The organism is Bradyrhizobium sp. UFLA05-108, from assembly GCF_059803455.1.
The window spans coordinates 1-115343 of record NZ_JBANAZ010000019.1; the positions used below are offsets into that span (position 1 = coordinate 1).

105 protein-coding genes and 4 pseudogenes (1 of these 109 running past the window's edge) are annotated in these 115343 nt (G+C 61.3%); 37 read left to right on the forward strand and 72 right to left on the reverse strand.

What is annotated here, in order from left to right; translation table 11 throughout:
• The 11 genes from tnpC to SO140_RS15980 form a co-directional block, all read right to left on the reverse strand.
• On the reverse strand, positions 1-1046 hold a 1046-nt coding region (tnpC, locus tag SO140_RS15930; RefSeq protein WP_498542773.1), incomplete at its 3' end, for an IS66 family transposase.
• Positions 1047-1118: 72 nt separating this feature from the next.
• Positions 1119-1472, reverse strand: a complete 354-nt coding sequence (gene tnpB, locus SO140_RS15935) for an IS66 family insertion sequence element accessory protein TnpB (RefSeq protein WP_498542774.1) — start codon at positions 1470-1472, stop codon at positions 1119-1121.
• Positions 1469-1777 (reverse strand): transposase, encoded by a 309-nt coding sequence (locus SO140_RS15940; protein ID WP_498542775.1) that lies wholly within the window; start codon positions 1775-1777, stop codon positions 1469-1471. Before SO140_RS15940 ends, tnpB begins: the two co-directional genes overlap by 4 nt.
• A 297-nt stretch (positions 1778-2074) precedes the next feature.
• Positions 2075-3331, reverse strand: coding sequence for a hypothetical protein (locus SO140_RS15945; protein WP_498542776.1), 1257 nt, complete (start codon positions 3329-3331; stop codon positions 2075-2077).
• Positions 3328-3594, reverse strand: a complete 267-nt coding sequence (locus SO140_RS15950; protein ID WP_498542777.1) for a hypothetical protein — start codon at positions 3592-3594, stop codon at positions 3328-3330. Before SO140_RS15950 ends, SO140_RS15945 begins: the two co-directional genes overlap by 4 nt.
• Before the next feature lie 24 nt (positions 3595-3618).
• Positions 3619-4527 (reverse strand): serine protease, encoded by a 909-nt coding sequence (locus SO140_RS15955; RefSeq protein WP_498542778.1) that lies wholly within the window; start codon positions 4525-4527, stop codon positions 3619-3621.
• A gap of 656 nt (positions 4528-5183) precedes the next feature.
• Entirely contained in the window at positions 5184-5306 is a 123-nt protein-coding gene (locus SO140_RS15960; RefSeq protein WP_498542779.1) for a DUF3892 domain-containing protein, read from the reverse strand.
• Between the two features lie 1579 nt (positions 5307-6885).
• Complete coding sequence (locus tag SO140_RS15965; protein ID WP_498542780.1) at positions 6886-7284, reverse strand: hypothetical protein; 399 nt, start codon at positions 7282-7284, stop codon at positions 6886-6888.
• Positions 7285-7309: 25 nt separating this feature from the next.
• Entirely contained in the window at positions 7310-8146 is an 837-nt protein-coding gene (locus SO140_RS15970) for a hypothetical protein (RefSeq protein WP_498542781.1), read from the reverse strand.
• 1163 nt (positions 8147-9309) lie between these two features.
• Positions 9310-9762: a tyrosine-type recombinase/integrase gene (locus SO140_RS15975; protein ID WP_498542817.1), complete on the reverse strand. Its 453-nt coding sequence runs from the start codon at positions 9760-9762 to the stop codon at positions 9310-9312.
• An 81-nt stretch (positions 9763-9843) separates the two neighbouring features.
• A complete protein-coding gene (locus SO140_RS15980) occupies positions 9844-10449 on the reverse strand; it encodes an Arm DNA-binding domain-containing protein (RefSeq protein ID WP_498542782.1) in 606 nt (201 codons plus the stop codon).
• Between the two features lie 132 nt (positions 10450-10581).
• Here SO140_RS15980 and SO140_RS15985 point away from each other — a divergent pair.
• Positions 10582-10913, forward strand: a pseudogene (locus SO140_RS15985) (IS481 family transposase); the annotation flags it as partial.
• A gap of 271 nt (positions 10914-11184) precedes the next feature.
• Here SO140_RS15985 and SO140_RS15990 read toward each other — a convergent pair.
• On the reverse strand, positions 11185-11352 hold the full coding sequence (locus SO140_RS15990; RefSeq protein WP_498542783.1) for an ArdC-like ssDNA-binding domain-containing protein: 168 nt from the start codon (positions 11350-11352) through the stop codon (positions 11185-11187).
• A gap of 507 nt (positions 11353-11859) precedes the next feature.
• Here SO140_RS15990 and SO140_RS15995 point away from each other — a divergent pair.
• From SO140_RS15995 to SO140_RS16005, 3 genes are all read left to right on the forward strand, one after another.
• Entirely contained in the window at positions 11860-12705 is an 846-nt protein-coding gene (locus tag SO140_RS15995) for a hypothetical protein (RefSeq protein WP_498542784.1), read from the forward strand.
• Entirely contained in the window at positions 12663-12968 is a 306-nt protein-coding gene (locus SO140_RS16000) for a hypothetical protein (RefSeq protein ID WP_498542785.1), read from the forward strand. Before SO140_RS15995 ends, SO140_RS16000 begins: the two co-directional genes overlap by 43 nt.
• A gap of 761 nt (positions 12969-13729) precedes the next feature.
• The gene (locus SO140_RS16005; protein WP_498542786.1) at positions 13730-15517 is read left to right on the forward strand and encodes a PHA/PHB synthase family protein; all 1788 of its coding nucleotides are present in this window, start codon (positions 13730-13732) and stop codon (positions 15515-15517) included.
• Between the two features lie 1004 nt (positions 15518-16521).
• On the opposite strand, the gene SO140_RS16010 is transcribed toward SO140_RS16005, so the two are convergent.
• From SO140_RS16010 to SO140_RS16020, 3 genes are all read right to left on the reverse strand, one after another.
• Positions 16522-17145 carry a hypothetical protein gene (locus tag SO140_RS16010; RefSeq protein WP_498542787.1) on the reverse strand — a complete coding sequence of 208 codons (624 nt, stop codon included), beginning with the start codon at positions 17143-17145 and terminating at the stop codon, positions 16522-16524.
• 14 nt (positions 17146-17159) lie between these two features.
• On the reverse strand, positions 17160-17480 hold the full coding sequence (locus SO140_RS16015; protein ID WP_498542788.1) for a hypothetical protein: 321 nt from the start codon (positions 17478-17480) through the stop codon (positions 17160-17162).
• A gap of 1091 nt (positions 17481-18571) precedes the next feature.
• Positions 18572-18796 (reverse strand): hypothetical protein, encoded by a 225-nt coding sequence (locus SO140_RS16020; protein WP_498542789.1) that lies wholly within the window; start codon positions 18794-18796, stop codon positions 18572-18574.
• A gap of 340 nt (positions 18797-19136) precedes the next feature.
• On the opposite strand from SO140_RS16020, the gene SO140_RS16025 reads away from it, so the two are divergent.
• The 3 genes from SO140_RS16025 (at position 19137) to SO140_RS16035 (ending at position 20568) form a co-directional block, all read left to right on the forward strand.
• Entirely contained in the window at positions 19137-19592 is a 456-nt protein-coding gene (locus tag SO140_RS16025; protein ID WP_498542790.1) for an Hsp20 family protein, read from the forward strand.
• A gap of 231 nt (positions 19593-19823) precedes the next feature.
• Positions 19824-20162 (forward strand): Hsp20/alpha crystallin family protein, encoded by a 339-nt coding sequence (locus SO140_RS16030; protein ID WP_498542791.1) that lies wholly within the window; start codon positions 19824-19826, stop codon positions 20160-20162.
• A gap of 79 nt (positions 20163-20241) precedes the next feature.
• Positions 20242-20568, forward strand: coding sequence for a hypothetical protein (locus SO140_RS16035; RefSeq protein WP_498542792.1), 327 nt, complete (start codon positions 20242-20244; stop codon positions 20566-20568).
• A 267-nt stretch (positions 20569-20835) separates the two neighbouring features.
• Here SO140_RS16035 and SO140_RS16040 read toward each other — a convergent pair whose 3' ends face one another.
• Positions 20836-21042, reverse strand: coding sequence for a hypothetical protein (locus SO140_RS16040; RefSeq protein WP_498542793.1), 207 nt, complete (start codon positions 21040-21042; stop codon positions 20836-20838).
• Positions 21043-21336: 294 nt separating this feature from the next.
• Entirely contained in the window at positions 21337-21855 is a 519-nt protein-coding gene (locus SO140_RS16045; RefSeq protein ID WP_498542794.1) for a hypothetical protein, read from the reverse strand.
• 2803 nt (positions 21856-24658) lie between these two features.
• Here SO140_RS16045 and SO140_RS16050 point away from each other — a divergent pair.
• Complete coding sequence (locus SO140_RS16050) at positions 24659-25240, forward strand: class I SAM-dependent methyltransferase (protein WP_498542795.1); 582 nt, start codon at positions 24659-24661, stop codon at positions 25238-25240.
• Positions 25241-25296: 56 nt separating this feature from the next.
• Here SO140_RS16050 and SO140_RS16055 read toward each other — a convergent pair whose 3' ends face one another.
• From SO140_RS16055 to SO140_RS16105, 11 genes are all read right to left on the reverse strand, one after another.
• Positions 25297-26352 (reverse strand): acyltransferase, encoded by a 1056-nt coding sequence (locus SO140_RS16055; protein WP_498542796.1) that lies wholly within the window; start codon positions 26350-26352, stop codon positions 25297-25299.
• A gap of 51 nt (positions 26353-26403) precedes the next feature.
• The gene (locus SO140_RS16060) at positions 26404-27219 is read right to left on the reverse strand and encodes a hypothetical protein (RefSeq protein ID WP_498542797.1); all 816 of its coding nucleotides are present in this window, start codon (positions 27217-27219) and stop codon (positions 26404-26406) included.
• Between the two features lie 853 nt (positions 27220-28072).
• Positions 28073-31462 (reverse strand): glycosyltransferase, encoded by a 3390-nt coding sequence (locus SO140_RS16065; RefSeq protein WP_498542798.1) that lies wholly within the window; start codon positions 31460-31462, stop codon positions 28073-28075.
• A 33-nt stretch (positions 31463-31495) separates the two neighbouring features.
• Complete coding sequence (locus tag SO140_RS16070; protein WP_498542818.1) at positions 31496-33109, reverse strand: class I SAM-dependent methyltransferase; 1614 nt, start codon at positions 33107-33109, stop codon at positions 31496-31498.
• The gene (locus SO140_RS16075) at positions 33109-34521 is read right to left on the reverse strand and encodes an ABC transporter ATP-binding protein (protein WP_498542799.1); all 1413 of its coding nucleotides are present in this window, start codon (positions 34519-34521) and stop codon (positions 33109-33111) included. Before SO140_RS16075 ends, SO140_RS16070 begins: the two co-directional genes overlap by 1 nt.
• The gene (locus SO140_RS16080; RefSeq protein WP_498542800.1) at positions 34511-35332 is read right to left on the reverse strand and encodes an ABC transporter permease; all 822 of its coding nucleotides are present in this window, start codon (positions 35330-35332) and stop codon (positions 34511-34513) included. Before SO140_RS16080 ends, SO140_RS16075 begins: the two co-directional genes overlap by 11 nt.
• Positions 35329-36549: a glycosyltransferase gene (locus tag SO140_RS16085; RefSeq protein WP_498542801.1), complete on the reverse strand. Its 1221-nt coding sequence runs from the start codon at positions 36547-36549 to the stop codon at positions 35329-35331. Before SO140_RS16085 ends, SO140_RS16080 begins: the two co-directional genes overlap by 4 nt.
• On the reverse strand, positions 36546-37859 hold the full coding sequence (locus SO140_RS16090) for a hypothetical protein (RefSeq protein WP_498542802.1): 1314 nt from the start codon (positions 37857-37859) through the stop codon (positions 36546-36548). The genes SO140_RS16085 and SO140_RS16090 overlap by 4 nt, the downstream gene beginning before the upstream one ends.
• Before the next feature lie 92 nt (positions 37860-37951).
• A complete protein-coding gene (locus SO140_RS16095; protein WP_498542803.1) occupies positions 37952-40009 on the reverse strand; it encodes a hypothetical protein in 2058 nt (685 codons plus the stop codon).
• A 20-nt stretch (positions 40010-40029) separates the two neighbouring features.
• Positions 40030-41073, reverse strand: a complete 1044-nt coding sequence (galE, locus tag SO140_RS16100) for a UDP-glucose 4-epimerase GalE (protein ID WP_498542804.1) — start codon at positions 41071-41073, stop codon at positions 40030-40032.
• 141 nt (positions 41074-41214) lie between these two features.
• Positions 41215-42288 (reverse strand): glycosyltransferase, encoded by a 1074-nt coding sequence (locus SO140_RS16105; RefSeq protein ID WP_498542805.1) that lies wholly within the window; start codon positions 42286-42288, stop codon positions 41215-41217.
• Positions 42289-42337: 49 nt separating this feature from the next.
• Here SO140_RS16105 and SO140_RS16110 point away from each other — a divergent pair, with 49 nt between their 5' ends.
• Positions 42338-42556 (forward strand): hypothetical protein, encoded by a 219-nt coding sequence (locus tag SO140_RS16110; RefSeq protein ID WP_498542806.1) that lies wholly within the window; start codon positions 42338-42340, stop codon positions 42554-42556.
• 504 nt (positions 42557-43060) lie between these two features.
• Entirely contained in the window at positions 43061-43195 is a 135-nt protein-coding gene (locus SO140_RS16115; RefSeq protein WP_498542807.1) for a hypothetical protein, read from the forward strand.
• Positions 43196-43503: 308 nt separating this feature from the next.
• Here the strand turns inward: SO140_RS16115 and SO140_RS16120 are convergent, their stop codons facing one another.
• Complete coding sequence (locus SO140_RS16120; RefSeq protein WP_498542808.1) at positions 43504-44874, reverse strand: O-antigen ligase family protein; 1371 nt, start codon at positions 44872-44874, stop codon at positions 43504-43506.
• Between the two features lie 935 nt (positions 44875-45809).
• On the opposite strand from SO140_RS16120, the pseudogene SO140_RS16125 reads away from it, so the two are divergent.
• Positions 45810-46557: pseudogene (locus SO140_RS16125) on the forward strand (LLM class flavin-dependent oxidoreductase); the annotation flags it as partial.
• Positions 46558-46721: 164 nt separating this feature from the next.
• Here the strand turns inward: SO140_RS16125 and SO140_RS16130 are convergent.
• A complete protein-coding gene (locus tag SO140_RS16130) occupies positions 46722-47021 on the reverse strand; it encodes a hypothetical protein (protein ID WP_498542809.1) in 300 nt (99 codons plus the stop codon).
• 57 nt (positions 47022-47078) lie between these two features.
• On the opposite strand from SO140_RS16130, the gene SO140_RS16135 reads away from it, so the two are divergent.
• The gene (locus SO140_RS16135) at positions 47079-47276 is read left to right on the forward strand and encodes a hypothetical protein (protein ID WP_498542810.1); all 198 of its coding nucleotides are present in this window, start codon (positions 47079-47081) and stop codon (positions 47274-47276) included.
• 142 nt (positions 47277-47418) lie between these two features.
• On the opposite strand, the pseudogene SO140_RS16140 reads toward SO140_RS16135, so the two are convergent.
• Positions 47419-48114 (reverse strand): annotated as a pseudogene (locus SO140_RS16140) (HipA domain-containing protein); the annotation flags it as partial.
• A gap of 471 nt (positions 48115-48585) precedes the next feature.
• Between SO140_RS16140 and SO140_RS16145 the strand changes: the two are divergent.
• A complete protein-coding gene (locus SO140_RS16145) occupies positions 48586-48810 on the forward strand; it encodes a hypothetical protein (RefSeq protein WP_498542811.1) in 225 nt (74 codons plus the stop codon).
• A gap of 76 nt (positions 48811-48886) precedes the next feature.
• A complete protein-coding gene (locus SO140_RS16150) occupies positions 48887-49273 on the forward strand; it encodes a hypothetical protein (RefSeq protein ID WP_498542812.1) in 387 nt (128 codons plus the stop codon).
• Positions 49274-49937: 664 nt separating this feature from the next.
• On the opposite strand, the gene SO140_RS16155 is transcribed toward SO140_RS16150, so the two are convergent.
• The 5 genes from SO140_RS16155 to SO140_RS16175 form a co-directional block, all read right to left on the reverse strand.
• Positions 49938-50348 (reverse strand): DUF5681 domain-containing protein, encoded by a 411-nt coding sequence (locus SO140_RS16155; protein ID WP_498542813.1) that lies wholly within the window; start codon positions 50346-50348, stop codon positions 49938-49940.
• A complete protein-coding gene (locus SO140_RS16160) occupies positions 50279-51550 on the reverse strand; it encodes a tyrosine-type recombinase/integrase (RefSeq protein WP_498542814.1) in 1272 nt (423 codons plus the stop codon). The genes SO140_RS16155 and SO140_RS16160 overlap by 70 nt, the downstream gene beginning before the upstream one ends.
• A 404-nt stretch (positions 51551-51954) precedes the next feature.
• Positions 51955-52269 (reverse strand): hypothetical protein, encoded by a 315-nt coding sequence (locus tag SO140_RS16165; RefSeq protein ID WP_449382681.1) that lies wholly within the window; start codon positions 52267-52269, stop codon positions 51955-51957.
• 344 nt (positions 52270-52613) lie between these two features.
• Positions 52614-53228, reverse strand: coding sequence for a nuclear transport factor 2 family protein (locus tag SO140_RS16170; protein WP_449382682.1), 615 nt, complete (start codon positions 53226-53228; stop codon positions 52614-52616).
• 210 nt (positions 53229-53438) lie between these two features.
• Positions 53439-54245: a response regulator gene (locus SO140_RS16175; RefSeq protein ID WP_449382683.1), complete on the reverse strand. Its 807-nt coding sequence runs from the start codon at positions 54243-54245 to the stop codon at positions 53439-53441.
• A 208-nt stretch (positions 54246-54453) separates the two neighbouring features.
• Here SO140_RS16175 and SO140_RS16180 point away from each other — a divergent pair, with 208 nt between their 5' ends.
• Entirely contained in the window at positions 54454-54684 is a 231-nt protein-coding gene (locus tag SO140_RS16180) for a NepR family anti-sigma factor (RefSeq protein WP_254102994.1), read from the forward strand.
• Entirely contained in the window at positions 54684-55232 is a 549-nt protein-coding gene (locus tag SO140_RS16185; RefSeq protein WP_027521710.1) for a sigma-70 family RNA polymerase sigma factor, read from the forward strand. The genes SO140_RS16180 and SO140_RS16185 overlap by 1 nt, the downstream gene beginning before the upstream one ends.
• A 156-nt stretch (positions 55233-55388) precedes the next feature.
• On the opposite strand, the gene SO140_RS16190 is transcribed toward SO140_RS16185, so the two are convergent.
• From SO140_RS16190 to urtA, 15 genes are all read right to left on the reverse strand, one after another.
• Positions 55389-57047, reverse strand: coding sequence for a CHASE domain-containing protein (locus SO140_RS16190; protein WP_449382684.1), 1659 nt, complete (start codon positions 57045-57047; stop codon positions 55389-55391).
• A gap of 324 nt (positions 57048-57371) precedes the next feature.
• Complete coding sequence (gene ureG / locus SO140_RS16195) at positions 57372-57995, reverse strand: urease accessory protein UreG (protein ID WP_254109127.1); 624 nt, start codon at positions 57993-57995, stop codon at positions 57372-57374.
• A gap of 165 nt (positions 57996-58160) precedes the next feature.
• Complete coding sequence (locus SO140_RS16200) at positions 58161-58886, reverse strand: urease accessory protein UreF (RefSeq protein ID WP_449382719.1); 726 nt, start codon at positions 58884-58886, stop codon at positions 58161-58163.
• A complete protein-coding gene (locus tag SO140_RS16205) occupies positions 58867-59490 on the reverse strand; it encodes an urease accessory protein UreE (protein WP_474801502.1) in 624 nt (207 codons plus the stop codon). Before SO140_RS16205 ends, SO140_RS16200 begins: the two co-directional genes overlap by 20 nt.
• Before the next feature lie 13 nt (positions 59491-59503).
• Positions 59504-59803, reverse strand: a complete 300-nt coding sequence (locus tag SO140_RS16210; RefSeq protein WP_449382687.1) for a putative quinol monooxygenase — start codon at positions 59801-59803, stop codon at positions 59504-59506.
• A 128-nt stretch (positions 59804-59931) separates the two neighbouring features.
• The gene (gene ureC, locus SO140_RS16215) at positions 59932-61647 is read right to left on the reverse strand and encodes an urease subunit alpha (protein ID WP_474801504.1); all 1716 of its coding nucleotides are present in this window, start codon (positions 61645-61647) and stop codon (positions 59932-59934) included.
• Between the two features lie 34 nt (positions 61648-61681).
• Positions 61682-62221 (reverse strand): HD domain-containing protein, encoded by a 540-nt coding sequence (locus SO140_RS16220; RefSeq protein WP_474801506.1) that lies wholly within the window; start codon positions 62219-62221, stop codon positions 61682-61684.
• A gap of 57 nt (positions 62222-62278) precedes the next feature.
• Positions 62279-62584, reverse strand: a complete 306-nt coding sequence (locus SO140_RS16225; protein ID WP_449382690.1) for an urease subunit beta — start codon at positions 62582-62584, stop codon at positions 62279-62281.
• 9 nt (positions 62585-62593) lie between these two features.
• Positions 62594-62896, reverse strand: coding sequence for an urease subunit gamma (locus tag SO140_RS16230; RefSeq protein WP_449382691.1), 303 nt, complete (start codon positions 62894-62896; stop codon positions 62594-62596).
• 24 nt (positions 62897-62920) lie between these two features.
• Positions 62921-63751: an urease accessory protein UreD gene (locus tag SO140_RS16235; RefSeq protein WP_474801509.1), complete on the reverse strand. Its 831-nt coding sequence runs from the start codon at positions 63749-63751 to the stop codon at positions 62921-62923.
• A 35-nt stretch (positions 63752-63786) separates the two neighbouring features.
• Positions 63787-64482, reverse strand: coding sequence for an urea ABC transporter ATP-binding subunit UrtE (gene urtE, locus SO140_RS16240; RefSeq protein WP_449382693.1), 696 nt, complete (start codon positions 64480-64482; stop codon positions 63787-63789).
• A 3-nt stretch (positions 64483-64485) separates the two neighbouring features.
• Positions 64486-65247: an urea ABC transporter ATP-binding protein UrtD gene (urtD, locus tag SO140_RS16245; protein WP_449382694.1), complete on the reverse strand. Its 762-nt coding sequence runs from the start codon at positions 65245-65247 to the stop codon at positions 64486-64488.
• Entirely contained in the window at positions 65244-66422 is a 1179-nt protein-coding gene (gene urtC, locus SO140_RS16250) for an urea ABC transporter permease subunit UrtC (RefSeq protein WP_449382695.1), read from the reverse strand. The genes urtD and urtC overlap by 4 nt, the downstream gene beginning before the upstream one ends.
• Positions 66419-68026: an urea ABC transporter permease subunit UrtB gene (gene urtB / locus SO140_RS16255; protein WP_474801512.1), complete on the reverse strand. Its 1608-nt coding sequence runs from the start codon at positions 68024-68026 to the stop codon at positions 66419-66421. The genes urtC and urtB overlap by 4 nt, the downstream gene beginning before the upstream one ends.
• Positions 68027-68109: 83 nt before the next feature.
• On the reverse strand, positions 68110-69432 hold the full coding sequence (gene urtA / locus SO140_RS16260) for an urea ABC transporter substrate-binding protein (RefSeq protein ID WP_449382697.1): 1323 nt from the start codon (positions 69430-69432) through the stop codon (positions 68110-68112).
• Positions 69433-69955: 523 nt separating this feature from the next.
• Between urtA and SO140_RS16265 the strand changes: the two genes are divergently transcribed.
• The 3 genes from SO140_RS16265 to SO140_RS16275 all read left to right on the forward strand — a co-directional run bounded on the left by SO140_RS16265 (position 69956) and on the right by SO140_RS16275 (position 72216).
• Positions 69956-71416 carry a DEAD/DEAH box helicase gene (locus SO140_RS16265; RefSeq protein ID WP_474801515.1) on the forward strand — a complete coding sequence of 487 codons (1461 nt, stop codon included), beginning with the start codon at positions 69956-69958 and terminating at the stop codon, positions 71414-71416.
• Between the two features lie 28 nt (positions 71417-71444).
• Positions 71445-71735, forward strand: a complete 291-nt coding sequence (gene infA, locus SO140_RS16270) for a translation initiation factor IF-1 (RefSeq protein ID WP_027521693.1) — start codon at positions 71445-71447, stop codon at positions 71733-71735.
• 268 nt (positions 71736-72003) lie between these two features.
• On the forward strand, positions 72004-72216 hold the full coding sequence (locus SO140_RS16275) for a cold-shock protein (RefSeq protein ID WP_011084262.1): 213 nt from the start codon (positions 72004-72006) through the stop codon (positions 72214-72216).
• A gap of 86 nt (positions 72217-72302) precedes the next feature.
• Here SO140_RS16275 and SO140_RS16280 read toward each other — a convergent pair whose 3' ends face one another.
• From SO140_RS16280 to SO140_RS16295, 4 genes are all read right to left on the reverse strand, one after another.
• Positions 72303-72884, reverse strand: a complete 582-nt coding sequence (locus tag SO140_RS16280) for a TadE/TadG family type IV pilus assembly protein (protein WP_474801522.1) — start codon at positions 72882-72884, stop codon at positions 72303-72305.
• A gap of 23 nt (positions 72885-72907) precedes the next feature.
• A complete protein-coding gene (locus SO140_RS16285) occupies positions 72908-73495 on the reverse strand; it encodes a TadE family protein (protein WP_474801524.1) in 588 nt (195 codons plus the stop codon).
• Between the two features lie 146 nt (positions 73496-73641).
• Positions 73642-74139: a pilus assembly protein N-terminal domain-containing protein gene (locus SO140_RS16290; protein ID WP_449382701.1), complete on the reverse strand. Its 498-nt coding sequence runs from the start codon at positions 74137-74139 to the stop codon at positions 73642-73644.
• A 193-nt stretch (positions 74140-74332) separates the two neighbouring features.
• Complete coding sequence (locus SO140_RS16295; RefSeq protein ID WP_449382702.1) at positions 74333-75160, reverse strand: sterol desaturase family protein; 828 nt, start codon at positions 75158-75160, stop codon at positions 74333-74335.
• A 284-nt stretch (positions 75161-75444) separates the two neighbouring features.
• Between SO140_RS16295 and SO140_RS16300 the strand changes: the two genes are divergently transcribed.
• The 10 genes from SO140_RS16300 to SO140_RS16345 all read left to right on the forward strand — a co-directional run bounded on the left by SO140_RS16300 (position 75445) and on the right by SO140_RS16345 (position 84354).
• The gene (locus tag SO140_RS16300) at positions 75445-75609 is read left to right on the forward strand and encodes a Flp family type IVb pilin (protein ID WP_027521689.1); all 165 of its coding nucleotides are present in this window, start codon (positions 75445-75447) and stop codon (positions 75607-75609) included.
• Positions 75610-75685: 76 nt separating this feature from the next.
• The gene (locus SO140_RS16305) at positions 75686-75820 is read left to right on the forward strand and encodes a hypothetical protein (protein WP_449382721.1); all 135 of its coding nucleotides are present in this window, start codon (positions 75686-75688) and stop codon (positions 75818-75820) included.
• 98 nt (positions 75821-75918) lie between these two features.
• The gene (locus SO140_RS16310) at positions 75919-76443 is read left to right on the forward strand and encodes an A24 family peptidase (protein ID WP_449382703.1); all 525 of its coding nucleotides are present in this window, start codon (positions 75919-75921) and stop codon (positions 76441-76443) included.
• 127 nt (positions 76444-76570) lie between these two features.
• Positions 76571-77371, forward strand: coding sequence for a Flp pilus assembly protein CpaB (gene cpaB / locus SO140_RS16315; protein ID WP_474801528.1), 801 nt, complete (start codon positions 76571-76573; stop codon positions 77369-77371).
• Between the two features lie 17 nt (positions 77372-77388).
• Positions 77389-78864, forward strand: a complete 1476-nt coding sequence (locus tag SO140_RS16320) for a type II and III secretion system protein family protein (protein ID WP_449382720.1) — start codon at positions 77389-77391, stop codon at positions 78862-78864.
• A 21-nt stretch (positions 78865-78885) separates the two neighbouring features.
• Entirely contained in the window at positions 78886-79623 is a 738-nt protein-coding gene (locus tag SO140_RS16325) for a CpaD family pilus assembly protein (RefSeq protein ID WP_449382705.1), read from the forward strand.
• Positions 79620-80888: a CpaE/TadZ family protein gene (locus tag SO140_RS16330; RefSeq protein ID WP_449382706.1), complete on the forward strand. Its 1269-nt coding sequence runs from the start codon at positions 79620-79622 to the stop codon at positions 80886-80888. The genes SO140_RS16325 and SO140_RS16330 overlap by 4 nt, the downstream gene beginning before the upstream one ends.
• Before the next feature lie 20 nt (positions 80889-80908).
• On the forward strand, positions 80909-82378 hold the full coding sequence (locus SO140_RS16335) for a TadA family conjugal transfer-associated ATPase (RefSeq protein ID WP_449382707.1): 1470 nt from the start codon (positions 80909-80911) through the stop codon (positions 82376-82378).
• A gap of 13 nt (positions 82379-82391) precedes the next feature.
• Positions 82392-83369: a type II secretion system F family protein gene (locus SO140_RS16340; RefSeq protein WP_449382708.1), complete on the forward strand. Its 978-nt coding sequence runs from the start codon at positions 82392-82394 to the stop codon at positions 83367-83369.
• A 10-nt stretch (positions 83370-83379) separates the two neighbouring features.
• Positions 83380-84354, forward strand: a complete 975-nt coding sequence (locus SO140_RS16345; RefSeq protein WP_449382709.1) for a type II secretion system F family protein — start codon at positions 83380-83382, stop codon at positions 84352-84354.
• Between the two features lie 129 nt (positions 84355-84483).
• Here the strand turns inward: SO140_RS16345 and SO140_RS16350 are convergent, their stop codons facing one another.
• Both SO140_RS16350 and SO140_RS16355 read right to left on the reverse strand, forming a co-directional pair.
• Positions 84484-85299 (reverse strand): tetratricopeptide repeat protein, encoded by an 816-nt coding sequence (locus tag SO140_RS16350; protein WP_474801808.1) that lies wholly within the window; start codon positions 85297-85299, stop codon positions 84484-84486.
• A gap of 169 nt (positions 85300-85468) precedes the next feature.
• Positions 85469-85672 (reverse strand): hypothetical protein, encoded by a 204-nt coding sequence (locus SO140_RS16355; RefSeq protein ID WP_449382711.1) that lies wholly within the window; start codon positions 85670-85672, stop codon positions 85469-85471.
• Positions 85673-85881: 209 nt separating this feature from the next.
• Between SO140_RS16355 and SO140_RS16360 the strand changes: the two genes are divergently transcribed.
• Both SO140_RS16360 and SO140_RS16365 read left to right on the forward strand, forming a co-directional pair.
• On the forward strand, positions 85882-87258 hold the full coding sequence (locus tag SO140_RS16360; RefSeq protein WP_474801810.1) for a leucyl aminopeptidase family protein: 1377 nt from the start codon (positions 85882-85884) through the stop codon (positions 87256-87258).
• The gene (locus SO140_RS16365; RefSeq protein WP_474801812.1) at positions 87251-88096 is read left to right on the forward strand and encodes a C40 family peptidase; all 846 of its coding nucleotides are present in this window, start codon (positions 87251-87253) and stop codon (positions 88094-88096) included. The genes SO140_RS16360 and SO140_RS16365 overlap by 8 nt, the downstream gene beginning before the upstream one ends.
• A gap of 50 nt (positions 88097-88146) precedes the next feature.
• On the opposite strand, the gene SO140_RS16370 is transcribed toward SO140_RS16365, so the two are convergent.
• The 6 genes from SO140_RS16370 to SO140_RS16395 all read right to left on the reverse strand — a co-directional run bounded on the left by SO140_RS16370 (position 88147) and on the right by SO140_RS16395 (position 96666).
• On the reverse strand, positions 88147-89784 hold the full coding sequence (locus tag SO140_RS16370; protein ID WP_449382714.1) for an ABC transporter ATP-binding protein: 1638 nt from the start codon (positions 89782-89784) through the stop codon (positions 88147-88149).
• A 3-nt stretch (positions 89785-89787) separates the two neighbouring features.
• Positions 89788-90966: an ABC transporter permease gene (locus SO140_RS16375; RefSeq protein ID WP_449382715.1), complete on the reverse strand. Its 1179-nt coding sequence runs from the start codon at positions 90964-90966 to the stop codon at positions 89788-89790.
• A complete protein-coding gene (locus SO140_RS16380) occupies positions 90966-92075 on the reverse strand; it encodes a microcin C ABC transporter permease YejB (RefSeq protein ID WP_283038202.1) in 1110 nt (369 codons plus the stop codon). The genes SO140_RS16375 and SO140_RS16380 overlap by 1 nt, the downstream gene beginning before the upstream one ends.
• A 3-nt stretch (positions 92076-92078) precedes the next feature.
• Positions 92079-93977 carry an extracellular solute-binding protein gene (locus tag SO140_RS16385; RefSeq protein ID WP_449382716.1) on the reverse strand — a complete coding sequence of 633 codons (1899 nt, stop codon included), beginning with the start codon at positions 93975-93977 and terminating at the stop codon, positions 92079-92081.
• Positions 93978-93991: 14 nt separating this feature from the next.
• Complete coding sequence (locus SO140_RS16390; RefSeq protein WP_449382717.1) at positions 93992-95887, reverse strand: extracellular solute-binding protein; 1896 nt, start codon at positions 95885-95887, stop codon at positions 93992-93994.
• Positions 95888-96114: 227 nt separating this feature from the next.
• The gene (locus tag SO140_RS16395; RefSeq protein ID WP_498542815.1) at positions 96115-96666 is read right to left on the reverse strand and encodes a c-type cytochrome; all 552 of its coding nucleotides are present in this window, start codon (positions 96664-96666) and stop codon (positions 96115-96117) included.
• A 220-nt stretch (positions 96667-96886) separates the two neighbouring features.
• Here SO140_RS16395 and SO140_RS16400 point away from each other — a divergent pair, with 220 nt between their 5' ends.
• Positions 96887-97627 (forward strand): 3-deoxy-manno-octulosonate cytidylyltransferase, encoded by a 741-nt coding sequence (locus SO140_RS16400; RefSeq protein ID WP_449381375.1) that lies wholly within the window; start codon positions 96887-96889, stop codon positions 97625-97627.
• A 21-nt stretch (positions 97628-97648) separates the two neighbouring features.
• Entirely contained in the window at positions 97649-98506 is an 858-nt protein-coding gene (locus SO140_RS16405; protein WP_449381319.1) for a prephenate dehydratase, read from the forward strand.
• Positions 98507-98562: 56 nt separating this feature from the next.
• On the opposite strand, the gene SO140_RS16410 is transcribed toward SO140_RS16405, so the two are convergent.
• Entirely contained in the window at positions 98563-99582 is a 1020-nt protein-coding gene (locus SO140_RS16410) for an LLM class flavin-dependent oxidoreductase (protein ID WP_474801818.1), read from the reverse strand.
• 383 nt (positions 99583-99965) lie between these two features.
• Here SO140_RS16410 and metF point away from each other — a divergent pair, with 383 nt between their 5' ends.
• From metF to SO140_RS16425, 3 genes are all read left to right on the forward strand, one after another.
• Entirely contained in the window at positions 99966-100901 is a 936-nt protein-coding gene (metF, locus tag SO140_RS16415; RefSeq protein WP_449381321.1) for a methylenetetrahydrofolate reductase [NAD(P)H], read from the forward strand.
• Between the two features lie 3 nt (positions 100902-100904).
• Entirely contained in the window at positions 100905-104786 is a 3882-nt protein-coding gene (gene metH, locus SO140_RS16420; protein WP_474801821.1) for a methionine synthase, read from the forward strand.
• A gap of 318 nt (positions 104787-105104) precedes the next feature.
• Positions 105105-105671: a YbhB/YbcL family Raf kinase inhibitor-like protein gene (locus SO140_RS16425; RefSeq protein WP_474801823.1), complete on the forward strand. Its 567-nt coding sequence runs from the start codon at positions 105105-105107 to the stop codon at positions 105669-105671.
• Between the two features lie 155 nt (positions 105672-105826).
• Here SO140_RS16425 and SO140_RS16430 read toward each other — a convergent pair whose 3' ends face one another.
• Both SO140_RS16430 and SO140_RS16435 read right to left on the reverse strand, forming a co-directional pair.
• Complete coding sequence (locus SO140_RS16430) at positions 105827-106456, reverse strand: glutathione S-transferase family protein (RefSeq protein WP_474801849.1); 630 nt, start codon at positions 106454-106456, stop codon at positions 105827-105829.
• Between the two features lie 11 nt (positions 106457-106467).
• Positions 106468-106770 (reverse strand): ArsR/SmtB family transcription factor, encoded by a 303-nt coding sequence (locus tag SO140_RS16435; protein ID WP_449381324.1) that lies wholly within the window; start codon positions 106768-106770, stop codon positions 106468-106470.
• A 63-nt stretch (positions 106771-106833) separates the two neighbouring features.
• On the opposite strand from SO140_RS16435, the gene SO140_RS16440 reads away from it, so the two are divergent.
• On the forward strand, positions 106834-107781 hold the full coding sequence (locus SO140_RS16440; RefSeq protein ID WP_498542816.1) for a threonine/serine dehydratase: 948 nt from the start codon (positions 106834-106836) through the stop codon (positions 107779-107781).
• A gap of 149 nt (positions 107782-107930) precedes the next feature.
• On the opposite strand, the pseudogene SO140_RS16445 reads toward SO140_RS16440, so the two are convergent.
• From SO140_RS16445 to pimA, 6 genes and pseudogenes are all read right to left on the reverse strand, one after another.
• Positions 107931-108524, reverse strand: a pseudogene (locus SO140_RS16445) (GNAT family N-acetyltransferase).
• A 7-nt stretch (positions 108525-108531) separates the two neighbouring features.
• A complete protein-coding gene (gene glpK, locus SO140_RS16450; RefSeq protein ID WP_474801827.1) occupies positions 108532-110034 on the reverse strand; it encodes a glycerol kinase GlpK in 1503 nt (500 codons plus the stop codon).
• A gap of 261 nt (positions 110035-110295) precedes the next feature.
• The gene (gene pimD, locus SO140_RS16455; RefSeq protein WP_474801829.1) at positions 110296-111438 is read right to left on the reverse strand and encodes a pimeloyl-CoA dehydrogenase small subunit; all 1143 of its coding nucleotides are present in this window, start codon (positions 111436-111438) and stop codon (positions 110296-110298) included.
• 180 nt (positions 111439-111618) lie between these two features.
• On the reverse strand, positions 111619-112809 hold the full coding sequence (gene pimC / locus SO140_RS16460; RefSeq protein WP_449381329.1) for a pimeloyl-CoA dehydrogenase large subunit: 1191 nt from the start codon (positions 112807-112809) through the stop codon (positions 111619-111621).
• 130 nt (positions 112810-112939) lie between these two features.
• Positions 112940-114127, reverse strand: coding sequence for an acetyl-CoA C-acyltransferase (locus SO140_RS16465; protein WP_474801832.1), 1188 nt, complete (start codon positions 114125-114127; stop codon positions 112940-112942).
• Positions 114124-115343, reverse strand: partial view of a dicarboxylate--CoA ligase PimA gene (pimA, locus tag SO140_RS16470; protein WP_449381331.1) — the 3' portion only. Its footprint extends 466 nt past the window's final position; only the last 1220 of its 1686 coding nucleotides appear in the window; its start codon lies beyond the right edge, outside the window; the stop codon is at positions 114124-114126. Before pimA ends, SO140_RS16465 begins: the two co-directional genes overlap by 4 nt.

Here is a 115343-nt window from a genome sequence, read left to right on the forward strand (position 1 = left end):
TGAGCCCAGCAGAAAGCGAGCGTGATCGCCGCGTCAGGCGCGGTGTCGGCAACGGTTTTGTAGACGGTGTAGCCGTCGCATTGCACGACGCCACGATAACCGTCGAGCAGCTTGAGCGCGTGGACGGCGCCGCGACCAGGCGCATAAGTGTAGGCCACTGCGGGCGGGTCGACCCCGCCCCACGGCCGATCGTCGCGCGCGATCGCCCAGAAGAAGCCCTTCTTGGTGCGGCCGCGGCCGGGGTCGAGCACCGGCGCTGTGGTCTCGTCGACCGCGATCTTGCCCGCGGTCAGAATGCTCTCGCGCAGCCTGAGCCAGAGCGGACGAAGCTCCGCGGCTGCATAGCCGACCCAGAACGCCAGAACCGAGCGCTTGATGTCGATACCCTGCGCCAGCAGCATCTGGGCCTGCCGATACAGCGGCAGGTGCCAGGCATATTTGGCGACCAGCACATGGGCGACCATCGCCTCGGTCGGCAAGCCGCCCTTGATCAGCCGCTCTGGTGCCGGCGCCTGAACCACGCCATCCGTGCAGGCCCGGCAGGCATATTTGGGGCGATGAGTGACGATCACGCGGAACTGCGCCGGGACGACGTCGAGCCGCCGTGAGGTCTCCTCACCGATTACATGCAGAGGCGCGCGGCAGCACGGACAGCAGGTCACCTCCGGGACAATCGTGACGTCGATATGCGGCAGATGGGCCGGAAGCGAACCACGGCTGGCGCGACGCTTGTCGGCACGCTGGTGTGCGCCTGCCGTGTCCTTCCTGTCCTGGGCCGCCTCGTCGCTAGCAATGGCCTGCTCGATGTCCTCGATCGCCAGCTGCAATTGCTCAGGATCGAGCTTCTCCGAGCGCCGACCGAACTGCGCGCGTTGCAGCTGGCACAAGAGATGCTGAAGGCGATCCATTTGCGACATCGCATGGTCGCGCTCCGCGATCGCAGCGTCGCACTTTGCGATCGCCGCGTCGCGCTCCGCGCGTGCCGCGGCAACCAGCGCCTGCAGCACCTCGATGTCGGTCGGAAGCTGATCCGTGGTCTCGCTCACTCCCGGTACTCAAGCTGATTCGCGGACCGTTGTGGAATATTGTGGCCGACGTGATTCAATTGGCCACAGGGTTCACGACGTTGCAATCGGCGAAGCACTGTCGCGGGCATGCAGGCGCGACCAGTCAAGGCCGTCCATTAGCGCGGCGAGCTGTGATGCGGACAAACGCATCACGCCATCGCTGATCGGCGGCCAGCGGAACGCGCTATGCTCCAGTCGCTTCCACAGCTGTACGAGCCCGGACCCGTCCCAGGCCAAAATCTTCAAACGGTCCGCCCGCTTTGAACGAAAGACGAAAATTGTCCCTGCGAACGGATCGTGGTGGAGTTGTGCGCGCACCAAAGCAGCGAGACCGTCGGCACCTCTACGGAAGTCGACCGGCCTCGTCGCGACCATGATCTTCAGGCCCGCTGAAGCCGAAATCATGTGGTCGCCCTCACCGCCCGCAGCACATCGCGCAGCCAGACTGGGTCGACCCCGACCGCTGCACGCACCACCGCACCGCCAATCTCGATACTGATCGTCATCGAGTTCCGTATTGCCGCTTCCGCGCCCGTAGCAGTGGGGTGCAGCTCCGACACCACCGGTACGAAGAATGGGGCATCCTCCGCCGGTAAGCTCAGCAGACCGGCACGCGCCGCCTTGCGCCACGCGAACAGGTGTTGCGGCGAGATGTCGTGCCGGCGCGCCACCTCGGACGCAACAGCGCCCGACGCATACGACTCCGCCACGATCCGCCCCTTGACCGCGTCGCTCCACCGCCGCCGATGCCCCACCCCGACCTGGATATCCACCCGGCCCCGCGGCTCAGGAGCGTCAACCATATCGTCAACCATATATGCGAACCTAACTGTATATGATGGCTTGCATGTTGCCGCGGGAGAAACGCCGCTTACGATGGACCTCATAGGAGGTCATGAGAAGCACCTGTTCGACTACCATCGTCGTGCTCTACGGGAGTAAGGACGAGGACGTCAGGAAATTGGCTTGGAATGCCTCTGTGATGCAGAAGATGGTCCGCATCTACGCTAGTTTCCGCAGCCACCGACTACCGTGCAGCGATGAACTCTGAACGGAGCCGACCAGATGAAATCGGTCTGCAGGAAGTCAATGCTTCCGCTTTGGCCGGGCGCGGCACCAAAAAGACCCTCGTTTGGGATACCGATTTCGGGGTCTCCTGGGCTCAACGTCGTTGGAGTGTCCGCGGGTTTCCCTCCGACGATGGCCGTCTTCCCAACTGAAGCACGCGCATGACACGTCATGCAGGAGCTTTGCTGAAATCCGTTCTCGATGACAGGGTTCGACAAAATATTGGCTTCGCCGATTGGGCTGATGAAGTTCGTCTGGGTGCCTCTGAGCCGATAGTTCTGCCAGAACGTGCCCTGCGCTTCTGTCCGCATACCACCGGTGCTGGTTGTTGTAGTGTCCCTAAGCTTCGTAAGCGCCGGTTCCTGCTCAACAAACCTATTGGGGCCAAAAACGCTCAAGAGCCATTGATTGTTACAAGCGCCCGCTTGTGTCTCACAATCCACGTGCCCGAAATCCGCCCAAAACCAGTTCGTCAGATCTTTGGTGATGATGTGCAAAGACACCAGCCCATAGGCGTGGATCCTCCCATCAGGCCCAACCGCATTTCGCCAAAGATACCTACTCTTCTGGTCCTCCGGTATAGGATTCCACTGCGCCTTTATCTCCTTAGAGCCTTGAGGAAACTGAATGGACAATCGGTCGTTCTTTGCGACAGCCTCGTTGTAAATCTTCTCCAAGCCATCTAGGTTATAGAGGCCTTTCGTGACGATGAATTCAAACATTTCCTTGTTGGAACGAACTTCCTGATTGTCAGGAGATTTTATGTCGAACTTCGGGATGAACCGCGTTGTCTTGGCAAGTACGTTCTCACGCTCAAGGTTAGCATCAAGTGTCAACGTACGCGCCGATCGGGGCAGATTGTCCCAAGCATCAGGCTTTGAGCCGTCCGCTTTATAGACTTCGCTGTGAGACACCGCATCGTTACGCTTCGATCCGGACTCCAAAGCCCACGTTTCCCAGACAACGGCGGCGGCATCTTCGCCAAGTTTTTTTGTATCGTCGGCAACGCCGGCTATTCCGGGTTTCGCCGGATGGTTCATGAAGAGGAAAAGTCGCCAAGCAAACTCATCTGGTTGGAATTGCGCCATTTGGGCACCAACGGCATCGCCTCCAGGTTCGACTATTTTCTGCGCAAAAGCCGATCCCGAGAGCAACGCCGTTACGCATGCCGCAACACCGACATATCTTTTCATCATGGCAACGCTCCCTCCTCAATCCAGTCGCTCAATGTCTTCAGATCCTCTTCGCCCCAATATGGCCCATTGAGCGGCATGCGTGGCGTCTCTGTTCCGGACAGTCTTCCGAGTACATGACGCGCGTTTGCGCGATCCGCATAGAGAGCATCTCCAGCTGAATCCGACATATAACTATAGTCGGCAATCGGAATCCCCTGCCGGTTCATGCAAGCGATGTCTTGAGCGCGAAACTTCGGTTTGATGTCGTTGGCAAACGAAACCAAGGGAAGCCTCCCCTCAGGTTGCAGCTACATTTGCTGATCAATCCAAGACCGCATGGCACCGACGTTGGTGTACACCCCGTATTTGTATTTGCGTGCACAGCCGTCGCCAAAGCTCACGATGCCGACTAGGAGATTGATTGTACCGGTGGTGGCGACTGCCGGACCACCGCTATCGCCCTGACAGGAGTCGAGACCCCCGTCTCTAAGCCCGGCACAGATCATGTTGTCAGTCACTGCGCCATTGTAACTTGCGGGCTCGTTGCAGGTTTGGTTCGACACAACTGGAATATTCGCACTTATGAGGTATGCAGTACCGGGGCTGCCCTCCCTAATAGCGCCCCACCCGGTAACTAGGAGGTTGGTTCCTGTGGGCAAGGCACTCCCCGCGCCGGGCAACCCCACTGCGGCGAGCTTCGATGCGTGGGTTGCAAGCTTTAGAAGCGCGATATCGTAGTCTTGGGATTTCGGATCGTACTTTTCGTGCACGCGAATTTCTGAAACCGCGATCCTTTCTCCACCCGTGTTGTAGAAGGTGGTGTTGGCCACTACGTCGACATTGGCCGCAACGCGGCTGATAGAATCATTGACCACGCAATGCGCTGCGGTGATGACCCATGTGTCATTGACGATGCTACCACCACAGAACTGCGCCCGAAACGGATCCTTATATTTCCCGAATATCAGGGCCACTTGCCAAGGCGAGTCCTTTATGTCGGCGGGAGTGCCGCCGACTATCCGAGGATCCAAAAAGAGAGTGATATTCGTTGCGCTCTTCAGCGCATCCTGCATCGGCACCCCCTTGAGGATGTCCTTCAGCTTGTCGAATTCTTGGACTGACGCGCCGCCAGACTTGCGAAACTCTTGAAGAGGCTGCTGGCCGAACGCGACTTGGTTCACGCAGCATAGGAACACGACGGTCAATGCGCGCAACATAGCTGCCCCCACAAAATGAAGGACCGGAATTCAATAAGGACTGATTTCGGCTAAAAGAGTTGAATGCGATATTACATTTTGAGTTGAGCTGGAGTCAATCCACTCGCTACGATTTTTCGCGTGTTGGTTGATTCCATAGGCCCTTCTCTGGCGTACAGGTGCCACGATCGATACCTTGGGAACTGACCCAGCTCGGAACGGATATCCCATGCGGCGGGCAGCGGTCTCCTACCAATCCATGGTTTCGCCCAAAGAGATTTCGCCAGACGCGACAAAACTTTGCGCTCTAAAATCGAACACGCTGATCGGGAATAGGCACTGTTCACCAGAAACGATGCCAGCTCGAAGAAACTCATATCGGCGTCAGACGAATATCTGTACTTACAGAGGCGATTTGTGACGACACAGACTAAAATACCGCGTCGATCGCCAACTCCGACGGGTTGCCGAGAGCGTTTGGGAATGAACTCTGCATTCGCCGGCGAATGAGGTTTGGTGCGGTCAACATTCTGTTAAGAGGTCATACAGCATCGGCGGTTCACGAAGGAGCGATGTCCGTTAACGCTACCGAATCAGCACGATGCCTAGCTGGAAGGTGTCGGTGCAAGCGTGCGCTCGCAGGAGAACTGCCGGCGGGCGCACTACACGTTAAGTCGCTATCTGCACTCCGGCAGACTGAGCAGATTGTCCGTAGGGAAGTGATCAGTCTCGGTCTTCAAGTAGTCGCTGCCGTCATGTTCGCGACTTTGACCCAAACCGACTTCCGTGTTCGCTGACAAAGTAGGATCGAGAATCCCGCTTCACGTTCGCGATTGCGGTTTCTTCAGAGTCTCGCCAACCACTCCGCCAACGGCTTGAATTCCCCGACGCTATGCTGGTGGTTATGCAGTTTTGTAATGCACGTAATTTGGCGCGCACCATGAGCATTCCCATCGTTGCGGCCACTATTGACTGCTGACGAATCTGGACTCATTGGCCGTCGTTGGTTATCGTCAATGCTCGCTAACGGCCCCTAAGCTGTCTTGCGGGGACGGAAGGCCACCTCCGCCAGGGTGGCCTTTTCCGACACAGGGTTGAAAGGTCGGATGATTCGCTGTGCAGAGTCGAATCCGGGAACCGCTCGCCGGTGGATACCTGAGCTGGCTCCTGTCCTAAACGACGGCCGTCGGTCGAGACACGTCCGCGACATCGCCGGTTTGGACCGCGCACGCTTAGTAACTCGATGGCTCTCCTTCGAGGGGTCCTAAATCGGCGATCCGGGGGTTCATCGAAACGCCCTCCACTCGGCCCTCAAGTGGGCATTAAATTTGCTGAACAACTTTACGCTGGGCGTCTAGGTCCTGTTCGGTATACCGCTGAGTGGCTCGCAGCTTTGTGTGGTCAGCCAACACTTGCACATCCCTGAGTGAACCTCCAATAGTCGATATCTTCTGAGCGGCTCTTGTGATGAAAGTCCTGCGCCCCGCTATGACTTCAGCACCCGACGAATCCCAAATGCCGGTACCATCTCTGAGACTGTTCACGATGGGCTCGAGGCGAAGTGGACAACCCGCGTTCCGTGCTGATGACGTGAGGTCCCGCGAAGTGCATCACTTTCTTTCTGTGCTCGATCAGTGCTGACCTAACCTCGGCGTTGAGCGGGATCATCCGGCCAGACTTGCCCTTGCTAGCCGAGTCCTTGAGACAGAGCGCTTGTCCTATCTCGCCGGTAGGAGTCATTGATCATCCACCAAGTGAAGCGCGCGATTTCTTCGCCCTTAGGCCGGCTTTGACCGACAGTGGAAAGATCAGCCGGTTTCGTTCAGGGTACTTGTCTTGGAGTAAAACGCGAGCATCGCCTCGGTCTGGCCCTCGCTCAATGTCTTGGCTTGCTTTCCGAGCCCTATGTTGGCCTCCTAACCCGTTATTTAAGGGCGACAGAACGCTGGATTGTGACAAGTTCGTAGCAGCAGTACATGCCTGCCCCCGAAATACGCGTTGGCCTGTCATGGCTTTGAGAAAACTGATGATAGAAGAATCATTCTATCATCAGTCGGGAGAGGGTCCTTTAATCCATGAGAAGCTTTTCGAACACCGCGCGAACCCGGTTTACGTCACGAGGATAATGCTCAAAAAACGAAACAATGATTCTAGCAGCTCCTGAATGCGCACTATGGGGATGCTGTATGCGGGCGAGTCGGTTATTCGCTTGCTGGCAGATCAGTTTCTGGACGCGAGCCCTTTTCGGTCGCTGAAATCTTCCGTTCGATTCGCACCCGAAATCCTCAACGTGCCTTTCGAGCGTTCGTCCGCGGCGACGTTGGGAGGAGTCGAGCTATGGCGCATGGCCTCTAAGCAGTTTCTGACAACTGCGGCGCATTACTGGGAAGCTGGCAACCTCGTATCTGGTCCTATCTCGATAACTGCAGAGGGTGGTGTGCCTAACCCCGAGCGAGCAAAACGGGCGACATGGTCCTGATTTGCTTTATCGCAGACGGGAAACTTCTTTGACTTTACCGCCTGCTCCGAACACAAACAGTAGAGGCGCGCCGTCATGGTGCTAACAGGCGCAAACTTTTGGCGTAGCAAGAGCCCATCGGCGACGCATTCGTTCGGATTGTCCGTCGTGATCTGACTGGTTGACTGTAACGTCCATAGTTGAGTCTGCTCGAAGGCATCCTTTGCCTTGGTAGTTCCATTCAAGTGAACTGTTTTCGCGGGGGCAACGAAGTAAAGAACAAGCAAAGTCGTCGTGAAGGCGCTGGTTACGTCGGCCATAGCTCGAATTCCTCGGATGTTTGAATCATTGGCTGTTGAGCTTGCTGTTCTGAATCGCTTGTAGGATTTGTTGCAAGCTTGCATTTGTCTGCTGAGTGCTGAACGTCAACGACGGTGCCGGAGACCCTTGGCTCGCGACGAAAGCCTTGCCATTCGAGGGGAGCGTGACCGCGGATATCCGTACCGTTGGTGTCTTCGCAACGAGATTCACGTTGAGAATTTCGTCCAGCTGATAGAAGCCACCCATGGTGACTAAGTCGGTTGCGGTCGGAAAATTGTAGGTATAGCTCGCGCTACCGTTGAACTTCATAACGACTTCCGACGAAAAACTTGGCTTATCAAGCTTTGAGTGGCTAAGAACTGCAGCATCTACAGAACGAACGAGCCAACCTTCAATTCCGATTGTTTTCGTCAGCGAATGCAACGAGAATGGCTCATGCTCGCAACCGAGATCGTCACGTACCAGATCCGACGAGTCGAGATCGAAATCCAGACTCCCCGTTCGTTCGCCGCGCATTTCTAGCGTTGCACCATTTCCGCCACCAACCACCCAGCTGACGAAACGCGATGCCGTCGCGCTGGCCGGCTGTCGTCGCGTTAGTCCAACGCCGGGCTGGATGTCCGCGTCAACTTTTGGATTCAGTGTGATTTTTACTGTCCAACCATCAGGGTCGAAAACCTTCTTTGGTGGATGGCCTAGAGCGATGGTTCGAAGCGCAGACTGAACTTCACACGCTGAGTGGAGCACTATTTCTCGTTGTGGCATTGCCCAATCTACTGGGAGATCCGGCATGATTGCACACCCACTCCCAAAGGCCCCTAGAGCAACAATTGCAAGAACTTGCTTCTTGAAAACATGCATGACACGGCTCGCCCCCAATCGTCCCTAGCTTTATGATTGCACGCTTAAGGAGAGCCGTCTGTTGTACCTAAGCAACACTCAGCCGTTAGTTGCACCGGACTATGGCGATGACGGAGCGTTTCCGTCGCACAGATTCAAACGGTTAGCGCCCGCCACCATTGTCCACCCGACAAGATTGGAGCATGGTTGGTTTGTCGTCGAGCCGGCTCATAAGCTGGCTCAGAGGCCGGAGCGAAGCGACTGTGAGCAGGTTATCGGAGACGCCGTTCGGCCAAGACTGGCTGGCGAACTTCAGTGCGGAAGCGGACCGCGAAATCGCGGCGGCCCTTATCGATCAAATTCTTCTCGTGAGCCGAAATGCATTCGTCCGTGGAATCCGGTCGTTGATCGAGACCATTCTGCGTGACCGCCAGGACCCGGACAGGTCTATCGCCTTGTTTTCGGAGAGAGCGGTGGCCAAGACTAACGGGAAGGCATTGCCTTTTTTCCCGAACACGGTGAGAGGAAGGGCAGTCGGACCAGGCGTTGCTCCGTAGTCGTAGATCCCGCGGACCAGGAAGTGAGAAGTGAAGGTCTCGTCGGAAACGTCATTACGGATTTGACGCGACACTACGACGGAGAGGTGCTTTCCCACCCGGGGTGGACCGCATGCGACGCCGCAGGGTCCGTAGTATCGTGATCGTTGCGGCCTTCATAGGATCGGGAAAGCGAGTATGGAAATGCTCGAGGCGTTCCGTGCAGTCGCCACCCTTCGTAGCTGGCGATCCTATCACCTTGTCACGTTTAACGTCGTAGCATACTGCGCCACCGAGGCAGGGCCCCATCAGGTGCGATGCAGCCGCCTCAAGCCGCAGGTGTCGACGATCGCCGGTAACCTATGGAATGCGTTTTCGGGAGTGCAGCTGCAGAGCGTTCTAGCACTTTGCCGCCGTTACCCTCCCGGTCACCGGCATCCGTTAGGATTCATGCGCGGCTGCACATTGCGCCAACGATCATCAATGCGAAGTGCAGCAATAGCGGCGAACCGCACCGGAAGCTATGCCGATTCCCGACGGGGGAGTCGGATCACATTAGAACCGCTCGCAAGATATCGAGCCCAAGCATCCATGAGCTGTCGCCGCTTTCTCAGCGCGTTACCACGCCGGTAGGCGTGCTCCGTTTCATCAACCTACCTTGTGCGCCAATGCCATTTCCGCAATTTCGCGTTCAAAACGTGTTTCATCACCCGCCCAGTCCCTGAAGCTGGACCGACATCCATGCGTAGTCATCGCCGGATAAACTGCCTTCAGCGCGTGGAGCACGGCATTCATGCCGAGCGGTTTGGTGTGGTCCTTTGACCACTGGCCGGCGAAGACGTAGACATCGCTTGCCGCGTCTTTTGGGATGACGCCTTTCAAGATCTCAATTGCGCGCTCGCAGAGTGGCACCTCGAAATCTCTGCCTTCGGGATGATCTTCTGTCTTCATTCGCTCCGACGGAATGGTCCAAAGCCGCTCCGCGAAGTCCAGCTCGCGCACGCGCATCAGGCGGGCCTCGCCGGTCCGCACCGCCGTCAGGATGATGTATTCGGCGGCGAGGTTGACCATTGTATCGGCCGCTTCGTGCTTGGCATGCAGCGCCTGGACGACGCCGGGGACATCTTTGTAGGGAGCGGCCTTGTGGTGGCGCTTTGACCGCTTCGACTTCGGTAAGAGCGGCTACAAGGTCTTCCACATCGCGGGATTCTTCCCGGACCGAAGTCCCCTCGCCTCTGCGGCATCAAGTACGCGCTCAATCCGGCTTCGCGTTTCCCGGGCCGTGCGATTGATCGTCATCCAGATGGGCGACAAGATCCCAAGCACATCATTCACCGTGATGCTGGCGGGCTCGGTGCCACGGATGGGCTTGCATCGCAGCTTCAAGTCGCGCGTCCAGTCGGCGAGTGTGTTCTTGCCTTTGAAACCAGCCTTGATAGATGCCAGGAAGTCGTCCGCGAATTTTCCGAACTCCATGGCCGCCAGCATTTCGGAGTGCCGCTCCGCTACTAGGTCCTTGCCTTCGGCCAGCCTCTTGCGTGCATCCGCAGCCTTGAGCCGGGCGTCGGCGAGCGAAATGCCGTCCTTGCCTTTGCCCTTAGCGGGACCCAGCCCCCTCTCTCGGCGCTTACTCGTACCGCGCACACGGTACAGGAAAATCCATTGGCGCCGCGCGTGCGCGCCCGTCTCGATCGCGAGGTAAAGCCCGCCCCCGTCACCGTGCCGCCCGGGCTCAACGATGGTCTCCGCTTTCCGAGCGGAGAGCTTGTGCAACTGCCTTTTGGCCATGTCCGCCCCACCATTGAACACGGATTGCTGCGGATTGCTGCGAACGTCCGTGAACGGCGGCGGATTTGGCGCAATTATAGCAGGCCTTCCAAAGAGTTAGAAGCCACGCGCGGAATTCAGCCACGGACGCTGGTGTCACCGGCCACCGTCAGCCGTATCCTTCGCCGCTTGGGTTAAGCCGGATACGCGATCTGGAGCCTGCCGAGCCGGTGCGCCAGTACGAGCGCGAGCAGCCCTGCGAGCTCATCCATATCGATATCAAAAAGCTCGGCAGATTCGTCAGGCCCGTCCATCGCATCACACACGATCGCCAGAAGCGCGAAAGCCGCAGCGCCAGCCACGAGTCCCTCCACGTGTCGATCGACGATGCATCGCGCCTGGCCTTCTCTCAGATCCGGCCCGATCAGAAAAAGGAGAGCGCCATCGCCTTCCTTAAAGAGGCTGTCACTTGCTACCGCAGCTTGACGTCTCGAATTGCAGCATCTGCACGAAATCGGACGCCATCGTGTAGTAAGCCTGATTGCCGCCGCGCCGGATGCGTGCGCCGGTGTCTGCAAAAACCTTTCGCCATGGCCCGATGCGCTGGATGGAATCGAGGCACGGCGCGGCAGGCGTCGAGAAATGCGGCGGCAGGCCATCATCTACTCGGCGTTGAACACGGTGTAGCTTTTGAGGAACGGAATATCCCGCTCGCACTCTTCGCCCGTCTCGGCATTGGTCTCGCTGCGGGTGATCTTATGCGTAAATCACGAGACTGCCGCGCGCGCCCTTCCGCACCGCACCGCCAAGCTCAAGCGCTTGTCTGAACGTCATCCAGATCGGCGCGGCGTAGCCCTTCTCCGCCGCCGCGCCCCGCAGCATCAGCACGTTAATGCCCTGATAGGGAACGAAGTTGCCGCGCAACGACCGCGTGAGGCGTCCCGCTGCATGCTCCGCGTTCCAGGGCTTATCCCCTGCCCCGGCGCTGCCACGATCTGCGCTGTCACGCGCTCATAGACGTCTGTCTTCATGGGCCTTCTTCCTTGATTGTGAAAAAGGGTTGCACATGCACCCCTGCCAGCCAGAGCGGCGGGAATGCAGCCAGGGACTGAAAGCGGAAAAGTGGTGCGGCCTGGAGCCCGGCCTCTTACCGGGCGACTACCCGGTTTTCCGGTTTTCACGTTTGCGCTTGGTCCTTGACGGCAGGGGCGTCAAGCCCAGAATTTTTCCAGACAGAGCCGGCTGAAAGCCGTCCCAAGCCCCTGCGTGAGGGACAGTCACCGGATGGCCGAGACTTTTTCAAAGGCTCGGGGAGGCGAAGCCGAGTATGGCCCGGCCGGCGAAGCCCGGCACGCGAACGTCAAGTACAGCAGCAGGAAGCCGTCACCGAGAACCGCAAGTCAAACGCACCAGCATCTGGCGAGGGACGGAATGATCGCTGAGGTCGGGTTGGCGGCGATGGGAATTCTGGTTGTTGCGGCCGGCGCCGCTGCATTTGCGATGATGAGATCCGGGAAGGAAACCAGCGCTGTCACGCAGGCTCTCCCTTTCGGCATCGAAGCGATAGTCGGTTTCGTTTTGGTCCTGGGAGCGATAGGCGGTTCAGCATTCAAGCTCCCCGGCTTGCCGGGCGACCTGCAGAGCACATCGCAGTCGTCGGTCAATTCCGACGCCGTTCTGCCGACGCGCATGACCGCCGGTCCCGGACAATATCCGCCGAGCCAGTTCAAGGCTTACGGCATTGTGGCGTTCAAGACTGGTCCCACGGGAGCCGACAAGGACCGGTACGACATGATTTGCGATGCGTACGTGTCCAGCCTGCCTTACTACAAGGACGTGAAGGCTCCGCCGCAGAGGCAGATGGTCACGGTCTGGCCGCTCGAAAAATCCCAATGGGCTGACAAGATCAATGCGGAGGCGCGGCAGAAAGTGTGCGCCGACGCCGTAGCGCACTACGGCGTGGTGCTCGCGCAGGAGGCCATCAAGGATGCAAAGCAAAACGGGGCCGCCCTGGACGGCCAGGGTCCCTTCCTGCTGGCCTGGTCCCCGGGCTCCGTAAAAGGCCGGCCGGACGCGCTGGTCCTCGTCGCGGACCTGTCCGACGTCATCGTCAATGAGCAGGCCAAGCAGATTTTCGCGCAATGGGCGCTCGATATTCAGAACGATCCGAGCTTGTGGGACCCGACTTGGAATCTGGAGAAGCTCACGCTGCGTGCCCGGCTTTGGTCCGACAAATGGGGAACGAAATTGCTCAACATTTACAAGAGCAAGCCGTAAGCGATGCTGGATTTTTTCAAAGGGATCGGACTCGCCGGCGCGGCGGGCGCATTGCTCGGCTTCGTCGCAGTCACCGTCATGCGCCGGTGACCCCCGGCGGCGTTGCCATTCTCATGGCCATCCCCATTCTGATCTGCTCGGTTGTGGGCGGCATCTTCAAACTGGTGCGCGGCGGCAAAGGCAAGAAGGACGACAAGGACGATAAGAAGGATAAGGAGGATAAGGACGGCTCATCGAAGGATGATGACGAAGGCGGCGCATAGCGCGCGTCTTCGTTCCTGCATCGTCGCGCGATGAGTTCGCTCCTCCCTACAATCCCGTTCGGAAACGGCTTCTTCAACGATGGAGCTGCTCTCTTTATGAAGAACTTCTTCCGGATAACGGCTGCCACTTTGCTCGGCCTCCGCGCACGCGCAATCCGGCCCGCCCTACCCTGAACCGGTGCAAAGCGCGATCGCGGACGCGAAGAAGACTGCACCGGCGCGCTGTCTCTCAACACGGGGTTCGTCATGGTTCGTCACCGTTCGGGATGTCAATGGCGACGGCCGCCAGGACTACATTCTCGATTACCTGAACTACGAATGCGCCGGGAGTTCGCCTTATTGCGGATCGGCCGGGTGCGTTAAGGAGGTCTATATCTCGCTGCCCGGCGGAACGTATTGGAAGGCGCTCTGCGATAAGCCAGGGGACTGTAATTCCGGAGCGTGAACGGCAGGCCCGCGATGGTGCTCGACCTTCACGGTTCGTCCTGCGAAAAGGTCGGCTCCGCGCCCTGCCCAAAACTCTGTACTGGAACGGCTCGAGGTTCGGCGCCGCGCATTCAAACTAGGTTGTCCGTGGCTCGCCAGGCGGACCGAAGCGACCGCGGTCGCGATGCATCGTACGTTCGGCCTCGGACCGCATCGCACAAAAAGCGGAGATCGGCGATGGCGGTTGATCGCGCACTGCGCCGTCGAACCGTTGCGGGTCGCTCCGCGTTGAGTCTTCGATGTCCGCAGTGCTAATCTTTCGGAAGGGAGGAGCCATGACAGACCGATCCGTGCAGCCCTCTTGGGATCCCCTTCTTCTGGCGAGCCAGCTTCAGTCCATCGCGCGACAGAGCCAATCGCTCATGCAGCGCTTCGTCTCCAACCAGGCCAACTCGACCAAGCTCGGCATGGCCGATACGTCGACGCTCGGGTTCGACTTCGTCGACCTCATGACCAAGATGATGACCGACCCGACCCCGGTTGCGAAGGCTCAGATCGACCTGTTCAACGAAAGCATCGCCCTTTGGACGAAGGCGGCCGAGCGCATGTGGACGATGCCTCCTCCCGAACCCGAAAAGCCGAAGGACAAGCGGTTCAAGCATCCCGACTGGACCGAAAACGCGGTCTTCAGCTACGTCAAGGAAAGCTATCTCGTCGCTGCAAAGTCGATCCTCTCGGCGGTCAGGGACGTCAAGGGCATGGACGACGCGGCCGCACGCAAGGTCGATTTCTACACGCGCCAGTTCGTCGACGCGATCTCTCCTTCGAACTTCGTGGCGACGAACCCAGAGGTGCTCAAGGCCACGCTCGAAACCGGGGGACAGAACTTGCTGCGCGGATTGGAGAACCTGTTGTCCGATCTGGGACGCGGCGATGGCCACCTGTCGATCACGATGACCGACATGAACGCCTTTCGACTCGGCGAGAACATCGCGACGACGCCGGGAAAGATCGTGTTCCAGAATAATCTGATGCAATTGATCCAATACGCCGCGTCGACGCAGGACGTCCGCAAGCGCCCGCTTCTTATCGTTCCACCCTGGATCAACAAGTTTTACGTTCTCGATCTCCAGCCGAAGAATTCGCTGATCAAATGGGCGGTCGACCAGGGACATACGGTCTTCGTCATCTCTTGGGTGAACCCCGACGAAAAACTCGCCGAGAAGACCTTCGAGGACTACATGCTCGACGGGCCGATCGCGGCCCTCGATGCGATCCGCAGCGCCACCGGCGAGCGGCAAGTGAATGCGATCGGTTACTGTCTCGGAGGCACTCTGCTTGCCTCGACGACGGCCTATCTGGCGGCGAACGACGACGACCGCATCGCGAGCGCCACCTACTTCGTGACGCTGGTCGATTTCTCGGAGGTCGGCGACATGGCCGTCTTCATCGACGAGGAGCAGCTCGCGTCCCTCGAGCGGCGCATGCGCGAGCGCGGATATCTCGAAGCACACGACATGTCGGCCTCGTTCAACATGTTGCGGGCGAACGACTTGATTTGGTCCTTCGTCGTCAACAACTATCTGCTCGGCAAGGAGCAGCTACCGTTCGACCTGCTCTTCTGGAATTCGGACTCGACGCGCATGCCCGCCGCCATGCACTCGTTCTATCTGCGGAAGATGTATCTCGAAAATCTTCTCGCGAAGCCAGGCGGCATCACCTTGGCTGGAACGCCGATCGATCTGTCAAAGATCAAGGTCCCGTCCTTCATTCTGTCGACGCGCGAGGATCACATCGCCCCTTGGAAGTCGACATATGCGGCGACGCGTCTCTATTCCGGCCCTGTGAAGTTCGTGCTGTCGGCGTCCGGCCACATGGCGGGCGTGATCAGCGCACCCGGAAGCAAGTACGGTCACTGGACCAACAACAGCCTGCCACCCGATGCCGATCAATGGTTTTCGACCGCCACCAGCCATCAGGGGTCGTGGTGGCCGGTCTGGGATGAGTGGGTGACCCGGCTGAACGACGAGCGGGTTCCGGCGCGCGAACCCGGTGGAAGCTATCTCCCGGTCATCGAAGACGCCCCGGGCTCGTACGTACGCGTAAGGGCCGTCGCGCCGTAGCGTCTCTAAAGGACCTGCCGGACAATCAGCGGGTACGGCGGCTATCGTCCTCTCGGCCCGGCCGTCGGCCTCATCCTTGAAGGCGTCCAACAGTGCATGGAATCGCTGGTCCTTGAGGTCTAGAAAGCGCATTTGGACAGGAACGGTTTATGGACTGCGGACTCGGGCTTCATCCGGTAGCGTTGAAGTAGGTCGGCACGAACTCCCCGCAGCTTCAAGGTCTCCGCGTCCGAAAAGCGGACGTCACCCGTCTTGAAGGTCGGCGCCGGTGAGCGCGGCGCCGGCGGCTTGGATCCGGCGCGATGGCATCGAGCTCCTTCTGTATGAACTGACGTGCCGCTTCGGTGTCCTGTATCCTTCTGACGACGTCGGTTCTATTCGCCAGTCGCTGCGTTGGGCTCATGGACGCCGTTCGAAGATTTTGGGCGTCGATCTCGGTATTGCGCTGCCTGGCTGCCGTTGCTCGACAGCTCCCATCGGCAAGAAGTCGCCGCCCCTCATCCTCTCGGCCCTCCTCGGTTGATACTTCGAAGTCGATCCTCATCGATGCGACGAATGCGCACACCCTTGACCGCGTGCGGCAATAAGCACCTCGCAATGCCTCGCCATTCTTAGGTTGCGCAAGCTTGGTTCGATGAGAACGACCGGGATGGCGTCGCATTCGAATAAGAGCTGATTGGCGCACGCACCTGCTAACCAACGTTGAAGAAAAGCAAACACAGGCCCTCCACTCGGGAGTTTTGACACAGATAATCAAGCGGAAGTACAAGCCCGCCGGCGCATTTTAATTACACCAACCGCGCGCCCCACTTGGAGAAGCAGGGAGCCTAAAATGTGAAATACTATCATTACAGTCTTAAAAACAGTGGCACTCGCATGAGCCGCTAGACGGGTGCGGTCTAAGTGGACCACCCGCGACCTGTTCTTTGTTTGATATCCAGGTGCGCTATGCTAAACGAGAAAGCCGTCCGATGTTCGAACGGCCTGTCTTCGCATGGAGCGTCCTACCTAGCGGTGTTTGTCCCGTAAAGGTCGCGCTCGCGACGAATATCGTCCGGAGCAAGTGGCGAGCTCGCGGCGTCGAAATCCGTCCACCCACTCTTCTGCCAGGCAGTGCTGCGCTCGCTCAGATTCACAGACGAGTCGTCAAGAAGGGCCTCCAGTCGGGAGTGGTCGTTATCGGCTACTCTGGCTGAGACTAACGTCCCGCCGCGTCGAACTCCCTCGGCAAAGCGCGATGCATCTTCTTTCGATACACCGGCCTGCGTGAGCGCGCCCACGATCCCGCCGGTCGCCGCGCCAGCTGCGGCGCCAGCGGCTGTAGCTGCAAGCCATCCCGCAGCGACCACAGGTCCAAGACCCGGAATCGCCAACAATCCCAATCCAGCGAGCAACCCTGCCGCGCCTCCAAGCCCTGCGCCAATACCGGCACCTGTGCCGGCACCTTCAGCGCGGTCATCGACACCGTCACGATCGCGATCGACCTTGCCTCGGGGCCGGTACCAGTTCTCCGAGTTATTGGCGACAATGCTGATGTCGGAGTGCGGAACGCCGGCGGCCTCGAGACGAGTGACGGCGCGCTCGGCATCGGAGTAGTTGTCATAAAGGCGGGAAATTGTCGTCGTCATGTCGATGCTCCTGCTCATTTGGCGGGGTTTACGTTGCCCTGAAAGTCGATGCTCACGTCGGTTTTGGTTCCGGCTTTGTCGGCCTTGCCCCGCCAGACACCATCATTGTCTTTCTGAAGATCCGAGACGTTGGAATAGCCGGCCGCTTCGATCCTCGACTTGGCTTGGCCTTCGGTGAAGCTGTTGCGGCCCGCCACCGGCGCACTCGAATTGTTCTGGTCCGAGCTGTTGACGGCATTGTTGCCCGGCCCGCTCTGGGCTGGCTGAGACTGAGCGCTGACAGGAGCCGATCCGAGCAACGTGAGAGCGGCGAGGATTGGTAGTATGCGCGGCATTCTTGTCCTCCGGCGTTGATGTGTCGCTCGACAACAGCCGGGATTCGAATTGGTTGCTAAGGCAAAAGGTTGTCTTGAGACTCGGATCGTCTGAAATGTCCAAGTGCAGTCCCGGGATGAAGCAGTGCGTCGAGCTACGTTGTCGTATGGAGCGGTAATCGGCCGCATCTCTGAGACGAGCTGAAGGGACTGCCGCGCGGGATTCACGCGCGCGGCTTGAGCCGGCGGTCCGTGGGCTAGCGCACAGCGAGCGCGCCGCACCGACAGTCTAGTCCGCCCGATCTGTGCAGAGAGTTATCGAGTCGCAAATTACCTCTCAGGTTTCATTGGCGAGCGGGAGGCGCGAATAAGAACGGGCCCAGCACCACTACAAGTGCCGGAGCCGCTGGAGAGGCAGCTTGGCGGTTTTCGCCCAAGCGGCCCGAGCCTAGATCAGCTATTAAGTACGTTGTGTTCACTTTTGGACAGACCGACCTGTAAATGCAGAACGAACCAAGCTCGTGCTGAGGCTTGCTTATATCAGCGCTGACTGGAGATGCTTTTCACCTTCTGATCGGCCTTCTTGTTCTCGGCGTCGATCCGAAGTGACTCCTTCCTTTGACGCCATGAGCGTGTTTGGCTGCAGGGGCCGGCATCACCTACAATGTCGGACGCGCTGGAGTTTGGTTGGCGGTATTGCTCGACCAAGCTTGAGCTAGCCAGGTCGGTCGCCGATACATTATGTTCACTTTTGAACACCGCTTGACGTTTTCCCGATACGATTCACATTTGGGAGGCGGCCTACTTGCATATACCAAATGGCCCCAGTCCGACGGGGAGCGGCTGGGGCCTTGGGGTTGGCCTCTGGTCTGGCAACAGGGGGGACATTGACGACCAGAGCATGTCGAGAACACGCAGCTTTGCTGCTTGTTCCTGATTCCTAAAGCATCGCTAATGTTCTCCGTGTGCATGGCGAACTCTCCCGTCCCGTCGGGACCTACTGGCTTCATGAAGTCAGAGCGGACGGTTGCTGGATCTTGGTCATCCGGAAGGACAAGTCGTCTTTCCCCGAATGGCTCCGCTGGCGCGGATAAGCAGGTCGCGAGCGTCGCTTATCGCTCCTTCCTCATCGTTGCGGAGGCCGACGGGCCCTTCGGAAGCGCGAATGCGACGGGGAAGGTGTCGGTGGCCAGAGCATCGAGCGCGGATTTCTCCTCGGCGAGCCGCCTTTCGATGAACTGAGGTTCCAGCTCCGACAGCTTCGTCCGGAGCAGCCGTCGATAGCGGTGAATATTATTGCGGTGCGCGCGGATGCGGGGCAGATCTTCGTCGAGCATCTTCGTCACTCCTGGCGGTCGTCACGGTCCTTTTCGGGGTTGAGAAAACCGGGAAAGAGAATTCCCGGGGACGATCGGCTGTCAAGACGCCTGTGGGTGCATCTGCGAGTTCTTCGGAACAACGGCACAACGGCAATGAGAGCGGCACCGAGATCGTCGCGAAGTTTCTTGCGACCGACCTCTTGAAACGCCTTCCCGATTTTCTAAGTCATTTTTCGCCGCGAGAGCGGTGTGCCGGGCGCCAGATCGGGTCCGGCGCGGGCGCCGGGCCGGGTATCAGACCCTTCTGACTCCTGCCTTGCGCTCCTTGTATCCATCTTGCTCTTTGGAGGACTTGGTTATGAGGACTACGTTCGACTTCGCGCCCCTGTGGCGCTCCACCATCGGCTTCGATCATCTGGCCGACCTCGTCGACAGCACGATGCGCCAGGCGACCGAGGACCACTATCCCCCCTACAACATCGAACGGTCCGGCGAGGACCATTACAGGATCTCGCTCGCCGTCGCCGGCTTCGGAGCCGACGACATCGCCGTGACCGCCGAGCAGAACGCGCTCACCATCGAGGGCAGGAAGCCCGAGAAGGCGGCCGGCGAGTATCTCTACCAGGGGATCGCCGCACGTCCGTTCAAGCGCGTATTCAACCTGGCCGACTACGTTCAGGTGAAAGCGGCCTCCTTCCGCGATGGACTGCTGATCATCGATCTCGTCCGTGAGGTACCCGAAGCGATGAAACCGCGCCGGATCCAGATCGCAGGCGGTGCTTCTCCGTCGCAGATCGAGCAGAAGGCAGCCTGACGCCAGTCAAGGTCCGACGGCGGAGCGCGGCGCGCGCAAGCGCAGCCGCGCTCCTTGCCTCACGTATCAAGGAGAACATCATGGCAATTAGTGATCTCATCCCCCGTCGAGGAATCAGGAACTTGCGTCGACGCGCGGCAACTACGATCCGTTCATGGCGCTTCATCGCGAGATGAACCGCCTGTTCGACGATGTCTTCCGGGGTTCGGCGGTACGGGTCTGGCGCCGCTGATGGAAGGGCAATTCGGCTGGCCCACGATCGAGCTCAGCGAAACCGACAAGGCGCTGACCATCACGGCCGAATTGCCCGGCATGACGGAGAAGGACGTCCAGATCGAAATCGCGAACGGCGTCCTGGCGATCCGCGGCGAGAAGAAGGACGAGCGCAGCGGCGAAGGCAAGCACTTCACCGAGCGCTATTACGGCGCGTTCGAACGGCAGATCCCGCTGGAGAACGTCGAGGAGGACAAGGCCGAGGCCTCGTTCAAGAATGGCGTGCTGAGCATCATATTGCCTAAATCGGAGAGCCCGCGCGCGGATGTTAAGCGCATCGCCATCAACACTCAGTAACGAAGCTCCCGGGCGGCGAACCCCGCCCGGCCCATCTCACAAGACCGTCCCGAAGAAAGGAGCGTAAGGGAGGCAACTGATGACCAACGCCAACACGAATACCGGCAAACTCGATCCCCTCTTCTACCCGGCCGCGCACTATGCGTCTCCGGACCAGGTTCTCGCTGACGAAGAGCTTTCCGTGTCCGAAAAGCGGATGATTCTGTCGTCGTGGGCGTCTGACATGTTCGCCGTTGAATCCTGTCCTGCGCTACGCGAGATTCCCGGCATGTGCCACGCAATCCGGCTCGCCAACATCCTCGCCGCGCTACGCCGGCTGGATGGCGACGACGATCCGCCACAGCCTGGCGGCGTATCGATGCGGCTGCGGCGGCATTGGGCCACCGCGCAGCGGAGGAGAGGATAATGCTCACGCAGGCCATGACCACGGTGCTCCCAGGTCCCGTGAGCCGTCACCCTCGGCGCGAGGCGAGAGGCGGATGGCAGGCGCGGCCCGGATATTGCGACTCGTATGTGCGCCCAAGATCTCGCGATGACGATGCGCGTAGTCTAGCGCAATTCGCCTAGCGGTGAAGCGGCCTTCAAATTTCGCCCGGACTCGTCGCCGGTCGATCTCATCGACGTTTGGCACGGCTTCCGCCGCTTGGTCCCATTGTTGTGGGAGTCCGAGCCATCACGTCATCCCGACGAGGAACCACGTCGCGACGAAGCGGTCACGCGTCTCGTAAAAATGATCAAAGTCTGACATCGAACGCTGAGAACGACGATTCGAGCTCGCACCGATCATCGGCATCGCGTGTCCTGGTGCAAAGGAGAGCAACGGCTCGATTGCAAGGGCGCGCAAAACCTGCCGAGCAATCGGAAGAGCAGCAAGTTTCATCTTCCGGCGACTCTGGTCGAAGCTATCTCTCAGATCGGCGAACACGACGCGGCGACGCATAATACGACGTGGTGCAGGACTACGCGAAACGTTGGGGCGTGCTCACGATCGGCACCGGCCCCGGTACCGCTTCACCAATCGCGACGGCACGAACGAACGCTCAGGTTAACTCCTGCCCGGTGCCACGGCGTATCGTATAGATCACCGAGCATTGGGGGCAATGCTAGCTAGGTTCAAGACCAAATGTCGGCAAGTTGACGATATCCGCGCTCAGAAAGCGCAAAATCCGCAATTTCAGCTTGGCCCGGTGCTTGCTTTGTCCACGCCGTCACCCTCGAGCAGGGTTAGGTTGGCATTGAGAAGTGGCAAGGAGGCTGTAATTACTACCGCCTCCTCGGTGTCAAGAATGATGACAATGACTACCTTGGCATCGACATAAGCCCACCTCGCGAACGACGGTGCGGGAGCGCAGCAGTGATTTGCTGTGATGCAAACCAATTCTTCAAAAAGAAGCGGCTGATCAGTGGGATAATGAAACGATACGACGGAAAAGTACTTTGTACGCTGCCGTTTAATTTTCTTGGTACGATGGATGACCCGATGGAATTTCTCACACGAGTCTGCCAAGCGCCCTTTGATCTCGCCCTCTCGCTCTTTTCGACCACCGAGAGGGCAACCGCAGCACGTCTGCGATACTATGATCACGGTTTCCAGGCGTTCGCGTTCGATCCGATCTTTCTGGGAAATCGCATATCCGCGTGTGGCTTCCGCCTGAACCACGCGGAATATCATGACGTCTGCAACTTCCTCCATTCCAGAAAAAGCCATTTCTGAAGAACATATAGGATGAGAGGCGTTGCTCAGCTCGCGGGAAGGCCGTGGCTGCGCAATTGTCGAGATCAGCCGCCCTCTCCAGACCCCCCGGGGGCACCGGCAACGTCATCCGGGACAGCGTCGGTGTCGGCATCCATGCGGCGCATGTGAATGGCGGATTAGACGCGATTTCACTCGAAATTGCCGCCAGCCGCAGTTTCTTCGCCCAGCCTAGCGCTTTGCGATCGCCAACTCAGTTGCGGATTCCGCTAGCCGACCTCGAGCATATAGACCATCTGGTCCGCTGAAATCGGTAGCGCGCTGGCCGCCGGTTCGGGTCGGGAGACGGCGCGAGTTGTAGCAGTAGGTCAATCGCTTGAGCTCAACTGCCGCACAGGTTCGGTGAACAGACACCTGCCACTTACGGCAAATCTCGTCGACAGCTTAACCTTTAGCCCTTACCTTAACTTCAGCAAGACGTTGCAGCTCCCGACACAACCGGCATTCTGGGTCACGCTGGCCGTCTGACGAATTGCCGCCAGAATTTCAAGGCTAGCACGAGCCGCCGGCGATATTGGCTGGAAAAGCCGGCGGCTCATTCTAGCGGCAGCACCGCCGCACGCCCCGTGCGATGGCCCGTGGGCTGAACCCGTGCATCGGCGACGGTGCTCCGGAACTGCTGAAGCCGAATTTCCGGCGCGCTCCTCAACAGACGCGATGATTCACGGCGTGGGCAACCGAGATTCCGCCGACTACTCGCAGTGTGCGGGTGGTACGGTCATTCTGAGCATGTTACGGGTATCATGGAGATCAGTAATAGCCGCGTGTTTGGTCACTTGGGATCTGAATAAACATAAGGCGAACTACGCGCAGGCTCGATAGAACTCTGATCGATCATATTTCGCGCTGCGGTCACATCGAGGATGAGGGTCTGGATTCCGTTGGTTCATCCAAGCGGCGTCGACAGCTGAGGTGCTATACGCCGACATCCAACGACAGATGGACAAATCCGATAAGCTCATTGTAACGAAACTGGCTAACGTCAGCATCAAGACTCGTTGCCTAAAAAGGTTTGGGACTGGATCAACCCTCACATTTAACTGAAGACATAGCGCCTCTGGTGCAAGCCCCAGTCGCAAACGAAGGCAAGAAAATGAGTTCATGGGACGGACTTAGCCGTAGCCACTTCTTGGCTCGAGTGGGGTTTTCAGTCGCTATCACGGCCGCCGTTATCGTCGGGACTTTCATCGCAATCCGCTATATGGCGGGCTTTCATCGATGATCACAGCCAGGTGCAGTGCCCAAGCATTCAGCGCGTCGCGGGTTCTTCCGGTGCCCCGCAATTCCGCAGAGCTAAGACGCGATCTCCATATACCAATGCCCGGGGTGCATGGGGAGTGTATCGATGCCGAAGGACCTGACGACCTCGGGCGTATCGAGCAGATCGATGACGAGATAGCCATCGCTATCGCGAGAGTTGTGAGGTTCATTTTCAGGTGGCGACCGATCAGGCGCCCAAGCTCTCTCAGGCCCTGGCTGTTGCCGCGGGGAAGTGGAGAAATTTCGTCGTCCGACCGAATGCTGACAAAGCATTTGACGACTCAATAAATTGCCCGTCACGCGCCTCCTCCAAACCTCGCATGGCTGAAAGCGCATCAGCGCCAGCAATGTCTCGTCAAGAACCAACAAAATTTGGAAGGGCTAATAGGCTCATTAGATTAGGGCGGAGGCGCGAATGCCCCGTCAACTCCTCGCCCTCTGCCCAAGTCGCCGTACAACGGACTTCCTCAATGCAAAGTTCGGTCGGAGCGACCACAAGTGCCCGTCAGCAAGAGCCCCCTCCAGCAGCCGGCCCCTGCCCTTAGATAGGTCTACCGGATCTCAAAGCTTATGTTCCCTGATTTACTTCTCTTCGGGATTCTGCGTGTGATTGGCAGAACGCGCAGCTTTTTGGCACGATCGTCCTCGAGCAGGCGCAAGAGGGCGTCCAGCGACGTATGATTTGCCGCTGCTTTAAACAGTGGCTCTAGCAGAGTCTGCATGAGGTATTCGGTGTTTTTCGGCTTTTTAGCCATCGCGGTAGGGAGTGTGTTTGACAGGGGATGGTCAGCTTCGTTGAAGTTTGCTCCCGGCGACGATCGTCTCTCGGCACGAGGGCCTGTCTCGGCGCTCCTTTAAAGATTGCTGGCCTTCAAAGCGCCGGCCGGGTCATGCACGTGCGGAAGGAACGGCCCCCGGCCGGCGGGCACGTTGTGAGACCGTTGACCGGACGGATCACCCTGTCCCAGCTGCTTGTCCCAATGCGGCAGGCCACCGTACTCCCCCTCCGACACGAGCGCGATGAACCACCACGCACCGGCTGGATCTTCGTATCGGTCTTGCCGAGCTCGACCAGGCGATCAGTTACGCCCTGGTCCCGGGCCTTCGCGTCGGAGCGCTGAGGCGCACGGCCATGGCATGGAATGCGGACCAGCGGTGAACGTTCACTGCCTTGAGAGCGACGATGTTGGTCATTGATGGCTCCAACGAAAAAGCCGCCCGAAAGGGGCAACTTTGGAAGGGCAGATCGGCTTTTCAGGTTGGTTCGGTGCTTTGCCTTGACGATCATATGGAGAACGAATTGTACGTTTCGTACAGAGCGGTCTTGGGCCCTCACGGTAGAGCAGTGATATCGATTCTCGGAGCGGTTGATCGCGCGGAGTTGAGGTGCTAGCGTCCTTAAACACTCAACCTATTAGGAAGCTGGAGATCGTTTTTCCTTCGAAGGCGCCAGAACTTTTGTCGACCCAAGCGAGGAAATTCTATGCCACACATCGCAAGTGCTAGCTTTCAGACGATTGATGAGTTGGTCCAAGCCAAAGACCCCAATGGGGAAGGGCTTCAACTTGACCTGGGTTGCGGCTACTACAAAAAGGCCGGGTTCATCGGGATAGACAATTTCTACGGAGCAGAATCGCAAATAAAAACGAACGCTGGCCCCGATATCCTGGTTGACCTCACCACACAATCAATTCCATTTCCGGACAGTAGCGCACGCGAGATTTTCACCTCGCACTTCCTTGAGCACGTGCCGATTGATCTCCTACTGAAGGAAATCTTCCGGGTGCTGAAGCCGACCGGAGCGTGCCAGATGGTTCTCCCATACGCGAACAGCGCTCAGGGATTGTATCCTGGGCACACAGCTTTTTATACGGACCATGGTTCCGCGAGAACCTGCTGTTTCAAAACCTATTTTGCATTTACAAAATTGGCTGGCGAAAAACGAAACTCTACGACCAGCTGCCGTGGCATCTACGGATGGACTTCTCGCTGGCCCGGCAGGTCCTATTCAATGTTTGCGACGAGTTCACGATCTTCTGCCTGCCCCGAAAGCGGGACGATGTAGACTTTAAGGCGATCGAGGCCGAGGAATTTATATATCGGCCCGATTAATACTCTCGGTTACGGCACCAGCCAGCTTGAAAAGCGCGTCGATCGAAGTGCCCGCACAAAAATCAGCGACAGGCTCATTGAGAGAGTAGCCGCCAGTGGAATGCCGACAAACGCCGTGCCAGTCGACCAGGTCACCCCATTGAGTTCCATAAGCGACAAAAAGAACGGATGAGCCAAGTAAATGCCAAGGGACATCCCGGCGAGCTGGCGGCAGGAATCTGAGATTGCCGGATGTCCTTCCAGGAAGGCTCGGACCGGTGCGGCTCCCAATATGAGAAAAGACGCGATGGTCATGACGGCAACCGTCGGCGTCAAATAATCGTACCAAAAATATTGAAATATGCCGCCCGCGCTGGCGGTCAACTGCTGCGTAGCAACAGCTGTAAAGACCGTGCTGACGATAATGACAGCACACAATGCTGCGGCGAGCCGTCCACTGATGGCTATATCGCGCAGGGCCCGCCCGAGCACGAAGTACCCGACATACCCCACCGCGACATATGCGGGGACGGAAATCTGGACACCAAATACCCCGCCAATGAAAGGAATGAATATTCCAAGCACAAACCATAGCCCCGCAAAGTATCGCAGCAGGGATTGGTCGAAAGACTCCACCATCGTCACCAGCAATGGCGCCGCAAGATACAGCCCGAGCAACGTGTAGATGAAGGCTATGTGGTAATAGGCATTGCCGAAGGTGAATGCTGAAAGCAATCCGACCATTGTGGCTGGTTCTCCCATCAACCAGCATTTCCAGAAATAATAGGCTGGTATCCACGGCAAGAGCGGCAGAATCACCTTGTTGAACCGCCTCGAAAAGAACCCAGAAAGGTCGAGGCATTTTTCAGAATTGAGTAAGACCGCTCCGCTTGCCATCATGAACAACGGAACGCATGTGCGCCCGAAGGAATCAACCGCATCCGCAAACCACCAATTGAGCCACGATACCTGCCCCATCATTACGACGGGCGTCGCGCTAACGTGGACTAAGGCTACTAAAATCGTGGCATAGACTTTAAGCAGATCGATTTGCGAGAGTCGTCGATATTGCATGAATGTTTTCACGCCCCAGTTTGCGCGCCTAATCAGTACCGAGGGGCTTCCGGATATGCAACCTTAGCAGTGCGTCACAATACCACTTGTTACGGCAAGGCTTGCGGTTGGCGTGCCGGAACAGGTAACGCCCGCCGTGCCGTTGGCGTAGTACACTTCGGCGGCATTTATCGTGCCGCTGCCTTTGTTCTTGATCAGTTGGGTATCCGACAACAACACCCTGGCCGAATTGGGCATATCCGGAGCCTGCAGCCCGGCAAAAAGGCGCAGCGCATTGATGCTGTTGGCCGAGTCGTAGATCAGGAAGCTATTGTCGGTGTTCTTGTAGAAGCTCCATTTTGTTGAGCCAGCATCCTGAAAGGCGAAGCCGATAGCGTCGCCGGCATTGGTGGAGGTGTAGCGCACGATGCCTATGTCGGCGCCCGCGGCCGCAGTGAGCGTCGAATCTGCCGTTCCAATATTCAGCGCGCTCGCAGAGGGCGTGCCCATACCGGAGACATTGTTGCCGCCCATCGCGATGTTGCCGGACATCGTTCCGCCCAACAGTGGCAGATCAAGTCTGGCATGGCCGGTCAAAGATGCTGTGATCGTCCCCGCCGCAAAATTTCCCGAGGCTTCGCGCGCTACCAGCGTACTCTGTGTGTTCGCCGTCGCTACGCCTGTTCCGGTCGGAAGGCCCGTAAACTGCGGCGTCGTCAATGGGGAAGACGCCGCTAGTACGACATCGCCGGACCCCGTCACGCCGTTGGTCAGATCAGAGGCCGATGGCTGTGCGAACTGCTGCTGACCGCCCGAATTGAAGCCGATGCCATATTGATGGGTCGGCGCTGATGCCGGCACAACTGTCGTAAACACGGTACCGGTGTCGTTCTTGGACACCAGTGCATTGGTCCTGGAGTCCACATAAATCGCAGCATGGCCGGTCGCGGGAGCACTGGGCGCCGCGATGTTGGTCGCGATCAAATCTCCGAGGAGTCGGGCGCCAGATACGATCTGCGTCGGAAAAAGGATCGCCCGATTATTCCCCGCGAACGTTGATCCGCTATCGCAGTTGCTTGCATTGACGACTGATTGGTGGTGAGATTGAACGTGTTTCCGGTAATGCTGGCGCCCACGCATGTCGAGTTGAATTGCACTCCAGTATTGTAGCTGCCGATGTAGTTGCCGGAAATATCGATTCCGCCGACGAACGTCGATCCGAGGCTTATCGCTGTCACACCGATCGATCCGCTAGCTCCGAAAGAAGAGCCATGGATAGACAAGCCATATGTGTCGCCGAGGGCGATGCTGGTGCCAGCCGCCGTCACATCGGAAAAGACCGATCCGACAATGCTTAGCGCCGTACCCGTTTTTGCCGGGAGTCGTCACGGTGCCCGCAGGGCCCCCGTCGTCCAGGGCTCAAAATTAACGGCGATGATGTTCCAGCCCAATGTCGGATTGACGAATTGGTGTCGCCGCTAAAGGCTCTAACGATCCCGTAGCCCGCGTGGGAAAAACGGTCATTTTCGATCACGTCATGGACATTAGATGAAGGTAGACTAGCGCGACTGCCGTGAACGTCACGGTGCCGGACTAGAGAGCGTATTCTTGGTCCACGTCGACGACGAGGCAGACCAGTCAGCATGATTCCGGAATAAGTACGAATCCGCCGCTCGTAATTTGCTTTGAGCCAAATCGCCCGCAAACGTGCCCGATCGGCTTGACTAAGCGTTCGTCACCCCAAGTCCATCATTCAACTCGCAGCAATGGATTGCGATTGCCGATAGTAGCGCGCGACAACCTCTTCATACGCCGGGCTTACAGATAGGTAGACGCCGAGCTCTTTGGCTCTCTCTTTGGCCTTGAGGACGTTCGGGGCCAGGATGTCGGGATAGTGGATTAGATTTTCCGTTTTATCGACCGCCTCATCACCGTCAATGAGGTGGATAAAGTTGACGAAACGAACGCCCAGATCAGCCGCCAACTCGATGAAGGCAGGCATGTCCTGGACGTTCGTATGTTGTCCGACGTAATTGAAGTAAATTTCCGGTCTGTTCAATCCGCGTTGCTTCTTTAGCTCCTGGAAGTTACGGATATTGGCCACCACGCGGTCAAAACTGCTCTTATGCATGATGCCTTCGGCCACTTCCTTTGTCGCGCCGTGCAGCGAGATCGTTATCATGTCCAATCCAGCGTCCAGCAACCGATTGCCAAACGCTTCGTTCAAAGCCATCCCGTTGGACGTTATCGCCGTGAAAGCTCCGTTCCAGTTGGCATGGGCGACGAGATCAAATATCTCCTTGTTGAGCAGCGGTTCGGCATAGGCTCCGACGAAGTGTGCCGTTTTCACGCGCGCGCCGTTCGTGATCTTCTTGTACTCGGCCAGCGTAAGACGATAGTACGGATCGCGCTTCTTGCCTTGTACGTCGAAGCGTATGGCCGGCGGGCACATTGTGCACGACACGTTACAGCGATTGAGCGTGTTGAAGTCCATATAAATCGGTAGGTCTGCCCCGGTCACCAACGGCTCCGGTGCCAGGCGCGCTTCCATCGGGAGACCTGACGTCTTCTGTTGCTCTGTGAAGGCCGCCAGCGCGGCGGCGTGGAGCTCTGGATCCATGGGAAGTGGATTGAGGCCCAGCGACGGCGCCGTCTCCCGATACTCTTCGTAACGCTCGACATGGCGGCCAAGGAGGGCAAGGACTGACGGCGTTCGCGTGCCGTTATGGTACGCGTGCAAGGCCAGGTGAATCTGTAACAGCCAGGAGGGGCCGTCGTGGCGATACTCGCATTTCTCGCAATACGGTTTGAGCGCGTGTCCCGTTAGGAGACCGCGGCGGACGGCCTGATATCGTTCACCCTGCCAGACCGAGGCCAAACCATCTGTCTGGCAACTGCCCATGTTGGTCTCGTCGTAGTAGGCGAAGATGCTCGACGCCGAGCAGAGCCGGATGCTGCCATCCGGCTCCATGCTCGGATTGGAGAATGGCAGCATGCACATTTTGGTTCGAGCTTCACTTTCGGCGACCCGCGCCTTTTGAAGCAGCCCATCGAAGTATTGCGCGAACGGTTTCGTGCGCTCCGACCAATCCCAGACCTTGACGTACTCAAGACTTTCCCCAGACAATCTGGCGAACAGTTCACGGTTGCCTACGAGCCGGCGGAGGGCATCCTTGAGCGCTGAAATGGATCTTTCAGGCAGAATAAACTCTCTCTGAAGCGGGCCGAGCGCCTGAGGTACGATTCCAACATCAGTTGTCACCACCGGCACGCCGCAGGCCATTGCTTCGAGGACCGGATTCGGCGTGCCCTCGATCTTCGACGTACACACGAGCACGTCGATGCCCGCGTAATAATTCGGCATTTGAGCGTGTGGAATAAAGCGTTCCTTGCGATCGGCGAACTGCATGACGATAGGCAACCCTTCGGCCTGCAGTTCTTCGATCGCCGGTTTGAGAATGCTGTTGACGCCCTTGAAGTCCTCGAGAGATGAAGCCCAGCCGCTATGTCCCACCCAGCCGACCCTTACCAAACGGTCTCCCATGTCGTCGAACCGCTCCAGATTCGTCGGACCGAACACGGTCAGGTCTACGCCATCCGGAAGAACCGCGTCCGGACGCGGAATACTGCCGACAGCATCGTAGATCAGTCGCAGCCGTTCCGAGGAGACGTAGTACCCCGAGGCAAGGACGTTGAAGATCTTTGCTCGGGCGGACATATCCTCCGGCGAAAGAAAAAGGTGGTCATAGACGCTGATCGAGATGGTCTTGCCTTCGATGAACCGACGCCGGAATTCAGGATAAGTGAAACCGATGCGGCGCGCATAGTCCTCGAGCAGTGGCGTATCGATGATCGTTAGGAATTCTCGCCAGAAAACGTGGATGATATCGAAGTCTTCGGCGGCGACGAGCGCAAGACCCAGGGCACTCGCGCCACCCTCGGCGTAAAAGCCCTTCGAATTCTCCGCCAGCCAACGGCTGTGCTCGATTTCCCCCAATGTCGTGAGCGGGAAAATCTCGAACTCGTAGCGGTCGGACAAATTCCGCACCAGTTGCCGCGAAATATTGGCGAACGCCCAGGAATCGGTGTCGGTCAGGAGCGCAACACGAGGACGACGCGGTGCCGCCACCGCGTCCGTTCGTTCCTCCCCCGCCTCGGAGCCGGGATCGCCTGGAGCGGCCCACCCTTGCTTCTGCTCGTTCGAGCGCATCCAGCTCTCGACTTCGTCACCCCAGATCTTGAAGCCCGTCTTGGCCTCAAGATAGCGGGCGGATTCGTACAGCGTCTTCCGCGAGAACCGGGTGCGCTCGTAGTCGGCATCGCCGGACGTCTCTGCCTTCGGATGATCATGTACGAGAAATCGAAGCGCGCTTGTGCCGATCTTCATGCCTTCGCGGAAGATCCGCAGCGAGAAGTCGATGTCCTCGAAGCCGATCAACATGTTGTCGTCGAAGCCGCCGAGCCGATGGAATGAGCCGCGGTTGATGATTGAGGCTCCGCCAAACAGGAATGTGCTCAGGAAAGCCGTGTCGGTTGCACCGTCCGCGTCCGACTGAACATCGCTTCCCGGGACAATGATGGGATTGATCGTAAGGCGCGGACTCCCTCCTTGGATGACGGATTGCAGGCAGGCGCCGTGCGAGAACAGCGTCTTCAAGTCAGGATTGAGCAGCGGGAAACTCATGAAATGGCAGCCGAGGAGGGCCAACTCCCGTTGAATCTGTCGGATTGGGTTGGAAAAGAAGAATATGTCGTTGTCGACACTGATCACCCAATCGGTGCACGCGTGCTCCATGATGCGATTGCGGCCGCCGGCCACGCCGAAATTGCTTCCGAATTCGAGCAGGCGATAGCGATACGGAAACTCGGCGAGATAGGACTTCAGTTGCCCAAGCTCTTCCGGGTTCGATCCGTTGTCGCCGATCAGCACTTCACCGGCAAAATTCGCAATATTCGCTGCGATCGACTTGAGGAGCTTGATCGAAAGGCCCGCGCGGTTCAGCGAGAGGAAGGAAATGGTGAGGTTCTGCCCATTCGTTCCAACGTTTGGACCATAACTTGACGGCGCAGCATCGCTCAGGACCGAGTGGCGCTCGTCGAAGAAATAGCGGGTCGACTGGAGACCGGGAGAAATAATCGTCATCTGACTGTCATCCGCCTAACCGTGATGCAATTCTTAAAATTTGAGACGTTTCGCGACACCGATAAGGAGAGGCATTGCGGCCTTCGGGATGATGGGCTTCGCGCCGCGAGCCGCGCGGCGAATGAGTCCCTTGGGCGTGCGTCGGCTCGTGGCCTCAAGCTCCCGCTCAAGGCTCGCGACTTGAGTACTGAGACCATCCCGTTCCGACTTGGTGCTGGATATCAGCTCTCGCAGTTGTTGCTCAAGGCTGGCGACTTGAGCGCTGTAGCTATCCCGTTCCGACTGGGTGCTGGCCAGCATCTCCCGGAGTTGATGGACGTCCACCGCCGATTTCTGGACATCTGCTTGGTAACGCGACTCTGTCGTGGCCAATCTTGACGTTGCGACTTGCAAACGCTCCACCACAATTTCCGACTCCCGCTGCAATGCGAGGTTTTTAATGCGGTAGCGATCGCGATCGGTCCGAAGCTCTGCCGACTGAGAGCGCGCGACATCTAGTTCGGACGTCCGCTGCTGCAATTGCTCATCGACAACCTCGAAGCTGGCATGTGCATCCGCGATCGCTTTCTCCAGTCGACCAACGTCCACCTGATGTTGGGCCTGGGAAGTCGTTAGCTCCGACTTCGCTTCCTGCACTTTCTCGCCAAGAATCTCGATCTCGCGCTGCAAAGCAACGCTCTTTATGCGATATCGATCACGTTCAATCCGAAAGTCTTCAAGCTGTTCTTCCCGGTGGCGGATGGTCGCCTCCAACTGCAGGCGCATTGCAGCGATGTCCGAACCTGCTTCCTTGACCATCTCGCTTTGTCTTCGCAGTTCATCGGTTCGTTGGTCCAACTCCGATTGAAGCACGCCAATCCGGCCTTCGGCGCCTATCATCACCGCATAATTGTTCATGGAGATCGGAAACGCGGCCGTCGACTGAGGTTGAGCACCCTGTGCTCCCCATATGCCGACAAAATAACTGCACGTCCCAGGTCCGAATTCTTCGCTCGGCTTGGCCGGCACGATCGCAGCGTGCCCAGCTTCGGTCCCTTCAACCATCTCAGCCTGCGCAAGCGTGGGGTTCGAGCGGGACGGCACTCGCACCGTTCCGAACCCGATCATCGCGCTGCCGATCAGCCATTGTACGTCTGGACCGAGCACCCTGGAGGTCAGGGCCTGAAATTCACCGATCGAATACTTCCGCTTATGGTAGGGATTTCCTGATGACGAGTCTGGATAATACCAGTGGTCGTTGGGACAGGAGATGACGAAAACGGCGTTCGGCTTGGCCACCTTCTTGAGCGCAGTGAGAAACGCCTCCGGATCGTCCACGTGCTCGATGGTTTCGAGCGAGACGATGACGTCAAATTCGCCGGCGGAGAACTTCTCATCAATGCGGGTCGCATCAAATTGATCGAAACTGATTCCAGGCGCAGCGAATTGGGATTGCGCGGCCGTGACCGCTTCGGTGGATAGGTCAATCCCGTGCACCGAGGACGCACCCCAGGACTTCATGAAGAATGAGCCGTAACCCTCGCCACACGCGATATCGAGAACGCGCTTGCCGACCACGTGCTGTTTGGCCAGCAGATAACGCGCGATATGAATCGACGCCTCAATTGCACTGTATGGCACGTCCTTTGAAAGGCCTAGTCTTTCCATCACGAGTCGGTACGCTCCATAGTTAGTCGCTCTTGGCGACTCCGAAGCTCATCTTTTTGCTGCGTCTCTACGCCGATCGCGCCATCAATCGTCACGTCCCAAGTGCGATCCAGATCAATCAGTCCAACCGAGCGAAAGCTATCGATCACGCGGAAGGGGCAGATCCCCTTCGCATCTGCATGAACGAGGACCCCGCCGTGGTCGTTGATCGCAACACGCCACATGTACTTGCCCGCCAGAAGCGGCAAATTTGGGAATGTGACGGTGACACATCCTTCCTTGCCGCTTCGGTGTGGACTCATCCCCTCCATCAGAGTGGTGGTTCCACAAACGTACAGACCGTCATGTCGATAGAGATTGAATACGAAGCTGATCCCATCTACCTGCGTGTCGGTCGTGGCTCGGAAGCGCATCGTCAGCTTCACCGTATCGTGCGAGTGCACCGTTTCGACGAGCGTTCCGTCTTTGGCATGCAGGGAAACGTCGGTGATTTCGAAGAGTTTGCCATGTGGCTGTTCAACCGGTTCCCTGGCCGCGCCCGGTCCATCAGAACCGATGCCGTCGGCACCTTCCGGCGCTGACGTCGTGGACGGCTCCGCGCTCCGTGCGGAATTTTCCTCCGCACTTCGAGAGACGACTGAATCATCCGACGGCTGGATATCCTCCAGATACTGGCCGGTGACCTCCGACGCGGAGCCGAACGCTGCGAGATGTCCGTTCTTGAGGTAGACGGCCCGATCGCACATTGACCTCACGAGATACCCGTCATGCGCAACAAGCAGGATCGTACAACCTGCCTCCTTGATCTCGTAGAAGCGATTCAGGCACTTCTGCTGAAACGGCGCATCGCCGACGGCGAGGATTTCGTCGACAATGAGTATTTTTGGATCGACATGGATGGCCACCGCAAAGGCCAACCGGGCATACATGCCACTCGAGTAGGTTTTTACCGGGCGCTCGATATAGGATCCGATGTCCGCGAAGCGGACGATATCATCGTACTTTCGGTCGATCTCGGTACGGTCCATCCCGAGTAACTGGCCGTACACCATGATGTTGTCGTGCCCCGTGAACTCCGGGTTGAAGCCAGCACCGAGTTCGATGAGCGGTGCAACGCGGCCCTTCACCTGAACGTCGCCCTCCGATGGAGTTAGCGTTCCAGCCAAAATCTGCAACAGCGTTGACTTGCCCGCACCATTCCGCCCGATCACGCCGACGGTCTGGCCCTCGGCGATTTCAAAGCTTACGTTCTGCAGAACAGTGATTTCTTGATAAAATTGCCGATCTCGCCAGATCATTTGCTTGAGACGGTCTACAGGGCGCGCGAATGAAAGATAACGCTTCGTGACGTTCCGCACGCGAATTGCCGTGTCCGTACCGTCGAGCGGATTCGACTTGATGTTAGACGACATCGGCAAACGCTTTCTTCGTACGCATGAAGCCCCAGTAGCCAATCTGCGCCACGGTGGCGGTCCCCGCGTAAAGTAGCAGAAGCGGAAGGAACGAGGGCGATTGATGATCAAAGATAGCCGACCTTGTCATCTCAATGATTTGCGTCATCGGGTTCAGCGCGATAACAGCGCGGAACGCTGGCGGAACTGCAGAAAGCGGGTAGAAAATCGGAGATAGGAACGTGAGCAGTGAGACAAGTACCCCAACTAGCTGACGCAGGTCACGAAGAAACACTCCCAAGGCGGCGAGAGCCCACCCCAGCCCGGCCGTTAGCAAGATAAGTGGAAGCAGAATAATCGGCACCCAGAAGATTGCGGCTGGCGGCAGTCCAACAATGATCATGTGGCCAAGTAGGAAAACTCCAAACGACACGATGGCCGCAAACAACGCCACCGTGATCGCGATCGGAACCAGGGCTTCCAGGGGAAACACCACCTTCTTTATGTAAGCCGGGTTTTCCAATACCAGGCTAGGTGCACGATTGAACAACTCGGCGGCGAACTGAAAGATGATGAGGCCGATGAAAACACGAAGGACGAAGTCGGAATAGCGCCCGGTCGCCCCTGGCCAGCTCATCGTGAAGATCTGACTGAAGACGAACGAGTAGATCAGGAGCATCAGGAGCGGCACAACGACGTAGTGACCAAGCCCGAGATAGGTGCCTACGATGCGCGATCGAATTTCCCGATCAGCAAGCAACTTGATAGTCGCACGCGAATAATGATCGAAGAGAAAATCGTAAAACATCGCAACACACTTTCGAATGGTCATCGGATGGATCGGGACAACAGGTTCAGTTCAAGTACGGCGTTGATATTCTCTAGACATGAGAGGGCGCTGCGAGGAAGGCAACGAATAATATTGTCAACCCAATACCCCCTCCGGATCGAAGGGTCCGCTGCCAGGCGCTCCCGCTCATCACGCTCATACGTCTCGAATGCAGTCCTCACCTGAGCGGCAACCGACGAGCGATCAGTCGCTTCGACGTCGTTTAACGACACGATCCAGCGTTCGAACTGAGCGGAGGACTCCGCCCACGAGGGCCACTGAGACGCCGTCTCCTTTGCGCCTTTCGTAAGGGTGTTCAGGAGCGACCTGTCGCGAAGCAGCGTGGTGATGGCGGCCTGAATCCTCGCTTCGTCTTGATCGGCAACGACGAGCGCATTCTCGCCGTGACGAATGTATTCCTCATGGCCGGTCACGTTGAGGACTACCGCAGTCCCTCCGCAGTGGAATATCTCCAGAGGAGGCCCGAACATACCTTCTACCGTGCTTAGCTTCACCAACACGTCGCATGATCGATAGACTCGAGCCGCAACGTCGATCGGGACTTTCGAGAAGACGCGCCGAACGCCCGGGATCCAGCGGACAGGGGTTCCGGTGAGGAGCCAAATGTCTTTCGCTCCCGCTTCCTTCGCCAAGGATATGGCACGGGCCGTATTCTTGAACGGAACGCGGAAATGGCCTTCGACCAGCAACCTTGGAGATCCTTCTACGCGTTCCTCGATCGGCGAGATGGCCTCAGAATAGATGTCCTTTCGAATGCCGTTACGGACGAGAGCGGCGTCTCGCCCCGAGTCCGTTGCAAGACGGTCCCTGATCCACCCCGCTTCGGTAACGAAATTGACCGGCAATCCATATGTCGTATCGATCAGGCGACGGAGTGGCCCTTCGGTCTCCGGATAGAACCTGGACTCGATCGATTGGACGAAGTATCCGAATCTCCCGGCGTTGAAGCTTGGCAACTCCAAGGCTGTCTTCCACCAGGTGGCGATCACCAGATCGTACTCGTGCTTGCTTGCCTCTTCGAGACCGACGCAGGTCAACGTTCCAGCGGCATCATGCCATGATATCGTTTCAGGGGTGAACGGCTCCTGAGCCGCGATCAGGACATCATGGCCGCCGGCAACCAGATGTGCGGCGTGCTGGAAGATGACGTAGGTGCCGCCGCTGATGGCCAGCGAGCCAACCAGGAAGCAAATCCTCATCCGGAGATGCTCCCCGCAAGACGCGCCTGCCACATCCTGTAGCGACCATACAAGAATGCGGCTCCAGGAACGGCACGTCGTCGAATTGTCAAATAAGGCCAGAAGCCCCCTTCCGTCAGCCTGCGGTGTCTGAGCAAATCCAAAGTGAACCGGATGCGATCGAGAGGGTTCGTATCGTTCTTGACCATCAGCCTCGACTGCTCAAACACGCCGAAATTCTCAAAATGCCAGATCGAGGCGATCCAATCGAGTTCGGCCGAAGTTGGACGAAACACCAGACGCTTGTGGAAATGGAGCGTCAACGCCATAACTTCCGCCGTCGTGAGACCCATCTCGGTGTGAAAAACGCGAATGCGTTCGACACTCGACATGACCCCTTGGGCTACCGGAGAAACGATCTCCTCGATCAACTGCCGTTCGACGAACTCGTCGTATATGATTGCGCAATTGCCGTTCGCATCGAGGGTATATCGGCTCGGTGCACCATGGTCAGCAGGAAGCATGATCTCGAAGAGCGATCTGTTCTCGTTGAAAATCGGGAAGGAAGGCGTGGAGGGGTCGACATGCGAGAACAGCAGGCCGTGTTTTTTGTTTCTTGGGTGGACATGACCGGGCGCAGCGAGGCCAAGGTAATGTCCGATCACATCGACACCACCGGCCCAGCGTTCAAACCACGAAAAAAGGTTATCTTGAATGGTTCCTTTCCAGCCCACGTCGACGACGTACAAGCGTCTCGGAAGTGGCCCGCGGAGGGCGTCGGAGAGATACTTGGAGAATGCCGATCCGCCCTGTGCGCGCGCTGCCGCATAGGCTTCAGCGAACCGCTCGGACTTCATGAGTGCAGCGAACTCGGGTGAGGTCGGAAGATCGTCCAATGTCTCCTCAAGGCGGTCCCTCGACTCGCGCAAGTCGTCGGCAATGCCGTCGATGGCATCGTCCAACGAAAGACTCCGGAGGAAATCGGCAAGCGAAATTCTCCGATATTGACGGAACAAATTCGCAAACTGCTCGCCTTCCAAGGATCCGCAAGAAAGCAAGAAGGTCGACTTGCGGGAGACACGGAAATAGTGCGTCCCAACTTCGGTAGAGGTGCGTGCACCCGACGACTTTCTGTGTGCGTCGAACAACTCCTTCAGTGGCTTTCCTTCCCGGGAGAGGAACAGCACATGGTCGGCATTCGCGCTGGAGATGGCGGCGTCCAAACGCAAGAGAAAAACGTAGAGGGACCAAGCGAGGTCCTGAAAGGGAAGGTCAGTCCCCCTTCGACGCTCGTACTCGGCGGCCGCCGTGCGGAGTCGGTTCGTCAGCATTGACGCCTCCCGCTACGGTCAAGGCCATGATGCGCTGTCCCCTGACTACATCGATGCAGGTTGCCGGATCGCTTTTTTGATCGTGGTGACATTCAGCGACCTCGACGCAATCGGGTTCGCTCGGATGCGACCCTTCCTCGTTTGTAGAATCTCGCCAAACGAAACAGTGTCTTGGCCATCATCCGGTGCGGCCTCGACATCCCCGGATGCTGCACGATGCTCGGTTCCCACTGCGTGCGTCTCAAATAGAGGATGACGTGGTTCCGATAGCGTCGGTTGAATACGCCAAACAGCATCTCCTTGACCGACGGCACCTGGCCGCGATCGAAGTGTCCACCGAAGCCAAATACGTCGTGCTGAGGCACCTCGAGAAATGTCCTAACCAATCCCGCCGGCGGGGACCGCGAAATATGCGTCCAAAGCCGCACACTGAGCTCTCGGAGCTCATCCGAAGAAACAGCGTAGTTTGCTAACGACGGGCGCCATTCCCGGGCCGCGAATACGACACCGTCCTGGAAGTCGCGGGGAAAGTCGTGAAGCTTCGCCTTCGGATGAATCGATTTGACGGGAACCACGACATCGCCCTCTTCGCGATAGTCCTCCGTACTCCCGTTCATCGAACTACAAATCACCTCGAGCGGCTCGAATGAATCCAGCAAAGCGATGGCGTCCCCACGCCGTTCATCGACCCCATAGGCGTGCTTTTCGACGTTGCCAGATTGGGGGTTGAGAAACTTCCTGAGCCCCAGATAATAGCCTGTGAACTCCACGTCGGGACGCATCCGAGCGAGATTGTCCTGGATCGTCCCGCGCCAGCCGACGTCGACAACCCCGATTTTTCCCCTTCGGCCAAGCCCCTGTTGGTCCAGATAGCGATCGAGCCGCTCTCGCCGCTTGTCGTACTGGCGTGACGCAGCCTCCCGGAAGCGAGGAGCCTCAATCAAGCGACGAATCCGAGGATCGCTCTCCGGATGGATGATGAGTTCGTCTTCCTTCAGGCCCAGGGTCGCCAGCAAATCCCGGAACTCCCCCGCCTCAAGGCCACAGACCCTGAACAGCGTCGAGACGCGCTGTTGCCAGTGAAGGCTCCAGACGAGCTTGAGATGCTTACGCCCGATCGGCTCAGGGAACGACGGTAAAAACGTCGAAACTCTGCTGACACCCAATTCTCTGGAATCGGGGAGAGGCAGGCCGGCAAAGGTCCTTTGGGGAAACAACGCAGCAAAGACCCGGTGGAGAAAGTCCCCTTCTTGGGATAGGAAAAACAGACTGTCGACTTTGTCGCGGATGGCGCGCTCGGCCACGAACTGGCAAAAGCCCAAGAACAAGGGAGCCGCCCGGACACCCGCGCGAAAGGCAGCGGAACGCTCGGCAGGCTCCGCCGCAGTGAACTCGCGCGCAGCTTCCTCTGCCCGGATGGCAATTTGCTCGAACAACGCCTCACGGGAGCCGAAAGCGATCTGCTGGATCTTGCGCGCCTCCGCGGCCCATTCCGGAATGAAGTGGACTGCTGCAATGCCGAGACCCCGGGGGATTTCCACGTCGGAATATACGTTGTCACCGATGTGGACGTGCTGCTCCGGAGCAACGTCAAGCGATTGATGGACGTGACCGAACAAGCGACCCGAACGCTTGTTTTTGCCGATGTCACAGGAAACGAAGCCATTCCGGACCAGGGGTCTCAGACCCTTGGAATGAAGCAGACGGGCCAGCATCTCCGACGGCATATAGAAGTCGGATAGATATATCGTCTTTTCAGCAGGATATTCGGTCAGGAAGCTGACGATGCCTGGGTCGACATATGAGCACTCCTCCTCGCACGCCAACTCGAACTCCGAAAACTCGAGCGCGAGTTTCTGCACTTCATCGTCGCTCTTGAGGTCCGCAATCCGAAGTAGCCATCTCCTCAGCACGCGGATCAGATCGTACTCGTCGTCGAATCCGCTCTCAGCAGACCTCAATCCGATCTCTCGCTCGACGGCCAAGCGTTCACGGTAAAGAACCCAATGGCTACCCGCTGGCTTGTACAGCCTCTCTCGAAGCCGGAGAGACGCATGTCTGGCCAGTTGCAACTTGATCGCTTCGGGGTGACACGTGCGCCGGAGAAGCGTGTCCCAAACGTCGATGCTTCTGAGCTTGAACTTGGACAAATCTACACTTCCCTACAGCGCTAAGTCTGCGCGTCTCGTTCACCGGTGGGGCGTCTCGGTGGGTGATATCCATTTGGATTGTTCGATTGCCACCGCCAATGGTCGGCACACATTTGGCCTAGCGTCCTCGTCGATTTCCATCCGAGCAAATCGGCCGCATGGGTCGGATCGGCGTAGCATGCTGCGACATCCCCAGCGCGCCGATCACCTATGGTGTGGGGCACGGCAGAGCCGCTTGCGGACTCGAACGCCTGGACGATCTCGAGGACGCTGGTGCCCCTTCCGGTGCCGAGATTTGCAGTCAGAATGCCCGCACCTTTCAAGTGATTGAGAGCACTCAGATGCCCCGAAGCGAGGTCAACGACATGAATGAAGTCGCGTATCCCGGTCCCGTCATGCGTTGGATAGTCGTTCCCCAAAACGACGAGGTGCTTTCGCTTTCCGATGGCGACCTGCGCCACCAACGGCAACAAATTGTTGGGTATGCCGGAAGGATCCTCGCCAATGAGGCCGCTTTCGTGAGCACCGACGGGATTGAAATAGCGAAGGATCGCGATCGACCAATCGTTGTCGGACCCGTGAAGGTCCCGCAGCATTTCCTCGATGAAGTATTTCGTCCGACCGTAAGGATTGGTCGGGGCAAGGGAGTGGTTTTCGTCGATCGGCAAGTATGAGGGATTCCCATAGACCGTGGCCGACGAACTGAAAATGAGCTTTTTGACGTTAGCAGTCCTCATCGCCGACACGAGCCGGAGCGTCCCGACGAAGTTGTTGTCGTAGTAACCGATGGGATTCTCGTGCGATTCGCCGACGGCTTTGAGTCCCGCGAGATGCACGACGGCCGTCACATCGAATTCTCGTAAAATGCGGAGGATAGCCTCCTCGTCGCGAAGGTCGGCCTCCCTGAACGAAATTGACCTCCCGCAAATCGCTTGAACGCGATCCAGCGAAGTTCGTTTGCTGTTCGACAGATTATCGACGACGACAACGTCGAACCCCGCGTCGAGTAATGCGATGCAGACATGAGAGCCAATATAACCGGCCCCGCCGGTAACCATAATCATTGAAACAGCACCTGTCGGTCGCTTTCTGCCATCAGGATCCAACCGACGCATGGCCCTGCTTCGCGTTTTGGTACACGTCGTGCCAATTGCCGAACTCGCGGTCGCATTCAGGAAATGGATATCGGTTTCATGTGCCCCAGTTCAGCTTGGCGGCCTCGTCCGACGCGACGTCATCGCGTCGTTCGGATCGCACAAAACAGGACGACGGCCGGTCGCGCCCAGCTTGTCTGAGTACCTTTTCACGGGCCGCCCACCATCAAGTAGTGAGTCGAAGATCTTCTCATACTTCGCTTGGATGATCTTGTTCGTGCTCGTGGCGCAGACGAGCGCGCGCGCCGCCTTTCCAAAGGACAGAATGTCGTTCGGAGAATTGATCAGTCGAATGATCGCGTCCTTCAGGGCGGGACCGGAGTCTGTTGGAACGACGTAACCCTCCAAACCGTCTCTGATGAAGTCGCGACATCCGGGCACCGCGGTGACGATTGACGCTCGGCCGCAGGCTGACGCCTCCAGTAGGGCTCGTGGAAGGCCCTCGCCACCCCTGCTGGTAAAGATGCCCGCGTGAGCTTCTCGCCATACGTTTGCGACCTGATCGGAGAAGCCATGATAATAAATCCCGACACGTCCGCTCCAGATCGCGGGATTGATCGGGTGCGGGTTGGCAAGGTCTGGAACGCCGTAAATGTGCAGCTCTACCGGATGCCCCTCCTGAGCGAGCGACGAAATGGCATCAACGGCGAGATCGATGCCCTTGGACCAGATCAGGCGGGAAACGGTAGCGAAACGGAATGGTGGCATTGTTGGCAGTTCAGTCACCCTGAACTCGTCCGGGTCGACGCCAGCACCCATAAAAATAGAGGTTTTGTGACCGCCCGCGGCAATCCAGTCAAGAAGACCGTCCGAACTGTTCTCAAAGATGAAGTGAGATCTTTTGCGGGAGGCAAGGCTCAAGATCCCCAAGACCAGCCGGCGCGTTAGCCGTGCCTTGAGGGATTCGGAGATGCCGAGAAGTCCGACGCCGGTCACGACGTATACGAATTTGCAGGACCGAAAGAAGCACTGGACGAGCGTAAGGATAAGACACATCCGCAAGGAATACACGACGACCACGGACGGATTCACCTTGCGGAGCGTAGCTGCAAACCACAGCGCTTCGCCGATGATCGATTGAGGCGAATTATGAGCCCTGATAGTGGGGCTAGAAATGGTCTTCACTCCATCGATCCGGCTTCGGTCGCCACTCCGTGGCTCGGGGATGATGGTAATGACTTCTGCTTTTGTGGCTCTTGATGCCTCGATCGCGGGAGAAAAATGTCTAAAAAGAAATTCCTCGCTGCTCGCGATTAAACAAATCGGATTCACCCCCGCACCGCCCCGTGATGCAAAACTTCAAATAATATTTGCGCCTATAACAATTTCTGTCGTGATTGATGCGGCGAACGAACCGGCTTTGACGCGCAAATCCTGCGTTAGAGCGCTCTAGAGGACGCAATTCAACTCTGCATCGACCAGCACTCACCTGGAGCGTCAGCTTACGGGAGTCTCGGGTCTTCGGCTCGCTTTGCGGTCTCGTGCAAGACTAGTTCGGATAGCTGTCATTGCGTTTCCTTCGCGGAGATTCCGACTCGATCTCCATGTAAATCCGTTCGCTAAAGAACGCTCTGACGAGGACGGTACGTGAGGTACGAACAATCGCGGCTCACATCGGAGTGTGTCATTTCCGCTTCAGATTTGAGCGTTTCGTACAAACGCCCACGCGCTGCCGTCTCGGTCAGCCCATAAAGCGGCGGGTCAGAGAGCTAACGATATCGACGGCGAAGGCTATAACAACAGTGGGAGAACGAACCGCGCTTGCGCAGCCTATTTGTGATTTCAAGTGGCCCCACTTTTGTCGGCTCGTTACCCTTCGGGCTTCCAGGGCCTAGCGGCGTCCCAACAACTATTGCCGTGGAATCTCACGACCTCCCTCCCTGCTGATCGCCATTCGGTGCCGGTACCGGACGAGATCCGCCGCGGCGATCGTGATGCCGCTCCGGGCGAGGCGCTCACGATTTCATCCGACATCATCGTCGCGAGTGCTTTCACGATTGCGGCGATGTCGTCGTCGACCATGTCGTGGTAGCTCAGGGCCTCTCGATCGGCCGGAAGCGTGCGACCCATGAACGGTCGCTAACGCAGCCAGCAGCCGGCGCCCAACAGACACACCAATTCCTGCTTCTCGTCGTTCATTGTAGCGTAGAAGAACTGGTCTGGTCGGATGGCCCAATCCGCTCGTAGCGCATTCCTTTGCTTCGCCGATCTCTCACGATACGATTCTCGGGGAATGACATACTCAGCCGTTTGGCCGGTGCCCAGCTTGTCGGCACCAAGCTCCAACATGCATTCCGTACTCTCTGAACGGTTCGCCGCCGAGACGAAACGACGAGCAGCTCATCGGTCACTCCAAGCGTCTGTCTTCTCCCGCTGCAGCTGCCCGCTGAGAATGCCAACTACAAACACGTACAGCCAGCCTTGATAAAAATCAAACAGGTGCGAGTTGAAGACCGAGCTTGCAATGTTCTGAACGACGGCAACAAAGCCGATCCACGCCAGGAAATTCCCGTTCGGTCCCATCATCCCTGCACGGAACAGCCAGAGATGAGCCCCCCACATACCAAAAAGAATCACGCCACCAAGCATTCCCCATTGGATCGCGACGGCAAGCGTCTGATTATGCGGGTTGTCAACTACCAAGCCCGTCAGGCCATCATGTCCCGCCCCCGCGGCAGCGAACAGGCTTCTGGTCGATCCGGTCCCGTGCCCGAGAACCGGTGCGGAACGCACGAAGCCGATCGACTTGCGCCAAAACTCTAGACGCTCGGCGCCACCGGCGGGATAGCCGTCAGCTGTGAACACAGCGTTCGCGCGATAGCTGTCGATTTCCTTGAACAGTCGAGTCGTCTTCGTTTGCAGATTCGGTGACGTCGCCAGCAATCCGGCCGTTAGCGCGCAGATCCCCGCGAAGAACGCGAACAACGACCATCCTCGAACATAGCGGAATGCAAGCAGCGTCAACATTATCGGCAAGTAGATGAAAGCGGTGCGCGCGACGTTGACGAACGCGAGATTAGCAAGAAAGGCGGACGACGCTGCGCAAAGAAGAAGCGCCTTGCTTCGTCGTCCGCTACGCAGCGACTCGGCGGCAAGCCCCAGCAAGACGACCGCGATGAGAACGAATCCCTGACTTTGGTCGATATAGTTCTTGACCGGAACTCCTGCCTCCCTCGCTCCGATCAGATGGAAGACTTTAGGCGAGATGAACAAAACAAACGAGAATGCCAGCAGACCCAAGCTGGAAGCAACATAGGTCACGAACACCATCCGGGCGCAACCCGATTTTCGAAAATGCAGGGCGAGCGGTAGCACCCAGAGCAATTTTGCGACCTTCTCGAACGCATGCAATCGGTCCGACCACGGCACCTCATGGACCCAGGTCATCCCGATTGCCGCAACTCCGAAGAGCGCGACCGGAAGCGCGTACGCAGGTCGCGTCCAATCTTTAGTCAACTCGAGCGGACCGTACGTGATCAGGACCATGAGCAATACGGGGATTGCCAAGATGGTTGTGGCGGACGTGGACCACGGAAGGGCCGCAGCCAAGATCATGATGGTGAAATCGATCACGCGCACTCGAACGTTCCAGTCTTGACGTTCCTTCGGACCACTCCAAACGAAAACAAGATGCCCAAGCTGGCCGAAGGGGTTGTCCAAATTGGGAGCTTTATAATTATCGATCCGGGCGTCGGGCTGTTTGGGCATCATGCTGGGTCGTAGCTCTCAACTGAAATGAAGGAAGGGAAGGGAACGGTATGTTCCGGACGAAAACAACCAAAAGCAGATGTTGCCCGTCACAAGTGACAGACAGCGGCCAGAAATTCATTATGTCGCGGCCGACAGCGCTACTGCCACGACCCAACTTGGCCGCCACGACCACACTCGATCAAAGATCGATCCGTCATCATGCAGTTTGCCATGCAGCAATCATCAGAGACGCAAGAATAAGCACCAGAATTACATAAAGCAGAAGTTAAGAGATCAAGTCGTCATCACGTTCGAACATTATATCTCCCATCTCCGTCGGCCGCGGTTCGGGCTGGGACAGCAGGCTGACTTTGCGAGCGCTTTGGGCGCCTTCCCCGATGAACACTGTACCCAACGAACGAACAATCTCCTTTCGCGCCCGGGAGTCTGGTCTCGGCTTCACATTTGCTTCGTCTTGCCTTCGCATTGGAGCGTTTGGTGCAATGGATTTATGCAAGAAGCTGCGCATTTGCGCTCAAATCCTGCGTTGGCCGGCCTCGCCATGTTTAGATCCGGTGCGGGTGTTTGTCCTCTACAGCGCGAAGCGCTCGCGACGATTCGAAGGCGTCCACCTCCTCATCCGGAAACTTCTCGGCCTTCAGGTCCAACCTGTACCGCGCCTCTTCCAGCTCGCCGGTCAGAGGACACAGTCTTCGAACGTGCTCGACGAGCTGATGTGCTTGTCGATGAGCTGCTGCAGCTCGTGCCTGAACTGAAATTTGCTAACGGTCCCGCGCGCTCACGCCCCGACCGGCGCCTTCCACCGCATCAAGCGCCGCTCCACCGCCTCGAGCACGGCGTTGAACGCTGTCCGATCACCGTGATGCCCAGGATGCCGAGATACATCTGCGGGATCGGGAAGCTGTACTGGCCGTTGATGATGAGATAGCCGAGCCGACCACATCGGGAAGCACTTCCGTGTGCGCGGCCCGCTCAATATCTCGCCGCCGCCGCAGGGCCGGCCGGTCTATGTCCAGGCCGGCTCGATGGACGGGCCTTTGCGGCGCGAACTTTGCGGAAGCCATCTTCACCGCGCACCAGACCTTGGCCAGCGCGCAGGATTTCTATGCCGACATCAAGCGCCAGGCGCGCATTCGATCGCAGCCCCGATCCGATCAAGATCCCTGCCCGGGATCTCGCCCTGCATCGGCAGCACCCAACCGAAGCCGACAGACTCCAGGAAGAGTTCAAGCTCTGATCCAGCCGCAGTTCTCGGTTCCGCCAGATGACCGGGCTCGACCTCACCGGCTTCGATCTCGATGGCCCCTTCCCGCGCCACCTGATCGACACTCGATGGCGCGCATTGCGTCGCAAGCCGCTTCAAGCTCATCGTCGACATGGTCGATCGCGAAAAGCCGACGATCCGTCAGCTCGTGCAGCGCCTTGCCGGCACACGCGGCCATTGGGTCATCGCCGGCCCGACGGAAAAGATCGACCTGCTTCGAGAATGGCGCCGCCGACGGCTTCAACGTCATGCCGCCATGGTTGCCGGGAGGATTCGATCTGTTCGCCGAAGAGGTAGCACCTATCCTGCGCAAACGCGGCCTGTTCGGTCACGATTACACGGGGACGACGCTGCGCGAGCAGTACGGCCTGGACCGTCCGGAGAGCGTGTTCTCGAGCTCGATTCAGGCAATTGCGTGATCGCCTGACGTCGCCTGCATCTCCCGGATATGACGAATCTTCTCGTTGCGACCATCTTTCGATAGTGGTGTGTCGACTTCGCTGTCCTTCTTCGTCGTACAACCGGTTTGGCTCTCTGGAGCGTTGCCTCGGCTTTGGATTGCGTCCTTTTTGCTGTCCTCGACCTAAGACATAGCCGGCAGGTATCCCGAGCGGGCTAAGACGTGCAGCGGCGCGGCGTTGTCCGGGTGTCGCAAGAGGTTGAGCACGCGGCGCTTGAGTTGCATGAACTCACTCGCGGTGACAAGTTCGGTGTTCCTCGGCCGCGCAAATAGTAGGTGGATATCGTCGATCACCCGCCCGGGTCCCCCGCTCATGACGATAATCCGGTCGGCCAGGAACAGCGCTTCTTCGATATCGTGAGTGACAAAAACGGTCGTTGTCGGGATCTTAGTCCGGATCTCGAGCAGCACCTCCTGCATCATGCTGCGCGTTTAGGCGTCCAGCGCGCTGAACGGCTCATCCATCAACAGAATCCGCGGATGACCGAGCCGGTCGATCACCTGAAGCGGGCGATTAACTTTCGTAACAAAGCGCTCACGGTCAGTTCAATCCGGAGAGCGACGCCGAAATCCCGCATTTTCTCAAAATCGACGCGAGCAGTGGAAGCGCTTTGCTATGTCGTGACCGCGCTCGAGCTGCCGGTCTGCGAGGAGGGTCTCTCAAGCGCGTCCGGTTGAATCCTATACTCCGAGATATCGTATGGCCTATGACTAAACGTGCAGCAGGGAGGCATCGAATCAACCAGGCAACTGTGTGGATACGCGACGCCAGCGGCCGGATTGCCACGACAGGGACGCACCAGGTGCGCGGGCCGCTCAGTTAACTGACGAGGCGCATGATGGCTTCAGGCGCGTCGATGAACGCATAGGGATTGAAGAACTGGCGACGCCACAGGAAATTCCGGTCGACTTCGCTGAGCGCGGCCTCGTCGCAAACCAGGGCCCAGTGCTCCTTGATGGCCTTGATTTGTGCAGTAGCGATAATGATCGCTTCCCCCTCATTGAGCAGGAACAAGGGCGCGGCTTTAAGGCAGAGCGCAACTTGCGCTCGCACGCTCCTGTCCCATGATCAACATGGCCTGCGATGCCTCCCCGCCCGTCCGATTTTGCGGGCAGATGTCATAGGCAGGCGTGAGCGTAAGCTCGGCACCATTCCAGAACGCGGCGTGGTTTCGCGCGTGGTCGTCAGTGTTGCCGGACAGGATGTTGAACTCGAGCCTGCCAAAGAGCTCCTTCAAGGTCTCTTTAGATGACGTGAAGCGGTGACGAATGACGGTCGCAAGCTGCTCGTAGCTTGCATAGCGGGCCATCATTTCGTCGAGCTCAAGCAGCGTGAGCGCCGACACCATTGACTTCCGGCGCCAGCCTTCTCGGGCTTTTTCATGGTCGAAGCGCTCGATAAGCAGCACATCCGTTCCAGCGGCGCGCCTGAGGGTCCGGGCGCGACGGCAAGACCGATGATGGCCGCCAGGCGCATGGCGTCGAATTCTGCTTTTACCACGCCGAAGAGGTCGTTCTGGACGTGTCGAATTCAAAAAGAGCAACGAGGGATTTGACAATCACCTGGCGGACATCGCGCGAGCCTGTCTGACAGGGACCGGCGGAGGCCCGATCGCGGCCGGGGTTGCCAGGCGATTCAGGCAGGCCGTGGCGGATCGTGAGATCTACGCCTTCGACTATGATCGTATGCTGAGCGGACTACTTGATGTGCAGCCAGCGTCCGTTCTCGACGTTCTATTTGACGGGGACGAACGAGAGCAGCGGCTAGTTTTTGGCGTTTTCGAACGCTTGCACGAACATCGGTCCAACCCAGCAGACGCGATCTCATGCGCAGCCCTCATCGCCTGGTGTGATCGGAACCGCAACAAGCGCTACCTGCAGGCCGCTTCGATCGTCAGGTTTGCGCGCCGCGCCCGAGAAAAGCGCACCACAGATATGGTCAGACCAGGCGAACGCCCTACTCGCTAACGCACCAGATCCCAAGTCTGTGCTGGCGGTGTTCGTCGAACGGTTCCGACCGATGAGTTGGAGCGGCTCCCGAGCCGCGCTGATCGAGGCGAACGCTCGCTTGCTCGACGAGCTCGACCCCGAGATCTCGGACAAACTGATCTCGTTCGTCAACGAAGCAAGGGATCGATTTGCACGAGACGTTGCCGCTGAGCGACAGTGGGAGACTGAGCGCGATCGAACCCGAGACGAGCGGTTCGAATGAGTTCGGCGGGGCACCAACGGTCCGATGTTCGACCGAGTCCATACGCCCGACTTGAGCTAGCGCAAAGGTCTCGATATTGGACGTTATCGAGACAAAGCTCGAACCGAAGCCCGCCCTGCTTGTGGACATCCGCACGCCTGCGTTGTGCGCGACCCGAACCCTGCTATCCTACTTGCACCGATCGGCGATGATTTTGAACGAGAGCGATCCGGCTAGGGCGAAAAAAGTGAATCGGTTGCGACACGGGCTGTTCGGTTTAACCATCATCGTGCAAGTGGCAGGAGCGGCCGTTGCTTATCTTGTCCCTGCGCATTCGGAAGCCGGATTGATCGCAACTCTGTTTTCCTCAGCTATCGCGGTGGGGCTCTATGCCTCGAATGCAGTGGAAGCGCGAAAGCTGAAGGAGCGCCTTGATACCATGTCAGTAGCCACAAACCTGTTCAATTTGCAAAATTTCACCTGAACGAGCGGACCTTCCCCCTTCTGCGATCGCGCTTCGTCCCGCCCTCTGGTTCGCAGGTCTCGCTCTGATTCGTTTCAATTGGAAACTCCGACGCAGGCGAAACCGGTCCCGCAGCTGTTGGCTGCGCCCTTCTGAAAGTTTGTCGGCAGCCAATGGACCACAGTAGAGGTGTTCACCAAGCCGTTGCCGGACCCGCCGGCGCCGGTGAGGCGCACGCTTGGACGGCGGACATATATGAGTCAGCCCGACGGCAAGGCGGAAGTCCATTGGACGAGTGCTCAACACGAAATTTTTGCAACGCCGGTCGAAAGCCCTGCGGTGACTAACATGGTCGTGACAAAACCTGCTAAGAGGGTGCGGTCCCGGAAAAAGTAAAGCTCGCGCTGGCCTAGGGACGCACGGCGCGGCGCGCGATGACCCCGACCCGGATGTCGCGGAAGTAAATCAGCTAAGTCTCATGGTTGGGATTGCTAATCACCCACCGGGCCGACGGTCAGCAGCCGTGGTCCCATGGTTTGCGACGCGCTCCCACCTGCCGCAATGCGAAGAAGTTCGGCATCGCTCAATACCCGAACGCGGGCCCGGCGATCCGCAAGCTTAGCGGCCTCGAATGCCTTGACGGCGCAGGCAACCACCTTCGAAATTTCGGCCGCATCGACGGGTGTTAGACGGCCCGTGGCACCGCACTCATCACCTCGGACATCGCATCGGCAGCATCGCGGGCAGAGTTGATCGGCCGCAATTGGAAAGTCACGGGCCGATCCTTGGCCGGAGGCATGATGCGGTCGAGGCACCATCGCATCGCTATTGGATGGCCCTTTTTGCCCATTTGAATGGCCTTCCGCATGATCTCTTCGGCTTCGCCGTTGAGCATCGCCTCGCAGAAGACGGTTGTGGCATTCCTCGAGCCCTTCGGGCGGCCATTTGGATTTCCAGAAATAACCTTCGGGAATCGCCCCGCCTGCTTTTTTCTGTATTTCAGGTGACATCGTTCCGCTCCCGCGTTTATGCAACCTCCGATGTGAGGCGTGGAGGTGCAATCACGTTGGAAGCGCTTGTGACATATCGCCCCCACGCTCCCATCAATTGCCGCCGCTTCTTCAATGCATTCCCGCGTCGATAAGCTTGCTCTGTTTCATCGCCCACCTTGTGAGCCAACGCCATCTCGGCAATGTCTCGTTCGAAACGTGTCTCGTCACCCGCCCAATCGCGGAAACTGGACCGGCAACCGTGCGTCGTCATCGCCGGATAAACTGCTTTAAGTGCGTGGAGCACGGCATTCATGCCGAGCGGCTTGGTGTAGTCCTTCGACCACTGCCCGGCAAACACGTAGGCATCGGGCGCGGCGTCCTTCGGAATGACCGCTTTCAAGATCGCGATAGCGCGGTCGCAGAGCGGCACTTCGAAATCCTTGCCTTCAGGATCGTCCTCCGTCTTCATCCGGTCCGCCGGGATGGTCCAAAGCCGTTCCGCGAAGTCCACCTCGCGCACGCGCATGAAACGGGCTTCACTGGTCCGCACGGCTGTTAGGATGATGTATTCAGCGGCAAGGTTCACGGCCGTGTCGGCCGCTTCGTGCTTGCCGTGCAGTGCCCGCACGATGCCGGGCACGTCCTTGTAGGGCGCGGCCTTGTGGTGGCGCTTTGACCGCTTCGGCTTCGGCAAGAGCGGCTTCAAGGTCTTCCACATGGCGGGGTTCTTGCTGGATCGGAGCCCCTTGGCATCCGCAACGTCGAGCACGCGCTCAATCCGGCTTCGCGTCTCACGCGCCGTGCGGTTGATCCTCATCCATATCGGCGATAGGATCGCCAACACGTCGTTGGTGGTGATGTCAGCAAGCTTCTTCGCCCGGATGGGTTTGCATCGCACCTCAAGGTCCCGCTTCCAGTCCGCGAGCGTATTCTTGCCTTTGAAGCCTGCCTTGATCGATGCCAAGAAGGCATCGGCGAATTCTCCGAACGTGGTGCCTGCCACCGCTTCGGCCCGTCGCTCCGTCGCCGGGTCCTTACCCTGGAGCAGCATCTTGCGGGCGTCTGCTGCCTTGAGGCGAGCATCGGCGGGCGACAAGCCGTCCTTGCCCTTCCCCTTGGCTGGGCCAAGACCGATCTCTCGGCGCTTGCTGGTGCCGCGCACACGGTACAGGAAAATCCATTGGCGCCGCCCGTGTGCGCCGGCCTCGATTGCGAGGTAGAGCCCACCGCCATCGCTGTAGCGTCCGGGCTTAGCGATTGTCTCCGCTTCACGCGCGGAGAGCTTGTGCAACTGCCTCTTGGCCATTCCCGCCCCACCATCCGCCCCACCATTGAACACGGATCGCGGCGAATTCCGGCGAACTTCCGTGAACGATGGCGGAATGTAATGCGGGAATTATAGCAGAACTAACAAGCGGTTAGAAGCTATCAGCGAGCCGCAGTGAACGCCTGCGGAATTGCCCCGCAGACGGGGTGATGCCAGTCGCGCCTTACTTTTTTCTGCGGGGCCACTGTCTCCCATCGGATTACATTCCCCAGTCCGGATAGCGATTGTCATACGGATCAGGCTGACGATCGAATGGTGCTGGGTGGTAGGGGATCGGCCGCCCAGGCGTTGCGTAGGCAAAGCCAGGAACAGTATCTACGACCACGCCTTGCTTGCCGCGCACAACCCCATGTCGGCGGTGTGAGTGAGAGGCCGCAGCGGCGCTAGCCGATGCACACAAAGCGATCAAAAGGATCAGGGCTGAGATCGACCGCATCGTATCTCGCTCCCGTCGATTGCTGCGCACGTACAATTACCACGCCAGCATGGCCTGCCGTAGCTGATCCAGAGGCCAAGCTCCGTGCTCTCGCCGACCCGCCTGATGGTGAAGACGGCTCGAGGATGTCGCTGATGTCATCCTTGTCGATGCCGAGGAAGTTATCGGACACTTTGAACAGAACTTCGTTGCCTTGCGCACGGTCGAGACCACGAACTGCGCAACCCGTACCGGGCATCGCGTCGACAGCGTCCTCCACCATATGGACGATCAGTTAGTGCAACTGGCCCTGCTGATTATTTCCGAACGACATGGCCGTGGAGCTGGGCGGCCGAGCCGGACTTCGCAACCTCGTGTGCGATCATCCGGCTAGCGCTGGGAAGCCAAGAAGGCCGCCCCGCTGAGTCTTCGGATTGGCGCTAGTGGAAACGCCCGCCTTCGCAGTGCCGGTATTCTTGACGGCTGCGACGATCGCGACACTTCCGGTAGTTGCGCCACGACATGGGTACACGTCGAAACGTTAAGACTGGCTAAAGCAGATCATTCGAATCGCGCGCGACACAACCAAGGATGCGCGGCAAGTTGCCACATACACGGAATCCGCGATCACGCTGCGCCTGACCGCGCCGCGCCGCCCAGCCACTCGCGCCCTTCCGCATAAAGCTTCTCGACCTCGGCGCCGGTCAGGCCGGGCATGTCGCGCTTGACCTTGTAGCCGATCAACTCCTGCATGTAGCCGAGGTGGCGGTAACCTTCGGGAAGCGCCGCCAAGCGCTCAGCCTCGAGCCGGAGGACCGCGGCGGGATCGATCGGATCGAGCCGGTCCTTCTCATAGATCGGCTGGCGGCGGACGATGCCCCATTGGCCCTGCCGCTTCTCCAGGAAATCGTAGAAGCGTCCGGTGCAGACCACGTCGCAGACGACGTCGTGGACCGGCGCCCGCTGCGAGATCGTCATCTTGGTCTGCGCGATGGCGCGCTCGCCGGCGAGATCGATGCTGGTGCCGCCGAGGAAGTGCAGGATGCGCACACCCTTGGCAAAACCTTCGCGGCTCACCCGGATGAAGTCCGCCGCCGGGCCCTGAAACCAGGTCGCCGACATCCAGCCCTCCGCATGCCAGACTGTGGCAAAGCGCTCCCAGTCACCAGCGTCGCGCCAGACCACCCAGTTCTCGAGGAGATCGCGGATAGCGAGGCGATCGAGCTGTGACTGATCGAGCATGGGCAAATTCTCCGGACAGATCCGGCCGCCTCGCGACCGTTTCCATCACCTATGGAGGACGAATTCCGCGGCCGTCAAGCGCGCCGGACCAACAACAAAAATCCGGCACACCCTCGTCGGCGCGCCGGATTAGTTCGTCACGACGTTCTATGTCTTGCGCCGCAGCTTCGTTATGCCGCGGGCGCCTTCGTTACGCCGCGGGCGCCTTGCTTACGCCGCGGGCGCCTTGGGCGTGCGGTTGCGGGAGTTGCGCTGGAAGAACAGTGCCTGGCTCGCCACCGCCGAGACCATCGCGGGCTGGAACGGCTTTGAGATCAGGAACGCCGGCTCCGGCCGCTCGCCGGTAAGGAAGCGCTCCGGATAAGCGGTGATGAACACCACCGGCACCTCGAAGCTGCGCAGGAGCTCGTTGACTGCGTCAAGGCCCGAGGAGCCGTCGGCAAGCTGGATGTCTGCGAGGATCAGGCCGGGCCGCTTGTTCTTGGCGAGCGCCACTGCATCCGCATGCGTGCGGGCCACGCCGACAACGTTGTGCCCGAGATTCTTCACGAGGCTCTCGAGGTCCATCGCGATGAAGGTCTCGTCCTCGATGATCAGCACATCGGTCGCGATCTCCGCCGCCATCTCGCGGCCTGCAGCATCCGCGAGCTTGCGCGTTTCGCCGACGTCGGTGCCGAGGATGAAGGCAACCTCTTCCTCCGAAAATCCCTCGAGCGACAGCAGCAGGAAGGCCTGGCGCGGCAAGGGCGTAATGTTCGACAGCCGTCGCTCCGGCGGCATCGGCAACGTCGTCACCTCAGCATCGTCGTTGAGCGAGACCGAATTCCAGATCTGGGTGAACAGCCGGAACAGGCCGGCACGCGGTCCGTGGCTCTCATCGAGCACCGACGGATCCCCGAGCATGGCTTCCAACATGGCTGCGACATAGGCGTCGCCGGACGGCTGGCTGCCCGTCAGGGCACGCGCGTACCGGCGCAACAACGGCAAGTGTTCAGCAACAAGCTGTGATCGGGACATCCCCACTCCATTCGTCTTCGGGCCAGACATCGGCCAGGGGCGGCCCGGGTTCCCCTGCTGGCGTGACTACGCTTCAACCACAGAAAAGTTCCGGAACGGCTGGAACTTTTTGTGCAACTTCGCATTAGGCCTTACTAGGGAACGGCTCCCGGTTGAGAAAATTTCTCGATTTGACAGTGACTTAACTCGGGGAAACGTGGAACAGGTCATGAAAGATCTCAAATCTCAAGCCAGTAGAAACACGACCCCCGGCAAGGGAGGGCTGACACCGGAAATCCAATCCCGGATCGGCCATCAATTGCGCGCCATGTACGACGACGTCGTGCGGCAGGGGGTTCCCGAGCGGTTCGCCGAGCTGATCAAGAAGCTTGATGCGCCGGGAGGAACACCCCAAGATCAAACCAATGGGGGATCCAACGACAACAATGGGAGGGACTAATGCCTCTCACGGAATCCCTGCGCGACGACATCCTGGCAGCAGTCCCGAGCCTGCGCGCGTTCGCCATCTCACTGAGCGGCAATGCCGACAGAGCCGACGATCTGGTCCAGGAGACGTTGTTGCGCGCACTCGCCAACATCGACTCGTTCCAGCCTGGCTCGAACCTGCCGGCCTGGCTGTTCACCATCCTGCGCAACCTGTTCCGCTCCGACTATCGCAAGCGGCGGCGGGAGGTGGAGGATGCTGAAGGCAACTATGCCAAGACGCTGAAGACCCAGCCGTCGCAGAATGCGCATCTTGAGTTCGAGGAGTTTCGTGCAGCCCTCGACAAGCTGCCCCAGGACCAGCGCGAGGCGCTGATCCTCGTCGGTGCGTCCGGCTTCTCCTATGAGGACGCGGCCTCGATCTGCGGCTGCGCGGTCGGCACGATCAAGAGCCGCGTCAATCGCGCGCGCTCGAAGCTCGCGGCACTGCTGTATGTCGACGGCGCCGAAGATTTCGGCCCCGACGAGACCGTGCGCGCCGTGATCGGCGGCAGCGGCGGCTGACGGACAACTTAGGTCGGTGGTGGACAAGGAAAAGGCGGCCACTTCCGTGGCCGCCTTGGCGTGCGTGAGTGATGACTTCGGACAGTGATGACTTCGGACGCCTTTCCTTCTCCCCTTGCTTACCTTGCGCGAGAGGAAGCGGAAATCGCGGCGACTTCAGCGCACCGGCCTGACCGGCGCCGAGAATTTTTCCGTGCGGTCGCGCTCGGTCATGTCCACGACGGTCTCCATCGGCGCGGTCAACTCGTAGACGTAGGAGGCATCGGTGAAGTAGCGCTTGGCGGTGCCGCCGAGCGCTTCGGGCGCGACGCGGTCGAGCAGGATCAGGCCGAAATCGGAATCCGCGCGCCGCGTCGCCTCGCTGGTGTTGAACTCCTCCCAGCGGAAATGGAAGACCGTATCGGGCGCCTCGCCCGTCACCGTCCAGTTCGCAGTGATGTGAGGATGCTTGCCGACCAGCGACAGGCCCTCGTCGGAATGCGAGGCGAGCTCGAAGAACAGCAGCGACAGGCTCTGCGCGGCACGCGCACTGACCGCGATGTCGGGCCCGCTGATGGCGATGCGATCGGCATGCGGAATGGCGCGCGCCTCGAACAGGCCTTTCAGCTTGACGCCCTGCCACTGGCTCTCGCTGAGCAGCGAAACCACGTTGGACATCGCGTGAATGCGCCCGATCAACAATTCACGCGCCACGTCGATGTCGGAGCCGTGGCGCAGCGTGCGCGTCACGATCGACTGGATCACCGCCAGAATGTTCTTCACGCGATGATTGAGCTCGTCGATGACGGCCGTCAATCGGCGCTCGAAACCGATCCGCACCTGGATTTCGCGGCTGAGCCTCAAGTTGTTGTAGGCGACATAGCCGAACAGACCGCACACCATCGCCGTGATGGCGAAGCCGATCGCCGCGACGATGACTGCGGTCTGCTCGGCACGCCGCGCCGAATTGGTCTTGGCGAAGTAGCTGAGCTGCCAGTCGCGGCCGCCGAAGCTGACCGTGCGCGTCGAGGAGGGCTGTGGACCATCCTGCGAGATGGTCCGCGCGCTGACGACGCCCTGATCGTTGGCGATCAGCTCGCCGCCCGTCGCGCGCGGATCGCGCAATGCGACGGAGAACAGCGACATGTCGTCATTGGTCAGCATCAGCGAGGCGAGCTCGTAGGAAAACGTGATGAAGCCCGCAGGCTCCGTCGCCCCTTCCGGAATGACGGGCGCGGCCACGATGATGCCCATGGGTCCGTTGGGACGGAGCAGCGGCACCGGATCGGAGGCGACCGACTTCTTCTCGGCCATGGCGCGCGCCAGCATCGCGCCGCGCACGCCGTCCTGATCGAAGCTGCGGCCGGGCAGCGCCTTGGTCTCCTCACTGCGCGGCTCGAGATCCATCAGCACGTTGATCGGCTGGGTGATCTTCGTGGTGTCGAGCGGCGTGTCGTCGTAGTTGCGGATGCTCGCATTGGGAAAGCCGGCGGAGCTGAGCGCCACCTGCGCCGCGCTCAGCTCCGCCGGCTTGAGCCGTGCGATCCAGGATGCGACCACGAAATCGGTCTTGAAGGCATAGATGGCGGAGCGCAGCGGCTCCAGCATGTTCGGCTTGATCACGGCGGGCGTGCGGAACAGGCCGGAGGCGACGCGCGCCAGAAGCTCGCGCTCGGTCAGTCGGTCCTGCACCAGGCTTGCATGAACGTCGATCGCGCGGGCCAGCGCGATGCGATCGATCGCCAGCTCCTGATCGTGGACGCGATAGGCCGCGAGCCCGGAGAGCAGTATCCCGAGCAGCGCGATAAAACCGATGATGAATCCCAGCCGAACCACTCGTTTACTCAGAAGGTGAGAGGCTGGCGAATAACACGGAGCATCTGAACGCCGCTCGAACGGCCAATTGCCGAAAGAGAATGAGACCCCACGGAAGACGATAATGAAGGAGGAGCCATCGTGACGCAACTTGGGTTGACCGGAATGCTTAATCCGCCAGCCTGGGCGTCAGCGCTCCGGGCACCGAAGTAAGTTAATCACCGTGGCGAACATTGGTTCCGCGGAGACACATTTTGCCGCAGATATTAACGGGCAGATACTAACACTCGTGTCAGACTTGGCTGATGTCGCCAGGCGTCCGACCTGCCCTTCAATCCGTCCTCGTCAGCCCGCCCTTTTCAACCCGCCTTTGGCCTCGATGAAGCCGATGATGCGGTCGAGCCCCTCGCTCTTCTTCAGGTTGGTCATGACGAACGGCCGCTCGCCCCGCATCCGCTTGGCATCAAGCTGCATCTTCTCCAGCGAGGCGCCGACATGCGGTGCGAGGTCGATCTTGTTGATGACCAGGAGGTCGGAGCGCGTGATGCCCGGCCCCCCCTTGGACGGGATCTTGTCGCCCGCGGCCACGTCGATGACATAGATGGTGATGTCGGCGAGCTCCGGGGAAAAAGTGGCAGCGAGATTGTCGCCGCCGGACTCGATCAGCACCAGATCAAGTCCGGGAAATTTTGCGCGCATATCGGCAACCGCCGCCAGATTCATCGAAGCGTCTTCGCGGATCGCGGTATGCGGGCAGCCGCCGGTTTCGACGCCGGCGATGCGGTCCGGCGTCAGCGAGCCCGAGCGCACGAGATATTCCGCATCCCACTTGGTGTAGATGTCGTTGGTGATCGCCGCGATATCGTAGCGCTCGCGCATGGACTTGCAGAGCAGATCCATCAGCGCGGTCTTGCCCGATCCGACGGGACCGCCGACACCGACACGCAGGGGGCCGTGAGAAGTCGCCATATCGATTGCACTTTCCTTGTATCGTCGTCCTGGCGAAAGCCGGGACCCATTACCACTGAACTCTGCTGTTGCGGCGGGCTGCGGCCACAGCCGTGCATAACCACGAGCCTTTGTGGTTATGGATCCTGGCTTTCGCCAGGACGACGACGGACTCTGCCGCAGCCATCACGACCTGAACAGCCGCGTATATTGGGTCTCGTGCCGCAGGCTTGCGAGATCGGCGCGGAACGTCGCGCTGCCGAGATCGTCCAGGGTCGCGCTCAACGCGCGCGCGGCGGTCGCGGCAACGGCGACCTCCAGTGAAGCGAGCACACGCTGGCTGTCGGTCTGCCCGAGCGGGATCAGCCGACTCGCCGCCGAAATCCAGTTCGAGACCAGCGCGTGCAAAAAGGCGTGCAGCGTGGGCTCGAGCCGAATGCCATGGGCGCTAGCGACCACGCCGACCGCGACGGGATAGACCAGTGGCCCTGCGCAGGCCGTGACCATCGCGTCCAGCCCATCCGCATTCCAGGCTGCGCGCGCGATGTCGATGAAGGCGCGGCCCTGCGCGGTGGTCTCGAGCTGCCGCTCGCGCGAGGGCACGAAGGCGGCCGCAAGCTCCGCAGTTTCGCGCAAGCGAGCCTCATCGCCCGCCTCCACCGCGCGAAACGCCTGCACCAGGAAGGTGGCATCGCAAAAGCCTGCGCCATCGCCGAGCATCGCGTCGAGCCAGTTCGCGAGCGTTGCCGTATCGGTGATGTCGCCCGCCTCCACCGCCCATTCGATGCCGCTGGAGTAGGAGAACCCGCCGACGGGAAACGCCGGCGACAGCCACGTCATCAGCCGGTAGAGCGCCGCCGCCTCACGCTCGGTCAGGCCGGTGTCAACCGGCTCATTTGTGGTCATGAGCATGGCCGTGGCCGTGATGATGGTCGGGATGCTCGCAATGCGCGTCGTGGTGATGATGGTGACCGTGATCATGCGCGGCATGATCATGGTGGTGATGGTCATCATCGTGGTGGTGATGCCCGTGGCCATGATGCGCATGGTCATCATGCCGATGATCATCAGCATGCGCGTGGCCAGCATCGGCATAGGCGCCGCCTTCAGGATCGAAGGGAGCCTCGATCTCGATCACCCGCGCACCCAAACCTTTCACCATCGCCTGGATGACGTGATCCTTTCGGATACGCAGGCTCTTCGCCATGATCTGCGTCGGCAGGTGCCGGTTGCCGAGATGCCAGGCGACGCGGATGAGATGGTGCGGATCGTGGCCGCGGATCTCGAGCAGCGGCTCGGGAGCGGCGACCACCTCGACCAGCCGGCCGTCCTCCAGCACCAGCGCATCGCCGCCGCGCAGCGCGACGGCGTTTTCCAGGTCGAGCAGGAATTGAAGACCGCGGGTGCCCGTCATCGCCATGCGGCGACGGTGCCGGTCGTCGAAATCGAGCACGACGGTATCCGCCGCTGCTTCCGTGAAGCGGTGCTGCCCCCTGACCTGCGTCGCCCGGATCATGTGCTTTTCCCTGTTACCGAGTCTCGACCTTTTCCGGCGTGATCACTTCCACCTTCGGCGGCGCCGCAAAGCACTTCACCGCGACGCGGCCGAAGGTCTTCACGTGCTCCATGGCACGATGCGGCACCAGCGCCTCGGCATTCTCCCACTGCTCGACGAACACCATCTTGGTGTGATCGGTGATGCTCTCGTGCAGATCATAGGCGATATTGTCGGGCTCCTTCCGCGTCTCCTTGATGCAGGCGGTGGCCGCTGCAATGAATTCGGCGCGCGTTTCGGGCTTGATGGTCAAGGTGGCAACGACGTAGATCACGAGAAATCCTCCCGGCTTTTCTTCTGGTTCAAGATACCGGGCGTGACATTAGACCAAGCGCGACGAGACGCAAAACCGGAAAATGCGCCCTCGGACAGGCTCCGAGGGCGCAGCGTTCGACGGTAATTTCAGTACATGAAATACCGCTGCGCCATCGGCAGCACCTCGGCGGGCGCGCAGGTGAGAAGCTCGCCGTCGGCGCGCACCTCATAGGTCTCCGGATCGACCTCGATACTGGGCGTGGCGTCGTTGTGAACCATGCTCTTCTTGGAGATCTTGCCGCGGGTGTTCTGGACGGCATAGAGCTTCTTGTCGATGCCGAGCTTTCGCGCGAGGCCGCCGGTGACCGCGGCCTTCGAGGTGAAGACGACGGATGATGCCGTGCGCGCCTTGCCAAAGGCTCCGAACATCGGCTGGTAATGCACCGGCTGCGGCGTCGGGATCGAGGCGTTGGGATCACCCATGGGAGCAGCGACGATCGTTCCGCCCTTGACGATGCAGTCCGGCTTGACGCCGAAGAAGGCCGGCGACCACAGCACGAGATCGGCGAGCTTGCCCTTCTCAACCGAACCGATCAGTTTTGAGACGCCATGAGCGATCGCGGGATTGATCGTGTATTTCGCGATGTAGCGCTTGACGCGAAAGTTGTCGTTGTCCTTGCCCTTGTCCTGCGGCAGGGACCCGCGCTGCTTTTTCATCTTGTCGGCCGTCTGCCAGGTGCGGATGATGACCTCGCCGAGCCGGCCCATGGCCTGCGAGTCCGAGGACATCATCGAGAGCGCGCCGAGGTCATGCAGGATATCTTCGGCCGCGATGGTCTCCTTGCGGATGCGGCTCTCGGCAAATGCGAGGTCTTCGGCGATCGAGGGATCGAGGTGGTGGCACACCATCAGCATGTCCAGATGCTCGTCGATGGTGTTGCGGGTGAAGGGGCGCGTCGGATTGGTCGAGGACGGCAGCACGTTCTTCAGGCCCGCGACCTTGATGATGTCGGGGGCATGACCGCCGCCGGCGCCCTCGGTGTGGAAGGCGTGGATGGTGCGGCCCTTGAAGGCCTTGATCGTATCCTCGACGAAGCCGGACTCGTTCAGCGTATCGGAATGCAGCATGACCTGGACGTCGTAGTCGTCGGCAACCGAAAGGCAGTTGTCGATCGCCGCCGGCGTCGTGCCCCAGTCTTCATGCAGCTTGAGAGCGCAGGCGCCGGCTTTGATCATCTCGACCAACGCTGCGGGCCGCGAGGCGTTGCCCTTGCCGGAAATGCCGAGGTTGACCGGGAAGGCGTCGAATGACTGGATCATCCGCCCGATGTGCCACGGACCCGGCGTACACGTGGTGGCGAACGTGCCGTGCGAGGGACCGGTGCCGCCGCCCAGCATCGAGGTGACGCCGCTCATCAGCGCGTGCTCGATCTGCTGCGGGCAGATGAAATGGATGTGGCTGTCGAAGCCGCCGGCCGTGAGGATCTTGCCTTCGCCGGCAATCACGTCGGTGCCGGGGCCGATGACGATGGTCACGCCGGGCTGGATGTCGGGATTGCCGGCCTTGCCAATCGCGGAGATCATGCCGTCCTTGATCGCCACGTCGGCCTTGACGATGCCCCAGTGGTCGACGATCAGCGCGTTGGTGATGACCGTGTCGGCCGCGCCCTGCTTGTTGGTGACCTGGGACTGCCCCATGCCGTCGCGTATCACCTTGCCGCCGCCGAACTTCACCTCCTCGCCATAGGTTGTGAAATCCTTCTCGACCTCGATGACGAGATCAGTGTCGGCCAGCCGCACCTTGTCGCCGGTGGTCGGGCCGAACATGTCGGCATAGACGGAACGCTTCATCTTGACGGACATCACGAGCCCCGTTTGCATTTGAATGTTTGGCCGGTCACAGCGAGGCCCTCGCTGCTTTCACGGCATCGTCGAATTTCGCATCGAGCCATTGATTGCCGCCGCGGCAACCGGCGACCACCTGCTCGGCCCAGCTGGTATAGTCGACGAGATCGTCGCGCTCCTCGCGGCTCGGGTCGGCATGAATGCGCGCGCCGATATTGCTGATCTTGTCGGCGATCTTGATCAGTTTTGCGCCGGCGGATTTGTGAGGAGCGTCCTCGACCTGCTTTTGCCGCCGTTTGGCTTTCGGCAAGTTCATGTCGTCGGTGCACTCGACGACGAGCAAGGCAACGCGATCGGAGAATTTCTCCGCCAGCTCCTCGCGCGTGGTGTCGGTGTCCTCGATCGTGTCGTGCAGCCAGCCGGCGGCGACGAGCTCGGCATCCGCACCATCGGTCGCTTTGGCGAGCAGGTTCGCGACCTCGGCAAGATGATTGACGTAAGGCTCATTCCCTCGCCCCTTGCGCGCCATCCCGTTGTGGCGGTGTGCGGCGAATTCGGCAGCTTCAGAGACAAGACGGATTGGCGAGAGCATGGCGGGATCCTCCGTTTCGCTCTCAACCGTGCCGTCGCACGCTTCGTTCCTGGAGGCTCACAGCTTCCCCATCACGTCGCCGCGAAAGCCGTAGATGGTTTTCTTGCCGGCGAGCGCGACGAGCTGGACGTCGCGGGTCTGGCCGGGCTCGAAGCGGACGGCGGTGCCTGCGGCGATGTCGAGGCGCATGCCGCGGGCCTTCTTGCGATCGAACTTCAAGGCTGGATTGGTTTCGAAGAAATGATAGTGCGAGCCGACCTGGATCGGGCGGTCGCCGGCGTTGGCGACGGTCAGCGTGACGGTCTTGCGGCCCGCGTTGAGCTCGATCTCGCCGTCCTTGATGAAGAGTTCGCCGGGGATCATGTTCTGCTCCTACCTGATCGGCTCATGCACGGTGACGAGCTTCGTCCCGTCCGGGAACGTCGCTTCGACCTGGATGTCTTGGATCATCTCGGGGATGCCCGGCATCACCTGGTCGCGGGTCAGGACCTGCGCGCCGGCCTGCATCAACTCGGCGACGGTGCGGCCGTCACGCGCTCCTTCCAGAATGAAATCGGAGATGATCGCGATCGCCTCGGGGTGGTTGAGCTTGACGCCGCGCTCGAGCCTGCGCCGCGCCACGATGGCAGCCATCGAGACCAGAAGCTTGTCCTTTTCGCGGGGAGACAGGTTCATGCAAAATCTCTGTTCGTGAGTTCGTCAATTCAGCCACAGCCGCGGCAGAGCGGCGCCGGTGCGTGCCAGCACCGCCATCATGTCGGCGCGCAGGCGCGCCGCATCTTGGGCACAGAACCGCGCCATTGCAAAGCCATTCCAGGCTGATATCCCGACCTCGCCGGCGAAAGATTCCGAGGCTTCCCTGATGCGCTCGACCAGGGCCTCATCGCCGGGGACGATCAGCGCGGTGCCGATCGCAGCACCGCCCTTGGCGACGGCAGGGCGCGCCAGCTTGAGACCGATATCGCCGTCGAGCCTGACTGTCTCGGCGAACACCAGCCGGCCGCCGCGGCGCATCCGCCAGCGGTCGACGAACTCGCCCTGCTCCACGCGCTCGCCCATCGCGGTGCGGCCGAACACCACGATCTCGCAGAGCAGGAGCGAGGTCGACTCATCGAGCTCGATGTCGAAGCGGCGATGGACACGAGCGCGATTGAAAAGGATCGTCTCCTGGGGCAGCCAGCCGAGATGTGCGCCCGCGGCGGCCTTCAGCGCAATATTGAGCTTCGCCGGCGCGCCGGGCGCGCGATAGACCTTCTCGGCTGCCGCCGTGGTCAGCGTCAGGCGCGAGCCATGGCCAGCTGCGATTTCGATATCAAAGCGGTCTCCGCCGGCAACGCCACCGGCCGTATTGACGAACACGCCCGAGAGCCCCTCGCCTTCGGGCGAAGGAAAACGCACGCGCAAGGAGCCTGACTCATGCAGCGCCCCGCGGCGCGTTACGCCGTCCCGCGCGTGGACGTCGAAGCGCACCGCGCCGCGGGCGCGGTTCGCTTCGAACACCATGGACGTGGCTGATAGTTCGCTGCGCATCCGCCTCCCCAGCCGGTCGCGGCAGAATGAAAGGCTTACAGCGCCATCTGGCGGCTGATCTCGCCCGGATCGAGGTTGGAGCGGTCGCAGGTGTATTTCACCGCGCCGCGGTCCATCACCGCAAAACTGTCGCCGAGTTCGCAGGCAAAGTCGAGATATTGTTCGACCAGCACGATGGCGATGTTGCCGAGGTTGCGCAGGTAGGAGATCGCGCGGCCGATATCCTTGATGATCGAGGGCTGGATGCCCTCGGTCGGCTCGTCGAGCAGCAGCAATTTCGGCCGCATCACCAGCGCACGGCCGATCGCGAGCTGTTGCTGCTGGCCGCCCGAGAGGTCGCCGCCGCGCCGGCCGAGCATGGATTGCAGCACCGGAAACAGCGAGAACACGTCGTCGGGGATGAAGCGCTCGTCGCGCTTGAGCGGGCCGAAGCCGGTCTTGAGATTTTCCTCAACCGTCAGCAGCGGAAAGATCTCGCGGCCCTGCGGCACGAAGCCGATGCCCTTGCGCGCGCGCTCGTAAGGCTTGAGCGCGGTGATATCGCCGCCGTCGAACACGATCGCGCCCGAGGAGATCGGATACTGGCCGACCATGGCGCGTAGCAGCGAGGTCTTGCCGACGCCGTTGCGCCCGAGCACGCAAGTGACCTTGCCCGGCTCGGCTGCGATCGAGACTCCGCGCAGCGCCTGGGCCGCGCCGTAGAAGAGATTGATGTCCTTGACCTCAAGCATCGCTCAGCGTCCCAGATAGACTTCGATGACCCGCTCGTTGGACGAGACCTGGTCGATGGTACCTTCGGCAAGCACCGAGCCTTCGTGCAGGCAGGTGACCTTCACGCCCAATTCGCGGACAAAAGTCATGTCATGCTCGACCACCATCACGGTGTGGGTCTTGTTGATCTCCTTGAGCAGCTCGGCGGTGAGATGCGTCTCGACGTCGGTCATGCCCGCGACGGGCTCGTCGACCAGCAGCAGCTTTGGATCCTGCGCCAGCAGCATGCCGATCTCCAGCCACTGCTTCTGGCCATGGCTGAGGCTGCCGGCAAGGCGCCCCCGCGCATCGGTGAGACGGATGGTCTCCAGCACCTTGTCGATGCGCTCGGATTCCGCCTTGCTGCCGCTCCAGAACAGCGTGCCGCGGACCGAGTGGTCGACGTTGAGCGCGAGCAAAAGATTGTCCTCGACCGTCTGACTCTCGAACACGGTCGGCTTCTGGAATTTGCGACCGATGCCGAGCTCGGCGATGCGGGTCTCGTCGAGACGCGTCAGATCGGTGACGCCATCGAACAGCACGGTGCCCTCGTCCGGCTTGGTCTTGCCGGTGATGATGTCCATCATCGTCGTCTTGCCGGCGCCGTTCGGGCCGATGATCGCACGCATCTCGCCGGGCGCGAGCGTCAGCGACAAATTGTTGATGGCGTGGAAGCCGTCGAACGAGACGTGCACGCCGTCGAGATAGAGCATCGCGGAGGTCGCGCGGGTATCCATGACGTTCATTTCCGCTGCTCCGCCAACTTCGGTTCGCTGACGCCGTCCTCTCGCGCTGCGCTCTCGGTGGTTGCCGCCGGGCGCTTCGCCTTGAACGGCTCCCACCAGGAATTGAAGGTGCCGACGATGCCCTTGGGCAGCAGCAGCGTCACCAGGATGAACAGCGCACCCAGCATGAACAGCCAGTACGGCGCGAGCATGCCCGAGGTGAAGAACGTCTTGGCATAGTTGACGACGACGGCGCCGAGCGCCGCGCCGACAAGGGTGCCGCGGCCGCCGACCGCGACCCAGATCACCGCCTCGATCGAGTTGCCCGGCGCGAATTCGGATGGGTTGATGATGCCGACCTGCGGAACGTAGAGCGCACCGGCGACGCCGGCCATGCAGGCCGACACCGTGAACACGAACAGCTTGTAGGATTCGACGCGGTAGCCGAGGAAGCGCGTGCGCGATTCCGCGTCGCGGATCGCGATCAGCACCTTGCCGAGCTTGGACGTGACGATCGCCCGGCAGATCAGGAAGCCAGCGATCAGAGCGAGACAGCTCAGCGCGAACAGCGTGGCGCGCGTGCCCTCCGCCTGCACGTTGAAGCCAAGGATGTCCTTGAAGTCGGTCAGGCCGTTGTTGCCGCCGAAGCCGAAATCGTTGCGGAAGAAGCCGAGCAGGAGCGCATAGGTCATCGCCTGCGTGATGATCGACAGGTACACGCCGGTGACGCGCGAGCGGAAGGCGAGCCAGCCGAAGCAGAAGGCGAGCAGGCCGGGCACGAACAGCACCATCAGAGCGGCGAACCAGAACATGTCGAAGCCGTACCAATACCAGGGCAGCTTCTGCCAGTTCAGGAACACCATGAAGTCGGGCAGGATCGGATTGCCATAGACGCCGCGGGTGCCGATCTGGCGCATCAGGTACATGCCCATGGCATAGCCGCCGAGCGCGAAGAACGCGCCATGGCCGAGCGAGAGGATGCCGCAATAGCCCCAGATCAGGTCGATCGACAGCGCCAGAATGGCGTAGCAGACATACTTGCCCCAGAGCGCCACCAGATAGGTTGGCACCTGGAAGAACGAGCCCGCGGGCAACAGCAGGTTGGAGAGCGGAATCAGGATGCCGCAGGCGGCGACGATGGCGAGAAACAGCGTCGCGCCGCGGTCGAGCGATCGCGTGAGCATGTGAGGGGTCATGCTTCCACCGCACGGCCCTTGAGCGCGAACAGGCCGCGCGGGCGCTTTTGAATGAACAGGATGATCAGCACCAGGATCGCGATCTTGCCGAGCACGGCGCCGGCGACCGGCTCCAGGAACTTGTTGGCGATACCGAGCGTGAAGGCGCCGACCAGTGTGCCCCAGAGATTTCCGACCCCGCCGAACACCACGACCATGAAGCTGTCGATGATGTAGCTCTGGCCGAGATTGGGGCTGACGTTGTCGATCTGCGACAGCGCAACGCCGGCGATGCCGGCAATGCCTGAACCGAGGCCGAAGGTCAGCGCGTCGACGCGCGAGGTGGCGATGCCCATCGAGGCCGCCATGCGGCGGTTCTGCGTCACCGCGCGCATTTCGAGACCGAGCGCGGTGTAGCGCAGCATCGCAAGCAGGATCGCAAACACCGCGAGCGTGAAGCAGAGTATCCAAAGCCTGTTATAGGTGATGGTGATCTGGCCGAGCTCGAAGGCGCCGCTCATCCAGGAGGGATTGCCGACCTCGCGGTTGGTCGGACCGAACGCAGTGCGCACCGCCTGCTGCAGCACCAGGGACAGGCCCCAGGTCGCAAGCAGCGTTTCGAGCGGGCGACCGTAGAGGAAGCGGATGATGCTGCGCTCGATCAAGACGCCGATCGCGCCCGACACCAGGAAGGCGAGCGGCACGGCGATCAGCAGCGAATAGTCGAACAGAGCGGGATAGCGGGTGCGGATCACCTCCTGCACCACGAAGGTGGTGTAGGCGCCCAGCATCACCATCTCGCCATGCGCCATGTTGATGACGCCCATCACGCCGAAGGTGATGGCAAGGCCGATCGCGGCGAGCAGCAGCACCGAGCCGAGCGAGAGGCCGTACCAGGCGTTCTGCACCGTGGACCAGACCGCGAGCGAGCTCTGGATCGAGCCGATCGCGCCCGCCGCGGCCTTGGTCACCGAAGCCGGCTGGTCGCCCATGCCGGTCAGCAGTGCCAGCGCTTCCTGGTCGCCGCGCCCCTTGAGGATGGCGACGGCTTCGAGCTTCTCGACTTCGGTCGCGTCGGATTTGAACAACAGGATCGCCGCACGCGCTTCGCCGAGCGCGGCCTTGGCGGACTTGTTGGTTTCCTTGGCAAGCGCGGCATCGACGGCATCGAGCGCCGTCTCCTCATGCGACTTGAAGACGGATTGCGCGGCCTGGATGCGCGTCGAAAGATCCGGCGACTGGAGCGTCAGACTTCCGAGCGCGGCATCGACGCTGCGGCGCAGACGGTTGTTGAGACGGACGGCGCTTGCGCTGTCGGGTACGCTCGCGACCGGCTGGCCGGTCGCGGCATCGGTCGACTTGCCGTCGGTGCCGGTGACATAAACCTTCTTGCTGTCCGGATCGGCCATCAGACGGCCGTCCTGCAACGCGCTGATGATCGGAAAAGCGAGCGGATTGCCGCTGCTTGCGACCACGCCGATCGCTTCTTCGGTGTCGGAAAAATCGTCGTTGGCGAATTTGGCGACCGCATCCTCGAACGGACCGGCCAACGCCGGCAGCGCGAACGCGATCAGGAAAAACGAAAGCGCAAGCGTGCAGAGACGGGCTGGCAATTTTGCGAGCACTGTGAGTTACCCCGGCAGAAATGGATGGAGAGGGCGGCGGGATCGCCGCCCTCTCCGTGTCGTCATATCGTGTCAGACCTGGATCAGGAGCCCGAACCGAGGCACTTGTTGGTCTTGACGTTGTAGTTGCCGCACTTCTTCTCGACCCAGTCGCCGATCAGGTCCTTGGAGCCGTCGAGCTCCTTCGACCAGGCGTCTCCCGGAACGAGGCTCGGCGTCTTCCAGACCACATCGAACTGGCCGTTGCCCTTGATCTCGCCGATGAACACCGGCTTGGTGATGTGGTGGTTCGGCAGCATCTTGGAGGTGCCACCGGTGAGGTTCGGCGCCTCGATGCCGGGAAGCGCATCGATCACCTTGTCCGGATCGGTCGACTTCACCTTCTCGACCGCCTTCACCCACATGTTGAAGCCGATCACGTGCGCTTCCATCGGGTCGTTGGTGGTGCGCTTCGGGTTCTTGGTGTAGGCCTGCCACTCCTTGATGAACTTCTCGTTCGCCGGAGTCTTGATCGACTCGAAGTAGTTCCAGGCGGCGAGATGGCCGACCAGCGGCTTGGTGTCGATGCCGGCGAGCTCTTCCTCACCCACCGAGAACGCGACCACCGGGATGTCCTTGGCCTTGATGCCCTGGTTGCCGAGCTCCTTGTAGAAGGGAACGTTGGCGTCGCCGTTGATGGTCGAGACCACTGCGGTCTTCTTGCCGGCCGAGCCGAACTTCTTGATGTCGGCCACGATCGTCTGCCAGTCGGAGTGACCGAACGGCGTGTAGTTGATCATGATGTCTTCCTGGGCGACACCCTTCGACTTCAGGTAGGCTTCCAGGATCTTGTTGGTGGTACGCGGATAGACGTAGTCGGTGCCCGCGAGCACCCAGCGCTTCACCTTCTCTTCCTTCATCAGGTAGTCGACGGCGGGGATCGCCTGCTGGTTCGGCGCGGCACCCGTGTAGAACACGTTGCGCTCGCTCTCCTCACCCTCGTACTGCACGGGGTAGAACAGGATGTTGTTAAGCTCCTTGAAGACCGGGAGCACCGACTTGCGCGACACCGAGGTCCAGCAGCCGAACACGACGGCAACCTTGTCCTTGGTGATCAGCTCGCGCGCCTTCTCGGCGAACAGCGGCCAGTTCGAAGCGGGATCGACGACGACGGCCTCGAGCTTCTTGCCGAGCACGCCGCCCTTCTTGTTCTGCTCGTCGATCAGGAAGAGGATGGTATCTTTCAGCGTGGTCTCGCTGATGGCCATGGTGCCTGAGAGAGAATGCAGCACGCCGACCTTAATGGTGTCGTCTGCGGCCTTTGCGCCGGTAAAGGAAGCCAGACCCAGCATCAGTCCGGCGGTCGCGGCGAGCAAGCCGCGGCGGCTAAATGACGCCGCTATATCGTGAGTGGATTTAGTAAGCATGAGGTATCATCTCCCTGACGCAGACGTGAAAACGCTGCGAGACGGCCCCACGGCCGTCTGCGATTAACGGAATCGCAAGAACCGTGCCATGGGCCATGAGACAGCTAAGCTATTGATTTAGCACAATAAATTTGCCGGAACCAAGGATTTGCCACACTTGACCCGCCCAAATATTGGGCATGAAAAATGTATGCTTAAGCGGCAGACAGTCTGTTTTTTGATCAATAATCGACCGCTGTCTAAATTTCCGGCATAACTATTCGTGCACCGCAACGCCAGGCTGCGGCCGCGCCGTCTTGAAAGCGCCACCGGGATGCTTCATATGAGGGCCTGAGACCCGAATCATCCGAATGATCAACGGGTCGTAGCAAGCCGCGTGTTCTTAAGCCCGTTTGGGCCTCTGGCTTGCCCCTCTCATCAAGCAATCCGACACCCCAAACACGCAGGTGTCTTCTCGACACCCTTGCGCGCGCCACGCGGAAACAGCGTGGGCGTTCGCTTTTGACATTGGAAAGAACCTCTTTTGACTTCCTTTCAGGACTTCGGCCTGGCCGATCCCATTTCGCGCGCCCTCAAAGAAGAAAACTACGTCACGCCGACCCCCATTCAGGCCCAGACCATCCCCCTGGCATTGACCGGCCGGGACGTCGTCGGCATTGCCCAGACCGGCACCGGCAAGACCGCATCCTTCGCGCTACCGATCCTGCATCGCCTGCTGGACAACCGTGTCAAGCCGCAGCCCAAGACCTGCCGAGTGCTCGTGCTCTCGCCCACCCGCGAGCTGTCCGGCCAGATCCTCGACAGCTTCAACGCCTATGGCCGCCACATCCGCCTGACCTCGACACTCGCCATCGGCGGCGTGCCGATGGGCCGCCAGGTGCGCGCGCTGATGCCTGGTCTCGAGGTACTGGTGGCTACCCCTGGCCGCCTGCTCGACCTCGTGCAAAGCAACGGACTGAAGCTTTCGAGCGTCGAATTCCTCGTGCTCGACGAAGCCGACCGCATGCTCGACATGGGCTTCATCAACGACATCCGCAAAATCGTCGCCAAGCTGCCGATCAAGCGCCAGACGCTGTTCTTCTCGGCCACCATGCCGAAGGACATCGCCGAGCTCGCCGACTCCATGCTACGCGACCCCGCGCGCGTCGCCGTCACCCCGGTGTCCTCGACGGCGGAACGCATCCGCCAGCGGATCATCCAGGTGGATTTCTCCGCCAAGCCCGCATTCCTGACCAAGCTCCTGAAGGACGAGCCGATCGACCGCGCGCTGGTTTTCACCCGCACCAAGCACGGCGCCGACAAAGTCGTGAAGACGCTGGCCAAAGCCGGTATCGCCTCCAATGCCATCCACGGCAACAAGTCGCAGAACCATCGCGAGCGAACGCTGGCCCAGTTCCGCTCGGGTGAGATCCGCACGCTGGTGGCGACCGACATTGCCGCTCGCGGCATCGATGTCGACGGGATCAGCCACGTCATCAATTTCGACCTGCCAAACGTGCCGGAGACCTACGTCCACCGGATCGGCCGCACCGCGCGGGCCGGCGCAGACGGCACCGCAATCTCACTGGTCGCAGGCGGCGAGGAACTCAGCTATCTCCGCGACATCGAGCGCCTGATCCGCGTGGCGCTCCCGCGCGAGGATCATCGCACCGACGCCGGCCGCGAGACGGCGCATGCGCCGTCTGCTCCCGCAAAGCAGCATCGTCCGGGCCGCCCCGGTCCACGCCCGCAGGGCGCGCGGCATGGCGATGGACGACATGGCGACGCACGCCATGTGGATGGCAGGCCCGGCGACGGTCACAAGGCTTCAAAGGGGTCTCGCCGCCGCCGTTCCGGTGGTAAGATGAATTCGTCATCAAACGATCGGTCGGAACAGCGTCCCGCGCATGGCGCCGGCCAGTCTGATGGGATACAAGGCGTTGCGTTTTTACGCCGCGAGAGTCGTCCGAACGGTCGGCCCAACCGCAAACCCTTTTCGCAGTAACTAGCCGTCCCACGACCTGGAGAAATTCATGGCTAAGGAAGAGCTGATCCAGTTCGAAGGACTGGTCACCGAAATCCTCCCCGACGCGCGCTACCGCGTGCAGCTCGACGCCGGGCACGAGATCGTCGCCTACACTGCCGGCAAGATGAAGAAGAACCGCATCAAGACGCTCGCGGGCGACCGCGTGACGGTGGAGATGTCGCCCTACGATCTGGAGAAGGGACGGCTGATTTTCCGCCACAAGGACGAGCGTCCGGGTCCGACCGGCGGCCCGCCGCGGGGCGGAGCGCAACGCGGCGGACAGTTCCGTCGCCGCTAAGGCTCGCGGCAGTGCCGCGATACGGAATTAAGATTCTGGTCTGATGCGATCTGCCGCCCGCCCGGGCGGCGGATCAAAAAATCGTGCACGTCAGGATTGTTTTGAAAACCCCTTTCCAATAAAATGAATTAATCGATTTTCGGCCGGACGACATTAGCATCCACCGGTACAGCCGGTTCAGACACGCTGACGACCCTTCCAGAAATTCGATCTAACCCGTCCGCGAAAGCGGGCATCGACACTATGTATCTGAGAAGGGACTACCCCCATGAGCATGGGAACCGTGAAGTGGTTTAACGCGACCAAGGGTTTTGGCTTCATCCAGCCCGACGACGGCGGCAAGGACGTGTTCGTGCACATCAGCGCCGTGGAACGTGCTGGCCTCGGCACGCTGCGCGAAGGCCAGAAGATCTCCTACGAGATCGTTGCCGATCGTCGGTCGGGCAAGTCGGCAGCCGACAATCTTCGCTCCGCTGGCTAAGGCCGGCCCGCTCCAGGCGGATTTGAGCAAACGAAAAGGCCGTGCGTTGTGCGCGGCCTTTTTTCATGTCCGAAGATTGGAGACGCTCAGTAGGTCGTGCAGCTCGTCGACGGGCTGTAATAGACGCAAGTCGATTGACGCGGGCGCGCATAGGCGACATCGCTCAGCGTGATCGCGTTCTTGAGCGCGTAGCCGATCGTCGGCGTGTAGACGTAGCTGACCTCGCTGAAGATCAGATAGGTGCCGCCGATCGCGAGCGTCGAAGGGATGCTCACCACCGAGGCCTGCGATCGCACCAAGGAACCCTTGCTCCATTGCACGCGCGCCACCTTGGTTGTGGGATCGACGTAGAGCTCGCTGATCGTCGTCGAGGTGAACGAGCTGTTGTAGTACGGTGTCATGATGCCGTAGGACGCCGCGAAGAAGTTGGTCATGTCGGTGTCGCCGACCGACGTCGATTGCGAGGTCAGGTCGGACAGCGTGCGCGCCATCATCGTGACCTTGCGGTCGATCGCGATAGCTGACGAAAACTCGACGGCGCCGAAGAACAGCACCAGCATCAGCGGCACCACCACCGCGAACTCCGTCGCCGCCAGCGCGCGGCTGTCGGCGCCGAAATCGCGCGCGGAGGAGGCGGCGTTTCGCCGGATTTTCGCAATCGCCCGCATGGTTCCGCTCGGATCCGTTGGCGTCAATTGGAGTAGGGTTCGTTCTTGAAGGCGGCCGTCGCGACCAGCAGGCGCTTGTTGCCCGCGAGATTCGAGATGTTGTAGCCCAGCCCGGTGACGAAGAGCGGCCACTGGTAGAACAGCCGGACGACCACGATGTCGCCGGCGCTCCCGGCGCTGTAGCCCATGTTCGTATCGAAATTGCCGGCCGAATCGATGTGGCTCGGCAGCGTGACTGCCGAGAACGACGAATAGCTCGAGACGTCGACGTAGAGGCTGCTGCAATCGAAGAACAGCGCCGGGATCTGGGTGCAGACGTAGCTCTTGAACGTCGTCTGTGTGCAGGCCGCCGCCACACCGGAGACCGCACAGGCCGACACCGAGCCGCTCTGCGCCTGGCCCGTCAGAACCGAGCGCGCGGCATCCTGCGTGACCGTCTCGAGCACCTGACTTGCGAAGAACATGATCGCGGTCTCGATGATCGCGAACAGCAGCGCGAAGAAGATCGGCGCGACCAGCGCGAACTCGACCGCCGCGGAGCCGCGGCGGTTGCGGCGCAAGCGCTGGAGCTGGCTGCGCAACGAAAACGTCCGGGCGGCGGGCGACGGCATTGAGAAAGACCCTGTGGCGGCAGTGAGACTCTGCCTCTCACATGAAACGAACGACTAGCCCGTTTCAGGCGGTCAAGATGTCCGTCAAGGATACCTTGCGCGTTTCGGGTCCTGCGGAGCGCGGCAACCAGGCCGCGGCCGGCGGCTTAGTTGGTCTTGGCCGCCGAACTGGCATTGCCGCTGGCGGAGTTGCTCAGCGTACCGGCCTGGCCGATCGTGTTGTTGAAATAGGCATCGCTGTCGCCGAGCGTCACGCGGCGCTGGCAGATCGGCATGCAGCTATAGGACTCGCGCTCGATGCCGCGATAGACGGTGACGAGCCGGTCGCTCGGTCCTTCGACCTGGATTTGCCGATCGACGAGGATCTCCCCACCGCGGTCCAGCGCGATGAAATTGGTGGCGCCGTAGCCCTTGCCGGTCACCACGATCATGCCGCCCGGCTGGAGCGTGACGTCTGCGATCAGGGGATTGCCAACCACGATGGTCGCGACCTTTCCAGGCAGCTTCACGAGCTTTGCCTGGTCGACATTGACGGCGATGGCGTCGCTGGTGGATTCGGCAAGACCGGCTGCCGGCAATGCCAGCACGGCGGCCGCAACCAGGACACAAACACGCGCGTGACGGCGCAGAAACTCTTTACGCATACTCTACCCCGGGACCTGACCTGGCCGGCTAAAGCGATACGAGGCGGAGCCGGCGCCCGACCCGGCTAAACTGACCTCAATTCATGAACGTTCCGCAAACGCGAGGGTTAAAGCCTGATGCGATCGGGCAAAAACCGTCGTGATGGAAATGCGCTGCACTCTTTGCGCTAACCCGGCCCTATCTCATCGCGCGTTAGCGCCGGAACGGATAGGCGAGCTGGCCGCCGATCTCGCTCGGCATTCCCGCTTCGTCCTTGCCATAGTCCTGCGGCAGCTCGTTCGCCGGCATCCGGAAGGTCCCGAACAGGATGTCCCAGAGCGGGAAGGTGCCTGCAAAATTGGTATTGCCGCCCTGCTCGAGCGAGGTGTGGTGCCAGCGGTGAAACACCGGGGTCGCCAGCACATATTTGAACGGTCCGAGCGTCCAGTTGAGATTGGCGTGCACGAAGGCGGAATGGAAGGTGGTGAACGGCCCGAGCCAGATCATCACGTTCGGCGAGATGCCGACGGTGAGCAGCACGACGTCGACGCCGATCGTGCCGAGCACCAGATTCACCGGATGGAAACGCGCCGCCGAGATCCAGCCCAGCTCCTCCGAGGAATGATGGATCGCGTGGTACTTCCAGAATCCGCCACCGTGAAACAGCCGATGCAGCCAGTACAGCATGAAATCCGACAGGACGAGGAACACCGCCGCCTGAGCCCATAGCGGCAGCTCCGACAGCGGGCCGTGACCGTTGTCGTAGAAGGCGATCAGCTCGTCGGGATCGTGGATGTTGAAGACGACTCCGGCGGCGACGATCAAGAGCCCGATCCGCATCGTGCGGGCGAACACCGGCACGAAGAACCAGTAGCAGATATCGGTGACGATCTCGCGCTTGCGCCACCAGGGCACGCCGGGATTACAGGCCCAGAAATGCTCGAGCACGGTGAAGACCACCGCGAGCGCCGCAGTAACGGGAATGACCTTTGCGATGGTTTCGCCGAGCATCAAGGCGACGTCCATGGGCAGGCTCGACATCGGCGTCTCATCTCTCATCTGTATCGGCTTTACGCCTACGCTTCGAAATTTAAGGGAGCGTGAAGCCGCTCTGCATATTGGCGGTCTTTGTTCCCGCGGACCGCAAATGCTTCGAATTTCGAATGCGCGCCTTAAGACGAAATTGACTCTGGTGAAAAGCATCACGCCAGAATCGAGTTTCCGTGATCAGGTTAACCGTACCGCAACGGCTCGGCTCTCATCCTCGCAACACTTGGAATTTGCGCCGAACGAGGCCACCCCACACCCACATGGAGTTTTTGCTCATGAAGAACCTGATTGCGCGTTTCGTGAAGGATGAATCCGGCGCCACTGCCATCGAGTACGGCCTGATCGCCGCCGGCATTGCGCTCGCGATCATCACCGTCGTCAACAACCTCGGCACCTCGCTGAACTCCAAGTTCGGCTCGATCAGCAGCTCGCTGAAGTAAGCGTCCGACGTGTTGCAGGAAGCCCCGGATACGTCCGGGGCTTTGTCTTTCCGGAAAGCCTCGAGTTCCAGTGGCGGTGCATAAGACCAGAACCGATGCCGTGTTCGAGACGGCAGCTTCCGCGCAAAGCGAGGCGCCGACCTATTGGGTCTGCCTTGCGCTGTTGCTCGCGCTGGTCGCGCTCGCGGCCCGGATCGCCAGCATCTGGTGATCTCCGCAGTACCCCGTTTCAGGTTTGTTTAACACTGACGACTAGAATACCGCGAGCTCCGATCCCGCGCCGGCCAGCGCTCCCTGAAGAAGCAGATCATGATCCTCGACCTCGCGCGCCTTCTGCTCTTCCCGGCCCTGGTGGCCTTCGCCGCCGCGAGCGACCTGCTCACGATGACCATCTCGAACCGAGTGTCGCTGGCGCTGGTCGCCGGCTTCTTCGTCCTTGCGCTCATAGGCGGCATGGCGCCTTACGACATGCTGACCCATGTCGGCGCCGGTGCCCTGATGCTGGTCATCACATTCTCCTGCTTTGCCATGGGCTGGATCGGCGGCGGCGACGCGAAAGTCGCAGCCTCCGTCGCGCTTTGGTTCGGCTTTACCCATCTGATGAACTTCCTGCTCTACGCCTCGCTGTTCGGCGGCGCGCTGACCTTGCTGCTGCTCCAGTTCCGGCAATGGCCGTTGCCTTACGGACTTGCCGGACAGGCCTGGCTCGCGCGGCTGCACGCCAAGGAAGGCGACATCCCCTACGGCATCGCGCTCGCGATCGGCGCGCTGATGGTCTATCCGGAGACGGAATGGGTGAAAGCGATTGATCTCGCTCACCTCGCGCTGCGCTGAACGCACCGGATAAACCCGGCGTTAAGCCGATTTAGATACGCCTCATTAACCATGCTTTGACGTTTAGCTGGTCAACTGCCATCACGGCGGCGGCAGCGTCGCGGCGTCTTGTGGAAAGTGAAGCGTAATGAATACCGCACGCATTGTCGTCCTGACGGTCGCTATCGGTGCCGGCGGCATCGCCGCGTACCTGGCGAGCGGGTCCGACAGCCCGTCGCCGCCCCCGGCCGCGCCGGTTGCTCAGCTTCCGACCGTCGACGTCCTGGTGGCCAAGTCCGACATCGGCCTCGGTCAAACCGTCAAGCCCGAAGACATGCAGTGGCAGACCTGGCCGACGGCGACCGCCAGCGCTGTCTTCATCCGCCGCAACGAACGTCCCGACGCCACCACCCAGATCACGGGCTCGATCGCCCGCGCGCCCTTCATCCAGGGCGAGCCGATCCGCGAGCAGAAGCTGGTGAAGGCCGAGGGGTCCGGCTTCATGGCTGCGATCCTGCCGAGCGGCATGCGCGCCGTCTCCACCGAAATCTCGGCAGAGACCGGCGCCGGCGGCTTCATTCTGCCCAATGACCGCGTCGACGTGCTGCTCACCCGGCGCGACAAGAATGCCGGCGCCAGCGCGGGCGGTGACGTCGTCAATTCCGAGATCCTCCTGTCCAACATCCGTGTTCTGGCGATCGACCAGGCGCCGAAGGAGAAGGACGGCCAGAACAGCGTCGTCGGCAAGACCGTGACGCTCGAACTAAAGCCGGAGCAGACCGAAACGCTGGCACGCGCGCGCCAGACCGGCACGCTGTCGCTGGCGCTGCGCAGCATCGCCGACATCAACGCCAAGAACGAGAACGAGGACGAGCCGGCGCGCAGGCGCGGCGAGACCGTCTCGGTCATTCGCTTCGGCATTCCGAGCCAGATGACCGCACAGAAGTGACGATGGGGGCCTTCGATATGAAATGCAGGGGCAATCGGGCGGCGTTGCGGACCAGCATGGTTCGCGCCCTGTCGTTTTCAGCCGCACTGGCACTGACGCTCAATCCGGCGCTCACCCCGGTCATCGCCGCCGACTATCGCAACGCGGCACCGATCGCGGCCGACGGCCAGATGAACGCGCGCTTCCTGTCGCTCGGCGTTGGCAAGTCGATCGTGATCGACCTGCCGCGCGATATCAAGGACGTGCTGGTCGCCGATCCCAAGATCGCCAACGCGGTGGTCCGCTCGGCGCAGCGCGCCTATATCATCGGCGCCGCCGTCGGCCAGACCAACATCGTGTTCTTCGATTCCGCCGGCCAGCAGATCGCGGCCTATGACATCGCCGTCAAGCGCGACCTCAACGGCATCCGCGCGGCGCTGAAGCAGGTCGCCCCCAACTCCGACATCCAGATCGACGGTCTCGCCGAGGGCGTCATTCTGACCGGCACCGCGGCAAATCCGATCGAGGCGCAGCAGGCCAACGACCTTGCCGTCCGCCTTGCCGGCGGCGCCGACAAGGTGGTGAACTCCATCGTGGTCCGCGGCCGCGACCAGGTCATGCTGAAGGTGACGGTCGCCGAAGTTGCGCGCAACATCGTCAAGCAGCTCGGCATCGACCTCTCCGCCAATCTCGCTTACGGCACCGCGGTCGTGAACTTCACCAACTCCAATCCGTTCACGGCCCTGGGCCGCAACCTGGTGTCCGGTAATAGCCTGAACACGTCGTTCGGCTCGACCCCCTCCGTGCAGGCGACGCTGCGCGCGATGGAAACCGCGGGCGTGATCCGCACGCTGGCCGAGCCGAACCTGACCGCGATCTCGGGCGAGTCGGCGACCTTCATCGCCGGTGGTGAATTCCCCGTGCCGGCGGGCTATGCCTGCGATCCGACAACGCACGTCTGTACCAACCAGATCAGCTTCAAGAAGTTCGGCATCTCGCTCAACTTCACCCCGGTGGTGCTGACCGAAGGCAAGATCAGCCTGCGCGTCATGACCGAGGTCTCGGAGCTCTCCAACGACAACTCGATCACGCTGTCGCAGGCGGTCTCATCGAGCACGACGAACTCGCTGACGGTGCCCTCGATCAGGACCCGGCGAGCGGAGACCACGCTGGAAATTCCGTCCGGCGGCGCGATGGCGATGGCAGGCCTCATCCAGGAGCAGACCAAGCAGGCGGTCAGTGGATTGCCCGGGCTGATGCAGCTCCCGGTGCTCGGCACGCTGTTCCGCAGCCGCGACTACGTCAACAACCAGACCGAGCTGATGGTTCTGGTGACGCCCTATATCGTACGCGCCGTCGCGCAGAAGGACCTGTCGCGTCCGGATGACGGCTTTGCCGCGCCTTCCGATCCACAGGCCGAGCTGCTCGGCAACATCAACCGCATCTACGGCGTTCCGGGCCGGGTCGATCCCGCACGGAATTATCGCGGCACCTACGGCTTCATCACCGACTGAGGCGGAACGGGGACTTCGAGAATGACCACCAGACCACCCCAGAATCGCAACAGTGCCCTGCGCGTCAGCGGCGCGCTCGTCGGCATCGCGATTGCGCTCGGCGCCTGCACCCATACCGACGAAGCCGTCACCGCCTCCATTCCCGAGGATTACAAGCAGCGCCACCCGATCGCGATCGAGGAGCAGAACCGCTCCATCGTCGTCTTCGTCGGTCACGCGCGCGGCGGCCTGACCGCAGCCCAGCGCGCCGACGTCATGGGCCTGGCATCGACCTGGACGCATGAAGGCACCGGCGCGATTCATATCGACGTGCCGACCGACACGCCCAATGCGCGCCCGGCTGCGGATTCGCTGCGGGAAATTCAGGCAATGCTGGCTGCCGCCGGCGTGCCGCCGCGCGGCGTCATCGTGCGCCGCTATCGCCCCGAAGACCAGCGCTTCCTGCCGCCGATCCGCCTGACCTATTCCAGGATTGCCGCGGTCGCGGGTCCCTGCGGGCTATGGCCTGAAGATGTCGGCCCCTCCATCAAGAACCCGCGATGGTTCGAGAACAAGTCTTATTACAATTTCGGCTGCAGCTATCAGCGCAATATGGCTGCAATGATCGACAATCCGTCGGATCTCGAGCAGCCGCGGCCTGAAACGCCGGCCTACACGATGCGCCGCAATGTCGCCTTCGAGAAATATCGCAAGGGTCAGACGACGTCGACCACCTATCCCGAGGCCGACAAGGCCAAACTCAGCGACACCGGCAAATGATCAGCTACGCTCGCCAGACTCAAGACGAACAGCCGCAGGGCGCGCCGCCGCCGGCAGAAGAGCATATTGCACCTGCCCCACGCGTCTCGGTCCAGGCGTTCTGCGAGACCGTGGAAACCGCCGCCGCCGTGCAATCGGCCGGCGAGGACCGCCGCCTCGGCAAGGCTCACCTGAAGATCCAGATGGGCGGCATCGCGGCTGCAGCCGAAGCCTATCGCTCCGCGCCCACACCGAACGTGATCGTCCTGGAGAGCGACGGGCGGGCTGACCTGCTCGGCGGCCTCGACCAGCTCGCGACGGTCTGCGATGCCGGCACCCGCGTCGTCGTGATCGGCCGCATCAACGACGTCATGCTCTATCGCGAGCTCGTGCGCCGCGGCGTCAGCGACTATGTGCTGGCACCGGTTGGCCCGATCGACGTGGTGCGATCGATCTGCAATCTGTTCTCTGCGCCGGAAGCCAAGGCGGTCGGCCGCATCATTGCAGTCGTCGGCGCCAAGGGCGGCGTCGGCGCCTCCACCATCAGCCACAACGTCGCCTGGGCGATCGCGCGCGACCTCGCCATGGACGCGGTGGTCGCCGATCTCGACCTCGCCTTCGGCACCGCCGGGCTCGACTACAACCAGGATCCGCCGCAGGGCATCGCGGACGCCGTGTTCTCGCCGGACCGCGTCGATACGGCCTTCGTCGACCGTCTGTTGTCGAAATGCACCGACCATCTGAGCCTGTTGGCCGCGCCGGCGACGCTCGACCGGGTCTATGATTTCGGCACCGACGCCTTTGACGCCGTGTTCGACACGCTGCGCTCGACCATGCCCTGCATCGTGCTCGACATCCCGCACCAATGGACGGGCTGGACCAAGCGCGCCCTGATCGGGGCGGACGACATCCTGATCGTGGCCGCACCCGACCTTGCGAACCTGCGCAACACCAAGAACCTGTTCGACCTCTTGAAGGCGGCTCGGCCGAACGACCGGCCGCCGCTCTACTGCCTGAACCAGGTCGGCGTCCCCAAGCGGCCCGAAATCGCCGCCACCGAGTTCGCCAAGGCGATCGAGAGCCAGCCGATCGCCTCGATCCCGTTCGAGCCCCAGACTTTCGGCTCCGCGGCCAATAACGGCCAGATGATCGCGGAAATCTCGGCCAACCATAAGTCGATCGACATGTTCCTCCAGATCGCCCAGCGCCTGACCGGCCGCAGCGAGACCAAGAAGCAAAAGTCGTCGTTCCTTTCACCCCTGATTGAGAAGTTGCGCGGAAAATAGCCGCCGCATGGAGTTGTTAAGTGTTCGGTAAGCGTAGCGGAACAGACACCGACCTTCGGGCCCCCAAGCCCGGCGCCGTGTCGCCAGAGCCTGCCCAGGCCCCGGCGCCGAGTGTTTCCCGCGCGCCGCCGCCCCCGGCCATCGCCTCGCCGCCGCTGGCGCCGATCAAGGCTCCCCCGCCCCCGCCGATGGAGAGCCGCCGCTCGGACAATTACTACGAGGTCAAGGCGACGATCTTCGGCGCCCTGATCGAGGCGATCGACCTCGCCCAGCTCGCCAAGCTCGACTCCGAATCCGCGCGCGAGGAAATCCGCGACATCGTCAACGAGATCATCGCGATCAAGAACATCGTGATGTCGATCGCCGAGCAGGAGGAGCTGCTCGACGACATCTGCAACGACGTGCTCGGCTATGGCCCGCTCGAGCCGCTACTGTCGCGCGACGACATCGCCGACATCATGGTCAACGGTGCCAACACGGTGTTCATCGAAGTCGGTGGCAAGATCCAGCGCACCGGCATCCGCTTCCGCGACAACCAGCAGCTCCTCAACATCTGCCAGCGCATCGTCAGCCAGGTCGGCCGGCGCGTCGACGAATCCTCGCCGATCTGCGACGCCCGTCTCGCCGACGGCTCCCGCGTCAACGCCATCGTGCCGCCGTTGTCGATCGATGGCCCCGCGCTGACCATCCGCAAGTTCAGGAAGGACAAGCTGACGCTGGATCAGCTCGTCAAGTTCGGCGCGATCACCCCCGAAGGCGCCGAGATCCTCCAGATCATCGGCCGTTGCCGTTGCAACGTGCTGATCTCCGGCGGTACCGGTTCGGGCAAGACGACGCTGCTCAACTGCATGACCAACTACATCGAGCACGACGAGCGCGTCATCACCTGCGAGGACGCGGCCGAACTGCAGCTCCAGCAGCCTCACGTGGTGCGGCTCGAAACCCGACCGCCCAACATCGAGGGTGAAGGCCAGGTCACGATGCGCGAATTGGTGCGCAACTGCCTGCGTATGCGCCCCGAACGCATCATCGTCGGCGAGGTCCGCGGACCCGAGGCCTTCGACCTGTTGCAGGCCATGAACACCGGCCATGACGGCTCGATGGGCACGCTGCATGCCAACAATCCGCGCGAGGCGCTGTCGCGCTGCGAATCCATGATCACGATGGGCGGCTTCTCCCTGCCCTCGCGCACCATCCGCGAGATGATCTGCGCCTCCATCGACGTCATCATCCAGGCCGCCCGCCTGCGCGACGGTTCGCGCCGCATCACCCACATCACCGAGGTGATGGGCATGGAGGGCGACACCATCATCACCCAGGACATCTTCCTCTATGACCTCGTGGGTGAGGACGCCAACGGCAAGATCATCGGACGGCATCGCTCGACCGGCATCGGTCGGCCCCGCTTCTGGGAGCGCGCCCGCTACTACGGCGAGGAGAAGCGCCTTGCCGCCGCGCTCGATGCGGCGGAAGTGGCGGCGAAGACGTGAGCGGTAACGCACCATGAAGATACAGGTCCTCGCCCTCGCCTTTCTCGCCACCGCCGCCGTCGGCGGCATCGCCTGGGTTTTCCTCTATCCGCTGTTATCAGGCGAGCGAAAGGCGGAGAGCCGCCGCGCCTCCGTCGCGCGCGCCGAGCCGGTCGCGACACGGCAGGCCGAGAAAAGCCAGCGCTCGCGCCGCGAGCAGGTCGAGACCACGCTCAAGGATCTCGAACAGCGTCGTCTGAAGGAAAAGAGCGTTCCACTCAGCGTGCGGCTGTCGCAGGCCGGACTGGACTGGACGTCGCAGAAATTCTGGATCGTCTCCGCCGCGCTCGGCGGCGCGTTCTTCTTCGTCGTCATGTTCGTCGGCGGCGGACTGCTGGGGGCCGCGGGCCTTGCCTTCGCCGGCGGCTTGGGCCTACCGCGCTGGATGCTGAGCTTCCTGAAGAAGCGCCGCGAGAACAAGTTCCTGGCGGCGCTCCCGGATGCGGTCGATGTCATCGTCCGCGGCATCAAGGCCGGCCTGCCGCTGTTCGAATCGATCAAGGTCGTCGCTGCCGATTCGCCGGAGCCGCTGCGCAGCGAGTTCTTGGCGATCATCGAGACCCAGGCCATCGGCATGCCGCTGGGTGAGGCCTGCGCGCGTCTCTATGAGCGCATGCCGCTGCCGGAAGCGAACTTCTTCGGCATCGTCGTCTCGATCCAGCAGAAGTCCGGCGGCAACCTCTCCGAGGCCCTCGGCAACCTCTCGAAGGTGCTGCGTGACCGCAAGAAGATGAAGGAAAAGATCCAGGCGATGTCGATGGAGGCCAAGGCCTCCGCCGGCATCATCGGCTCGCTGCCGCCGATCGTGATGTTCCTGGTCTATCTCACGACCCCGCAATACATCTCGCTGCTGTGGACCCACCCCACCGGCCAGCTCATGCTGGTCGGCTGCGTCGTCTGGATGTCGATGGGCATCCTGGTGATGAAGAAAATGATCAACTTCGACTTCTGACGGTGCGCGTATGGTCGATCTCCTCGTCACGAAACTGCACGACGTTCATTTCATGACGATGCTGCTGGCGGCAATCGCCGCCAGCGCCACCGTCTACACGCTGGTGATGCCGCTGTTCGCCGGCGAAGGCCTTGCCAAGCGCATGAAGGCGGTGGCAAGCGAGCGCGAGCGCATCCGGCAGCGCGAGCGCGATCGGCTCGCCAAGACAGAGAAGGTTTCGCTGCGCCAGACGCCGAAGCAACTCGTCTCCAGGGTGGTCGACGACTTCAACCTCACCAAATGGCTGGCGCAGGAAGCCGCGCGCGATAAGCTCGTGATGGCAGGCTATCGTGGCCAGGCGCCCTACATCACTTTCCTGTTCGCCCGCATGGTGACACCGCTCGTGCTGTTCGTCGGCTCCATGCTCTACGTGTTCCTGATCGCGCATATGCAGCAGTCGCTGCCGATCAAGGTCGGTATCTGCGTCGGCGCCGCCTATCTTGGTCTCCAGGCGCCGATGCTGTTCCTGCGCAACGCGATCTCCAAACGCCAGCTCTCGATCAAGCGCGCCTTTCCCGACGCGCTCGACCTGCTGCTGATCTGCATCGAGTCCGGCATGTCGGTCGAGATGGCATTCCGCAAAGTCGCGACCGAGATCGTCGGCCAGTCGATCGCGCTGTCGGAGGAATTCACGCTGACCACGGCCGAGCTGTCCTACTTGCAGGACCGCAAAGTAGCCTATGAGAACCTGGCGCGGCGCACCGGCCTCGAAGGCGTCAAATCGGTCTGTCTCGCGCTTCAGCAGGCGGAGCGCTACGGTACCCCGCTCGGACATTCCTTGCGCGTGATGGCACAGGAAAACCGCGACATGCGCATGAACGAGGCCGAGAAGAAGGCCGCCGCGCTGCCGCCAAAGCTGACCGTGCCGATGATCCTGTTCTTCCTGCCGGTGCTGTTCGTCGTCATTCTCGGACCGACCGGCATCAAGGTCTCCGAGCTGCATTGATCGCTCGCGCCGTCCAACACGCGTTGAGTGAGATCAAACGCAAGCAGTTGCCGAGGTTCACCTCTCCCCAGCGAGGAGGGGTGAACTGCACCTCCGACTCGCGCCGGAAACTCGTCCTGTTCTAGCCGGCTATTCCGATTGGCTGAGGGAAGCGACCGGCATGCGCTTTGCCGCGTTGTGCGGCGCGTCGTTGCGGTTCAGCATTTCCTTGAGGTAGGCGACGTTGGCCGCGGCTTCGTCCGGCGGCAGGTCGGCCTTGACGATGCTCTCGGCCTCCGCGAAGCGTCCCTGCAGGCCGACCACCAGCGCAAGATTCTGCCGTACCCGCGCGCTGGCGCGTGGCGAGGCATAGGCCTGCCGGAGCGTCTCTTCCGCCCGCGGCAACTCCTTCGTGAGCATGTAGGAAAGGCCGAGATTGGACAGGACGCCTGGATCGCCGGGCGTGATCTTCAGTGCGCTGACATAGTAGCGGCGCGCTTCCTCGTGCTTGCCCATCTGGTCGAGGCAGGTGCCCTGCACGGAGAGCAGGCGCCAGTCCGGGTTGTCGGGCGAGTGCGCCTTCGACAGCACGTCGAAGGCCTGCTGAAAATTGCCGTTGTCGGCGAGCGCGCGGCCATAGAGCGCCAGAAGCGGCTTATTGCCGGGATGGGCGATGGTTGCCTGCTCCAGCACGGCGGCGGCCTGCGCCCGCTGGCCGTTGGCGCGCAGCGCCTGGCCAAAGGCAAGCGCGGCGTCGGGATCCTTCGGATTGGCGCGGTAGCGCTCGCCATAGACGTCGGCGGCGCGGACAGGATCTGCGGGCACTGCGGTTTCCGTGCGCGGCGACACCGAGCCCGTGATGTCGGAAATCTTAGACATCGCCGTACAGCCGCCGAGGCCCGCAGCGATGACCGCCACCAGCGAGCTGGATGCAAGAAGCCGGGCAACACTGAACCGCTGACGCATGACGCTTTGACTCTCGAGCCGATTGATCGAGCCGAACACGCCAGCAATAGACTGTTAACCCTAACGGCCGGTTAACACGGGCCTGCCGCCCCCAGGGCGGAGCGCCGCACGGCCGGCGGGCATGCCACCGAGAGCGAGGTCGACCCTCAACGGTCTTGCGCGGAGCGGCTCAGTACTCCATGGCGAGGCGCTTCCTCACTTCATCGATGCGCTTGTCGAGCGCGTCGAAACGCGCATGGACTGCGCGGTCATGGAGATAGAAAATGTAGCCGCCGGCGAGGAATGCGAAGATCCAGTGATGGTGTTCGACATAGGCGAAGACCGCCTCGACGGCCTGGCCGAAAAACGCGACCACGCTCCACAGAAATTCCATTGCATTCCCTCCCGGCACGGCTTGTCTTGGACTTGCCCTTGATCCGCGGCACCGACGCCACAGACGAGTTTTGGTGGAACCTAGCATGGTGACGGCGAGGCGAGTAGCAGCTCGCGGGCGCGCCGAGGGCGGCAAAGCCGATTGCGGGTGCCGCGAAACTCTGCGAAGTCTCTTGTCATCATCTGAACCAGCTTGGGCCGGACCCGCCAATGCCTTCCGTATTCGAGACGTCGTCTGCCGCCATTCCCATCACCTTCGTTACCAAATCGAGCTGGGACCGGGTCGCCGAGACGCTGGTGCCGCCGCAACGGCAGTTCGCCGCGGCCAACGGCTTTGCCGGAAAGCCGGGCGCCTATCTCGCGTTGCCGGCGCCGGATGGCGCAGTCGCAGGGGTCTTGTTCGGCCTCGAGGACGAGGCCGCAAGATCACGCGACCTGTTCCGGCCAGGCAGCCTGCCGGGGCTGCTGCCTGCCGGCACCTATCGCTTCGCCAATGCGCCGCACGATACGCGCCTCGCCACCCTCGCCTTTGCACTCGGCAGCTATCGCTTTGCCCGCTACCGCAAAGCGGATGCGCCCGAGGTCAGGCTGGTGCCGCCCGATGGGGTCGACGCCGCCGAAATTACTGGGATCGCCGATGCGGCGTGTCTGGCACGCGATCTCGTCAACACGCCTGCCAACGACATGGGGCCTGTCGAGCTCGCTGCGGCGGCGCAGGCGCTCGCCGCCGAATTCGGCGCGAGCTTTGGCTGCATCGTCGGCGACGAATTGAGGGCGCAGAATTTTCCGCTCATCCATGCCGTCGGCATGGCTTCGACCCGCGCGCCGCGTCTGATCGACATCACCTGGGGCAACCCTGCGCATCCAAAGGTCACTCTGGTCGGCAAGGGCGTCTGCTTCGACACCGGCGGGCTCGATATCAAGCCGTCGAGCGGAATGCTCATCATGAAGAAGGACATGGGCGGTGCGGCCAACGTGCTGGCGCTCGCGCGCATGGTGATGGGTGCCAAGCTCAAGGTGCGGCTGCGCGTGCTGATCCCCGCCGTGGAGAACGCGGTCGCCGGCAATGCCTTCCGGCCGCTCGACATCTTCCCCTCGCGCAAGGGGATCACGGTCGAGATCGGGAACACCGACGCGGAAGGCCGGCTGGTGCTGGCCGACGCGCTGGCGCTGGCGGACGAGGAGAAGCCCGATCTGCTGATCGATCTGGGCACGCTGACCGGTGCGGCACGCGTTGCGCTGGGCCCGGATTTACCGCCCTTTTACACCAATGATGAGACGCTTGCCGCCGACGTCGCGCGCTGCGCCGTCAAGGAGAACGATCCGTTGTGGCGCATGCCGCTATGGCCGGCTTACGATTCCTGGCTGGACTCCAAGACGGCCAACATCACCAACGCGCCATCCGGAGCCTTCGCCGGCTCGATCACCTGCGCGCTGTTCCTGCAGCGTTTCGTCGAGCAGGCGAAGAGCTGGCTGCATGTCGACATCTACGCCTGGACGCCATCGGCAAAACCCGCGCGACCCGAGGGCGGCGAATGCCAGGCCGCGCGCGCTCTCTTCGCACTTTTGAGCGAACGCTATGCATGACCCTCGGGTGACGCCGGCACGCGGCGACATCGCCGCGAAATATCTCGAAGGCAAGGTGCAGGCCGAGCGCTTCGTCACCGGCGAAGAATTCGAGGTGGTCGAGGCAATCGCGCCGCTGCGCGAGCAGCCGTCGTCGAGCGCGATGCTGATGACCGAGGCGCTGCGCGGCGAGCGCGTCACGATCTACGATCGCAACGGCGAAGGCTGGGCCTGGGGCCAGCTCGTAAGTGACGGTTATGTCGGCTGGGTTCCCGATGCGACGCTCGCCAAGCCCGCGGCTGCGCCGACAAACAAGGTCAGTGCGCTCCGGACCTTTGCCTTTCCGGGCCCGTCGATCAAGCTGCCGCCATCCGACACGCTCGTGATGGGGTCAAAAGTCGCGGTAACGCGCGAGGACGGCTCCTTCGCAATCACCCGCGAGGGACACTATCTCCCGAAGACGCACCTCGTCGCTCTCGACCACCGCGAGCCGGATTTGGTCGCCGTCGCCGAGCGCTTCGTCGGCACGCCCTACCTCTGGGGCGGGAAGAGCTCATTCGGCATCGATTGCTCGGGGCTGGTCCAGGTTTCACTCACTGCCGCCGGCATCGGCTGCCCGCGCGACAGCGACATGCAATTGGCGGGTCTCGGACGAACCCTGGAGCCGCATGAGAGGACCAAGCTGCAACGCGGCGACCTGATTTTCTGGAAGGGCCATGTCGCGATCGTGCGCGATGGCAGCACCATGGTCCACGCCAACGCGCATCACATGGCGACGGTGATCGAGGCGATCCAACCGGCAATTGCGCGGATCAAGCAGGCCGGCAGCGAGGTCATTGCGATCAAGCGGCTGGGTTGATCTCGCGAAAGTGACTCGGACCACCTCGCCCATGGGGAGAGGTGAGGAGCCTACGTCGCCACCGCCCCGTTGCCGGCCGTCTCCAGCCGGAACGCGGCCGCGAACAGGGCGCGCGTGTAGTCTGTCTTCGGGTTCTTGAACAGCTCCGCCGCCTGCCCTTCCTCGACCACCTTGCCGCCGCGCATCACGATCAGGTGGCTGGCGAGCGAGGCCACGACGCGCAGATCGTGCGAAATGAACATGTAGGTGAGATCGCGCTTGCGCTGCAATTCGCGCAGAAGGTCGACCATCTGCGCCTGGAACAGCATGTCGAGCGCGCTGGTCGGCTCATCCAGCACGACGAAATCCGGCTCGAGCACGATCGCGCGCGCGATGCTGATGCGCTGGCGCTGGCCGCCGGAGAATTCATGCGGATAGCGGAAGCGCGTTTCCGGATTGAGACCGACATCCTCCAGCGCCTTGATGACGCGTGCCTCGCGGTCCTCGCGCGAAAGCTTCGGCTGATGCACCGAAAGCCCCTCACCGACGATATCGGCGACCGACATGCGCGGGCTGAGCGAGCCGAACGGATCCTGGAACACGACCTGCATGTCGCGGCGGAACGGGCGCATCTCCTTGAAGCGCAGACCCTGGATATCTTTCCCCAGGAAGACGATGCGGCCGTTCGACGAGATCAGCCGTAAGAGCGCAAGCCCGAGCGTGGTCTTGCCGGAGCCGGACTCGCCGACGACGCCGAGCGTCTCGCCCTTGCGCACGGCGACGCTGACGCCGTCGACCGCTTTGATGTGTCCGACCGTCTTGCGCAGGAAACCGCGCTTGATCGGAAACCAGACCTTCAGCGCGTCGGCCGACATCACGACCGGCGCGTTCGGCTGCGGCGGCGCCGGATCCGGCTTCGGCTCGGCCGCGAGCAGGTCACGCGTATAGGGATGCTTGGGGCTGGTGAAGACCTGCTCGACCGGCCCCTGCTCGACGATCTTGCCGCCGTTCATCACGCAGACGGTGTCGGCGATACGGCGCACGATACCGAGATCATGGGTGATGAAGAGCAGGCTCATGCCGAGGCGCGATCGGATCTCGGCTAGCAGCGCCAAAATCTGCGCCTGCACCGTGACGTCGAGCGCCGTCGTCGGCTCGTCCGCAATCAACAGGTCGGGCTCATTGGCGAGCGCCATCGCGATCATCACGCGCTGGCGCTGACCGCCGGAGAGCTGATGCGGATAGCTCGCGAGCCGCGTCTCGGGATCGGGGATGCCGACCTGGGCGAGGAGTTCCAGCGTCCGCTTGCGCGCCAGCGCATTGCTGGTCGGATTGTGGAGCTGGATGATCTCGCCGATCTGCGCCTCGATCGTGTGCAGCGGATTGAGCGAGGTCATCGGCTCCTGGAAGATGATGGAGATGTCGCTGCCGCGGATTCCGCGCATCTCCTGCTCCGAGAGGTTCAGGATCTCACGCCCCTTGAAGCGGATGCTTCCCGAGGGATGCGAGGCGTTGGGATAGGGCAGAAGCTTCATGACCGAGAGCGCGCTGACCGACTTGCCGGAGCCGGATTCGCCGACCAGCGCCACGCATTCGCCGCGCTTGATCTGGAACGACACCTTGTCGACGGCGAGCGTCGTGCCTGCGCCCTGGTGGAAGGCCACCGAGAGGTCGCGCACGCTCAGAAGGGGCTGGTTGATCGCGTCCATCGCTTACCTGAACGTCTTGCGCGGATCGAAGGCGTCGCGGACCGCTTCGCCGGTGAAGATCAGGAGCGACAGCATGATCGCGACGGCGAAGAAGCCGGAGAAACCAAGCCACGGCGCCTGCACGTTGGCCTTGGCCTGCGCCAACATCTCGCCGAGCGACGGCGAGCCGGGCGGCAGGCCAAAGCCCAGGAAGTCCAGCGCCGTGAGCGTCATCACCGATGAGGAGACGATGAACGGCAAGAACGTCATCGTCGCCACCATGGCGTTCGGCAGGAGGTGGCGGAACATGATCACGGCATTGGAGACACCGAGCGCCCGTGCAGCCTGGATGTATTCGAAATTGCGCCCGCGCAAGAACTCCGCGCGCACGAGGCCGACCAGCGCCACCCAGTGGAACAGCACCATGATGCCGAGCAGGATGAAGAAGCCCGGCGGGAGCACCGCCGATATGATGAGCAGCAGATAGAGATAGGGAATCGCATTCCATATCTCGATGAAGCGCTGGAACAACAGATCGATCCAGCCACCGAAATAGCCCTGCACGCCGCCGGCGATGATGCCGATGACCGACGAGACGATGGTCAGGATGAGGCCGAACAGCACCGAGATGCGGAAGCCATAGATCAGACGCGCAACCACGTCGCGGCCCTGATCGTCGGTCCCGAGCCAGTTGTATTCGAGATCGCGGCAGCTCTTCAGTCCCTTCTTCTCCACCACCGGCTTGCATTGCGCCTCCGTCAGCATCCAGGTTGGCGGCGACGGCGCGGGTGTCGGCAGGTCGAGATTGTGGGTGTCGTAGGAATAGCGGATGAGCGGCCAGACGATCAGGCCGCCCTTGTCCTTGATCAGCTTCTGCAAATAGGGATCGCGATAGTCGGCCGCGGTCTCGAAATCGCCGCCGAAGGTGGTCTCCGAATAGGTAACGAAAGCGGGCCAGTAGAGACGGCCGTCGAACTTGATCATGAACGGACGATCGTTGGCGATCAGTTCGGCGAACAGCGACACCACGAACAGGACCATGAAGATCCAGAACGACCAGTAGCCGCGCCTGTTCGCCTTGAAGTTCTGCCAGCGCCGGCGGTTGAGCGGCGACGGGGCGAACGCCTTGCCCGTAGGGGGTACTGCCTCGCCCAGCGGCGCCTGGGTCTTGGTCTCGATCGGTGTGGGCGCGATGACCGACATCAGACCTCCCGCGCCTCGAAATCGATCCGGGGATCGATCCACATATAGGTCAGGTCGGAGATCAGATTGACCACGAGCCCCATCAGCGAAAAGATGTAGAGCGTGCCGAACACGACGGGATAATCGCGGTTGAGAACGCTCTCGAAACCCAGCAGCCCGAGCCCGTCCAGCGAGAAGATGGTCTCGATCAAAAGCGAGCCCGAGAAGAAGGCGCTGATGAAGGCGCCAGGGAAACCCGCGATCACGATCAGCATGGCGTTGCGGAAGATGTGGCCGTAGAGCACCTGTCGCTCGCTACAGCCCTTGGCCCGCGCGGTCATGACATATTGCTTGCGGATTTCGTCCAGGAACGAATTCTTGGTGAGAAACGTCATGGTCGCAAATGCACCGAGCGCCATCGAGATCAGGGGCAAGGTCAGGTGCCAGAAATAGTCGAGGATCTTCCAGTACCAGGGGAATTGCGACCAGCCGTCCGATGTCAGCCCGCGCAGCGGGAACCAGTTGAAGAACGAGCCGCCGGCGAACAGGATGATCAGGAGGATCGCAAACAGGAAGCCGGGGATCGCGTAGCCGAGCACGATCACCGCCGACGTCCAGGTGTCGAAACGCGCGCCGTCCTTGACCGCCTTGCGGATGCCGAGCGGTATGGAGATCAGGTACGTCATCAGCGTCAGCCAGATGCCGAGCGAGATCGAGACCGGCAGCTTCTCCTTGATGAGCTGAATGACGCTGACGGTGCGAAAGTAGCTGGTGCCGAAATCGAACCGCGCGAAATTCCAGACCATCATCAGGAAGCGCTCGGGCGCTGGCTTGTCGAAGCCGAATTGCTGCTCCAGCTTCTTGATGAACTCGGGATCGAGCCCCTGCGCGCCGCGGTATTTCGAGTTGACCGCGTCGGCGCCGGCGCCGACCTGTCCCGGCGCACGCTGCGCGAAATCGCCGCCGCCCGAGATGCGCGAGGTGCCGCCGGTGTCGGCGCCGGAGAGCTGCGCGATCACGCGCTCCACCGGGCCGCCCGGTGCGAATTGCACCACCACGAAGGAAATGAAGAGGATCCCGAGCAGCGTCGGGATCATCAGGAGGATACGGCGGGCGATATAGGCGCTCATGAGCTACTTCGCCTGATCGAGCCTGGCGGCTTTGGCGGCATCATACCACCACAGAGTCCGCTCGCCGACGTCGCTGGAATAGTCACTCAGCTGGTACCGCGGCAACTCCTTCGGGTGATCGAACATGTCCCAATAGGCCAGTCGGTGGCTGGTGTTGTTCCATTGCGGCACCCAATAGCGCCCGGCACGAAAGACGCGATCGATAGCACGGCAGGCGACCGTCAGTTCATCGCGCGTATTGGCCGCCATCGCTTTCTCCACCAGCGCATCGATCGCAGGATTGGCGACGCCGGCCAGGTTATGGGATCCCTTCGTGGCTGCGGCCTGCGAGGTGAAATAGGTCCGCAGGCTGTCACCGGGGGTCGGCGTCATGCTGATGCGCTCGATCGCGACGTCGAAATCGAACCCTTCGACCCGCGCGCGATGCTGGACGGCATCGACGACGCGCAGACTGGCCTCGATCCCAAGCGTGTTCAGGTTCTTGATGAAGGAGGCGTGATGCGGCTGGAACGACGGCTCGTCGATCAGGAACTCGACGGTGAAGACGTCGCCATTCGGCAGCAGACGCTTGCCATCCTTGACCGGAAGCTTTGCCTCCTGGAGCAACTGCTGCGCCTTGCGCAACAGCGTGCGGTCCTGGCCCGAGCCGTCCGTCACCGGCGGCACGTAGGGCTCGCCAAACACCTCATCTGGGACCTGGCCGCGATAGGGCTCGAGCAGCCTCAACTCCTCCGGCGAGGGCATGCCTTGCGCAACGAGGTCAGAGTTCTGGAACGGCGAGATTGTGCGGGCATAGGCGCCATACATGATGGTCTTGTTGGTCCACTCGAAATCGAACGCGCAATTCATGGCGTCGCGAATCCTGGCGTCCTTGAACTTGTCGCGGCGGGTATTGATGAACCAGCCCTGGCCGCCTGACGGCGTTCGGTCCGGCACCGATTCTCGCTTGACGCGGCCGTCCTTGATGGCCGGAAAATCGTAGCGCGTCGCCCAGATGCGCGAGGTGAATTCCTCGCGATAGAAGTAGTTCTTGCCGGTGAAGCCCTCGAACGCGACGTCGCGATCGCGGTAGTACTCGTAGCGCACGACGTCGAAATTGTTGCTGCCGCGACAGACCGGCAGGTCGGCAGCCCACCAGTCCTTCACCCGCTCGAACTCGATGTAGCGATTGATTTCGAACTTCCCGACCTTGTAGGGGCCCGAGCCGAGCGGGACATCCGTCGTCGATTCCTCGAACGGCCTCGTCGCGTAATAAGCCTTCGAGAAGATCGGCAGGCCTGCCGCATAGAGCGGCACGTCGCGCGCGCGCTTCTCGGCGAAATTCACCACTACGATGGAGTCATCGAGCGCCTCGGCGCCCTTGACGTCGCGCATCTGCAACTGGACCAACGGATGGCCCTTTTCCTTCAGCGTGTTGATGGAGAAGGCGACATCATGCGCGGTCAGCCTCCCACCGTCGTGAAACCTCGCCTCGGGCCGAATCGTGAAACGGTAGGCGAGCTTGTCCGGGGAGATCTGCACCGATTTGGCGGCATAGCCGTACATCGCATCGGGCTCATCACCCGCATGCGCCATCAGCGAGATGAAAGTCAGATCCATGCCCTGCGCGCCCTCGCCTTTGAGGATGAAGGCGTTGAGCGAGCTGAATGTGAAGAAGGATTGATTGTAGGCGCGCACCGACGGGATCAGCGAGAACGTGCCGCCCTTCGGCGCATCGACATTGACGTAGTCGAAATGGTGGAAGTCGGCCGGATATTTGAGATCGCCGAACGCCGAGATTCCGTGCATCTCGGCCGGCATCTCCGACCCCTGCGCGCCGCGCAGCCAAGCCGGGCTCAGCGATGCGCTCAAGGCGCCGCCGGCGCCCATGGCCAGCACGTGCCGTCGTGAAAGCTGCGCCATGCGCGAAAGCTTCCTCAAGAGCGTTTTCCGATTCGGGCAGCCTTCTCGGCGTCATACCACCACAGCGTCGGCAGGCCTGACCTGCCATATTTCGGCAGCGGCTCGGCATGGCTGAAGCGGTCCCACCGGGCGTAGCGCGAGAACGAATAGGTAAACTGGGGCACGACGTAGAAATTCCACAGCAGCACGCGATCGAGCGCACGCGTTGCGGCAACGAGCCCAGGGCGGTCCTTGGCGAAGATCACTTTCTCGATCAATGCATCCACGGCCGGATTCTTGATCCCGATGGTGTTGCGCGCGCCGGGCACGTCGGCCGTCTGCGATCCCCAATACTCGCGCTGCTCGTTGCCCGGCGAGAGCGACTGGCCCCACTGATCGATGATCATGTCGAAGTCGAAGCTCCGCAGCCGGTTCTGATACTGGGCGTCGTCGACCGTGCGGACCGACGTATTGACGCCAATCCGCTCCAGCGACGGCTTGTAGAACAGTGCGATACGCTCGGACGAGGGATCCTGGACCAGGATTTCAACCGTCAGAACCTTGCCAGAGGCGTCGACCAGCTTGTGATCGCGTACCTCGAAGCCCGCCTCCTTCAGGAGCTTTGCCGCTTCACGCAAGTTGGCGCGCACCGCTTCCGGATTGCCGCCGACCGGATTCTGGTACGGCGTGGTGAAGACTTCCGGCGGCACCTTGTCCTTCACGGTCTCGAGGATCTGCAATTCCTCACCCTGAGGCAGGCCGGTTGCGGCAAGCTCCGTGCCCTCGAAGTAGCTGTTGATCCGCTTGTACTGACCGAAGAACAGCTGCTTGTTCATCTCCTCGAAGTCGAAGGCGTAATTGAAAGCCCGCCGCACCCGCGGGTCCCTAAACTGGTCGCGCCTGCTGTTGACCACGAAGGCCTGCATCCGACCGGAATCGTTGATCGGGAATTCTTCCTTGACCACCCGCTTCTCGGTGACTGCCGGAAAATCGTAGGCGGTCGCCCATTGCTTGGCGGAATTCTCTGCGATCCAGTCGGCCTGATCGGCCTTGAAGGCTTCGAGCGCCACGATGTTGTCGCGGAAGAACTCGAAGCGCAACTCGTCGAAATTGTTCTGCCCGACCTGGCTCGGCAAGTTCGCGCCCCAATGGTCCTTGACCCGTTCGAGCTTGATCGAGCGTCCCGCCACGAATTCCTTGATCCGGTATGGACCTGAGCCGAGCGGAATCTCGAGTGTAGTCGCACCGATGTCGCGCTTGCGCCCTTGCGCATCGGTGCCTTCCCACCAGTGCTTTGGCAGCACCGTGAGCTCGCCGACGATGGTGGGCAGTTCCCTGTTGCCAGGACCGTCAAAGGTAAACTTGATGTCGCGCTCGCCGACCTTCTCGGCTTTCACCACATGGCGGTAGTACGACCCGTACATCGGGCTTTGCTTCTTCAGCGTCTCCAGCGAGAAGATCACGTCCTCAGGCGTGACCGGCTTGCCGTCGTGCCAGCGGGCTTCCTTGCGGAGGCGATAGATCACCCAGGAGAAATCGTCCGGATGCTGGGCGGCTTCGGCAAGCTCACCGTACTGCGTCGCCACTTCGTCCTGCGCGCGAGTCATCAGGGTTTCGTGGATCAGCCCGGCAGCCGGTGCGATCACGCCTTTGATGCCGGCAACCGCAATGTTGAAATTGTCGAAGGTGCCGATCGAGATCATGCGCGCGATGCCGCCCTTCGGCGCGTCCGGATTGACGTAGTCGAAGCGCTTGAAATCGGCGGGGTACTTGATGTCGCCAAACAGGGACAGACCATGGCGCCAGGGAAGTTCACCGGCCGATTGCGCCTGCGCGGCGCCAATGATCGGAATGCCGACGGCGGAACCGAGGGCGGGGAGCGCAGCAGTCGCAGCGCCGGCTAGCAGAAGATCGCGTCGGGTAATGGCCAAATGAACGTCCCTGTCTTGAAGGAGGTTACCCCTTTAAGGCCCCAATATACGGCAAGGTTTCGACCGATTGTGTTGCTTTTTCCTCATCTTGTAAGGCCGCGGGGACGGTTCGCTGCGACGAAACGCCCCGATAACAACGCTGCGAGGCGTCAAGCGACAGATAAGGAAAAAGGAAACGGCCAGGCTTTTCGAGCCTGGCCGCGGGTCAGCATAATCTTTTGGCGATCTTACTTCGCCGCAGTCGGCAGCGGCTTCGGGCTATCGGCCAGGCTATTCAGATAGGCGATGACGTCGGCGCGCTCCGAATCCTTCGGAATACCGGCGAAGCCCATCGCCGTCCCGGGAATGAAGCCCTTCGGGTTGGTGATGAACTTGTTGAGATCGTCGATGGTCCACTCGCCGCCCTTACCCTTCATCGCGGCGGAGTAGTTGAAGCCAGCTTCGGTGGCACGGGCGCGGCCAACGACGCCGTAGAGGTTCGGACCAACGCGATTCGGGCCGCCCTTCTCGAAGGTGTGGCAGGCGCCGCACTTCTTGGCGGCAGAAGCGCCCTTTTCCACGGAGGCGGTCTGGAGCAGTTTTTCGATCGGCTCCGACGACGCCGCCGCCGCGCCGCCCTCGCCGCCATGGCCAGCCTCTTCCTTCACGGCGATCTCGAAGCCGGGCTTCTCCGGCGGTTTCGCAGCGAACAAGGCCTGGGCGGTGAAGCTTGTCACCAGGAGAATGAGGCAGGTGCCGAGGATGGCACCGAGGATCTTGTTGAGTTCGAAAGAGTCCATTTCCGGCCAGGCCCCACACCGCAAGAAGGATAAAGCGGCCCCAAGCGGCCGCCAGGACGTGCCTCGGGAGAATCAAATGTTCCTTATCGTTCCCCCGAGTTTTGCCATTGAGATATCGGTTTGCCCGTGGTCTGGCAACCCGTATAAACGGCCCCGCTTTCCTCCCATCCCCACCCGATTTCCCGGTGCGGAAAACGACCGTTTCCAGGCCCTTGATCCGATGACCGATCCCCGCATTCTAGTGCTGATCCCGGCTCGCATGGCGGCCACCCGCCTGCCCGGCAAGCCGCTCAAGGACATCGCCGGGCTGCCGATGATCGTGCATGTGATGCGCCGGGCGGAAGCCGCCGCGATCGGCCGGGTTGCAGTCGCTACCGACACGCAGGAGATCGCGGATGTCGTCACCGCGCATGGCGGCGTCGCCGTAATGACCCGCCCCGAGCATCCGTCGGGGTCGGACCGCATCCACGAGGCCATGCAGAAGCTCGATCCGGACGGCAAGGCCGAGATCGTGGTCAATCTCCAGGGCGATTTCCCGACGATCTCGACTGCCAACATCCGCGACGTGCTGCCCCCGCTCGCCGACCCTTCCGTCGACATCGCGACGCTGGCCTCGCAAATCCATACCGAGGAGGAGGACCTCGCCCCCAGCGTTGTGAAAGCTGTGGGAACCTCGCTCGGGGGTAAGCGGATGCGCGCGCTGTACTTTACCCGCGCCACCGCCCCTACCGGAGACGGACCGCGTTACCACCATATCGGCCTCTACGCCTACCGCCGCGCCGCGCTGGAGCGGTTCGTATCGCTGCCGCCCTCGCCGCTGGAATTGCAGGAGAAGCTGGAGCAGCTCCGGGCGCTGGAGGCCGGCATGCGTATCGACTTCACCATCGTCGACACCGTGCCCCGCGGCGTCGACACCGCGGCAGACTTAGAGACCGCCCGCAGCATCCTTTCCAAATCCTGAGCCGCTGTTACAAGGCCCGACATGAGCAAGATGAAAATCGCATTCCAGGGCGAGCCTGGGGCCAATTCCCACATCGCCATCGACGAGGCCTATCCCGACGCCGAGCCGATGCCGTGCGCGACCTTCGAGGACGCGCTGTCAGCGATCTCGTCCGGCGAGGCCGATCTCGGCATGATCCCGATCGAGAATTCGGTCGCGGGACGCGTCGCCGATATCCACCATCTGCTGCCGGCCTCAGGCCTCTTCATCATCGGCGAGTGGTTCCTGCCGATCCGGCATCAATTGATGGCGGTGAAGGGCACCAGGCTCGAAGACATCAAGAGCGTGGAGAGCCATGTGCATGCGCTCGGCCAGTGCCGGCGCATCATCCGCAAGCTCGGCGTCAAACCGATCGTGGCCGCCGACACCGCCGGTAGCGCGCGCGATATTTCCGAACGCAAGGACAAGAGCGTCGCCGCAATTGCCTCGCGGCTTGCCGCAAAGATCTACGGCCTCGACATTCTGGCCGAGGACATCGAGGACGAGGCCCATAACACCACGCGCTTCGTCGTGCTCGCCCGCGAGGCGAAATGGGCCGAGCAGGATTCGGGCCCGCTGGTCACCTCTTTTGTATTCCGGGTGCGCAACCTGCCCGCTGCGCTCTACAAGGCGCTGGGCGGCTTTGCCACCAACGGCGTCAACATGACCAAGCTCGAAAGCTACATGGTCGACGGCAATTTTTTCGCGACGCAGTTTTACGCCGATGTCGACGGCCACCCCAACGACAAGGGGCTCGCCTTCGCGCTCGAGGAGCTGAAATTCTTCTCCCGGGAATTCCGCATCGTCGGCGTGTATCCGGGCCATCCGTTCCGCGCGACGTTCAGCGAGAAGCTGGATTAGCTTCCCGTGTCCCGGACGCGCGAAGCGCGAGCCGGGATCCAGGGGCACGATAGCTTCTACGCCGCCTCTTTCTTCACCAGCCCGAATGCATCGGCCAGCAGCGAATACGACTTCTTCCGCGCCTCATGGTCATAGACCGCCGTGATCACCATCAATTCGTCCGGCTTGCTCGCGTCGAGCAGCGGCTTCAGCTTCTGCTGCACGGTCGCTGGGCTACCGGCGAACAGGCGCGAACGGTTGCGGGCGATCGAGGCGCGCTCGGCGTCCGTGTAGGGGTAGGCGAGCGCCTCTTCCACGCTCGGTAGCGGCAGATATTGGCCGCGATCGCGGCGTAGCCGATTGAGGTCGAAGGACGAGGCGAGCTTTTCGGCCTCCTCATCGGTATCCGCTGTGACGACCGCCACTGCGAGAATTGCGTGCGGCGTCGCGCGCCAGGCGGACGGCTGGAAACGGTTGCGATAATGCGCCATCGCGTCGATCGCATCATGGCTCGCAAAATGATGCGCGAACGCGAAGCCCATGCCGACCTGGGCTGCCAATTCCGACGAATAGTCGCTGGAGCCGAGCAGCCAGATCGGCGGCAAGGGCGTATCGTCGGGCATTGCGACTACGTTGTTGTAGGGATGGCCCGAGGGGAATTCGCGCGTCTCCCACAGGATCAGTTCGTGCAGCCGCTCGAGGAAATCGTCGCCCTCGCGGCGATCGAGACGGCTCCTGAGCGCGTACGCCGTGGCTCCGTCGGTGCCGGGCGCGCGGCCGAGACCGAGATCGATACGGCCGGGAAAAAGCGCCTCCAGCATCTTGAAGCGCTCGGCCACCACTAAAGGGGCGTGATTGGGCAGCATCACGCCGCCGGAGCCGACACGGATGTGCTTCGTCACGGCCGCGATCTGCCCGATCATGACGTCAGGCGCCGGACTCGCGACGGAGGCGAGGTTGTGGTGCTCGGCGAGCCAATAGCGGACATAGCCGAGTTGATCGACATGGCGCGCCAGGTCGATGCTGTTGCGCAACGCCGCGGCGGGCCTTGTGCCTGACGTGACGACGGAGAGGTCGAGAACGGAGAGCTGGATCATGGCCGGTTCAACGTAGTGCGCCACCCCGGAGCGGCAATGGCCGGATGAAGCAGAGCTGGCCTGTGTTGGCCTCGAGAGACCTGGCATTTGCTGAAGTCCGTTGGGATTCCGCAAGCCTTGATCATCTAGTTTTCATTCTGCCCACCCGATTGACCGCAGCTCAGTAAACTCAAATGCTACATAATATCCTGAAATAACTTACACTTCTAGATTTCATCGATTTCCCACCGGCATCATGTGTGGCACAAAAATACCGATCTCCTTGGCCATAGTGGGCCACTTCCCATCGGCGATGGGCTGTCGAGAATACCCCGTTTGGCCTATCTTAGCGCTTCCGAAGCTAAATGACGCAGTTGCGAAGAGAATCTGGAGCGAATGGTGCCATGACCGAGCCGGCGACGCCCGCCCAATATAACGGGCAAGATAATGGGCAAGACGGGCACCTCGCCAAGCGTCCGGCGATCTCCTTCGAGTTCTTTCCACCCAAGACCGAGGAGATGGAGAAGAACCTGTGGGAGACCATCAACCGCCTCGCCCCGCTCGACCCGAAATTCGTTTCGGTGACCTATGGCGCCGGCGGCTCGACCCGTGAGCGCACCCACGCCACCATCGCCCGCATCCTGAAGGAGACTTCGCTGCTGCCGGCCGCGCATCTCACCTGCGTCGGCGCTTCGCGCGGTGAGATCGACGAGATCGTCGACCGCTACCACGAGGTCGGCGTCCGCCACATCGTGGGCCTGCGCGGTGATCCGCCCGGCGGCATCGGCACGCCCTACTCCACCCATCCCGACGGCTACCAGAGTTCAGCCGAGCTCGTCGCCGGCATCAAGAAGCGGCACGCCGACATCGAGGTTTCGGTATCGGCCTATCCGGAGAAGCACCCCGAGGCGCGCGACTTCGACGCCGACATCGACACGCTGAAGGCCAAGGTCGACGCCGGCGCGACGCGCGCGATCACCCAGGTGTTCTTCGATAACGACCTCTACTTCCGCTATCTCGACCGCGTCCGCACGCGCGGCATCAATATCCCCATCGTGCCTGGCATCATGCCCATGCACAATTTCAAGCAAGCCCGCAATTTCGTCACCCGCGCCGGCACCAGCGTTCCGAACTGGCTCGCGGAGAAGTTCGATGGGCTCGACAACGATCCGGAGACGCGCAAGCTCGTCGCAGCGACGGTAGCCGCCGGCCAGGTACACAAGCTCGCCAAGCACGGCGTCGACACCTTCCATTTCTACACCATGAACCGCGCCGATCTCGTATTCGCGATCAGCCATTTGCTCGGCATTCGCGCCAAGAGCGCGCAGAAGGCGGCGTAACCGATGACCGTGACCGTGTCTCCCAAGCGAACCGCCCTGCTCGCCGCCGCGCGCGAGCGCATCCTGGTGCTCGACGGCGCCATGGGTACGATGATCCAGGGCCTGCAGTTCGACGAGGCCGCCTTCCGCGGCGAGCGCTTCAAGAATTTTCACCGCGACCTGCGCGGCAACAACGACCTCTTGATCCTGACCCAGCCGCAGGCGATCGAGGATATCCACGCCGCGTACCTGCGTGCTGGCGCCGACATCGTCGCGACCAACACCTTCTCGACGACCTCGATCGCGCAGGCCGACTACGACCTCGCCGACATCGTCTATGACATGGCGCGCGAAGGCGCCCGCCTCGCAGGCAACGCCGCCAAACGCGTTGAGGCCGAGGACGGCAAGCCGCGCTTCGTCGCCGGTGCCATCGGCCCCACCAACCGCACCGCCTCGATCTCGCCTGATGTCGCAAATCCCGGCTACCGCGCCGTCACTTTCGACGACCTGCGCGAGTCCTATGGCGAGCAGATCCGGGGCCTGCTCGACGGCGGCGTCGACCTCTTGCTGGTCGAGACCATCTTCGACACGCTGAACGCCAAGGCGGCGCTCTATGCCATCGCCGAGATCACTGAAGAACGCGGCATCGACGTGCCCGTGATGGTCTCAGGCACCATCACCGACAAGTCCGGCCGTCTGCTGTCCGGACAGATGCCGGAGGCGTTCTGGAATTCGGTGCGGCACGCAAAGCCCATCACCATCGGCTTCAACTGCGCGCTCGGCGCGGAAGATCTGCGCGCGCATATCGCGGACATTGGCCGCGTCGCCGACGCGCTGGTCTGCGCCTATCCCAATGCCGGGTTGCCCAACGAATTCGGCCAGTATGATGAGACGCCAGAGTACATGGCCCGTCTGGTCGGCGAGTTCGCGCGTGATGGTTTGGTCAACATCGTCGGTGGCTGCTGTGGCACCACGCCCGAGCACATCGCGGCGATTGCCGCTGCGGTGGCGCCGCACAAGCCGCGCGTCGTGCCCGCGATCGAGCCTCGCTTGAGGCTCTCCGGCCTCGAGCCGTTCGTGCTCACCGATGCGATCCCCTTTGTCAACGTCGGCGAGCGCACCAACGTCACGGGCTCGGCCCGCTTCCGTAAATTGATCACGGCCGGCGACTTCACGGCCGCGCTCCAGGTCGCGCGCGACCAGGTCGAGAACGGCGCGCAAATCATCGACGTCAACATGGACGAGGGCCTTCTGGACTCGGAAGCCGCGATGCGGACCTTCCTCAACCTCGTCGCCGCCGAACCCGACATCGCCCGCGTCCCCGTGATGGTGGACTCCTCGAAATTCTCCGTGATCGAGGCCGGCCTGAAATGCGTGCAGGGCAAACCCGTCGTCAACTCAATCTCGATGAAGGAAGGCGAGGAGAAATTCATCTTTGAAGCCAAAATCGCGCGGCGCCACGGCGCGGCCGTCGTGGTGATGGCTTTCGACGAAGTCGGCCAGGCCGATACGTTCGCGCGCAAGACCGAGATCTGCAAGCGCGCCTACGATATCCTGGTGAACCGCGTCGGCTTCCCGCCGGAAGACATCATCTTCGATCCCAACATCTTTGCGATCGCGACGGGCATTGAGGAGCACAACAATTACGGCGTCGACTTCATCGAGGCGACGCGCTGGATCCGCCAGAATCTGCCCGGCGCGCACATCTCGGGCGGCGTCTCCAACCTGTCTTTCTCGTTCCGCGGCAACGAGCCGGTGCGCGAGGCCATGCACTCGGTGTTCTTGTATCATGCCATCAAGGCCGGCATGGACATGGGTATCGTCAATGCCGGGCAGATGATCGTCTATGACGACATCGATCCCGAGCTGCGGCAAACTTGCGAGGACGTGGTCCTCAACCGCGACGCGAGCGCCTCCGAGCGGCTGCTCGCGCTTGCCGAAAAATTCCGCGGCAAGAAGACCGAGAGCAAGGAAGCCGATCTCGCCTGGCGCGAATGGCCGGTCGAAAAGCGGCTCTCGCACGCACTGGTGCATGGCATCACCGAGTTCATCGAGCAGGATACCGAAGAAGCCCGCAAGGCATCCTCGCGCCCGCTCGACGTCATCGAAGGCCCGCTGATGGCCGGCATGAACGTGGTCGGCGATCTCTTCGGTGACGGCAAGATGTTCCTGCCGCAGGTCGTGAAATCCGCGCGCGTGATGAAGCAGGCGGTCGCCTGGCTGATGCCGTTCATGGAAGAGGAGAAGGCACGCAACCTCGCGAGCGGCATCGGTGGCGCTGCCAACTCATCCGCCGGCAAGATCGTGCTCGCGACCGTGAAGGGCGACGTCCACGACATCGGCAAGAACATCGTCGGCATCGTGCTCCAGTGCAACAATTTCGAGGTCATCGACCTCGGCGTGATGGTGCCGGCCGCCAAGATCGTCGAGACCGTGAAGGCGGAGAAGGCCGACCTCGTCGGCCTGTCCGGCCTGATCACGCCCTCGCTCGACGAGATGGCGTTCTTCGCCGGCGAATTGCAGCGCGAGGGCTTGAAGCTGCCGCTCCTGATCGGCGGCGCGACCACGAGCCGTGTGCACACGGCCGTCAAGATCGATCCGAACTACAAGGCAGGCCCCGTCGTGCATGTCAACGACGCGAGCCGCGCCGTCGGCGTCGCCTCCTCGCTGCTGTCGCCCGAGAAGCGCCATGCCTATGCCGCGGAGGTGCGCGCCGAATACGCAAAGATCTCGGAAGCGCATCTGCGCGCGCAGGCCGACAAGAAGCGGCTGAAGCTGAGTGATGCCCGCGCCAACCGCGTGCCGGTTGACTTTGCCGCGACAAAGCCGGTGAAGCCAACCTTCCTCGGCACGAAGACGTTCGACGACTACGATCTCGCCGAACTCGTCGACTGCATCGACTGGACGCCGTTCTTCCAGACCTGGGAGCTCGCCGGCCGCTTCCCCGCGATCCTCGACGATCCCAAGGTCGGCGAGGTCGCGCGCTCGCTCTATGACGACGCGCGCAGGATGCTCGACCTCATCGTCAAGGAAAAATGGTTCCGGGCGCGCGCCACGATCGGCTTCTGGCCCGCGAACGCGCAAGGCGACGACGTCGTGCTCTACGCCGACGAGAGCCGGACCAAGACAATCGCGACACTGCACACGCTGCGTCAGCAGCTCGAGAAGCGCGAGGGTCGATTCAACGCAGCGCTGTCCGACTTCATTGCGCCCACGGGTACGGGCGTGCCGGACTATATCGGCGGCTTCGTGGTCACCGCCGGCATTGGCGAGGATGCGGTCGCCGACCGCTTCAAGAAGGCCAATGACGACTACTCCTCGATCCTCTGCAAGGCGCTGGCCGACCGCCTCGCCGAAGCCTTCGCCGAGCGCATGCACGCCCGCGTCCGCCGCGAGTTCTGGGCCTATGCGCCGGATGAGAAGCTCTCCAACGAGGAGCTGATCCTCGAAAAGTACCAGGGCATCCGTCCCGCGCCCGGCTACCCCGCGCAGCCCGATCACACCGAGAAGAAGACGCTGTTCGCCCTGCTCGACGCGGAGAACACCGCCGGCGTGAAGCTAACCGAGAGCTTTGCGATGTGGCCGGGCAGTAGCGTGTCCGGGCTCTATTTCAGCCATCCCGAAAGCTTCTATTTCGGCGTCGGCAAGATCGAGCGCGACCAGGTCGAGGACTATGCGGCTCGCAAGGAGATGAGCGTTGCCGAAGTCGAGCGCTGGCTGGCGCCGATCCTGAACTACATCCCGGCGCAGCCGGCTGCACCCGCTGAGGGTCGCAAGGCTGCCGATGCCGCGTTCGCGGCAACGCCGGCGAACGACGAGACCTCAAAGGACCTCGCCTCGCATCCGCCGGGGTGCACGTGCGCGGTGCATCTCATCTGGCAGAAGAAGCGCGCGGGGGCGGGGTAGTCGCACCACATCTTCACTGTCGTCGTGGTGAAAGCCCGTGGGCGTTCGCCGGGACGACGCTGGAGATTGGACGCCCGTCACCCCTCAACTCAAAATGTAAAAAACAACCCCATGCAAAATTGCAGGGGTGACCGACTGCGCATTTCCCGAAATTGCTTGACGCGTCGGGCAAATCACCGGCAATATGTAATCATCGCGAACTGCCCAGATGGCCTATTTGCGCCGCAGCCTCGAGAGCGATGGCGCAGACTGATTGAAACCAAGTTCCTCGGGCGCTACTTTCCGGTCTCTGAGCTCATTGTTGAAGAGGTGCTTCCGATGACAAGGTTTGCATTCTCATTCGCAGCAGTCTGTGTGCTCCTGCTTCTTGCGGGCGGAGCTGGTGCGCAGGGCCTCACGCTGAGCAGCCCGGACATCAGCGAAGGCGCCACGATTGCCGGCGAACACGTACTCAAAGGCTTTGGCTGTACCGGCAACAACGCCTCACCGGCCTTGAGCTGGAGCGGTGCTCCGGCGGGTACCAAGAGCTTCGCCGTGATGATACATGATCCTGATGCGCCAACCGGCAGCGGCTGGTGGCATTGGGTCGTCTTCAATCTTCCGCCATCCGTCACTGCGCTTCCCAAGGGGGCCGGCGATCCAAAGAAGAAGCTGATACCCAGGGGGGCGATCCAGAGCCGCACCGACTTCGGCAGCGATGGCTATGGCGGACCATGTCCGCCGCCTGGCGACAAGCCGCACCGCTATCAGATCACGGTATTCGCCGTTGACGTCGATAAGCTTCCGAATGCAAAGGACCATTCAGCATCCGCGGCACTGGTCGGTTTCGATCTGCACTTCCACACGCTCGGAAAGGCTACCCTGACCGGTCTCTACGGCCGGTAAGGGGCGCGGGAGGGTTCGCCAGGCGCGTAGGGTGGATTAGCCCCACGGCTGCGCGAAGCGCAGTCCGCTCGGCGTAACCCACCTCTTTGTTTTCCGCGCATTGAGAGAAGTGGTGGGTTACGCTTCGCCAACCCACCCTACGAACCTGCGCTCGCTCACCCCTTGGGCGGCGCGAGCGGCTGGACGATCTCCTTGAACGGCGCCAGCGCCTCGCAGCGGTCGGCATGCGCTGACAGCGCCGGATAGCGCGCGGGATCGAACAGCGGCGGGTGCGCTTCGCGGGTGAAGCGGACGACGCAGGCGACCACGACGTCGGCGTGGCCGATGCGGTCACCCAGCCAGTACGGCGTCGTCACCTTGGCGCGCTCGGCTTCCAGCACCTTCAACACGTCTGCGATCTGTGCCTGGCAGCGTTCAACCCACAGCGCGAGCTGTTCTTTCCGCAGCACGCGCTCGTAGAGCAGGCTGACCGCCTTGTCGCCGAGACCGCCCGCCAGCGCGCAGATGCGCAAATGCCGTCGCCGCTCGATGCCGCTGCGCGGCAGCATCGCTTTCTCCGGCCCGACGAGCTCGTCGAGATAGTCGAGGATGATCGTGCTCTCGATCACCCCCTCGCCATCGTCGAGCACCAGCGTCGGCACGCGGCGCAGCGGATTGTACGGCGCAATCTTGTCGGCATCGCCGAAGGTCGACCACGGCTTGTGCTCGAAGGCGATGCCATAAAGCTTCAGCGCAATCGCGACACGGCGGACGAAGGGAGAATCATACTGGCCGATCAGGAACATGGCTTGCACCTCTACACGTTTTCCTCGATAGCACGTTTCACCGCTACGATCGCCGCCTCGTTGCGACGGTACATCGTCCACTGCTTGACGCGCTTGGCGCGCACGAGCTTCGCAGCCGCCAGCACCCGCATGTGCTCGCTCACGGTCGGCGCACTCACGCCGAGTTTCTCCGCGATCAGGAGACCGCAGACGCCATCCTCGACCAGGTCTCCGTCAACCTGCTCTCGAAAATGTTTTCGTGGCTCGCGGAGCCATTCCAGGATCTGCAGGCGCCGCTCATTGGCCAGCGCCCGCAACACGATCGCGATTTTCATTTAGTCATTTTGCTAATTACCTAATTGATGTCAACCCCGCGACGCGCTATCAAGGCAGCCATCATGACAGCAGCAACAGGCATTACACGCGAGCGGATTGCGGCGACCGAGGCCGTGATCCGCCCGCATGTCCGGCGCACACCGCTCCTGAAGGCCAATCTGGCTGATTTTGGCCAGCCCGATCAGCCCGTCACCTTCAAGCTTGAGATGTTGCAGCATTCCGGATCGTTCAAGGCGCGGGGTGCCTTTGCGAACCTGTTGCTGCGGCAGGTGCCGAAAGCCGGCGTCGTTGCGGCGTCCGGCGGCAATCACGGCGCCGCGGTGGCCTATGCTGCGCAACGGCTTGGCGTGCCAGCTAAGATCTTCGTGCCGGAGATCACGTCGCCTGCGAAGGTGGAGCGGATCAGGGGCTATGGCGCGCAGCTCGTGATCGCGGGCAGCCGTTATGCAGATGCGCTTGCGGCGAGCGAAGCGCATGTCGAGCGCACGGGCGCGATGGCGGTTCACGCCTACGATCAGGCCGAGACGCTGCTCGGCCAGGGCAGCGTCGGACTGGAGCTCGAAGCGGACGCTCCCGACATCGATACGCTTCTGGTCGCCGTCGGCGGCGGAGGGCTGATCGGCGGCATTGCGGCATGGTACGCCGGCAAGACACGTGTCGTCGCGATCGAGCCGGAGCAATCACCGACCTTGCATGCCGCGTTCGCGGCGGGAGGACCGGTCGATGCGCCGGCCGGCGGCATTGCCGCCGACAGCCTTGCGCCGCGCCGCGTCGGGCAATTGATGTTTCCGATCGCGCGGGCCTATGTCGAGCGGGTCGTTCTGGTCAGCGATGACGCGATCCGGCAAGCGCAGGCGTACCTTTGGTCAAGCTTGCGCGTGGTGGCCGAGCCCGGCGGCGCGGCCGCGTTCGCCGCGCTACTCTCCGGCCGCTATCGTCCCTCACCTCGCGAACGGGTCGCGGTGCTGATCTGCGGCGCCAACACCACGGCGGTGAACTTCGACAGCTAGTTGGGAGTTTGCATGATGGGGATCGAGCTTTCGTTCTCATGCGAAACGGGAGGTGTCTTGAACGCGTAGCCTGCATGCAGCGAAACCGAGTACGGGGAAACGTCACCCCGGATTACGCTGCGCTCCATCCGGGCTACAGGTCCAAACCATCACTCGATGATCGGCACATGCCTTGCAGCCGTGCGCGGCACCGTGCCGTCGAGGCGCGGGTCGTCGGCGATCTCGATCTGATAACGGAAGGCGCGGAAGCCTGAGCGCTAGTAGAAGGCGAGCGCTGCGGGATGATCGAAGGTGCAGGTGTGCACCCAGACGCGGCGCAAGTCGCGAGACCACGCGAGCTCCATCGCGCGGTTCATCAGGAAACGCGCGGCGCCAGTCCCGATCAGTCCTTCGGTGACGCCGAAATAGACCAGCTCGCACTGGCCGGCCTCGCGGAAATCCAGCTCCAGCAGACCTTCGTCGCGACCGTCCACGACCAGCGCATGGATTTCTATTCCCGGCGCGTGGATGACCGCGGCAAGCTCCGCCTCGTTCATGCGTCCCCGCGAAAACCACAGCCATTCTTCGCCGACGCGGCGGTAGAGATCGCGGTACCAGTCGAGCGCCGGAGCGTCGACTTTGCGCAGGGTCCACGTACCGGAAGGATCATCCCGGTGCATGGGCCGCGCGGTCATCTCCAGATGGGTGACGACCGTGGCGATCTTCCCGCTCGGCACGTCCGAATAGCCGTCGGGGAGGATCATTCGCCGCTCACTCCCCCTCGTCGCTCGCGAGCACGCCCTTCACCGCGCGCGCCCAGCCGGCGAGCTTCCGCTCGCGCGTGGCCTGGCTCATGTTGGGCTTGAAGCGGTGCTCGAGGCGCCAGTTGTCGGCGAATTGCGTCGGCTCGGGATAGACGCCGGCATTGAGGCCGGCGAGATAGGCCGCGCCCAGTGCCGTGGTCTCCTGGATCACGGGGCGGTCGACCGGTGCATCCAAGAGATCGGCGAGACGCTGCATGGTCCAGTCCGACGCCGTCATGCCACCGTCGACGCGCAAGACCACGCTCGCCGTCTCCGAGCTCGGCCAGTCCGCGCGCATCGCGGCCCAGAGATCGAAGGTCTGGTAGCAGACGCTCTCCAGCGCGGCATGGGCGAGCTCGGCCGGGCCGGTGTTGCGGGTCAGGCCGAACAGCGCGCCGCGCACGCGCGGATTCCAGTACGGCGCGCCCATGCCGACGAAGGCCGGCACGAGATAGACGCTTTGCATGGAATCGGACTGGTCGGCGAGCGGGCCGGTTTCGGCCGCGTGCTTGATGATGCCGAGGCCATCGCGCAGCCATTGCACCGCGCTGCCGGCAACGAAGATCGAGCCTTCGAGGGCGTAGGTGCGTTTTCCGTCGAGCTGATAGGCGATGGTGGTGAGGAGCTTGTTCTTCGAGGCCACCGGCGTGGTGCCGGTGTTGAGCAGGGCGAAGCAGCCGGTGCCGTAGGTCGACTTCATCATGCCCGGACGGAAGCAGGCCTGGCCGATGGTCGCGGCCTGCTGGTCGCCGGCGATGCCGCAGATCGGTATAGCGCCGCCGAACAGGGCCGGGGTGGTCTCGCCGAAGCGGAAGGAGGAGTCTTTCACCTCAGGGAGCATCGAGCGCGGCACGCCGATCAGCTCCAAGAGCTCGTCGTCCCATTCGCCGGTATGGATGTTGAACAGCAGCGTACGCGAGGCGTTGGTCGCATCTGTCGCATGCACCTTGCCGCCGGTCAGCCGCCAGAGCAGGTAGCAATCGACCGTGCCGAACATCAGTTCGCCGCGCGCGGCCCGCGCACGGGCGCCGGGGACGTTGTCGAGAATCCAGGCGACCTTGGTGCCGGAGAAATAGGGATCGATGATCAGGCCGGTCTTCTCTGAGATCCGCGGCTCGTGGCCTTCGGCCTTGAGCTTCGAGCAGATATCGGCGGTGCGGCGGTCCTGCCAGACGATGGCGCGGTGCACGGCCTGGCCGGTGGCGCGATCCCACACCACGGTGGTCTCGCGCTGGTTGGTGATGCCGATGGCGGCAACGTCCTTGGCGGTGACGCCGGCGCTCTGGAGCGCATCGCGGCAGACCGTCACGGTCGAGGTCCAGATGTCCTCCGGCTCATGCTCGACCCAGCCCGAGGCCGGGAAATGCTGCGGAAACTCGGCTTGCGCCTTCGCCGCGATGGAAATGTCGCTGCGAAACACGATGGCGCGCGAGGAGGTGGTGCCCTGATCGATGGCGAGGACGAAAGACATGGAGGCTACCTTGGGCTTTCCCCGATTAAGGGAGGTTCTTGTGTCGCGCCCAAGAAAAGGGATTGGACGGGGAAGGTCAAGGTAGCTCTCCCCTACCCTCCCCTGTATGGGGCAGCAGCTCCGCTGTTTCCTCTCACTCAGTCGTCATCGCCCGGCTTGACCGGGCGATCCAGTACTCGGCGGAAGAAGTTGCGTGAATGAACTGCCGCTGCGGGGTACTGGATGCCCCGGTCAAGCCGGGGCATGACAGTCATCGTGTGACTAGATCAGCCCGCCAGCATCCGCCACGCGGCGCTGGTGATACTCGGTGTCGCCGAACGTGTTCTCGATCATGGTCAGGCGCTTGAAGTAGTGGCCGATCTTCGCCTCCATGGTCATGCCGATGCCGCCGTGGAGCTGGATCGACTGCTGGCCGACGAACTTCAGCGACTTGCCGATCTGCACCTTGGCCGCCGCGATCGCGTTGGAGCGCTCCTTGGCGTCCTCGAAATCACCAGCCATGGCCGCGAACATCGACATCGAGCGCGCCTGTTCGGCGGCCACGAACATGTCGGAGGCGCGGTGCTGGAGGCTCTGGAACGAGCCGATCGCCACACCGAACTGCTTTCGCGTCTTGATGTACTCGACGGTGGTCTTGAGCGACTCATCCATCAGGCCGACCGCTTCGGCGCAGAGCGCGATGCGGGCCTCATCGACGACGCGCTCGATCAGCGCAAGGGAATTCTCGGGGTCACCGATCGCAGCATCGGCGCCGACCTCGACACCGGTGAAGGTGATGTCGGCAGCGTGCAGACCGTCCTGCGTCGGGTATGACTTCTTGGCGACACCCTTGGCGTTCGCCGGCACGAGGAACACGCCGATGCCGCTTTTGTCGCGGCGGTCGCCGTTGGTGCGGGCGGTGACGACAAGCGTGTCGGCGTTTTCGCCGTTGAGCACGACGAATTTTTCGCCGTCGATGACCCAGCCGCTGCCCTTCTTCTTCGCCGTGGTCCCGACATCGAAGAGATCGTAGCGCGAGTTCTTCTCGAGCTGCGCAAACGCGAGCGTCTGGCTGCCCTCGATGATGCCGGGCAGGTGCGCGGCCTTCTGCGCGTCCGAGCCGCCATGGCGCAGGAAGCCGCCGCCGATCACGACGGTTGCGAGATACGGCTCGAGCACGAGCGCCTTGCCGAGCGCTTCCATCACGATCATGGTCTCGACGCCGCCGCCACCGAAGCCGCCATCGGCCTCCGCGAACGGCAGGCCCAAGAGGCCCTGCTCGGCGAGCTTGCCCCAGATGGCTTTGCTCCAGCCGCCCTTCTCGGCCATGTATTTCTTGCGACTCTCGAAATCGTAGGAGTCGGTCAAGAGGCCGTCGACACTGTCCTTGAGAAGCCGCTGCTCCTCGGTCAAATCAAAATCCATCTGTCTCTCCAAAAATCGACGCAGGGTTCTGTTCGCCTGCCGTCGCCTTACCCTTAGACGTCATCCCCGCGAAGGCGGGGATCCAGTAAACGCAACCGCCTGCCGTAATCACGAGCGGCACGGCGTACTGGGTCCCCCGCTTTCGCGGGGGACGACACCGCTTGTGCGTCCCTCAGTCCCTCAAAGCCCCAGCACCGCCTTGGCGATGATGTTGCGCTGGATCTCGTTGGAGCCGCCGTAGATCGAGACCTTGCGGTTGTTGAAGTAGCTCGGCGCGATCTGGGCGGTCCAGTCCATGGCTTCGTTCGAACCGTCGTCGCCATGGATGTCGTAGGGCGCGGCGAACGGGCCGATGACCTCCATGAGCAGCTCGGTCGTGGTCTGCTGGATCTCGGAGCCCTTGATCTTCAGCACCGAGGACGCCGGATTGGGCTTGCCCTTGCCGTGCTTGCCCTCATCGGCGACGACACGGAGCTGCGTGAGCTCCAGCGCCTTCAGCTCGATCTCGCAGGCCGCAAGCTTCTCGCGGAAGGCGGCATCCTGGATGATCGGCTTGCCGCCGGACTCGACCTTGGACGCCAGCTCCTTGATGCGGCGGATGCGTTCCTTGGAGACGCCGACGCGCGCAATCCCGGTACGCTCGTTGCCGAGCAGGAATTTTGCGTAGTCCCAGCCCTTGTTCTCCTCGCCGATCAGGTTCTCGTAGGGTACCTCGACGTCGTCGAAGAAGACTTCGTTGACCTCGACGCCGCCGTCGATGGTCTGGATCGGGCGCACGGTCACGCCCTTCGACTTCATGCTGAAGACGATGAACGAAATGCCCATCTGCTTCTTGGCCGACGGATCGGTGCGGCAGAGGCAGAAGATCATGTCCGCGTGCTGGGCGAGCGTGGTCCAGGTCTTCTGGCCGTTGACGATCCACTTGTCACCCTTGCGCTCGGCCTTGGTCTTCAGCGAAGCGAGGTCCGAACCCGAGCCGGGCTCGGAGAAGCCCTGGCACCACCAGTCGTCGACATTGGCAATGCGGGGCAGATACTGCTTCTTCTGCTCCTCATTGCCGAAGGTGTAGATGACCGGGCCCACCATGCTGACGCCGAAGGCGAGCGGCTGCGGCGCCGGATAGGACTGCAGCTCTTCGTTGAAGATGTAGTGCTGCACGCTGGTCCAGCCGGTGCCGCCATATTGCTTCGGCCAGTGGCTGACGCCCCAGCCCTTCTTGTTGAGGATGCGCCACCACGTCACCATCTCGTCCTTCGAGAGGTGGCGGCCTTCGACCAGCTTGCGCCGTGTATCCGGCGGCACGTTGTCGCGGAAGAACTGCCGCACTTCCTCGCGAAACGCCTGCTCTTCCTTCGTGAATGCGAGATCCATCGGATCCTCCTGTGAGCTTTATTCTCTATTCGTCATTCCGGGGCGCGCGAAGCGAGCCCGGAATCCAGAAGTTGTGAAGCGAGGTTCCGGGTTCATTCGCTTGTCGCGAATGTCCCGGCACGACGGTGAACTACTGCAACACCTCAAACAACCCGGCCGCGCCCATGCCGCCGCCGACGCACATGGTGACGACCGCGTATTTGGCCTTGCGGCGGCGGCCTTCGATCAAAGCGTGGCCGGTCAGCCGCGCGCCCGACATGCCGTAGGGATGGCCGACCGAGATCGCGCCGCCATCGACGTTGATCTTGTCGGGATCGATGCCGAGCTTGTCTCGGCAATAGAGCACCTGCACGGCGAACGCCTCGTTCAATTCCCAGAGACCGATGTCGTCGACGGTGAGTCCGTGACGCTTGAGCAGCCGCGGTACGGCGAAGACCGGGCCGATGCCCATCTCATCCGGTTCGCAGCCGGCGGAGACGAAGCCGCGGAAGATGCCGAGCGGCTTCAAGCCGCGCTTGGCCGCTTCCTTGTCGCTCATGATCACCGACGCACTGGCACCGTCGGAGAGCTGGCTGGCATTGCCGGCGGTGACGGTAAAGCCTTCGCCGCGCACCGGCTTCAGGCCGGCGAGGCCTTCGGCGGTGGTTTCGGGGCGCGGACCTTCGTCCTGCGACAGCGTGACATCCTTGAAGGAGACCTCACCGGTCGCCTTGTCGGTCACGGCCATCTTGGTCGTGATCGGCGCGAGCTCGTCCTTGAACTTGCCCCCCTGCTGCGCAGCCGCAGTGCGGCGCTGGCTCTCGAGCGAATATTCGTCTTGGCGTTCGCGCGAGATGCCATAGCGCTTCGCCACGACCTCCGCGGTGTCGATCATCGGCATATAGACCTCGCCCTTGATCTTGAGCAGCGCCGGATCCTGGGCGTGAAAGGCGTTCATCTTGTCGTTCTGCACCAGCGAGATCGACTCGCCGCCGCCGCCGACCGCGATCTCGACGCCGTCAAAAATCACCGAGCGCGCGGCAAGCGCGATCGCCTGGAGACCGGAGGCGCACTGCCGATCGATCGTGGTGCCGGCGACGGTGACGGGAAGGCCGGCACGCAGCAGCGCCTTGCGCGCGATGTTGCCGCCGGTCGAGCCCTGCTGGAGGGCAGCGCCCATCACGACGTCCTCGATCTCCTTCGGATCGACCTTCGCGCGCGCGACCGCCTCGCCGATGGCGTGGCCGAGCAGCGTCGCGCCCTCGGTGTTGTTGAGCGCGCCGCGATAGGCCTTGCCGATTGGCGTGCGGGCGGTGGAAACGATGACGGCGTCGGTCACGAGCGGACTCCTGTAGTGCTTTGTTGGGTGGATTGAGATGGTTTCTGCTGCTGGCGCAATTCGTGGCGCGACAGCTTGCCGACCGGCGTGCGCGGCAGCTCGTCGACGAACTCGACCGCCGCCGGCAATTCATGCTTGCCGACCTTGCCAGTGAGGAAGCTGCGAAGATCGTCGATGGAGAACGGCTTTGCGTCCGGCTTGAGCTTGATGAAAGCCTTTGCCGCCTCGCCGCGATACTGATCGGAAATGCCGATGACGATGACCTCGTGCACGCCCGGGTGCGTATAGATCGCCTGCTCGATCATCTGCGGATAGACGTTGAAGCCGCCGGAGATGATCATGTCCTTCTTGCGGTCGACCAGGAAGAAATAGCCGTCCGTATCCCGATAACCGATGTCGCCGGTGAGGAAGCGGCCGTCGGCAAAGGACTCCGCGCTCTCCTTCGGCTTGTTCCAGTAACCCTTGGTGACGTTCGGGCCCTTGATGCGGATCTCGCCGACTTCACCCGGCGGCAGCACGTTCGTGGGATCGTCGAGCGAGACCACGTCGAGTTCGATGCCGGGCAGCATCAACCCGATCGAGCCCGGCTTTTCCGGGCCGGCGGGCGGATGGCCGGTGCCGGGCGAGCAGGTCTCGGTCATGCCCCAGCCGCTCTTGAGCTTCTTGCCGACCTTGCGCTCGAAGAAGTTCGCGACCTCCACGGGCAGCGGCGCACCGCCGGAGCCGATGGCGTTGAGCGAGGAGAAATCGCGTTTGTCCAGATCAGGGAGCGCCGCGATCGCGATCCACATCGTCGGCACACCCGGAAAGTAGGTCGCGCGCTTGACCTCGATGTCGCGCATGACAGCCTCGACGTCGAACCGCTGGTGCAGCGAGATCAGATTGCCGCGGCGAAGCGAGGACAACAGAACGACGGTGAGCGCGTAGATATGGAACAGCGGCAGCACACAGATCACGCGCTCGATGACATTGCCGCGCGCGGCGCGGGCCGGTTTGCCCCAGACGTCGTAGATCGACACGGCCGAGGTGAGATTGCCGTGCGTGAGCATCGCGCCTTTCGGCAGGCCGGTGGTGCCACCGGTATATTGCAGCAACGCGACATCGTCGGCCGTGACGGCAGGCCATTGCGCCGGCCTGGTCGCGCCCTCGATGAAGGTCTTGAAGGTAACGATCCTGGGATCGGCGGGGATCGCGGCTTGCGGCGTGCCGACCTTGC

What these genes read in the sequence shown, in the direction of transcription:
- tnpB (WP_498542774.1), bottom strand. Translation starts at nt 1,472, where the DNA reads ATGATTTCGGCTTCAGCGGGCCTGAAGATCATGGTCGCGACGAGGCCG.
- SO140_RS15945 (WP_498542776.1), bottom strand. Translation starts at nt 3,331, where the DNA reads ATGATGAAAAGATATGTCGGTGTTGCGGCATGCGTAACGGCGTTGCTC.
- SO140_RS15955 (WP_498542778.1), bottom strand. Translation starts at nt 4,527, where the DNA reads ATGTTGCGCGCATTGACCGTCGTGTTCCTATGCTGCGTGAACCAAGTC.
- SO140_RS15965 (WP_498542780.1), bottom strand. Translation starts at nt 7,284, where the DNA reads ATGGCCGACGTAACCAGCGCCTTCACGACGACTTTGCTTGTTCTTTAC.
- SO140_RS15970 (WP_498542781.1), bottom strand. Translation starts at nt 8,146, where the DNA reads ATGCATGTTTTCAAGAAGCAAGTTCTTGCAATTGTTGCTCTAGGGGCC.
- SO140_RS15980 (WP_498542782.1), bottom strand. Translation starts at nt 10,449, where the DNA reads ATGGCCAAAAGGCAGTTGCACAAGCTCTCCGCTCGGAAAGCGGAGACC.
- SO140_RS15995 (WP_498542784.1), top strand. Translation starts at nt 11,860, where the DNA reads ATGATCGCTGAGGTCGGGTTGGCGGCGATGGGAATTCTGGTTGTTGCG.
- SO140_RS16000 (WP_498542785.1), top strand. Translation starts at nt 12,663, where the DNA reads ATGGGGAACGAAATTGCTCAACATTTACAAGAGCAAGCCGTAAGCGAT.
- SO140_RS16005 (WP_498542786.1), top strand. Translation starts at nt 13,730, where the DNA reads ATGACAGACCGATCCGTGCAGCCCTCTTGGGATCCCCTTCTTCTGGCG.
- SO140_RS16010 (WP_498542787.1), bottom strand. Translation starts at nt 17,145, where the DNA reads ATGACGACGACAATTTCCCGCCTTTATGACAACTACTCCGATGCCGAG.
- SO140_RS16015 (WP_498542788.1), bottom strand. Translation starts at nt 17,480, where the DNA reads ATGCCGCGCATACTACCAATCCTCGCCGCTCTCACGTTGCTCGGATCG.
- SO140_RS16020 (WP_498542789.1), bottom strand. Translation starts at nt 18,796, where the DNA reads ATGCTCGACGAAGATCTGCCCCGCATCCGCGCGCACCGCAATAATATT.
- SO140_RS16025 (WP_498542790.1), top strand. Translation starts at nt 19,137, where the DNA reads ATGAGGACTACGTTCGACTTCGCGCCCCTGTGGCGCTCCACCATCGGC.
- SO140_RS16030 (WP_498542791.1), top strand. Translation starts at nt 19,824, where the DNA reads ATGGAAGGGCAATTCGGCTGGCCCACGATCGAGCTCAGCGAAACCGAC.
- SO140_RS16035 (WP_498542792.1), top strand. Translation starts at nt 20,242, where the DNA reads ATGACCAACGCCAACACGAATACCGGCAAACTCGATCCCCTCTTCTAC.
- SO140_RS16040 (WP_498542793.1), bottom strand. Translation starts at nt 21,042, where the DNA reads ATGAAACTTGCTGCTCTTCCGATTGCTCGGCAGGTTTTGCGCGCCCTT.
- SO140_RS16045 (WP_498542794.1), bottom strand. Translation starts at nt 21,855, where the DNA reads ATGGAGGAAGTTGCAGACGTCATGATATTCCGCGTGGTTCAGGCGGAA.
- SO140_RS16050 (WP_498542795.1), top strand. Translation starts at nt 24,659, where the DNA reads ATGCCACACATCGCAAGTGCTAGCTTTCAGACGATTGATGAGTTGGTC.
- SO140_RS16065 (WP_498542798.1), bottom strand. Translation starts at nt 31,462, where the DNA reads ATGACGATTATTTCTCCCGGTCTCCAGTCGACCCGCTATTTCTTCGAC.
- SO140_RS16070 (WP_498542818.1), bottom strand. Translation starts at nt 33,109, where the DNA reads ATGGAAAGACTAGGCCTTTCAAAGGACGTGCCATACAGTGCAATTGAG.
- SO140_RS16075 (WP_498542799.1), bottom strand. Translation starts at nt 34,521, where the DNA reads ATGTCGTCTAACATCAAGTCGAATCCGCTCGACGGTACGGACACGGCA.
- SO140_RS16080 (WP_498542800.1), bottom strand. Translation starts at nt 35,332, where the DNA reads ATGACCATTCGAAAGTGTGTTGCGATGTTTTACGATTTTCTCTTCGAT.
- SO140_RS16085 (WP_498542801.1), bottom strand. Translation starts at nt 36,549, where the DNA reads ATGAGGATTTGCTTCCTGGTTGGCTCGCTGGCCATCAGCGGCGGCACC.
- SO140_RS16090 (WP_498542802.1), bottom strand. Translation starts at nt 37,859, where the DNA reads ATGCTGACGAACCGACTCCGCACGGCGGCCGCCGAGTACGAGCGTCGA.
- galE (WP_498542804.1), bottom strand. Translation starts at nt 41,073, where the DNA reads ATGATTATGGTTACCGGCGGGGCCGGTTATATTGGCTCTCATGTCTGC.
- SO140_RS16110 (WP_498542806.1), top strand. Translation starts at nt 42,338, where the DNA reads ATGACTTCTGCTTTTGTGGCTCTTGATGCCTCGATCGCGGGAGAAAAA.
- SO140_RS16120 (WP_498542808.1), bottom strand. Translation starts at nt 44,874, where the DNA reads ATGATGCCCAAACAGCCCGACGCCCGGATCGATAATTATAAAGCTCCC.
- SO140_RS16130 (WP_498542809.1), bottom strand. Translation starts at nt 47,021, where the DNA reads ATGATGCAGGAGGTGCTGCTCGAGATCCGGACTAAGATCCCGACAACG.
- SO140_RS16135 (WP_498542810.1), top strand. Translation starts at nt 47,079, where the DNA reads ATGACCGAGCCGGTCGATCACCTGAAGCGGGCGATTAACTTTCGTAAC.
- SO140_RS16160 (WP_498542814.1), bottom strand. Translation starts at nt 51,550, where the DNA reads ATGGCCAAGAGGCAGTTGCACAAGCTCTCCGCGCGTGAAGCGGAGACA.
- SO140_RS16165 (WP_449382681.1), bottom strand. Translation starts at nt 52,269, where the DNA reads ATGGTGGAGGACGCTGTCGACGCGATGCCCGGTACGGGTTGCGCAGTT.
- SO140_RS16170 (WP_449382682.1), bottom strand. Translation starts at nt 53,228, where the DNA reads ATGCTCGATCAGTCACAGCTCGATCGCCTCGCTATCCGCGATCTCCTC.
- SO140_RS16175 (WP_449382683.1), bottom strand. Translation starts at nt 54,245, where the DNA reads ATGTCCCGATCACAGCTTGTTGCTGAACACTTGCCGTTGTTGCGCCGG.
- SO140_RS16180 (WP_254102994.1), top strand. Translation starts at nt 54,454, where the DNA reads ATGAAAGATCTCAAATCTCAAGCCAGTAGAAACACGACCCCCGGCAAG.
- SO140_RS16185 (WP_027521710.1), top strand. Translation starts at nt 54,684, where the DNA reads ATGCCTCTCACGGAATCCCTGCGCGACGACATCCTGGCAGCAGTCCCG.
- ureG (WP_254109127.1), bottom strand. Translation starts at nt 57,995, where the DNA reads ATGGCGACTTCTCACGGCCCCCTGCGTGTCGGTGTCGGCGGTCCCGTC.
- SO140_RS16200 (WP_449382719.1), bottom strand. Translation starts at nt 58,886, where the DNA reads ATGCTCATGACCACAAATGAGCCGGTTGACACCGGCCTGACCGAGCGT.
- SO140_RS16205 (WP_474801502.1), bottom strand. Translation starts at nt 59,490, where the DNA reads ATGATCCGGGCGACGCAGGTCAGGGGGCAGCACCGCTTCACGGAAGCA.
- ureC (WP_474801504.1), bottom strand. Translation starts at nt 61,647, where the DNA reads ATGTCCGTCAAGATGAAGCGTTCCGTCTATGCCGACATGTTCGGCCCG.
- SO140_RS16220 (WP_474801506.1), bottom strand. Translation starts at nt 62,221, where the DNA reads ATGCTCTCGCCAATCCGTCTTGTCTCTGAAGCTGCCGAATTCGCCGCA.
- SO140_RS16225 (WP_449382690.1), bottom strand. Translation starts at nt 62,584, where the DNA reads ATGATCCCCGGCGAACTCTTCATCAAGGACGGCGAGATCGAGCTCAAC.
- SO140_RS16230 (WP_449382691.1), bottom strand. Translation starts at nt 62,896, where the DNA reads ATGAACCTGTCTCCCCGCGAAAAGGACAAGCTTCTGGTCTCGATGGCT.
- SO140_RS16235 (WP_474801509.1), bottom strand. Translation starts at nt 63,751, where the DNA reads ATGCGCAGCGAACTATCAGCCACGTCCATGGTGTTCGAAGCGAACCGC.
- urtE (WP_449382693.1), bottom strand. Translation starts at nt 64,482, where the DNA reads ATGCTTGAGGTCAAGGACATCAATCTCTTCTACGGCGCGGCCCAGGCG.
- urtD (WP_449382694.1), bottom strand. Translation starts at nt 65,247, where the DNA reads ATGAACGTCATGGATACCCGCGCGACCTCCGCGATGCTCTATCTCGAC.
- urtC (WP_449382695.1), bottom strand. Translation starts at nt 66,422, where the DNA reads ATGACCCCTCACATGCTCACGCGATCGCTCGACCGCGGCGCGACGCTG.
- urtA (WP_449382697.1), bottom strand. Translation starts at nt 69,432, where the DNA reads ATGCTTACTAAATCCACTCACGATATAGCGGCGTCATTTAGCCGCCGC.
- infA (WP_027521693.1), top strand. Translation starts at nt 71,445, where the DNA reads ATGGCTAAGGAAGAGCTGATCCAGTTCGAAGGACTGGTCACCGAAATC.
- SO140_RS16275 (WP_011084262.1), top strand. Translation starts at nt 72,004, where the DNA reads ATGAGCATGGGAACCGTGAAGTGGTTTAACGCGACCAAGGGTTTTGGC.
- SO140_RS16280 (WP_474801522.1), bottom strand. Translation starts at nt 72,884, where the DNA reads ATGCGGGCGATTGCGAAAATCCGGCGAAACGCCGCCTCCTCCGCGCGC.
- SO140_RS16285 (WP_474801524.1), bottom strand. Translation starts at nt 73,495, where the DNA reads ATGCCGTCGCCCGCCGCCCGGACGTTTTCGTTGCGCAGCCAGCTCCAG.
- SO140_RS16290 (WP_449382701.1), bottom strand. Translation starts at nt 74,139, where the DNA reads ATGCGTAAAGAGTTTCTGCGCCGTCACGCGCGTGTTTGTGTCCTGGTT.
- SO140_RS16295 (WP_449382702.1), bottom strand. Translation starts at nt 75,160, where the DNA reads ATGTCGAGCCTGCCCATGGACGTCGCCTTGATGCTCGGCGAAACCATC.
- SO140_RS16300 (WP_027521689.1), top strand. Translation starts at nt 75,445, where the DNA reads ATGAAGAACCTGATTGCGCGTTTCGTGAAGGATGAATCCGGCGCCACT.
- SO140_RS16310 (WP_449382703.1), top strand. Translation starts at nt 75,919, where the DNA reads ATGATCCTCGACCTCGCGCGCCTTCTGCTCTTCCCGGCCCTGGTGGCC.
- cpaB (WP_474801528.1), top strand. Translation starts at nt 76,571, where the DNA reads ATGAATACCGCACGCATTGTCGTCCTGACGGTCGCTATCGGTGCCGGC.
- SO140_RS16320 (WP_449382720.1), top strand. Translation starts at nt 77,389, where the DNA reads ATGAAATGCAGGGGCAATCGGGCGGCGTTGCGGACCAGCATGGTTCGC.
- SO140_RS16325 (WP_449382705.1), top strand. Translation starts at nt 78,886, where the DNA reads ATGACCACCAGACCACCCCAGAATCGCAACAGTGCCCTGCGCGTCAGC.
- SO140_RS16330 (WP_449382706.1), top strand. Translation starts at nt 79,620, where the DNA reads ATGATCAGCTACGCTCGCCAGACTCAAGACGAACAGCCGCAGGGCGCG.
- SO140_RS16340 (WP_449382708.1), top strand. Translation starts at nt 82,392, where the DNA reads ATGAAGATACAGGTCCTCGCCCTCGCCTTTCTCGCCACCGCCGCCGTC.
- SO140_RS16345 (WP_449382709.1), top strand. Translation starts at nt 83,380, where the DNA reads ATGGTCGATCTCCTCGTCACGAAACTGCACGACGTTCATTTCATGACG.
- SO140_RS16350 (WP_474801808.1), bottom strand. Translation starts at nt 85,299, where the DNA reads ATGCGTCAGCGGTTCAGTGTTGCCCGGCTTCTTGCATCCAGCTCGCTG.
- SO140_RS16355 (WP_449382711.1), bottom strand. Translation starts at nt 85,672, where the DNA reads ATGGAATTTCTGTGGAGCGTGGTCGCGTTTTTCGGCCAGGCCGTCGAG.
- SO140_RS16360 (WP_474801810.1), top strand. Translation starts at nt 85,882, where the DNA reads ATGCCTTCCGTATTCGAGACGTCGTCTGCCGCCATTCCCATCACCTTC.
- SO140_RS16365 (WP_474801812.1), top strand. Translation starts at nt 87,251, where the DNA reads ATGCATGACCCTCGGGTGACGCCGGCACGCGGCGACATCGCCGCGAAA.
- SO140_RS16370 (WP_449382714.1), bottom strand. Translation starts at nt 89,784, where the DNA reads ATGGACGCGATCAACCAGCCCCTTCTGAGCGTGCGCGACCTCTCGGTG.
- SO140_RS16375 (WP_449382715.1), bottom strand. Translation starts at nt 90,966, where the DNA reads ATGTCGGTCATCGCGCCCACACCGATCGAGACCAAGACCCAGGCGCCG.
- SO140_RS16380 (WP_283038202.1), bottom strand. Translation starts at nt 92,075, where the DNA reads ATGAGCGCCTATATCGCCCGCCGTATCCTCCTGATGATCCCGACGCTG.
- SO140_RS16385 (WP_449382716.1), bottom strand. Translation starts at nt 93,977, where the DNA reads ATGGCGCAGCTTTCACGACGGCACGTGCTGGCCATGGGCGCCGGCGGC.
- SO140_RS16395 (WP_498542815.1), bottom strand. Translation starts at nt 96,666, where the DNA reads ATGGACTCTTTCGAACTCAACAAGATCCTCGGTGCCATCCTCGGCACC.
- SO140_RS16400 (WP_449381375.1), top strand. Translation starts at nt 96,887, where the DNA reads ATGACCGATCCCCGCATTCTAGTGCTGATCCCGGCTCGCATGGCGGCC.
- SO140_RS16405 (WP_449381319.1), top strand. Translation starts at nt 97,649, where the DNA reads ATGAGCAAGATGAAAATCGCATTCCAGGGCGAGCCTGGGGCCAATTCC.
- SO140_RS16410 (WP_474801818.1), bottom strand. Translation starts at nt 99,582, where the DNA reads ATGATCCAGCTCTCCGTTCTCGACCTCTCCGTCGTCACGTCAGGCACA.
- metF (WP_449381321.1), top strand. Translation starts at nt 99,966, where the DNA reads ATGACCGAGCCGGCGACGCCCGCCCAATATAACGGGCAAGATAATGGG.
- metH (WP_474801821.1), top strand. Translation starts at nt 100,905, where the DNA reads ATGACCGTGACCGTGTCTCCCAAGCGAACCGCCCTGCTCGCCGCCGCG.
- SO140_RS16425 (WP_474801823.1), top strand. Translation starts at nt 105,105, where the DNA reads ATGACAAGGTTTGCATTCTCATTCGCAGCAGTCTGTGTGCTCCTGCTT.
- SO140_RS16430 (WP_474801849.1), bottom strand. Translation starts at nt 106,456, where the DNA reads ATGTTCCTGATCGGCCAGTATGATTCTCCCTTCGTCCGCCGTGTCGCG.
- SO140_RS16435 (WP_449381324.1), bottom strand. Translation starts at nt 106,770, where the DNA reads ATGAAAATCGCGATCGTGTTGCGGGCGCTGGCCAATGAGCGGCGCCTG.
- SO140_RS16440 (WP_498542816.1), top strand. Translation starts at nt 106,834, where the DNA reads ATGACAGCAGCAACAGGCATTACACGCGAGCGGATTGCGGCGACCGAG.
- glpK (WP_474801827.1), bottom strand. Translation starts at nt 110,034, where the DNA reads ATGTCTTTCGTCCTCGCCATCGATCAGGGCACCACCTCCTCGCGCGCC.
- pimD (WP_474801829.1), bottom strand. Translation starts at nt 111,438, where the DNA reads ATGGATTTTGATTTGACCGAGGAGCAGCGGCTTCTCAAGGACAGTGTC.
- pimC (WP_449381329.1), bottom strand. Translation starts at nt 112,809, where the DNA reads ATGGATCTCGCATTCACGAAGGAAGAGCAGGCGTTTCGCGAGGAAGTG.